Raw genomic sequence first — 115,343 nt, forward strand, 5'->3', positions numbered from 1 at the left:
GCACGACGCCTGCAGTGTGGCCGATGCCCGACGTCCACACTCCCGCGCTGCACTGGTAAGGCGTCAGGCGACAACCTTCGAGGTCGGCAATCAGCGCCAGCCCCTCAGGCGAGGTGTTAAGCAGACGAAAGTCAGGCATCAGCGCTGCCAGCGCCAGCACGGCGGCCACACTGCAACGTTTAACGATTGATTTCACGAATAGCCCCTTTGTCGAGTCCGAGCGATGTCAGATAGAGGTACGTCTTGCGCTTAAACCAGTAATTGGTCAGCGCGGTAAAAATGGCGCATCCGCCGCCCACGTAAAGCGCCATCTTTTCGGGGGACATTGCCCCGAGATACGCCAGCGCAACCGCCAGCCAGTACGCGATAAACGTGGTGATTTTTTCCATACTCAGTCCCATAGATTCACCGTTTCGGTTCTGGCCGCGCTGTCAGTCTCGGGCAGCTCAACTGCCGTGCCATGTGGCAGGATGACACCGAGCTCGGACAGGCCGGGATTAGCCTCTAAGACGGCTTCGACCACGCCCTCGGTGCGCCCGTAATACCGGGCGCAAATCGCGTCGAGGGTGTCGCCCTGCAGCGCATACGCTTTCATCAGATTTGCCCCACGATGCAGCGCGCTTTGTCCTGAATACGCGCCACAGACCAGCGCATATCCCGCCACATTTCATCGATTGTGCTGTCGATGCTGTCGGCCTTTTTGTCGCCTTTAGCAGTCGCATCCACGCCGCGAAAACGCTCATAAAGCGTGGCCGTCGTCATCGAGCACACGGCGTTGAAATAGAGGAAAACGCGCACACTCTCGCCGTCGAGCTTGTCGGTCGGGACATCCGCCAGCGTGGCGTAACCGGCATCGAGCTGAATTTCGCGCCAGTCGCTCAGCTCCGCGTTAGTCTCCGCAATGGCGGTCTTAATCGCCCGGCGCAGGCGCACGGGGGAAACGGTCTGCTCCAGCCGCATTTCTTCCCGCACGCGCTTCGGATCAACATCAGGAAAAAACGGGGTGTTTTTGATTACCGGCTCGCTCACGCCCGGTGGCGGTATTACCACGCCCGGCACATCCTGCGGCTCTTTGTTTTGCTCAATAATCAGCGTCGTCATGACAACCTCGGGTAATGGGTGGGCGGTGGACGCCGGTCGAAGTCAGGGCAATTGATACCCGCATTGACCGGCGTGCCGCCCGGCTCGGGGAGCGCTCGGTTAACCTGCGGTTTTTACCGCCTTTGGTGGACGCCCGCGCCGTGCCGCTGGTTTGGCGGCAGGTTTGCGCGTGCGCGGTTTAGTCGTTTTGGTTTTCGGTGTCGGTTCGGGTTTTGGCCTGAGCTGACGCTCTAACTGCTCGATGTCTTTTCGAACGCCGATGGCGCTCTCTAACTGGATCGCACGCTGCAGGTGCGCCAGTGCCTCGGGCAGTTGCTCTGCGTCACGCAGCACGTAGCCGGTGATTTTGTGCAGCTTCGCGCGCACGATGTCGGGCATATCCGCACGCTCGGTCAGCGCGAGGGTGTCGAGCAGGTTCGCCAGTTCGACAGGCTTTTTCGCACCGCGCAGGCGTTGCGCGGCCAGTGCCACCTCTTCGGCCAGAAGGTAAGGCGTCGGACGTCGACCGGTCGGCATGGTCAGGCCGTAGGTCATGGCATAACGGGCAATTTCCAGCGCCCCGGCGATATCGTCAGCATCGAGACGCCAGAGCATGACCGTCATGACGATGTCATCCTGTGCGCCCTTGCCGTTTGCGAGGACGCCCGCGACCCACGGCAGGTAAAACGGCAGCAGCTCGCGCTTTTTGTCTGCCTTGCGCTCATTGGAGCGGATTTGTTTCAGCGTGCGGTTGTCTGCGGCCAGCTTAACGAGCATCTGCTCATAGGCAGTTGCATTGCGCAGCGGGACAGCAGCCCGCTGCGCAGTTTCAGAGGCCGAGACCCGCATCATGTGACGCGCTGCGGGACTCGTCATGGCTTACTCTCCGCTTTCCGGTGCTGCAGGTGCGGTGAAGTCACCGAGCTTGATGTTTTCAATCAGGCAACCGGCGGCGTAAGCCTCGACCACGTAGTCAACATTCATCGACTCGTAGTTTTCGATGCGGTCTTTTTTCGGGTTTTCGATGATGCTGCGACGGTGCGCGTCATCCATGAAGTAGACAGACAGGTTGTCGAGACGCGTCACCATCAGCGCATCTGCCGGGAAGTAAGGCACGCGCACGGCTGGCAGGTTGCCGATTCGCTTCTGGCTGATGATGATGTCAGCGGCCAGCGACTCGGTGTTTGCCTGCTCTTTGTTGACGATCGGGAAATATTTATCCGCCATCAGCTTGCGCCCGGTGATGACGACGAGCTCCGGGTCATCCTGATAAATCTCGTCAATCAGGTTGCCGGTGGCATCCATGACCAGCGCGTCGAGGTTCGCATAGTCGCCGTTTTTACCCACGCGGATCACGTCAGAAATGACCGCTCCGTCCTCGTCGGTGATTTTGGACATCACACGCGCTGGCGCTTCATTGCGGTACTTCTGCAGCCAGCCGGTCGCCACATCCTGCAGCATCGGGTTTTTTACACGGTCTGACGTGTCGGCGCGCTTTATACCGTTGAAACCGGCCATGATGAAATCCAGCGACTGACGCTTGATAATGGCGTCACGGATACGGGTCTGGAAGTCCTGGAATCGCGCCCACAGGTCGAGCTGTTTGTAGCGGATATGGAAGTCAAAGTTAATCTGCGCGCACTCGTATTTGTTGGACTCCAGCGCGGTAAAGTCAGCGGTCTTACGCTCATCATCACCGGCGGTGTCGGCAGTGCTCGCAATTGTGCCGTTAACACCACCCCGACCTTTTCGCCTTTCAGCTCGTCGACCGGCACGATGTTGATTTTGGTCAGAAACGCAGATGACATCTGCAGGGTGGTCATAAGGGTTTGCGTGACCGACGGCTCGACGGTGAATTTCTTCGCCACGTCATCGGTGGAAACGCCGTTCAGCTCCGCGACGCGGGACAGGTAGGCATTAAATTTGAAGCGGGTATCTTTACGCATGGTTTTTCCTGTTCGGGTAAAAGGGTTCAGGCCGGGCAGCACGCCCGGCGTGTTATCAGCAGTTGGTCAGCAGCTCGCCGCCCGTACCGCCTTTTGAAAGCTCGCGGCGCGGCTGGCGCTGGCTTTCGGTGTTATCGAGGGAGCTTTTGAGGGCGTTAAACGCCTGCGAGCTTTCTTTGGCCTTGCTGGTCACGTCCTGCTTAAGCTGCGCAAAAGCGGTCTCCAGCTCGGTGACGCGCTGGTCGGTGGCGTTGAGATTGGTTTGTACCTGCTCGGTAACGGTGGTCACCGCCTCATGCACATCGGCGAAACGGGCGTCATCGCTGGCCTGCTTACGGCCAAAAATGGCCTTAACCATATCGGTCAGGTTGTTGAACATGGTGTCGGGAACGTCCTCAAACTCCAGCTCAGCCAGTGAGGCCACAGAAAAAACGTCGTCCGGCTGGTCTTTTTTACCGGCGAGCGGGTTCTGCGCGGCGCGGCTGCAGAATTCAAGATATTCGGTGCCGAGACTTGCCGGGTCATCGGTGACGGCAAGGCCAACGAGGTAACATTTGCCGCTGTTGGCAAAGTTCGGGCGGATCTCCATGGAGGTGTAAACCTTCTGTCCGGCCTTAACCATGCTGACCAGCTCGTCGAGCGGGGCGATTTTGCCAAACAGCGCTTTTTTGCCATCGAGCGCAGAGCCATCGCTGATAATCTCCGCTTTAAGCGCGGTCACATCGCCGTAGCGTTTAAACAGGCTGTCAGGCAACAACCCCCGGATATGTTCGAGGTTAATGCGGCAGCCGTAGACGCGAGGGTCGAACGTGTCGGCCATATCCTGAAGATCGTCGCCACTGAGGACGCGACCGTCGCAGGTGTCACCCTCGACGCCGATACGAAACCATTTAGAAACTTTCTTTGCCATTGTTCAGGTGTCCTGATGTTGGGTTTTCGGGTCGGGTTTAGTTTCCCGACTCTGACCCGTATCAGCCACCGCTTGCGCTCCTGTTAGATCTGATACAACAGGCACTTAGCGCGAATAACCCCCTATTTCCTTAGCCTTGCCTCGTCACACCAAAAACGAGGCAAGCATGACCATTTCAACTGACCTTTCTCTGTTAAATGACCCGAGACGACAGGCGCGGCTGCTGTACTGGCAGGGGTTCGCCGTGCCGCAAATCTGCGACATGCTGCAGCTCAAGCGCCCTACCGTGCAGAGCTGGAAACAGCGGGATGGATGGGAAGAAATCGCGCCGATTAACCGCGTGGAATCGACATTAGAGGCGCGGCTTATCCAGCTCTACGCTAAGCCAGACCTGACCGCGCATGACTTCAAAGTCGCGGATTTTTTGTCGCGCCAGATGGAGCGGCTCGCGCGCATTAACCGCTACGGCCAGACCGGAAACGAGGTGGATTTAAACCCCAATATCGCCAGCCGTAACAAGGGGGATCGCAAAAAGCCGAAACGAAACTATTTCAGCGAGGAGGCCATAGAGAAACTGGAAGAAATTTTCTTCGACCAGTCGTTTGATTATCAGCTCCGCTGGCATAAAGCGGGGTTAGAGCACCGCATCCGCCACATCCTAAAATCGCGACAGATTGGCGCGACGTTCTACTTTGCGCGCGAGTCACTCCTGCGCGCGCTTAAGACCGGGCAAAATCAGATATTTTTATCGGCGAGTAAAACGCAGGCGTATGTGTTCCGAAAGTACATCATCGCCTTTGCCCGTCTGGTTGACGTCGACCTGTCAGGCGACCCGATCGTCATCGGCAACAATGGCGCTGAGCTGATATTTCTCGGTACCAATTCCAACACCGCGCAGAGCCATAACGGCGACCTGTATGTCGATGAAATTTTCTGGATCCCCAATTTCCAGAGGCTGCGCAAAGTCGCCTCCGGCATGGCGTCACAATCACACCTGCGCACAACCTATTTTTCGACCCCGTCGACGCTGGCGCATGGCGCTTACCCGTTCTGGTCAGGCGAGCTGTTTAACCGTGGCCGCAGCAACCGCGACGAACGTGTCGACATCGATATCAGTCATCAGGCGCTCGCCGGTGGCGTGCTGTGCGGAGACGGCCAGTGGCGGCAGATTGTCACCATTGAGGACGCGCTGGCCGGTGGCTGCACCCTGTTTAACCTCGACCAGCTTAAGCAGGAAAACAGCGCGGATGACTTCCGTAACCTGTTTATGTGCGAGTTCGTCGACGATAAGGCGTCGGTATTCCCGTTCGAGGAGCTGCAGCGCTGCATGGTCGATGCGATGGAGGAATGGGAGGACTTCGAGCCGTTCGCCGACCGTCCGTTTAACTGGCGTCCTGTCTGGATTGGCTATGACCCGTCACACACCGGCGACAGCGCAGGCTGTGCGGTACTGGCTCCGCCGCTGGTTGCCGGTGGCAAGTTCCGCATCCTTGAGCGTCACCAGTGGAAAGGTATGGACTTTGCCGCACAGGCCGAGGCCATCCGGGCGCTGACCGAGAAATACACCGTTGACTATATCGGCATCGATGCGACCGGCATCGGCCAGGGTGTTTACCAGCTCGTGCGCTCATTCTTCCCGGCGGCGCGCGCCATCCGCTACACGCCGGAAATGAAAACCGCAATGGTGCTGAAAGCAAAAGACACCATTCGCCGCGGGTGTCTCGAATACGACGCCGGTGCGACCGACATCACTCAGTCATTTATGGCTATCCGCAAAACCATGACCAGCAGCGGCCGCAGCGCGACCTATGAAGCCAGCCGCAGCGAGGAAGCCAGCCACGCGGATATCGCGTGGGCGACCATGCACGCACTGTTAAACGAGCCGCTTTCCGCCGGAAGCGGTATGCAATCAAGTTCAATTCTGGATATTAACTAAGATGAAAAAACGCCAAAACAAACAGCCAAAACAGACCAGCATGACCGCCAGCACGCCGCAGAAAATGGAGGCGTTCACCTTTGGCGAGCCGTCACCCGTTCTGGATCGCCGCGACATCCTCGACTATGTCGAATGCATCAATAACGGCAAATGGTACGAGCCGCCGGTCAACTTCTCGGGACTGGCAAAAAGCCTGCGCGCAGCCGTACACCACAGCTCCCCGATTTACGTCAAGCGCAACATTCTGACCAGCACCTTTATCCCGCACCCGTTGCTGTCCCGTCAGGACTTCAGCCGCCTTGTGCTTGATTATCTGGTGTTTGCCAACGGCTATCTCGAAAAGCGCATGAGCGTGACCGGCCAGCTCTTTAAACTGGAAACCTCCCCGGCCAAATACACCCGTCGTGGTGTCGAGGATGGCGTTTACTGGTACGTGTCGAGCTTTACCCACCCGCACCAGTTTGCCCCCGGTTCGGTGTTTCATCTGCTTGAGCCCGATATCAATCAGGAACTCTACGGGATGCCGGAATACCTGAGCGCGCTCAATTCCGCCTGGCTGAATGAGTCCGCCACGCTGTTTCGTCGCAAGTATTACCAGAACGGCGCGCACGCGGGCTACATCATGTACGTGACCGACGCGGCGCAAAGCAGCACCGACGTTGAGGCGCTGCGCTCCGCGATGCGCGACTCGAAAGGGCTCGGTAATTTCAAAAACCTGTTTTTCTACGCCCCGAACGGGAAACCGGATGGCATTAAGATCGTGCCGTTGAGTGAAGTCGCCACGAAGGATGATTTTTTTAACATCAAGAAGGTGAGCGCTGCTGACCTGCTCGATGCGCACCGCGTGCCGTTCCAGCTCATGGGCGGCAAGCCTGAAAATATCGGCTCGATGGGAGATATCGAGAAAGTGGCGCGGGTATTTGTGCGTAACGAGCTGACGCCGCTGCAGGAGCGGTTTAAAGAGATTAACGATTGGTTAGGGATGGAGGTGATCCGCTTTAAGGATTACAGCATCGAGACCGACTAAACCCGCCCAAAATGCCGCCTCCGGGCGGCACATCCTCAGAGCAAGCCAGACGCCGCACACGCGACGCAACCCCGCCACCGCCTGACAATTCAACCTCACCGCTCAGCACGCCACCACGACGCGCACAGACGCGCAAAATAAATCCTGTCACCACGTCTGGCGCGCAGTGCTATCCCCGCCTCGCCTGCCCGCTTAACGGGTCGCTTTTAATGCAGGTGCATCAGGAGTTCCGAGCCGCGCCAGCTCTGGCGCTGGCTGGCAAACGCTGGAATAAAAAAAGAATGCAAACTCATGCACCTGATTCATGCGCCGCTGAAAAGGAACAATAACCGGGAAAATGACATTAAAAAACCGGCATTCACGGTGCCGGTTTGAGGAAGATTTTGATCGTACATTCTGCCTGTGCGATTGCTGATGCATACATTTGCAACAATCAACAGAATCAATGACATCTATCAAATTTTTAAAACAAGGGTTAACGTATTGATATAGATCCTTTTATTTGTGCATTCTAATGTGATTTAACAGATGTTTAATAACGTTCATGAGCTCATCTTTACTGGCTTTTTCGACCATTTTCGCGGTGTAGCTTTCGATCTCACGAGAGCTCAGATCGTTGTTTAGGGCCATTACAGTCAGAGTCTTTGCCCAATAGACAAACGAATCTTTACTAGATGATAGGGAATTATGCATGCCCAAGAACCTCGAATTGTTTAACCAACAGACTGCAGAAATCTTTGCATTGTTATGGGAGAACTTTCCTGTAGCGCAGGTTATAACCTACGAAAAGTTCAACGCCTCGCTACCTGATGACTACTTTGACCAGCTTAACTCACCGGAAATGAAAGCATTGAACCAATTGCGTTGTGTGGTTGAGGGAACATTCACCTTTCTTCAAGAAAACGGCTATATCCAGTATGAAACAGATCATCAATCTTATTTTCGAGATGTACGTCTTACCGAAAAAGCACTCTCCGTGCTAAACAAAAAACCTGATGCTCTGAGTGGAAATGAAAAAATGGGAGATAAAATTATTAATGCGGTAAAAGATGGCACACCTGGAGTTATAGCAGGTGCGGTGACAAATTTGCTAACACTCGGTGTGAATTTGATAACAAGCTGACGAACTAGATTTATTGCTACCCATCCTCATCAGCATTTAAATCTATTTAAATGCTGATGAGGTTGTTATAAGGTTTTTCAACAAAGCTAGAAAAGCAATTGATATAATGTAAATTTTAATTTGCAGTATTACTCTTTAAAGTAAGCACTTTCGATTTGTAACGCTGCTCAATAACTCCCATTGAATGTAAACGCCCAAAAAGCGTTTTTGCAATTGAGGTTTCCTTTGCATTTTCTGCATCTTTAATTATTTTCCAGTACTCAATATCCCTAGCCATCAATCGATGTTGTTCATTCCTAACTTTCAAGTGATTGCCTAAAACAATCACTCCGGTTACTAACTTAGGTTTATCTTTGGAATACAATTTTGTCTTTGTTGGATGCATAACGTGACCATGCTTACTAATAATTTTGCGCGTTACAGCACAGAATAATCTATTAACGTTAGCGCCAGAGAATGTAAGGTCGTCAACATACACAGTCATTTCAATCTTCAATTTTTGGCACAACTCGTGTATTTCATCAAACATTCTTGAATTTGCAAAAAAAGCCAAAGGCATACTAATTCTACTGCCTGTTGGTAAACGGTCATGACAAGTGCATATGTGAGATAAAATATCCGCAACATCACAAGACATTTTCATCACTGAATAGAAAAAAGAAAAAATCATCAACCTTGTTGTTGATGGAAAAAAGGCTTTGATGTCAGTAGTCATCATTTTTTCATTGTTAAGATGCGCTCGGGCATTGGTCACGTTAGAACATGCTTTCTTACCTGAGTGAAGATATAGCGGCAAACTAATGCGTGATAATAAACTAGCAATGCGAGTATGAACAACATCTAATTCTTCTAGAGGTTTTTGTATTTTTCGAGACTTACCTTTTTTAGATAATTGTTCAAAAATAGAATAATTACCTTCATCTTTCTTCAGGATTGAAAAATCACTAATATTAACACAAAGAAGTGCTGCAAGTTTTTTTTTGCTTTTAAGTTTATAAAATGGTGAATCCATCACACCATAAGATTTGTTTTTAGTGGAAATTTTAAGCTTTTTCCGTTTTTTCATTTCTTTTATTCACCCACTCCAGGATATCCAGAATTTTATCAGCCAGATTTAGACGTAACCGCTTAGACAAACGACCTTGTGTACCTAATGATTCTGAAAAAAAGACTAAAGATGTTACAGGTATGTCGAAATGAATAGCATAGCGCTGTAAAATTTCTACTGAAGGTGATGTGATGCCGCTTTCAAACTCTACTATTTTTTCTTTAGGAATACCCAAAGATGCTGATAACTCAACTAATGACTCTTTATGGTATTGCCTTATCAAACGAAGGGCTTTATGTAACATTAGGCAACTCCACGAAATTGAAACTAGGGAGGACGCATCACATATCTCCCCCTTCCAAATAGTCCACTAAACGTGTGATTAAATCAAACAGTCGAATACCCCATTTAACCGCTTCCCACGCATACGCAGCCCACTTTTTCCGGTTTGACTTGCTCTGCGCCTGCTGTTCGTTGGTTAATTTATCATTTTTCATGATTTTCTCCTTATGCCCACGGTGTGCAAACGTATGTTCGCTCAAGCACCGTGGTTCGCCCTCATAAGGATGAGATTGAACAGCACTAGCCCCCTGCTCCACGAACCCTTGGTCGCCCAAAGGGTTCGTATACCCATACGCCATACCATCTGGAGCAGCGATAACTCTGACGAGCGACGTCGCTTAGGTGCTCTGAGGCGTTGCGCGGGGTAAAAGTTAGAAAGCATCAGCTTTCCACGGGTAATAAATACCCAATTGGTGGCGATTTATCTCACTAACTAACCAATGCATGCATCATAGCAAGAAATTTTCTTCGCTTAATATACAACACTATAACTTATAGAAGTTACAACCTATAAATTAATAACAAAAGAGTATAAACCTCATTTCTTTCGAAGATAGAAGTTAAAAATACGAACCTATCCAATCATCCGCCACCGCGTAATTAAATATTTTATCGCCATAAATCACCGTTGCCCCACGCGCCAGCGCATCGAGCTCCCACCGTTCCGGGGTAATGCCCTCCTGCGCCAAATCGAAACGAATTTTTGCGACGCGATCCCTTTCGGGCTTTGTCATCCTGGCTGATGGCGCTTGCTCGCTGGCTTTGAGAGGCGCATTGCTTCTTTGCTGTCGATTTTTGCGCGGTGCGCCAGCTTTTAACGCCCCGTTAAGTACCTTCACGACGTCCGGCTCATTCCAGCCAATAACCCCGCGCTCAATCAGATTTAACACCGCTGCGGCTTGCTCAGACGGTGTAGGGATCATAACTGGATCGCCACCGCCGGTGAGCTTTCCACAGTTATTGACAGGACTCCGAGGCGCGGCAGAGCCGCTTTTTAAGGTCAAAGGCTCAACGACCAAAACCTTTGGAACAATGCGCCATTCGGCTGTACGGGTTACATGGACACGGTGAGCCCCGAGGTGAGGGGCATAAATCCCGATAACTCTCTCGATATCTTCCTCATATTCGTTGACCTCATCCGTCAGCTTTCGGGCGACCCTGACGGCCTGAGCATCACGCGGCATATTTGCCCCGCCCTGCGCGATGATATACAGGTCAAAATCGCCCTTATCTGCAGCCGCTCGCGCAGCCTCGACACGGTCGTCAAACTCGCTGGCGATACTCACGCCGCGCGGCAGCTTGCGCAGTTCGCGGTAAGCGCCCATTGTCGGGAGGCCAATCGGTTTAAACTGAGGGATGCGCCATGTAGACGCCCATGCGGTGACGGCTGCGGCCGTGTCTTTCAGGGGCTTGCCGGTGTCGTGGTCGAGCTGGCCGTCGAGCGCGTAGCCGTCGATATTTTTGGCAATGTATTTAGCGATGTAACCCGCCGCACCGCCCTGATTAAGATGACGGGACTCAAAGCGCTGTTTTGCCGCGCCCTTTTCGTGCCCGTCCTCTTTAAGGGCATAACGACGCATAATTTCGTTAATGGCTTTACGTTGACCGGGTTTGCAAAAAAGCATCATGTGCCAGTGTGGCGTGCCGTCGTGGTGCGGCTCGACAACACGCATCCCGTAAACTTCTAAATCGTTATCTTTGAACGCAGTGCGCATGAGGCTCCAGATTCGGCAAAGATAGCGCTGGCCGTCTTTGGGCGTGAATGCGGTTTCGTTCCAGCTGTGATTGAGCTGTACCGTTTTGCTTTCACCTTTGCCGACCTGACGAGTCGGGTGATACTTCGACGGCGTGGTCAGCGTGATAAACATTCCCACATCACCAACGCTGGCCGCGTAACGTTCAATCCCGGCGATGGTATTCATCAGCTCCATACGACGTATTTCAGGGTTTGAGATACTCCCCATGACCTTACTGATGAGGTCGATACGTTCGCCGGTGACTTTGTTTTCCAGCTCGCATGATTTGAGGTATTCAAGATTAGCCAGGCGGCGCGCGTGAACATCGCGGATCGCCCTTTTGCTGGCGTAAGGTGAGCGGTCTTTATTGACCTCACCGGCAGCGATGAGCAGCGCCTCGCACCAGCGCATACGCTGCGCCTTGAGCTGGTTAACCCACCACTCATCCTTAATCAGTCGGGAAATAGCGGAAAATGCCATGCGGATCGTCATCTGACCCTTACGGTATTTTTTCCAGTACATCGGGGTGATGTTAAATGCGCGAGCAATACCGGCCACTTGCCCGTATAGGTGCGACTGAGCTTCATCGGTGAAAAGTGTCTCTTTCCCGCCGTGAGCCTCCGCCCATGCGTCGCTTAACTCCTCGTATTTGCTCCAGAGCTGAGAGGCAATCCTGGCCGCAAATTTCCTGAGCTCTTTGTCATTCATATCTGGTAAGCGCGCATACTGGTCGCGCTCGGACAGAAACCCAATCGAGGCGGTTTCATTCATCCCGCACAACTCATTAACACGCTCAAGACGCGGCAGCAGCTTGCGCTCAAATGTGTTTTTAAGGAAATACAGCCCACCTAAAGGGCTCTTTTTACGGCGGATGAAGTTATAACGCGATGTAAACAGCGTTTGCAGGAAAAACGGCAGACGGTCAATCCGGTTTAAAACACCTTGCACCTGACGGAGTTCGGCACGTGTAAGGGGTCTGTCGCGGCCAATGGCTTCTTTGGTGACGTTATTCCAAGGATAAGCACCAACGAATGAATCACTGGCGCCCTTCAAAAAAGGTGGTGGTGGCGAGGGGGCAACACGCCCCCGAGGTTCGTTGGACATACTATTTAAAGGCGTCCAGACATTGCTTCCCCATGCGTTCAATCCGAGCTTCCAAAGCTGAGAAGCCGGTAAGATCGCTTGTCAAAAGATCATGCAAAACCAAGCCTGAGATAAGCTTAGGGATAGTTGGGTAGTAACCCACAACGTCCAACCATTCCTTACCTTCATTCTTCCCGGAAGTAGCGGTCTTTTTTTCCTGCAATATGAATTGATAGCGGTCACTGGTGATGACGTACTGGTTATTAATCTCGATGTGTATGCTCATTTTTGCTTCCTGTTAAAAGTGGTTAGCCAGCTCTACCGAAAATTGCGTTGTGTAACTTTTCCGACTCCTGACCTAATAACTCGATAATCTCGGTGCGATTAAGTTCTGACTTACTGATGTGCGCGATAAGCCCGTCAAACTGAGAAGATAAACGGGTCGCCGTGTCGCGCTGTGCCTCGCTTGCTGCCTGCGCCAGATGTGCCGAGGACATCCCCCGCTGCGCTGTATTTTGTTTTTGCATTTGCCTATCTCCGGACAAAAGGAGTCCCCACGCTGTAAGGCGCGTAATTAGTCGAATCCAGATTAATTAATGTAAATACTGCTCAGGTTTTACCGAGGTTAAAATGGTTGGTGCGTACTCAAAAAGGCTGAACAGCTCTCGCAGAGCGCGGAAAAGTTTGTCGCGCCAATAACAGCCCTCTTCATTCAAACGCCAGTGCGGCATCATAAATTCCTGCTCTGTCAGTCCCGCATGAAGAAACAGTGATCGCCTTTGGCTAACGGTCAGGCGGCTGATGAAAGTTGCTTTTGACACGCCAAGTTGGCGGTGCCGGGCGAATGCATTTCTCAATTCATCAAGCGCGCAAACAAGACGCTCACGATCGGCTTCGGTCATTTCCTCTAAGCGCATGACAGAGTGACGCTGTTTTAATTGAGCGTGGAAACAAACCGTAAGACGCTCCCGCTCCATCATCTGATTGTAAAAATCGCAAGTGTCCTGCCAGCGAGGCTGAGCCAGATACTTGCAGACCAGACCGCGAAGTGCTGTTGGTTGTTTCTGGATCACATCAAGTGTCATTACCGTCATAACCACAGTCCTCTCTTTTTGACCAAACGACGAAGCTTCTCGATAACACCCGTCTTACGGGTTCGGATGATGATGCCCTTACGTCCACGACCGTGAGTGATAGTGAAGTTGGTAGGTTTAGGACTTTCTCTTCGAAGCAACTGTGCAATACAGCGAGGTTCACTATTCATACTGGCTCCCCTAATCCGAGCCACATCAGCCAACCATCACGAATTTCCTTCGGACGGCTGTCATATGCCATCTTCATCCCCTTGTTCCAGGCAGGCAGATAAACCCAATATTCCCCTGCGCGCCCACTCGTTGACTGCGGATCAGTCATCTCGACTACAGGAAGCTTCCCCTTTTCAATCATGCCTTTAACGGCTGCAGGTGTTTTACCAATAAGGCGCGCGAATTCCTGGTATGGAACGGCGTCGCTCACACTATCAATGACCCTATTCATTTGTGAGTATTCCTCGTTAGTGTTTTAATTGCTCCTAATGGCTATTAATTGCCATATTGGAGCCATTAGTTTGCGATAACGAATTGAAGATTACTCCGTTATCGTTTTTCTATCAATAGTGGAGTGTTAATTACGATGATACCCGTAAATGAAAAGCTAGCGATCATGCGTGAGTCAGAACGTATGAATAGGAAAGAATTCAGTGACTTAACAGGCGTTCCATACAGCTCTCTTTCGAGTTACGAGAAGGGTGTAAAAGATATGGGCATACAGGCAGTGATGAAGATTTTGAATCATCCTCAGTTCAAAAAATACACTATGTGGTTCATGACAGAGACGATATCACCTGAAGCTGGGCAGATTGCACCGGCTCTCGCGCACTTTGGGCAGCAGACAACAACGTCATCCCACTCAGACCAGAAAACTGGCTAACTATTTATGGCGCTTATTTGTGCAGTAAATGCACAGTGAGTTTTTGCTATTTAAATCAGGACATTGAAGTACGCAGTAACATCATCGGGAGGCTTTATGTCTGTTAAAAAGCTCGATGATGGTCGATATGAAGTGGACATTAGACCGACCGGGCGTAACGGAAAACGCATCCGTCGGAAGTTCGACAAGAAAAGCGAGGCGATGGCTTTTGAAAAGCATACTCAATATAACCATCACTCAAAGGAATGGCTTTCAAAACCAACGGACAAACGCCAATTGTCGGAACTGAAAGAGTTATGGTGGAAGCTGAAAGGTAAACATGAGGAGCACGGTCAATCGTATCTCAGGAAAATTGAGCGTTTCGAAACGATGACCGGAAACCCGTGCGCTTTCCAGATCACCAAGAGCCTGATAACGCAATATTGTGCTCAACGTCGGGGTGAAGGTATTAAGCCAACTACCATCAACCGCGATCTGATCACGCTAGGTGGGATGTTCACAACCCTGATTGAGTCAGAACTGTATAACGGTGAGCATCCATTCAGGGGATTCAAAAAACTGAAAGAGCAGACAGCCGAAACGGGCTATCTCACTCTTGAGGAAATTGACGCCTTACTTGCTGCGCTCTCAGGTGATAATCGTAAAATTGCGGTTTTGTGTTTGAGTACCGGAGCAAGATGGGGAGAAGCTGCGCGATTGAAGGCGGAGAATGTGATTCATAACCGGGTGTCTTTCGTTAAGACGAAAACCAACACACCGCGCACGGTCCCGATCTCTGATGACGTTGCGGCTTACGTAGTCGGCAAAACACGAGGTTTTCTGTTTCCTGAGGCCAGTTATGCTGACTTCAGGCGAACCCTCAAAGAAGTTAAGCCCGATTTACCGGCCGGACAAGCAACACATGCGCTACGACACTCTTTCGCGACGCACTTTATGATTAACGGGGGCAACATCATCACACTGCAGAGGATCTTAGGTCATACGAAAATTGCGCAGACAATGGTCTATGCGCACTTCGCTCCTCAGTACCTGCAGGACGCGATTTCGCTTAACCCTTTGAAGGGTGCTAATGGTGGTCAGAGTGTCCACAATGTGTCCACACCCTAGCCGCTTTTTATGGCTTTTGACTGCTAGTAGTAAAACGTGAAGCCTTGTCTGGCGCGGTTTTCCAGTTACGCCAGACATTAAAAAGGCTCCCGCAGGAGCCTTTCATCAATCAGTGCAGCGACGCTAACCTCGCCGCAAACCCGACAAACAGCAGCCCTATCAGCCCGTTCCCCAGCTTTGCAAGTTTCTTTTTCGTTTTGAGATAGCGCGTGACAAATGCACCGGAGAAGATCAGGAAGCTCATGTACATGAAGCTTATCAACTCAAGCGTCGTCGCGAGGATAAGGAAAGAGGTACCGGTGTTCTGCGCATTCACGTCAATGAACTGAACAAAGAACGAGACGTAGAACAGAATCGCTTTTGGATTCGTCAGGCTCAGCACCAGCGAACGTTTCATGATCGTGCTGGCAGGCTCGGTGCCGCTTTCCTGAGCGTGATTCTGGCGGGTAATGACCGACCAGAGCATTTTGCCGCCCAGCCACAGCAGGTAGAAGGCGCCGAGATAACGCACGATATTAAACAGTACCGGTGTGGTCTGGATTAATGCCGCGACGCCCGCCCAAGCAAGAAACATCAGCACCGCATCGCCGATAAATACACCCGTGGCGGCCAGGTACCCTTTTTTAACGCCGTGTCCAATTCCAGTTTTAAGCACAAACAGGGTATTTGGCCCCGGTACCAGCACGATAAAAAACGCGCCAACAACATACGTCCAGAAATTCAGTACGCCAAACTCCGCAAACACTTCTTCTCCCTCCTTTTGCTCAACACAACAGGAATAGCGCTGCAACCACGCTACTCCCAAAAATCAGACCTTATAAAATCAGCGGGCACCATTACGGTGCCCTCATGGTACTCAGATATCTTGGACGGCGAACAGCAACGCGTTGCGGTGCCGGGTCATTCCACATTTTCTGATGGCGTGAATACGCATATTGCGGCGGGATTGTGCTTCCAGCCAACGAGCCTTGCGACGACTCACCTGTCGCAACATGCGCCAGCGCCCTACTTCTGTTCTACTGCGCTTCATGTCTACAACTCTTTCTCAAACAGAGACGCCATTATAAACCCAACCCGGCTGCAAACCAGCGCTTTTACCTGGCGTTTTTATTTGCCAGATGAATCCTGATGCGTACACTCATAACAATACGCTTTCAAAAGGATTTTTTTAACTATGACAACCTTCTACACCGTGGTGAGTTGGCTGGTCATTTTGGGATACTGGCTGTTAATCGCGGGTGTGACGTTACGCATCCTGATGAAGCGCAGAGCCGTACCCTCTGCCATGGCCTGGCTTCTGATCATCTACATCCTGCCGCTGGTGGGAATTATCGCCTATCTCTCTTTCGGTGAGCTTCATCTCGGTAAACGCCGCGCCGAGCGGGCCCGCGCCATGTGGCCCTCCACCGCGAAGTGGCTGAACGACCTTAAAGCCTGCAAGCATATCTTTGCCGAGGAGAACAGCAGCGTCGCCTCGTCACTGTTTAAGCTGTGCGAGCGCCGTCAGGGGATTGGCGGCGTTAAGGGTAATCAGCTCCAGCTGCTGACCTCGTCCGACGACGTTATGCAGGCGTTAATCCGCGATATCCAGCTGGCGCGTCATAATATCGAGATGGTTTTCTATATCTGGCAGCCCGGCGGGATGGCTGACCAGGTCGCGGAATCCCTGATGGCCGCGGCGCGACGCGGCATTCACTGCCGTCTGATGCTTGACTCTGCGGGCAGCGTGGCATTTTTCCGCAGTCCCTGGGCAGGGATGATGCGCAATGCCGGTATCGAAGTGGTCGAGGCGCTGAAGGTTAACCTCCTGCGCGTGTTTCTGCGCCGGATGGACCTTCGTCAGCACCGTAAAATGATCATGATCGATAACTATATTGCCTACACCGGCAGCATGAACATGGTTGACCCGCGCTTCTTTAAACAGGACTCGGGCGTGGGCCAGTGGGTGGATTTGATGGCGCGCATGGAGGGGCCGATTGCCACCTCGATGGGCATCGTCTACTCCTGCGACTGGGAGATAGAGACCGGCAAACGCATCCTCCCGCCACCACCGGACGGCAATATTATGCCGTTTGAAGAGGCCAGCGGTCACACTATTCATACCATTGCTTCCGGGCCGGGCTTCCCGGAGGATTTGATTCATCAGGCGCTGCTGACGGCGACCTACTCGGCGCGTGAATATCTGATCATGACGACGCCCTACTTTGTTCCCAGCGATGACCTCCTGCACGCGATCTGTACCGCGGCGCAGCGCGGCGTCGATGTGAGCATTATTTTGCCGCGCAAAAATGACTCCCTTCTGGTGGGCTGGGCCAGCCGGGCATTCTTTAGCGAACTGCTGGCTGCAGGGGTGAAGATCTACCAGTTCGAAGGTGGATTGCTCCACACCAAAAGCGTGCTTGTCGACGGCGAGTTAAGCCTGGTGGGAACGGTGAACCTGGATATGCGCAGCCTGTGGCTCAACTTTGAAATCACGCTGGTTATTGATGATGCCGGCTTTGGCGGCGATCTCGCGGCGGTGCAGGATGATTATATCTCCCGCTCGCGGCTGCTGGATGCCAGACTGTGGGTAAAACGTCCGCTGTGGCAGAGAATTGCCGAACGACTGTTTTACTTCTTTAGTCCGTTGCTGTAAAACGTGCCCAACGATGTTAAACAGGTAGTCATCATGGAAATGGATCTGAACAATCGCCTGACCGAAGACGAAACGCTCGAGCAGGCCTATGACATTTTTCTCGAACTGGCGGTTGATAACCTCGATCCCGCAGACGTGATCCTCTTTAATCTGCAGTTCGAAGAGCGCGGCGGTGCCGAACTGTTCGACCCTTCAGAAGACTGGGCTGAGCATGTGGATTTCGACCTGAACCCTGACTTCTTCGCCGAAGTGGTGATCGGGCTGGCCGATGAAGACGGTGGCGAAATTAATGATATCTTCGCTCGCGTCCTGCTCTGCCGTGAGAAAGACCACAAGCTGTGCCATATTCTCTGGCGCGAATAATAAAAAAGGCTGCGATTGCAGCCTTTTTTATTTACTCCGGCAACGGATTTCCGCAGCGGTGACAAAAACGCGCGTTGAGTTCATGTTCCCCCTGATGACATCGCGGACATTTGCGCTGCTGCTTGCGGCTCTGAAATGCGCTGCTCATGTGCGTGGTAATCAGCCCGGTCGGAATGGCAATGACCGAATAGCCAATCAAAATCAGCACTGAGGCCACAATTCGCCCCAGCGGCGTATGGGGCGTGATATCCCCGTACCCCACGGTCGTTACGGTCACGATCGCCCAGTAGACGGACGCATTGAGCGTCGTAAAGCCATATTTCGGCCCCTCAATCAGATACATCAGTGCGCCAAAAACAATCATGACAATGGCAATAAACGAATAGAACAGAATAAGCTGATGACGGGCGCTGACGATTGCGCTCCAGAATATGCGCAGTGAGGGCATAAAGCGCAGTAATTTCAGAATACGTAATACGCGAATAACGCGCATCGCTCGCCAGGCAAAGACATAGCTCAGGCTGATTTCCGGCCACAGCCACATGACGTAGAGCGGCAGAATGGTGGCTAAATCGATAAATCCCCAGAAGCTGAAAACATATCGGGCCGGGTTAGGCCAGGCAATCACTCGGAGGAGATATTCAGCGGTAAACACCAGGGTAATCGCCAGCTCAAGCCAGACAAAGACATGCCATTCGTCAAACGTCAGGTGGTATTGCGTCCCGGCACCCGATTCAATAAAGATGATAACCACGCTGAGGAGCGCAAATAAACCACAAAGACCCTCGAAGCGCCGTCCGGATACCGTTTCGGGATCGAATAAAACATGATAAAGCCGCCGACGGGCTGACGTGAATAAACGCGACACAGTGACCTCGCAAAAAATAAGGGCTGACATCATGTCAGCCCTTGCGATTATAACGGGTCTACTTTCAGGCAGGAAACCGCATGTCGGAAACTGCCTTCCAGAACCGGCCGCGTTTTCGCACATTCCGGCCCGGCCATTGGGCAGCGCGTGCGGAAGACGCAGCCCGACGGCGGGTTAATCGGTGAAGGCAATTCCCCTTCCAGAAGCTGGATGGTCTTATTCTTTTCCAGATCGGGATCGGGGATCGGCACCGCCGACATCAGCGCTTTGGTGTAAGGGTGCAGCGGATTGTGGTACACCTCGTCATAGGTGCCCAGCTCCACGGCGTGCCCCAGATACATCACCAGCACGCGGTCAGAGATGTGTTTCACCACGGCCAGGTCATGCGCGATGAAGATCAGCGACAGCCCCATTTCGCGCTGCAGCTTCTGCAGCAGGTTAACCACCTGCGCCTGAATGGAGACGTCGAGCGCGGAAACCGGCTCATCACAGATAATCAGCTTCGGTTCGAGGATCAGGGCGCGCGCAATACCAATACGCTGACACTGACCGCCAGAGAACTCGTGAGGATAGCGGTTGATGAGGTTAGGCAACAGCCCGACTTTCAGCATCATCGCCTTAACGCGATCGCGCACTTCCTGGCGGGACATCTTCGGATGATAGGTCCGCAGCGGCTCGGCAATAATCTCACCGATGGTCATACGCGGGTTTAATGACGCCAGCGGATCCTGGAAAATCATCTGGATATCGCTGCGCACGTCGCGCCACTCGTCGGGCTTCATGCCCAGCAGATCTTTACCCAGCCAGGCCACTTTGCCGTCGGTGGCTTTTACCAGACCGATAATGGCGCGCGCAAAGGTCGATTTACCGCAGCCGGACTCGCCCACCACGCCCAGGGTTTCCCCTTCGTACAGACGCAGCGTGACGCCGTCCACCGCTTTCAGGGTCTTCGACGGCTGCCAGAACCACTGTTTGCCGTCCTTGATGTCGAAATGCACTTTAAGGTCAGCAATTTCGAGCAGGACATTGCGTTTTTCATCTAATGCGTTCATACCAGCTCCTCCTGCGGCTTAAAGCAGGCGCGCAGACGGCCTGGTGCAAACTCTTCCAGCGGCGGTGCGCTGTTGCAGATTTCCATCGCGTGCGGACAGCGCGGCTGGAACGGACAGCCTTTCGGCAGGCGCAGCAGGTTTGGCGGGTTGCCCGGAATAGTAAGCAGAGATTCTCCTTCCGCATCGAGACGCGGCACCGCGTTCAGCAGACCAATCGAGTAAGGATGGGCTGGCTGATAGAACACCTCACGCGCTTTGCCGTATTCCATGGTACGACCGGCATACATCACCAGCACTTTGTCACAGATGCCCGCCACCACGCCCAGGTCGTGGGTGATCATGATAATCGCCGTGTTGAACTCACGCTTCAGCTCGTTCAGCAGGGTCATGATTTGCGCCTGAACGGTAACGTCCAGCGCGGTGGTCGGTTCGTCGGCAATCAGCAGTTTTGGCCGACACAGCAGCGCCATCGCAATCATCACGCGCTGACGCATACCGCCGGAGAACTCGTGCGGGAACATACGCATGCGCTTGCGCGCTTCCGGCATTTTCACCGCATCGAGCATTTTGACCGACTCTTCAAAGGCTTCGGCTTTGCCCAGACCTTTGTGCAGCATCAGGACTTCCATCAGCTGCTCACCGACGCGCATGTACGGGTTCAGCGAGGTCATCGGATCCTGGAAAATCATCGAGATCTGCTCGGCGCGCAGCTTGTTCAGCTCTTGCTCCGGCAGGTTGAGGATTTCACGACCGTTGAATTTCGCGGAACCGCCAATCACACCGTTAGCGGCCAGCAGGCCCATTAACGCAAAGGCGGTCTGGGATTTACCGGAACCAGATTCCCCCACGATACCGAGCGTTTCACCCGCGCGCAGGTTGAAGTTGAGATCGTTCACGGCGGTCACATCCCCGTCCGGGGTCTTAAAGGTGACGCGAAGATCTTTGACGTCCAGCAGAAGGTCGCTCCGCTGCTGCGCCTGTGGCGCGGTTGCCGTTTCAATCATTGTCATGACGGCGCTCCTTAACGGTCTTTCGGGTCGAGGGCATCACGCAGGCCATCGCCGATAAAGTTAAAACAAAACAGGGTAACGACCAGGAAACCCGCCGGGTATAACAGCAGCCACGGTGATACTTCCATTGAGTTTGCACCGTCACTCAGCAGCGCGCCCCAACTGCTCAGCGGCTCCTGCGTACCCAGACCGAGGAAGCTCAGGAAGGATTCAAACAGGATCATGCTTGGTACCAGCAGTGAGGCATAGACCACCACCACGCCAAGCACGTTAGGAACGATATGGCGAACCACGATATTCCCGGTAGAGACACCGCCGACCTGCGCGGCTTCGATAAACTCTTTGCGTTTGAGGCTCAGCGTCTGGCCGCGAACAATACGCGCCATATCCAGCCATGACACCATCCCGATGGCCACGAAGATCAACAGGATATTCTGACCAAAGAAGGTCACCAGCAGGATGACGAAGAACATAAACGGGAAGGAGTTCAGGATTTCCAGCAGACGCATCATCACCGAGTCCACTTTGCCGCCAAGGTAGCCGGACAGTGAGCCATAGAGCGTCCCGACGATCACCGCCACCAGCGCGGCAGCAATCCCGACCATCAGCGAGATACGCCCACCGATAGCGACACGCACCAGCAGGTCACGTCCGGATGAGTCCGTGCCAAAATAGTGGCCAGACTCCATATCCGGCGCGCTGGACATCATGCCCCAGTCGGTGTCGAAATAGGTAAATTGCGACAGCATCGGGGCAAGGGTCACAAACAGCGCGATGATCACCAGAACCACCAGACTCGCCACCGCCGCACGGTTGTGCATAAAGCGACGACGCGCGTCCTGCCAGAGGCTACGACCTTCCACTTCCAGTTTTTCACTGAAGTTTTCCAGCGCCTCGCTGTTTTTCTTACTCAACATCATGGCGTGCTCCAGTTAGTAACGGATTTTCGGGTCGATGACGGCATACAGCACATCGACGATAGCGTTAAAGAGAATGGTCAGCGCACCGACGAGAATGGTCAGGCTCAGTACCAGCGAATAGTCGCGGTTAAGCGCGCCGTTCACAAACAGCTGGCCAATGCCCGGCAGGCCGTAAATGGTTTCGATAACCATCGAGCCGGTGATGATCCCGACGAATGCTGGTCCCATGTAGGAGAGCACGGGCAACAGCGCCGGTTTGAGCGCGTGGCGGAAGATAATCCGACGCATCGGCAGCCCTTTCGCGCGCGCGGTACGAATGAAGTTCGAGTGCAGCACTTCGATCATTGAACCACGGGTGATACGCGCGATACTGGCGATGTACGCCAGGGATAATGCCACCATTGGCAAAATCATGAACTTTAATGCCCCGCCGTTCCAGCCGCCGCCAGGCAGCCACTTCAGCGTAATGGCAAATATCATCACCAGTAATGGCGCGACAACGAAGCTGGGTATGACTACCCCGGTCATTGCCACCCCCATTACGGCATAATCCCATTTGGTATTTTGTCTGAGCGCGGCGATGACGCCTGCGGTGACCCCGAAAACGATCGCCAGAATGAATGCCGCAGCACCCAATTTCGCCGAAACCGGGAAGCTGGACGCCACCAGGTCGTTAACGGAATAGTCTTTATATTTAAATGACGGTCCAAAATCACCGTGGGCCAGCTGCTTCAGGTAATTGAAGTACTGGGTAGAGATAGGATCGTTTAAGTGGTATTTCGCTTCGATATTCGCCATCACTTCTGGCGGCAGCGTACGCTCACCGGTAAATGGACTTCCCGGCGCAAGGCGCATCATGAAGAAGGAAATCGTGATGAGAATAAATAGCGTTGGAATCGCTTCAAGACAGCGACGTAGGATAAATTTCAACATTGCCCGTACCTTCTGGCGTGTGCCTATATAATGTGACGTTGGTTAGACACCGTGGGGCGAGCACGCCCGCCCCACTCATTGCCATTAATGCTTGATAATATACAAGTTTTTAACGTAGATATTATCCATCGGGTCTTTACCGGTGTACCCACCTACCCACGGTTTCACCAGACGGGCGTTAACGTAGTAGTAAACCGGAACGATCGCGGAATCTTTATCCAGCTGCTGCTCAGCTTTCGAGTACAGTTCAGTACGCTGTGCTTCGTCAGTGGTTTTCAGCGTGTCAGCAATCAGCTTGTCAAACGCCGGGCTCTTATAGTGCGCGGTGTTGTTTGAGCTGTCGCTCAGCATGGTGTTCAGGAAGGAGGTCGGTTCGTTATAGTCCGCACACCAGCCGGCACGCGCCACGTCAAAGGTGCCCTGATGACGGCTGTCGAGGAAGGTCTTCCACTCTTGGTTCTCCAGCTTCACGTTCGCGCCCAGGTTCTTTTTCCAGATCGAGGCGACGGCGATAGCCAGTTTTTTGTGCAGATCCGACGTGTTGTACAACAGGCTGAAGGTCAGCGGCTTATCGGCGGTATAGCCCGCTTCGGCCAGCAGTTTCTTCGCTTCTGCGTTACGCTGTTCCTGCGTCTGTTTGAACCAGTCTGGCTCGGTCAGTTTTGCGCCATCGGTGTAAGGAGGGGTATAGCTGTATGCCGGCAGATCGCCCTGGTTTTTCACTTTGTTCACGATGATATCGCGATCCAGTGCCAGCTTCAGCGCAGTACGAACACGTACGTCGGTGAACGGTGCTTTCTGGTTGTTGATTTCATAGTAGTAGGTGCACAGGTACGGGTCGACGTGAACTTCTTTCGGGATCTCTTTCTTCAGCTTCTGGAACAGTTCAATCGGCATGTTGTTATAGGTCATGTCGATTTCGCCGCTGCGGTAGCGGTTGACGTCAGTCACTTCGGAAGAAATTGGCAGGTAGGTCACCTGATTAATCACGGTTTTAGCGTTGTCCCAGTATTGCGGGTTACGCTCAAGCACCATACGCTCGTTGACCACCCAGTCTTTCAGCTTATAGGCGCCGTTGGTCACGATATTGGCAGGCTGGGTCCATTTTTCACCAAATTTTTCCACCGCGGATTTTGGTACCGGGGAGACGGACGGGTGCACCAGCAGCTTATAGAAGTACGGAACAGGTTCGCTCAACGTGACTTCGAAGGTATTGGCATCGATCGCTTTAACGCCCAGATCGGTGATCGGTTTTTTGCCCGCGATGATGTCATCAATATTGGCAATATGGCCATATTGCAGGTAGCTCGCATACGGAGAGGCGGTCGTTGGATTCGCCAGACGCTGCCAGCTATAAACGAAATCTTCAGCCGTGACCGGCGTACCGTCGGACCATTTCGCATCTTTACGCAGATGGAAGGTCCAGACTTTGAAATCTTTGTTTTCCCATTTTTCTGCCACGCCCGGTGCCGGGTGGCCGTCTACGTCAGTGACCAGCAGGCCTTCGAACAGGTCGCGGTTAACGTTAGACTCAGGAACACCTTCAATTTTGTGCGGGTCAAGAGACTGAACTTCCGCACCGTTGTTACGCACCAGCGTCTGCTTCTCCGCCAGCTGAACACCTGCAGGAACGTCCGCAGCCATTGCAGCGTTTCCCGCGATTAGCGCAGTTAAAATCCCCGCCGCTACCAGATTTTTTTTTGTGATGATGGACATTGTGTTGATACTCCACTCATTATAATGACTGGCCTTCGCCAGCTGTGTAATCCCCTGTTGGGGCCTGTACAGCGCAGGAGTTTTTTTTGCTGCTGTCAGGTTCTTCTTTTACTGCTTGCTATCACCGACTTTTTTATTACTGACCGCTCGTATGGCAGTCTTGCGTCGATTCTTTACAGGCCTCCCCTGTTTGAGACCTGTTCTGGATATCCGAGATGAGAACTATATGAAAATAATTCTCATCTGATTGTTTTATGCTGCAAAATATTAGGCCGGAAAGTATCAAATGGCGTAATCGTGCGCCAATACATTTTGCAAATTTGTTAAGCAATTCTCTTTTACGGTGAGTACCGTATCGTTGAGGGCAGCCCTGCCGGACATCGAACATCACTATAAAGACATGATATTCAATAGGATAGAGAAAATTTTCTCTACAAGCGCGTCGCTGCGCTATCATCGTGTGATTTTGTACAAAAATTTAACAACTGGTTATTATTTAGCACATTCATCTAGGGGAATGTTGAAATTACTAATATCATTTCGGTTATCTCTCAGCAAGCCCCAGAGTATCATGTGAGTAAAATAACAGAGCGATCGAAGATTTTCTGCGCAGGCGGGGTAAGGCGGAATTAATAACCTATTGAAATACAAGAAATGAACATTATTAGTAGAATTTATTATGATATGTGAGCATTTCAACTTTAGTTATATGATTTGCTGATAATCACGTATAAAAAACGGAGCCGTCGCTCCGTTCTTTCATATGAAGGATTAATGCAATAATCCGGGGAAAATGCTTTTAATACCCGTGACGATGAATTCGATCCCTAACGCCATCAGCAACAGGCCCATGATACGCGTAATGACGTTGATGCCCGTTTGACCCAGCAAGCGCACCAGCCAGGGTGCCATGCGGAACACCCCCCAACAGCAGAGCGCAAAAATGGCAATAGCCACTGAAAAGCCAATCAGGTGCATCAGGCTATGATAACGCGTGCCCCAGACGATGGTTGAACTGATGGCACCCGGACCGGCCATGAGCGGTAAGGCCAGCGGCACCACGCCAATGCTTTCACGGATGGCGGTTTCTGACTTCTCTTGTTTATTCTGCTTATCCTCGCCAAGCTTACCGCTGATCATGGACATGGCGATGGTCACGACCAGGATCCCACCTGCAATGCGGAAAGAATCTATCGAAATCCCGAAAAGCTGGAGAATCGTGTCACCCAGAAAAAGAGAGGTGAGCAATATGATCGCCACCGACAGGTTAGCGGTGAGGTTGGTCTTATTCCTGGCCGCCGCTGTCTGGTAACTCGTCATACTAATGAAGACAGGAATGATCCCCACCGGGTTGACCAGGGCAAACAAACCAATAAAAAATTTAAAATACGTTGGAAAATCAAAGAGCGTTTGGATCACGTTTTGCTCCGCTTATACATATGCCCTGGACTGACAATTTGTCATGAGAAATCGCGCTGAAGATACCCTTTTTATCAGCATACTTCACTTGAAATCTGTACCAAAACGTTATCATTTCAGGATGTTAAACATTTGTATAATCAATGATAGTGCCGCTTCCAATACTTACGTAATTATTTAACATTGGAAAAATCAGCACGAAATAACCCTGCTGAAAGGTATCAGCTTAGGGGAAAATTGATGCAGATCATGATTTCCGTACTCAGAAGTGAGTAATCTTGGTTACACCCCCAGGGAGGCCACCTGCCAAAAAGGGATGATGCTAAGGTAAGGCTCTTTTAGTAAATTAGTGTGCTGGTGTAGAAAGTAACTCTTTGTTTTATTTTGTGTTACGCAAGTGCTATCGGCTCTGTCTATACTGTGTGACGTATCGAGCGCTGGTTTACTAAAAGAGTTTAAACATTATCAGGAGAGCATTATGGCTGTTACTAATATCGCTGAACTGAACGCCCTCGTCGAGCGCGTGAAAAAAGCCCAGCGTGAATATGCCAATTTCACCCAAGAACAGGTTGATAAAATCTTCCGCGCGGCCGCACTGGCTGCTGCAGATGCTCGAATCCCTCTCGCTAAAATGGCCGTTGCCGAATCCGGCATGGGTATCGTTGAAGATAAAGTGATCAAAAACCACTTTGCTTCAGAGTATATCTACAACGCCTATAAAGATGAGAAAACCTGTGGCGTGCTGTCTGAAGACGACACCTTCGGTACTATCACCATCGCTGAACCTATCGGCATTATCTGCGGTATCGTTCCGACCACTAACCCAACGTCTACCGCTATCTTCAAATCACTGATTAGCCTGAAGACCCGTAACGCAATCATCTTCTCTCCACACCCACGTGCGAAAGACGCGACCAACAAAGCTGCAGATATCGTCCTGCAGGCTGCTATCGCTGCGGGTGCACCAAAAGACCTGATTGGCTGGATCGACCAACCTTCTGTTGAGCTGTCCAACGCGCTGATGCATCACCCGGACATTAACCTGATTCTGGCGACCGGTGGTCCTGGCATGGTTAAAGCTGCATACAGCTCCGGTAAACCGGCTATCGGTGTGGGCGCGGGTAACACCCCTGTTGTTATCGACGAAACTGCTGACATCAAACGTGCTGTCGCGTCTGTACTGATGTCTAAAACCTTCGATAACGGTGTAATCTGTGCATCTGAACAGTCTGTTGTGGTTGTGGATTCCGTATATGACGCGGTTCGCGAACGTTTCGCCAGCCACGGCGGCTACCTGCTGCAGGGCAAAGAGCTGAAAGCGGTTCAGGACATTATCCTGAAAAATGGCGCGCTGAACGCCGCTATCGTGGGTCAGCCAGCCTACAAAATTGCTGAACTCGCAGGCTTTACCGTTCCGGCAACCACCAAAATCCTGATCGGTGAAGTGAAAGTTGTTGACGAAAGCGAGCCGTTCGCACACGAAAAACTGTCTCCTACGCTTGCCATGTACCGTGCGAAAGATTTCGAAGAGGCGGTAGAGAAAGCGGAGAAGCTGGTTGCCATGGGCGGTATCGGTCACACCTCTTGTCTGTACACTGACCAGGATAACCAGCCAGAGCGTGTTGCTCACTTCGGTCAGATGATGAAAACCGCACGTATCCTGATCAACACCCCTGCTTCTCAGGGTGGTATCGGTGACCTGTACAACTTTAAACTCGCACCTTCCCTGACTCTGGGTTGTGGTTCCTGGGGTGGTAACTCCATCTCTGAAAACGTTGGTCCAAAACACCTGATCAACAAGAAAACCGTTGCTAAGCGAGCTGAAAACATGTTGTGGCACAAACTTCCGAAATCTATCTACTTCCGCCGTGGCTCTCTGCCAATCGCGCTGGATGAAGTGATTACTGATGGCCACAAACGTGCGCTCATCGTGACTGACCGTTTCCTGTTCAACAACGGCTACGCTGACCAGATCACCTCTGTGCTGAAAGCGGCTGGCGTCGAAACTGAAGTGTTCTTCGAAGTTGAAGCTGACCCAACCCTGAGCGTGGTACGTAAAGGTGCTGAACTGGCTAACTCCTTCAAACCTGATGTGATTATCGCACTGGGTGGTGGTTCCCCAATGGACGCCGCGAAAATCATGTGGGTGATGTACGAGCATCCAGAAACTCACTTCGAAGAACTGGCGCTGCGCTTTATGGATATCCGTAAACGTATCTACAAGTTCCCGAAAATGGGCGTAAAAGCGAAAATGATCGCGGTCACCACCACTTCCGGTACCGGTTCAGAAGTCACGCCATTCGCGGTAGTAACAGACGATGCAACCGGCCAGAAATACCCACTGGCTGACTACGCACTGACGCCAGACATGGCTATCGTTGATGCGAACCTGGTTATGGAGATGCCGAAGTCACTGTGTGCATTCGGTGGTCTGGATGCGGTAACTCACGCCCTGGAAGCTTACGTTTCTGTACTGGCATCTGAGTTCTCTGACGGTCAGGCTCTGCAGGCTCTGAAACTGCTGAAAGAAAACCTGCCAGCGTCCTACAACGAAGGGTCTAAAAACCCTGTAGCACGTGAACGTGTCCACAGTGCCGCAACCATCGCCGGTATCGCGTTTGCCAACGCCTTCCTGGGTGTTTGCCACTCAATGGCGCACAAACTGGGCTCACAGTTCCACATTCCTCACGGTCTGGCGAACGCCCTGTTGATCAGCAACGTTATCCGTTATAACGCTAACGACAACCCAACCAAGCAGACTGCTTTCAGCCAGTACGACCGCCCACAAGCACGTCGTCGCTATGCTGAAATCGCTGACCACCTTGGTCTGAGCGCACCGGGCGACCGTACTGCTGCCAAGATTGAGAAACTGCTGGCATGGCTGGAAAGCCTGAAAGCTGAACTGGGTATTCCTAAGTCAATCCGTGAAGCGGGCGTACAGGAAGCTGACTTCCTTGCTCACGTAGATAAGCTGTCTGAAGATGCATTCGATGACCAGTGTACTGGTGCTAACCCGCGCTACCCACTGATCTCCGAGCTGAAACAGATTCTGCTGGATACCTACTACGGTCGTGAGTTCAAAGAAGGTGACGTTGCCGCTGTGAAAACAGAAGCACCTGTCATTAAAGCTGACAAGAAAGCGAAGAAAAGCGCTTAATTGACATCAGCAGATGAAAAACCCGCCTTTATGGCGGGTTTTTTTATGTGTGAATAATAAGCCAGACGTTATTTTCTGTTGTCGTGCTGAATCGCCGTCAGCGAGCCTACAGATAGCGCTTCTTTATAATGCTTACGGCAGACCGAAACATAGCGTTCATTGCCGCCTATCACCACCTGCTCACCATCTGCATAAGGTTTTCCGGCCTGGTCAAGACGAAGTACCATACTGGCTTTACGACCGCAGAAGCAGATCGTTTTCAGTTCGACAAGTTTATCCGACCAGGCGAGCAAATACTGGCTCCCTTCAAAAAGCTCGCCGCGGAAATCCGTGCGCAGGCCATAACACAGCACGGGGATATCAAGCTCATCGACTACCTCTGACAGGGCATGGACCTGTTCACGCGTCAGAAACTGGCTCTCATCGACCAGGACACAATGAATGGGCTGCGCAGCATGTTCTGTACGAATGTCTTCAAACAGATCGGTTTTCGGGTTAAACAGCCTTGCAGGCGACGAGAGCCCTATTCTGGAGCTCACCTTCCCCGCGCCAAAGCGATCGTCAATTTCCGCCGTATAAACAACGGTACGCATCCCTCGCTCCTGATAATTGTACGAGGATTGCAGCAGCGCGGTGGATTTCCCGGCATTCATTGCCGAATAGTAGAAATAAAGTTGTGCCATTGGCCGTAAAACCCTAATCAATGTGTAATATTCCCGATGAGTCATTGTACCATATTTTGTCTGGTCATCAGCGATGCAGCGCACAGAGGATGCAGTTCAGTACGGCGTTCAGTACCTTCTGTTTAACAAAATAACCCGTTAAAACATGAAGTAAACGCATTCAGCCAGGCAATGAGGTTATAGGTTCAACCAAACATAACACTTCTTTTTATAGTGGAATCCGTGTTCTTTAAGATTCACTATTTATTAACTATTTCAGGCTTAACACCAGGGGTGAGAACTAATACAAAAGGCTGATATTTCTCCGCCGCAACTATAATTCCTGCGGGAAATGTCACAAAAAAAGATGCAGGCGGCCTGTTTTAGCATGCTCAGATGATAACAACCGAGACTGCTGGGTGGCGGAATTTAAGTTAGCGTAATTAATAATAGCGGCAATATTTAGTATTTTTTGAATTCCTTACATTCCTGGCTATTGCACAACTGAATTTATGGCTCTATTATTAGCTCAACAAACCACCCCCCATTATAAGTTTGAGATTACTACAATGAGCGAAGCACTTAAAATTCTGAACAACATCCGTACTCTTCGTGCGCAGGCAAGAGAATGCACCCTCGAAACGCTTGAAGAAATGCTGGAAAAATTAGAAGTTGTAGTTAATGAACGTCGCGAAGAAGAAAGCGCTGCTGCGGCTGAAATCGAAGAACGTACTCGTAAACTGCAGCAATATCGTGAAATGCTGATTGCTGATGGTATCGATCCAAATGAATTGCTGAACAGCATGGCTGCCGCTAAAACCGGTACTAAAGCAAAGCGTGCTGCCCGTCCTGCTAAATATAGCTACGTTGATGAGAACGGCGAAACTAAAACCTGGACTGGCCAGGGTCGTACTCCTGCTGTTATCAAGAAAGCGATGGATGAGCAAGGTAAACAGCTGGACGACTTCCTGATCAAGGATTAATCGAGCCTTATTCAGAAAAATCCCGCTTATTGCGGGATTTTTTTTAACCTAAATTTGCCGCAAACATCCTCTTACACTCTGTCATAAAGCATTATTTAGCAATTTCATCGACTGTACTTTAAGACAGGTTTTCGGGAGTGTTAGGGGCATAAAAAAACCGGTGGGCAACGCCTCACCGGTTTGAACATTTGCAGCGGTGGCTTATTTCTTAATACCTACGCTCTCTTTGAGCCAGGTCTTAAATTCTTCGCCGAGGGTATTGTGGCGGATACCATATTCAACAAACGCCTGCATATAACCGAGCTTATTACCGCAGTCATGGCTCTTACCTTTCATATGGTAGGCCTCAACGGTCTCTTTCTCGATCAGCATATCGATGGCATCCGTCAGCTGGATCTCATCACCCGCTCCTGGAGGCGTTTTAGCCAGCAGAGGCCAGATTTCAGCACTCAGCACATAGCGACCTACAACGGCAAGGTTTGAAGGCGCTACGTCGGCTTTAGGCTTCTCTACGACGCCAACCATTGGCACACTCTCACCCGGCTCAAGGTTAACGCCTTTGCAGTCAACCACACCGTATGCCGTTACGTCTTCAACAGGCTCAACCATAATCTGGCTGCTGCCGGTTTCGTCGAAACGCTTGATCATTTCAGCCAGGTTATCCTGAGAAAGATCGGATTCGTATTCGTCCAGAATAACGTCAGGCAGAATTACCGCTACAGGCTCATCACCTACGACAGGGTGCGCGCACATAACAGCGTGGCCCAGACCTTTCGCCAGCCCCTGACGAACCTGCATAATGGTGACGTGTGGAGGGCAAATAGACTGAACTTCTTCTAACAGCTGACGCTTAACACGCTTTTCCAGCATGGCTTCAAGTTCAAAGCTTGTATCGAAATGGTTTTCGATAGAGTTTTTAGATGAATGCGTAACCAGCACAATTTCAGTGATGCCGGCTGCGATACATTCATTAACGACATACTGGATTAATGGCTTATCAACCAGAGGCAGCATCTCTTTAGGAATCGCCTTGGTTGCTGGTAACATCCTGGTCCCCAATCCCGCTACCGGGATAACGGCCTTTCTGACTTTCGAATTTAGGGCAGCCATTCAAATTCTCCTGAGCTGTTCAAGTTTTGAACTTTTATGCAATAAATAACGCGTTGAGTATATCAGCCTCGCCCCGCAGTCCGGGTCTGAAAAGAACGCGTTGCCGATCAATTAGGATAAATACGCATGAAACCGGGCAGCGATAGTAGCACTCCCCGCAAAACACAGGTAAAGCAATCTTAAAATGACGATCCAATTGCTTATTCCGTGGACAACATTAAGCGTAGCCGCCCCCCGGCGCCCCAAATTTGGCACTGCCAGGAGGAACAGCGGTGGCTAATTTGATTAAGATACGCCGTTCCCAACGTCCCAAGCGGTACACCGTTACTCACCTGAATATGGTGTTCACCGGTATTCAGTGATGCATTGAGACCGGCTGAAACAAGGATCAGATTTTTTAAACCGCTGTGGTAATAGCCGACCAATAGCGGAAACTGTCCAGGCAAATTGGCCTGACGAAAAAGCTGGTTTACCTGTTTGAGTAAACTGCCTAACTCCGGCAACCGTTGTCCCTGATGGGATAACTGTTCCTGCAACAAACCATTAAATAGCGCACGAAGAAGCAACGCCGCTAATACACCGTTATCCCCCGCCCGGGTGACATCCAGGGAATAAAACGCAAGGTCAGAATCTGACAGTGGCGCAATATCCAGCACCAGCCCAGGCTGGTCAGCGGCCACCAGCTGCCGATAATTTACGCGACAGTGGGAAATAGTTTGCTGGACGGGCGGCTGGAGTTCTTGCAACAGTTTCGCCGCAGCAGGCGGATTACTCACCAGAGCGTCCCAGTCCTGGAAAAGACGTTCCTCTTCCTCTACCCGGGAATTAAACATATTCGGATAAAGGCACGCTAAGACCGTTTCTCGCAGCCGGTTCAAATCTTTAACCGGCTTAAGCAGAATATCCTGTACCCCAAGACGTAATGCTTTTGCGATATCCGCCATGTTCTCGGTGGCAGAGATCACCAGAATCGGCGTCTGATTGCCTTCGTTACGCAGATGCTCAACCAGCTTCAGTCCATTCATGCGCGGCATCGCAATGTCGCAAATCATCAAATCGGGCGTAATGCTGATCATTTTTTCCAGGGCGTCGATGCCATCTTCAGCCAGTGACGTCATTGCGCCCAGCGAGGATAACCACGAATCCAGTAGCGATCGGAAAACGGGCTCGTCTTCAACAATCAAAATGTGTTTTCCGGCCAATGGCTGCGTCATGGTTCCTCCCCTGGCTGACAGTAACTAAATAGTGGCATGCGATCGGCACTATCGCCTGTCAGATTTTGCTGAAGTAGTCAAAAAAAGGTGCTTAACGTGCGGTTTGCACAAAAGGCAACAATTCGTCCATTTTCTTTTCGACGGCTAACGAGCCCGCTGCGATGGCGGCCTCAGCCCGATGGAAATCAAGAGTAGAGATTTGCGGACAGTACGGCTGAATAAGAATATCCGGAGGATCGCCTGCCATACGGTTACGTTTAAGGCGATTCTCGAGTACCTGAATTGACGTGGTCATGATTTCTATCGCCGTCGGCGCAGCAACCGAACGACGTGCGGTCATACGCCCGATTCTTCCGCGCAGGCGCGCGTGCCAGGCCAGTTTCTCGCCCTCAGCATCTTCGCTCTGGAGATTGACCGGCATGAGATCCTGTTGCATCAGGTGGGCGTCGTGCTGCAGGTCGACGGCAATCACGATGTCAGCACCCATTGCACGCGTCAGAGAGATGGGAACCGGGTTAACGACGCCACCATCGACAAGCCAGTAACCGTTGTGTGGGACAGGCGCCATGAGTCCCGGCATACTGCAGGAGGCACGCACGGCAAGATGGATATCCCCTTCGGTTAGCCAGAGTTCGCGACCTGTACTGAGGTTCGTCGCGACGGCGCCGAAAGGCATCTGACAATCAGTGAAGTCTTCGAGGGGCATAACCTGGCGGAACTGGTTAAAGACGCGTTCGCCGCGCAGCAGTCCACCACGCTGCCAGGAGAGGTCCATCAGACGCAGCACGTCCCAGTAGCTGAAGGAGCGCACCCACGTCTCGAGCTCCGGAAGCTTCCCGCACGCGTAAGCGGAGCCGACAAGCGATCCGATTGAGCACCCTGCAACAATATCGACGGTAATGCCCATCTGATTTAAGGCATTAATCACGCCGATGTGTGACCATCCCCGGGCGGCACCTGAACCCAGCGCCAGCCCAATTTTAACCTTTCTCATTAGTCCTGTTTTACGTCCCCTGGATTCCTGACATGGCATCAACGCGACGCCTCAGTTAACATAGTGCTACCCGAAGCGTTTTACGCCTTTATTTTTTGTTCCAGGAAGAGAATCGTGTCTCAACTCTGCCCTTGTGGTAGCGCTCTGGAGTATAGCCTATGTTGCCAGCGATATCTTTCTGGCGATCAGGTTGCACCAGACCCGTCACACCTTATGCGTTCACGGTACACTGCTTTTGTGATCAAAGACGCAGACTACCTGATTAAAACCTGGCATCCATCCTGCCACGCAGCCGATTTCAAACAGGACATCGAAGCCGGGTTTGCGAACACGCAGTGGCTCGGCCTCACCGTCTATGAATCCTCTCCAGGCAGTCATGAAGATGAAGGTTACGTCAGCTTTGTTGCCCGTTTTACCGAGAACGCTAAGCCTGGCGCCATTATCGAGCGTTCCCGGTTCTTAAAGGAACGCGGGCAATGGTATTATATTGACGGAACGCGTCCACAGTTTGGTCGTAACGATCCCTGCCCGTGTGGTTCAGGTAAAAAATTTAAAAAGTGTTGCGAGCAGTAATGCCTGACAACCCAGACTTCGCAAATACAAACAGGATTTCCCGGCGATGCAATCATTACAACGTAAAGTTCTGCGCACCATCTGTCCCGATCAAAAAGGGCTGATCGCACGAATTACCAACATTTGCTACAAGCATGAACTGAATATCGTGCAGAACAACGAGTTCGTTGACCACCGTACCGGCCGCTTCTTCATGCGTACCGAACTGGAAGGTATTTTCAACGACACCACGCTGCTGGCCGATCTGGACAGCGCGCTTCCGGAAGGCTCCGTGCGCGAGCTGACCCCTGCGGGCCGACGCCGCATCGTGATCCTGGTGACCAAAGAAGCACATTGTCTGGGCGACCTGCTGATGAAAGCCAACTACGGCGGTCTGGATGTCGAAATTGCGGCTGTTATTGGCAATCACGAGACGTTGCGCTCGCTGGTCGAGCGCTTTGATATTCCGTTCGAGCTGGTCAGCCATGAAGGCCATACGCGTGAAGAGCACGACGATCTGATGGCGCAGGCCATTGAAGCGCATAACCCGGACTACGTGGTGCTGGCGAAATACATGCGCGTGTTAACGCCGTCTTTCGTGGCGCGTTTCCCGAACAAGATCATCAACATCCACCACTCGTTCCTGCCGGCCTTTATTGGTGCGCGTCCATACCACCAGGCGTACGAGCGCGGCGTGAAGATCATCGGCGCGACAGCCCACTACGTGAATGACAATCTGGACGAAGGTCCCATCATCATGCAGGACGTGATTCATGTGGATCACACTTACACCGCTGAGGACATGATGCGTGCAGGGCGTGACGTTGAGAAGAATGTGTTAAGCCGCGCGCTGTATCAGGTACTGGCCCAGCGTGTCTTCGTTTACGGCAACAGAACTATCATTCTTTAATCTTTCGGAAAATGAATTGATTAGCTTTGCGCCTTTACGGATAAAAAGCAGGCAAACAACTTCATTTCCCTAAAGGAAATCTTTACAGGGGCGTCTCATTTGATATGATGCGCCCCGCTTCCAGCAGGAAGCAGGCCAGTAAAAAAGCATTACCCCGTGGTGGGGTTCCCGAGCGGCCAAAGGGAGCAGACTGTAAATCTGCCGTCATCGACTTCGAAGGTTCGAATCCTTCCCCCACCACCATCTCTCAGCACGACCTCAAAATTTGAATTACCCCTGGTGGGGTTCCCGAGCGGCCAAAGGGAGCAGACTGTAAATCTGCCGTCATCGACTTCGAAGGTTCGAATCCTTCCCCCACCACCATCACTTTCAAATAACGCCAAATCTTCTGTTCGCACCGGGCATCATGCATTTCGGTAACGGGGAAGGAAGAGAAGCTTCGACTAAGGTTCGATTCGAGCGCAGCGAGAAAGCGTTGCCGAAGGCAACGACCCGAAGGGCGAGGCGCAACGCGCCGGGTCATCCTTCCCCCACCACCATCACTTCCCCAACATAAAAAAACCGAGTCCGCCCTTGTAGGCCGGGTAAGGCGCAGCCGCCACCCGGCGACAGAAACCTACATCGGAGGCAAGCGACGCCTGACCGGCGAACTCTTCACAATCGACGTATTACACTGGGCATGTTCCGCCAGGCCGTCCAGCAGCGCATCAAGCTGTTCGATTGACCGCACCACCAGCCTGATGACGAAGCAGTCCTCCCCGGTGACTTTGTCGCTCTCAATACACTCCGGCATCGCCTGAATATACTTATCCACCTTATGCAACAGCCCTGGCAACGGCCGTACGCGTACCAGTGCCTGCAGCGTATACCCCAGCGCCGCCAGATTCACCCTTGCACCATAACCCTGAATCACACCGCGCTCTTCCAGCCGCTTCAGGCGCTCTGCCGTACTGGGGGACGTCAGACCGATGCGGCCGCTGAGCACCTTCAACGACATGCGCGCATCCTCAACCAGGCAGGCTAAAATTTGTCGGTCGATATCATCGATAAGGCATTCCATTCTTTTCACCTAATTTTAAAAAGTCATTTACCTTTTCAACCTTATCTCACCCCTGTAAAACCCGACAGCGATTTTCGACAATAGCGTCATTAATCAGGAGGTGGATGATGCGTGATTTCCATAAAGGCGTCTGGCAGATGAGTCTGGCGATGTTAATTTCCGGCTCTATCGGCGCGTTTGTTTTGCTCTCCGGTCTGCCGGTGACGGAAGTGGTGTTCTGGCGCTGTCTTATCGGGGCTATGGCGCTTTTTATTTTTATCCGGGTCAGTCAAAAGCCCTTCAGCCCCCTCACCCGCACCACGCTGCTGCTGGCTATTCTTGGCGGCGTGGCGCTCGTGGTGAACTGGCTGCTGCTCTTCGCGGCCTATGAGCGCATCTCAATTGGTCTTTCAACCGTGGTCTATAACACCCAGCCTTTTATGCTGGTCTTGATGGGGATGTTTTTAGGGGAACGCGTCAGCCTGGTGAAATGGGGGTGGCTATTCCTCGCCTTTGGCGGCGTGGTGATCCTGCTCTCCAGCGAGCTGACCGGCGCGCATGGCAGCGAATGGCTCACCGGAATAGGTTTGGCCATGGCCGCGGCCTTCTTCTACGCGCTGACGGCAATCATTGCGCGCAAACTGAAAACAATCGCACCGCAGCATATTGCCTTTATCCAGGTGCTGACCGGCGTCGTGATGCTTTTGCCGTTTGCCAGCCTGCCGTCATTTTCCGGTGATTTCCCCTGGCCGATGCTGCTGACGCTCGGCATTGTCCATACCGGCATTATGTACCAGCTGCTCTACAGCGCAATTCAGAAGCTGCCTACGCCCATCACCGGCTCCCTGTCGTTTATCTATCCGGTGGTAGCAATTGTTGTCGATAATCTGGTGTTCGGACACGCGCTTAACCTGACGCAGCTGGCGGGCGGCGCGCTGATCCTGTTTGCTGCCGCGGGCAACAACCTGGGCTGGGGCGAAAAAAAACCCCGCGAGTGCGGGGTTAGTATCAAAACGGCGAATTAGCGACGGGCGCGTACAATCTGGTATTTGCGCGTCAGGTACTCCACCGGCGCGCTCCAGATGTGGACCAGGCGGGAGAACGGGAACAGCACAAACAGCGTCATCCCCAGCACCAGGTGAACGCGGAAGATAAACGCCACGCCGTCCAGGTGCTCAGATGCTCCGCCGTGGAAGGTCACCACGGACTGCGCCCAGCCGACCAGCTTCATCATTTCGCTTCCGTCCATATGCTGCGCCGAGAACGGAATGGTCAGCAGACCCAGCGCGCACTGTACCATCAGCAGGGAGAGGATCAGGATATCCGCTGCGGTTGTGGTCGCACGCACGCGCGGGCTGAACAGACGACGCTTGAGCAGCAGCAGGCCGCCAACAAGGGTCATCACGCCGCAGGCACCGCCCGCGATCATCGCCATCTTCTGCTTCACCTCAATCGGCAGCCACGCTTCATACATCCAGTGCGGCGTCAGCATCCCGAGGAAGTGACCGGCAAAAATGCCCAGAATCCCGATGTGGAACAGGTTAGACGCGACGTGCATCCCCTTGCGGTCCAGCATCTGGCTGGAGGCGGCACGCCAGGTGTACTGGCCATAATCGTAACGCAGCCAGCTTCCCACCAGGAACACGGTGCCCGCGATATACGGGTAAATGTCAAAGAAGAACATATTCAGGAAGTGCATTAGTGCCGTCCTCCGTTAGAGATATTCAAATATTGCGGGGCAACCGCGCCGGCAAAACGGCGCTGGTGAGCAGCGATTTCAGACTCGCCGCAGTTCTGGTCAGCAAAGAATTTGACCTGCTCTTCTTCCCAGACCGCATCCAGCGCCTGTGGCGTATCGTCACGGGCCTCATCGGCGATTTTCTCCGCCACTTTTTCACTGTCGACAGAGGCGTTGGCGAGCTTCACCAGCAGTTCGAACAGCACCGCGTAGCGGCTCTCACGCTGCTGAAGACGCGCGCCGAGCAGCGCCAGGATCGGCGCGATGTCCTGCAGACCGCCCAGCGCCTCTTCTTTTGGCAGCTGCGCCAGATATTCCAGATAGAGCGGCAGGTGATCCGGCAGCTCGCGGCTGTCGAGCTGCAGGCCGTGCTGCTCGTACTGTGCCATCAGGTCAACCATCGCCTGACCGCGGTCGCGGGATTCACCGTGAACGTGTTCGAACAGCAGCAGCGAGGTCGCACGCCCCCGATCAAACAGCTGACTGTAGTCCGCCTGCGCATCAAGAAGATCGCGCGCCAGCAGGTCACGGAGGAAAACGCCCAGCTTCTGGGCATCTTCTTTATCCAGGTTTTCAGATGCCGCAAGCGCATCAAAAAGTTCCTGCTGGTGCTGCGCCAGCGCAGCATCCGGGTACTCGAGCAGACGCGAAACAATGACGAGTTCAATCATGAGTGCGGCTCCGTTTTACTGGTCACATCCATGGCGTCGATGCGGCGGCTGTTGAACAGGTTGAATTTGCTGTCTGACCCGTGGCAGCCGTCGCCAAAGGTAAAGCCACAGCCGTTTTTCTCCGGGAAGGCCTCGCGGGCCAGCTCACGGTGGCTGCTCGGCACCACGAAACGGTCTTCGTAGTTGGCAATCGCCAGATAGCGGTACATTTCCTGCGCCTGCGCTTCGGTCAGACCGACCTCTTCCAGCGCGCGGGTGTCGGTTACGCCGTCCACGGTTTCGGCACGCTTGAAGTGGCGCATCGCCAACATACGCTTCAGCGCCAGCAGTACGGGCTGGGTATCCCCTGCGGTCAGCAGGTTGGCCAGATACTGAACCGGAATACGCAGGCTCTCCACGTCCGGCAGAATGCCGTTGCTGCCCAGCTCACCCGCGTCAGCGGCAGACTGAATCGGCGACAGCGGCGGCACGTACCAGACCATCGGCAGCGTGCGGTATTCCGGATGCAGCGGCAGGGCCAGCTTCCAGTCCATCGCCATTTTGTACACCGGAGACTGCTGCGCGGCGTCGATTACGCTCTGCGGAATGCCGTCCTTCAGCGCCTGCTCAATCACTTTCGGATCGTTCGGGTCGAGGAAGACATCCAGCTGACGCTGATACAGATCCTTCTCGTTCTCGGTGCTCGCGGCGTTTTCAATCGCGTCCGCGTCGTACAGCAGCACGCCGAGGTAGCGAATACGGCCTACGCAGCTTTCGGAACAGACGGTCGGCATACCGGCTTCGATACGCGGGTAGCAGAAGATGCACTTCTCGGACTTGCCGCTCTTCCAGTTGAAGTAGATCTTTTTGTACGGGCAGCCGGTGATGCACATGCGCCAGCCGCGGCACTTGTCCTGGTCGATCAGCACGATGCCGTCTTCTTCACGCTTGTAGATGGCGCCGCTCGGGCAGGTCGCCACGCACGCCGGGTTAAGGCAGTGCTCGCACAGGCGCGGCAGATACATCATGAAGGTATTTTCGAACTGGCCGTACATCGCCTTCTGCATGTTCTCGAAGTTCTGGTCTTTGGCGCGTTTTTCGAACTCGCCGCCCAGAATCTCCTCCCAGTTTGGACCGCTGGTAATTTTGTCCATGCGCTGACCGGTGATCAGCGAGCGGGGACGGGCGATCGGCTGGTGTTTACCTTCCGGCGCGTTGTGCAGATTCTGGTAGTCGTAGTCAAACGGCTCGTAGTAATCCTCGATGCCCGGCAGGTGCGGGTTAGCAAAGATTTTTCCCAGAAGCCAAGCGCGGTTACCCATGCGCGGCTGCAGCTTGCCGTTGATTTTGCGGATCCAGCCGCCCTTCCACTTCTCCTGATTTTCCCAGTCGGTCGGGAAGCCGGTGCCCGGCTTGCTTTCCACGTTGTTGAACCAGGCGTATTCCATACCTTCGCGGCTGGTCCAGACGTTTTTACAGGTGACCGAGCAGGTATGGCAGCCGATGCATTTATCCAGATTCAGCACCATGCCGACTTGTGAACGAATTTTCATTTTACGCTCTCCTGTACCTGGTCATTACCTTCGCCGTCTAACCAGTTAATATTCTTCATCTTACGTACCACCACGAACTCATCGCGGTTCGATCCTACGGTGCCGTAGTAGTTAAAGCCGTAGGCCAGTTGGGCATAGCCACCAATCATGTGGGTCGGCTTCGGCGTAATGCGGGTCACGGAGTTGTGGATCCCGCCGCGCTGCTCGGTGATCTCTGACCCCGGCAGGTTCACGATACGTTCCTGCGCGTGGTACATCATGGTCATCCCGGCCGGTACGCGCTGGCTCACCACCGCACGCGCCGTCAGGGCACCGTTGCTGTTGAACACTTCGATCCAGTCGTTATCTTCAATACCCAGATCTTTGGCATCCGTTTCGCTCATCCAGACAATCGGACCGCCGCGCGACAGGGTCAGCATCAGCAGGTTGTCGCTGTAGGTGGAGTGGATCCCCCACTTCTGGTGCGGCGTCAGGAAGTTCAGCGCCTTCTCCGGGTTACCGTTGGATTTTGCGCCCATTACCGCTTTCACGGAGCGGGTGTCGATAGGCGGACGGTACACCAGCAGGCTTTCACCGAAGTCGCGCATCCACTGGTGGTCCTGATACAGCGACTGGCGGCCTGACAGGGTGCGCCATGGGATCAGCTCGTGAACGTTGGTGTAGCCGGCGTTATAGGACACATGCTCGTCTTCCAGGCCAGACCAGGTCGGGCTGGAGATAATCTTGCGCGGCTGGGCCTGAATATCGCGGAAGCGGATTTTCTCTTCCTCTTTATTCGTCGCCAGATGCGTATGGTCGCGACCGGTGAACGCGCTCAGCGCCGCCCAGGCCTTCACCGCGACGTGGCCGTTGGTTTCCGGGGCCAGGGTCAGGATCATCTCTGCCGCATCAATCGCCGTGTTCAGCATGGGCTGGCCTTTCGCCGGGCCGTCCGCTTTGGTGTAGTTGAGCTTGCGCAGCAGGTCCATTTCGCTCTGGGTGTTCCAGGCGATCCCTTTCCCGCCGTTACCGATTTTCTCCATCAGCGGGCCGATAGAGGTAAAGCGCTCGTACGTTGCCGGGTAGTCACGCTCAACCGGAATGATGTGCGGTGCGGTCACGCCCGGGATCAGATCGCATTCGCCTTTTTTCCAGTCCTTCACGTCCAGCGGCTGCGCCAGTTCGGCGGCAGAGTCGTGCTGGATAGGCAGCGTTACCACGTCAGTCTCTTTGCCGAGGTGCCCCACGCAGACTTCGGAGAATGTCTTCGCGATGTCTTTGTAGATTTCCCAGTCGCTTTTTGATTCCCACGCCGGGTCAACGGCCGCAGACAGCGGATGAATAAACGGATGCATATCCGAGGTATTCATGTCGTCTTTTTCGTACCAGGTGGCGGTAGGCAGCACGATGTCGGAGTACAGGCAGGTGCTGGACAGACGGAAGTCGAGGGTCACCACCAGATCCAGCTTGCCGTCGAGACCGTTGTCTTTCCACTCCACCTCTTCCGGCTTCACGCCGCCCTGCTTGCCGAGATCTTTCCCCTGGATACCGTTTTCGGTACCGAGCAGGTATTTCAGCATGTACTCGTGGCCTTTACCGGACGAGCCCAGCAGATTGGAGCGCCAGATGAACAGGTTGCGCGGGTGGTTTTTACCGTTTTCCGGCTGTTCTGCCGCGAAGCGGATTGAGCCATCCTTCAGGGATTGCACGGTGTAATCCACCGGTGACATGCCCGCTTTCTTCGCCTCTTGTGCAATGCGCAGCGGGTTAGTGCCCAGCTGCGGCGCAGACGGCAGCCAGCCCATACGCTCGGCGCGCACGTTGAAGTCAATCAGATGGCCGCTGTAGCGGGATTTATCCGCCATCGGCGACAGCAGCTCCTGTGCGGTGACCGTCTCGTAACGCCACTGGCTGGAGTGGTTATAGAAGTAGGAGGTGCTGTTCATGTGGCGTGCCGGACGCTGCCAGTCAAGGGCAAACGCCAGCGGCTGCCAGCCGGTCTGCGGACGCAGTTTTTCCTGACCCACGTAGTGCGCCCAGCCGCCGCCGCTCTGGCCGACGCAGCCGCAGAAGATCAGCATGTTGATCAGACCACGGTAGTTCATATCGAGGTGATACCAGTGGTTAAGACCCGCACCGACGATGATCATGGAACGACCGTGAGTCTTGTCGGCGTTTTCCGCAAACTCGCGGGCGATACGCACGATCTGCGCGCGTGGAACGCCGGTGATCTGCTCCGCCCATGCCGGGGTATAAGCCTTCACGTCGTCATAGCCGGTTGCGCAGTTTTCATCACCCAGACCGCGTTCCAGGCCGTAGTTCGCCATGGTCAGGTCATAGACGGTGGTGACCAGCGCGGTAGTCCCGTCGGCCAGCTGCAGGCGTTTCACCGGCAGCTTGTGCATCAGCACGTTTTTCAGCTCAACCTTGTTGAAGTGCTCGGAACCTTCGCCGCCAAAGTACGGGAAGCCCACCTCAGCAATCTCGTCCTGGCTACCCAGCATGCTCAGACGCAGTTCCGTCTCTTCGCCGGTCGTGCCGTTACGCTGCTCAAGGTTCCACTTGCCCTTCTCGCCCCAGCGGAAGCCGATAGAGCCGTTTGGCGCCACCAGCTCACCGTTGTTGTTATAGGCAACGGTTTTCCACTCTGGGTTATTTTCCTGGCCCAGCGCGTCCACCAGATCGGCGGCGCGCAGCGTACGGCCTGCGGCGTAGTAGCCGTCACGCTCTTCGAGCATCACCAGCATCGGCATATCGGTGTAGCGACGGACGTAGTCGGTGAAGTACTGGCTTGGTTTATCCAGGTGGAACTCGCGCAGCATGACGTGGCCCATCGCCATCGCCATCGCGGCATCGGTCCCCTGTTTCGGTGCCAGCCACAGATCGCACAGCTTGGCGATTTCGGCGTAGTCCGGGGTGACCGCCACGGTTTTGGTGCCTTTGTAACGGACTTCGGTAAAGAAGTGCGCGTCCGGCGTACGGGTCTGCGGCACGTTTGAGCCCCAGGCGATGATGTAGCTGGAGTTGTACCAGTCGGCGGACTCCGGTACGTCGGTCTGTTCGCCCCAGGTCTGTGGAGACGCTGGCGGCAGGTCGCAGTACCAGTCGTAGAAGCTCAGGCAGGTACCGCCGATTAAGGAGAGATAGCGCGCGCCGGAAGCGTAAGAGACCATCGACATCGCCGGGATTGGCGAGAAGCCTGCCACGCGGTCAGGACCGTAGGTTTTCACGGTGTAGACGTTGGAGGCGGCAATCAGCTCGTTCACCTCTTTCCAGGAAGAGCGAACGAAACCACCGCGACCGCGCGCCTGCTTGAAGCTTTTCGCTTTGTCGGCGTCCTCGATGATGGATGCCCACGCATCAACCGGATCGCTGTGCTGCACTTTCGCTTCACGCCACATTTTCATCAGGCGTTTACGCATCAGCGGGTATTTGAGACGGTTGGCGCTGTAGAGATACCAGGAGTAGCTGGCGCCACGCGGGCAGCCGCGCGGTTCATGGTTCGGCATATCCGGACGGGTACGCGGGTAGTCGGTCTGCTGCATTTCCCAGGTCACCAGACCGTTTTTAACGAAAATCTTCCAGCTACATGAGCCAGTGCAGTTTACGCCGTGGGTAGAACGGACGACTTTATCATGCTGCCAGCGCTGGCGGTAACCGTCTTCCCAGTCCCGGTTGGTATCCAGAACCTGGCCGTGCCCATCGGCAAACGTTTCGCCCTTCTGCTTGAAGTAGCGAAACCGGTCCAAAAACTTGCTCATCGGGTATCTCCTGTATGGAGCCTGTGGCTCTCTAAATCGACATTGCTGATTTGCAGCGAAGGTAACGCCCTGAAAGAGAGGGAGAATTGATAACGATCAAGACGACGAGGGACTTTCAGGCGAGGGATTACACCGAATACCACCAAAGCGGTATCTTTATAAATTTCATATCTATATGAAATATAAAGTCATTTCAATTTCATCCTACAAAAGACCAGGCAAAATTTAACATCTCAGGTATTAAGGGGTAGAGCGCCCTGGAAAGCGATGGCGATCACAGTGTTGCCTGCGGAGTTCCTCAGCTGGGCTTTCAGTATGTTGTAACTATTTTGGCCCCAAAAAAAACGCGGCCCGAAGGCCGCGTTAACGGATAATCACACTTACTTATTTTTTTTGGTATTACGGCCATATACCAGCCACGTAATCACAACGCAGGCGATATAGAAGATGAGGAAGACCTTCATTGCACCCGCCGGAGAGCCGGTCAGATCCAGCGAGATGCCGAACGCTTTCGGAATAAAGAAGCCGCCAATTGCGCCAATCGCAGAGATAAAGCCCAGTGCTGCAGCCGTATCCGTTGCCGCTTCACGCATCGCCTGCTCTTCGCTTCCGCCCTGCGCCTTCACGCGGTCCATCGTCAGCTTACGGAAGATCACGGAGATCATCTGGAAGGTAGACGCACTCCCCAGCCCGGCCGTCAGGAACAGCACCATAAATACGCCGAAGAAGGCGATGAAGCTCCCGCCCTGTCCGTCAGCAGGCAGCGTCAGGAACAGCAGCGCACAGAAGACTGCCATCACGACGAAGTTAACCAGCGTCACGCGGGTCCCGCCCAGACGGTCGGATACCATGCCGCCCAGCGAACGCGCCAGGGCGCCAATAAACGGACCGAAGAAGGCGAATTGCAGGATCTGCACGTCCGGGAACTGCGTTTTCGACAGCATCGCGAAGCCCGCCGAGAAGCCGATAAACGAACCGAAGGTCGCCAGATACAGCAGCGCCATCACCCAGAGGTGTCCACGCTTCAGCACCGGCAGCTGTTCGCTCAGCGACGCCTTCGACGCGGACAGGTCATTCATAAAGAACCAGGCTGCAAGGGTGAAGACCACGAGGAACGGCACCCAGATCCAGGCTGCGTTTTGCAGATAGAGGGAAGAACCATCCGCCTGCTCAACGCCACCGCCGCCAAAGGCTGCAAAAATGGAGACCGAGATCGCCAGGGGAGCGATCAGCTGCATCACGCTCACGCCCATATTGCCCAGACCGCCGTTAATCCCCAGCGCGCCGCCCTGCTTCGCTTTCGGGAAGAAGAAGCTGATGTTCGCCATGCTGGAGGCGAAGTTCGCCCCGGCAAAGCCGCACAGCAGGGAGATAATCACGAACACGCTGAACGGCGTTGAGGTATCCTGCACCGCGAAGCCGAGCCACACGCAAGGGACGATCATGATGCCCGTACTGAACGCCGTCCAGCGACGGCCGCCGAAGACCGGCACCATAAACGCGTAAGGGACGCGCAGCAGAGCGCCTGACAGCGACGGCAGCGCGGTCAGCATAAACAGCTGATCGGTTGTGAACGTAAACCCGACTTTGGGCAGGTTTACCGCCACCGCGCTAAACAACATCCAGACGCAAAACGCTAACAACAAGCACGGCACGGAAATCCACAGATTCCGGCTTGCTACACGATGGCCGCGCTGTTGCCAGAACGCCGGATCCTCTGGACGCCAGTCAGTAATAACGGCACCATTTTCCCTTTCGGGAGCGGATGAGTGACTCATAGACACCTCTGATTCTCGAATGATGCTGCAAACATTAGGGTTTTAGGGCGGCGGTAAGTTGATATAAATCAAAGGAAAAGTGGGAGGATTTGCGGCGTAAAATAAGGCCTCACCCTTAGTGAGTAGGCTAATTCGGTAAAAAAGACGTGGTTTTTCACGGCACTGACGGTTCCCTGCAGCGCCCACCTCTTCCCCCCTACTCCGTTGGCAATTTAGGGGTAATCCTTTATTGGTATGGGTATACTCCAGGGTATGCACCAGAATAGCGCCATTCCTGCAAGCAGGCCACGTCAGGAGCACGCCCACTCTATGTTAAAAAGATGCTTATCTCCGCTAACGCTCGTGAATCAGCTCGCCCTGATTGTTTTGCTGTCCACCGCCATCGGCGTGACCGGCATGGCGATCTCCGGCTGGCTGGTACAAGGGGTACAGGGTAATGCGCATGCCATCAACGAGGCAGGCTCGCTACGCATGCAGAGTTACCGTCTGCTGGCGGCGGTTCCGCTGACGCAGGACGATCGGCCTTTAATCGATGAAATGGAGCGCACGGCGTTCAGCCCCGAGCTGGAAAATGCCGCCATCCGTGCCGGTCAGCAATCCCAGTTGAACGCCCTTCAGGGGTACTGGCACACCCAGCTGCAGCCGGGCCTGAAACAGGCGCGCAGTACAGAAGCCGTTGCCCAGGACGTGGCGGGGTTTGTCTCCCGCATTGACGCGCTGGTCTCCGCGTTCGACCAGACGACCGAATTACGCATCGACCGGGTGGTGATGGTGCACCGGGCCATGGCGCTGTTTATGGGGCTGCTGCTGATCTTCACCATCGTCTGGCTCCGCGCGCGTCTGCTGAATCCCTGGAAACAGCTGCTGGCGATGGCCCGCGCGGTCACCGCACGCGATTTTACCCAGCGCACGCACATTAGCGGGCGCAATGAGATGGCCATGCTCGGCCAGGCACTCAATACCATGTCGGCCGAGCTCTCCGAGAGCTACGCGGTGCTGGAGCAGCGCGTACAGGAAAAAACGGCCGGGCTGGAGCAGAAAAACGAGATCCTCTCTTTCCTCTGGCAGGCCAACCGTCGCTTGCACATGCAGGTGCCGCTATGTGAACGTCTCTCACCGGTGCTGAATGGCCTGCAAAAGCTGACCCTGCTGCGCGATCTGGAGCTGCGGGTCTACGATGTGGAAGACGAAGAGAACCACCAGGAATTTACCTGTCAGTCCGATATGTCCTGCGATGACAAAGGCTGTCATCTTTGCCCTCGCGGCCTGCCGCCGCTGACCTCCGGCGGCACGACCCTGAAGTGGCGCCTGACGGACAGCCACACTCAGTACGGCATTCTGCTGGCCACCCTGCCAACCGGACGCCACCTGAGCCACGACCAGCAGCAGCTGGTGGATACGCTGGTTGAACAGCTGACGGCCACGCTGGCGCTCGACAGGCATCAGGAAAAACAGCAGCAGCTGATCGTCATGGAAGAGCGCGCGACCATCGCCCGCGAGCTGCACGACTCCATCGCCCAGTCGCTTTCCTGTATGAAAATGCAGGTGAGCTGCCTGCAGATGCAGGATGCGGAGATGCCCGACAGCAACAAGCAGCTGCTCAGCCAGATCCGCAACGAGCTGAACACCTCCTGGGTGCAGCTGCGCGAGCTGCTGACCACCTTCCGTCTGCAGCTGACCGAGCCGGGCCTGCGCCCGGCGCTGGAATCCAGCTGTCACGAATTTAGCGCCCGGCTGGGGTTCCCGGTGAAGCTGGATTACCAGCTGCCGCCGCGCTTTGTCCCTTCCCATCAGGCCATACATTTACTGCAGATCGCCCGCGAAGCGCTGAGCAACGTGCTTAAACACGCTGAAGCAACGGCGGTCAAGGTCACCGTCAGCCAGCACGACAATCAGGTGAAACTGACGGTTCACGATAACGGCCGCGGCGTGCCGGAAAATGCCGAACGCACTAACCACTATGGTTTAATCATTATGCGAGACCGCGCCCAAAGCCTGCGCGGTGACTGCCAGGTTCGCCGGAGAGAGACGGGCGGCACGGAAGTTGTCGTCACCTTTATTCCCGAGAAACCGCTTACAACTGCTCAAGGAGATACCCATGACTAATCAGGAACCGGCATCCATCCTGTTGATCGACGACCATCCGATGCTGCGTACTGGCGTGAAACAGCTGGTCAGCATGGCGCCCGATATCACCGTGGTGGGCGAAGCCAGCAACGGCGAACAGGGCATTGAGCTTGCCGAATCCCTCGATCCCGATCTGATCCTGCTCGATCTGAATATGCCGGGCATGAACGGACTGGAGACCCTCGACAAGCTGCGGGAAAAATCGCTTTCCGGACGCATCGTCGTCTTTAGCGTGTCGAACCATGAAGAGGATGTGGTCACGGCGCTGAAGCGCGGGGCGGATGGCTATCTGCTGAAAGACATGGAGCCGGAAGATCTGCTTAAGGCGCTACAGCAGGCAGCGGCGGGCGAGATGGTATTGAGCGAAGCCTTAACGCCGGTGCTGGCCGCCAGCCTGCGGGCTAACCGCGCCACCTCTGACCGCGACGTCAGCCAGCTCACGCCGCGCGAGCGCGATATTCTCAAGCTCATTGCCCAGGGCCTGCCGAACAAAATGATCGCTCGCCGCCTGGACATCACCGAAAGCACGGTCAAAGTGCACGTGAAGCATATGCTGAAGAAAATGAAGTTAAAATCTCGCGTTGAAGCCGCCGTGTGGGTGCATCAGGAACGCATTTTCTAAGGATTACTCCTCCGGCAGCAGCTTCCAGCGCGGGTCGTCATCAGGCAATGCGACCAGCGGCTGCACCACAGCAAGCGTGATCTCATTGGACGAGACGCGCTGGCCTTTCTCATCTTCTACCACTGCCGAGAGGTGCCAGCGGTTTGTCGCACCTTCCTCTTCATTCCAGGCAGGTATAATCACGCTCCAGCCGTCTGCGCTGTTACTTTTGGCCGGCGACGTCAGGCTCAATGCCTGCGTATCCCCCAGCCAGTGGATCTGACGGATGCCGTGCGTGCTGCGAACCTGCAGCTTCAGCATAACGGTCTCGCCCCCTTTCAGATCCCACGGCGGCGTGGCCAGCCAGACGGACAGCGTTTTACGCTGGCGGAACTCCATCACCGGCAGGCTAGTGCGTTCCGGTGAATCGTAGCGGCTGCCGCGCAGGGATCGCGTCGCGGCGACCTCATCGGCGGAAAGCTGCTTAGCCAGCGGCACGCCAAAGCGGTAGTTGAGCTTCAGCCCAAGGTTATTCTGGCTCTCGCCGCTTTCGCCCTGCTTGTGCCCGGCGGTCAACGTGACCAGCGGAACGGGGGTATAGTTAAGCCCCAGATTGACCGCAACCGGGTTGTGGTACCCGGTTCCACTGTTGAACAGGTCAACGTTATCGCCAAAGTACTGCTCAACGCTAACGCTGGTGTTCAGGTGATGAAACCACGGCAGCCAGGCTTTAGCGGTCACGTCATATCCGCGCGCCATGCGCTGCTCCTGAACGTCAGATCGCGCGCGCCATCCGGCAAAGGGCTGATAGTAGTTCGCTGAGAGGCGCAGATTTTCCCCCCACGCTTCCGCGCCCAGCCCGGCACGCTGCAGGTTTTCATCGAGAAGATTATCGTAAAAGGTGTTGTAGCCCAGCAGCCATTTCCCGGCGACCCAACGCTGACCGATTCCGGCGTTACTGACCAGGCCATCCGTCTGCTGCGTCAGGCCAAGCTGGCTCCAGCTGAGGTAACGGTTAGTATCATTCCACGGGATAAACCAGCTCCCGCTGCTGCCGTTAAATTTGCCGTCATTATCCACCAGCACGTTCACGCTGGCGTTTCCCCAGGGCGACAGCCAGGACTCAATCTGCTGGTTCACTTCCCCGCTTACCGCGTCGCGCACCTGGCCAAAGGCAAACTGACGCGCCTGCTCGCCGGTCGTCATCCCGTAGTCGGTCATGCTGGCTTCACCGAAGGCTTTCGCCATTTCGGCGAGGTGTTTCTCCCCTTCGCCCGTTGGCGCCGCCAGGCCGAGATCGGGCAGACTATCCCCGTTATTATCAAAGGGGTGCTGCGCCTGATGCATAAAGGAATTCGGCGCACCGTGAACGGCTCCGGCCGTAAGAAGGGGGAGTAAAAACAGCAAACGAATGCGGGACGATACAGCCATCAACGTCGTCAATAAGAACCTGTGTTTATGAATAAACTCTTATTATGTTAACGCGATAAGCCCTGAAATGCAGTCCTGGCGGACATTTCAGGATTATCCTGAAACAGCCCTTTCAGCTCCGGCACGCAGGAACCACAGTTCGTACCACAGCGCAGCTTCGCCCCCAGCGCGGTGACGGAATCACACCCTCCGGCAATCGCCTCCCGTATCGCCTCTTCCCCGACGCTGAAACAGCTGCAGATAATGCGTCCCGGATCCATCGCCTTCCCGACGCTCTGCCCGTTCAACAGGGCGTGGCGTTCTGCGGGCAGCACGGGGGGGGAATGAAAAGCAGCTTCAATCACCGTATGCGCCAGCGCCGGTAACGCGGTACCTTCCCAGAAACCCAGCATAAGCTGGCCTTCATGCCAGGCCAGCACGCTGCTGCGTTCACCGGTCTGCGCAACCTGCAGCTGCCAGCCCCGGCCGCTGGCGTATTCCATTACCCATGACAGCAGCGGTTTATCGCACGCCACCGTCAGGCGTGAAGCTTTACGCCACCAGTAAACCGAAGAGGGCATTTCCAGCCCTTCGCGGGCATAGAGTTCTCCCTGCCAGGCGGGCTGCCAGGGCTGGATTCTGACGGCGGTTTGTTTACTCTCCGGCTGGCCCGAAACCGGATCGCAGCGCCCTTCCACCAGCGCATTCACCTTTCCCTGGCGGGCAAACGCAGCGTTCCAGTGCATCGGGGCAAAAGCGTTCCCTTCGCGCTGGGCGTCGCTGATGCGCACTCTTGCTACCATGACGCCGCGCGGCGAACTGATGCGCGCCAGCTGGCCGTCGCACAGGGAAAACCGAACGGCGTCTGCGGGGCAAACCTCAACAAAGGGTTCGGCGATATGCTGCATCAGTCTGGCCACATATCCTGTTCGCGTCATGGTATGCCACTGATCGCGAATGCGCCCCGAGTTGAGAATCAGCGGGTACAACGCGCTGACCGTTGCACCGTGCGACTGTGGGTCAACGGGAACACTGTTTCGGCACGGAAAATCTCCCCCAGGCCACTGCCAGGGCTCAAGCCGCTCCCACTCCTCACGGGTTAACGAAGCCAGGTCGTGAAGGTTTAAGGCCCGCGCGCCGTCATTTTCAAAGGCCGTCAGCGCCGCATGCTCGCAAAAAATCTGGTGGGGATGCAGCCAGGCAAAGGCGTCGCCGTGCCCCAGCCGTTTCGCCACCTGTGCGACGATCCACCAGTCCGGCTTTGCCTCACCGGGCGCGGGCAGAAACGCGCGCTGGCGCGAAATGCGTCGCTCGGAATTGGTTACCGTGCCGTCCTTCTCTCCCCAGGCCAGCGCCGGAAAGCGAATATGGGCAAACCGGCTGGTGTCGGTATCATTCATCACCTCAGAGACAATCACCAACGGGCAGCGCCCCAGCGCCTGACACACCGCGTGGCTGTCCGGCAGCGAGACGGCAGGATTGGTGCCCATGATCCACACTGCCTTCACCTCGCCGCGGGCAATGGCGTCAAACAGCTCCACCGCCATCAAGCCCGGCGTCTGCGCAAGCCGTTCCGTTCCCCAGAAACGCGCCACCCGCGAGAGATCGTCCGGCTCAAAGTTCATGTGCGCCGCCAGCTGATTTGCCAGCCCGCCCACCTCTCTTCCGCCCATCGCGTTTGGCTGTCCGGTCAGCGAAAACGGGCCGCAGCCCGGACGGTTAAATTTCCCGCTGGCAAGGTGCACGTTAATGATGGCGCTGCATTTGTCGCTGCCGCTGGAGGACTGGTTGATTCCCATGGTGTAGAGGGTGATGGCCCGGGGGGCCGTCATAAACCAGTCGTAAAACGTACCAATATCCTGCGGCGAGAGGCTGCAAAACGCCGCCACGCGGGATATCGGCCACGCGTCCGTTCCCTGAATGACATTAAGCAGACCGACGAACAGCCCGGCGTCGCTGCCGGGAGTGAGCGCCAGATGCAGGTCAGCAATATCACAGGAGGCGGTTCTGCGCGGGTCGATGACCACCACTTTCATCTCCGGATTGTTGTGCTTTGCCTGTACCAGGCGCTGATAGAGCACCGGATGCGTCCAGGCCGCGTTTGAGCCCACCAGCACCACCAGATCGCTGTTTTCCACATCCTCGTAGCTGCACGGCACGACGTCTTCACCAAAGGCGCGCTTGTAGCCAACGACTGCCGATGACATGCAGAGCCGGGAGTTGGTATCAATGTTCGCCGCGCCGATAAACCCTTTCATCAGCTTATTGGCGGCGTAATAATCCTCGGTAAGCAATTGCCCGGACGCGTAAAACGCCACCGCCTGCGGCCCCCATTTGTCGATAATGTCCTGGAGGCGCTCGCCTGCCGCTCCCAGCGCCTGCGCCCAGGCCACCTCAGCACCGTCAACAACGGGGCGCAGCAATCGCCCCTGTAACCCCATTGTTTCCCCCAGGGCCGATCCTTTCACGCACAAGCGGCCAAAGTTCGCAGGATGGGTTTCATCCCCCCGAACGCTGACCGTTTCACCGTCCACGCGGGCGACCACGCCGCAGCCGACCCCGCAGTAGGGACACGTTGTCCGGATTTCTGTCATGAGGCCTCCGCACGCATTACCAGGGCATCATTACCGACCCACACCTTGCCGTTCTCAATTTTGACCGGCCAGGCGCGCACCGCGGGTTCGCCGTTCTCCACCTGACAGCCGTCGCGCAGGCGGATACGCTGCTTGTAGAGCGGGGAAATCACCACCGGCTCCCCCGCCGCATCGCCAAGAATGCCGCGGGAAAGCACGTTCGCGCTGCTGCCAGGCTCCCGATCGTCGAGGGCGTAAACGGTTTTGCCAAAGCGGAACAGCGCGATCGGCTTACGCCCAAGACGCGCGCCAATGCCCGCCTGCTCGGGGATATCGTCGATGCCACAGATTTCCTGCCAGCGTTTACCTTGATCCGCTGCGGTGTCGTTCACCGCCGTGCGGAACAGCGCCAGACGGTTCGGATCGTTAAGCGTGGTTTGCCATTCGCACTGGTAGGTTTCCACCACCCGGGCCATCTCCTGCTCCAGCTCGTGGGCGATGCCCAGGCTGTCGTTGAGGATCACCTCACGCAGGTAGTCGAGGCCGCCTTCCAGGTTGTCCATCCAGGTGCTGGTGCGCTGCAGGCGATCCGCCGTGCGGATGTAGAACATCAGGAAACGGTCTACGGTGCGGATCAGCGTGTCATCATCAAGATCGCTGGCGAAGAGATCCGCATGGCGCGGCTTCATGCCGCCGTTGCCGCACAGGTAGAGGTTCCACCCCTTATCGGTGGCAATCACCCCCACGTCTTTACTCTGCGCCTCGGCGCATTCGCGGGTACACCCTGAGACCGCCATTTTGATTTTGTGCGGGGCGCGCAGGCCTTTGTAACGGTGCTCGAGCCTGACCGCGAGGCCGGTGGAGTCCTGCACGCCGTAGCGACACCAGGTCGACCCGACGCAGGATTTCACCGTGCGGAGGGATTTGCCGTAGGCGTGCCCGGTTTCAAATCCGGCTTCCACCAGCGCCTGCCAGATCTCCGGCAGCTGTTCCAGCGTGGCGCCAAACAGGTCGATACGCTGGCCGCCGGTGATTTTGCTGTACAGGCTGTAGCGTTTTGCAATCTGGCCGATGGCGATCAGCCCGTCGGCGGTCACTTCCCCCGCAGGCATGCGCGGCACGATGGAGTAAGTACCGTCCTTCTGGATATTGGCGAAGTAGCGGTCGTTGGTGTCCTGCAGCGGCAGGTGTGCCGGTTTCAGCAGATACTCGTTCCAGCAGGAGGCGAGCACTGACCCCACCAGTGGCTTACAAATTTCGCACCCGTGTCCCTGACCGTAGCGGCTAATGAGCTGGTCAAAGGTGCGGATATGGTTGACGCGCACGAGGTGGTAAATCTCCTGACGCGAGTACGGGAAGTGTTCGCAGATGTCCTTTTTCACCTCCACACCCTGCGCCGCCAGCTGGAACTCCATCACCTGCTTCACCAGTGCGCTACATCCTCCGCAGCCGGTCGCCGCTTTGGTGCACTGCTTAATCGCGCCGATATCCGTTGCGCCCGCACTTACCGCCTGACAGATATCGCCTCTGCTGACGTTATGACACGAACAGATTTGTGCGCTTTCCGGCAGCGCTGCCACGCCGAGCGCTTTTGGCGCACTGCCTGACGACGCGGGTAATATCAGCGTTTCCGGCTCTTTTGGCAGGGCTATCCCGTTGAGCATCATCTGTACCAGCGTGGCGTATTCGCTGGCATCACCCACCAGCACGCCGCCGAGCAGCGTTTTGCCGTCGTGGCTGACCACGATTTTCTTGTAGATTTGCTGCGGGCCGTGCGTCCACTGGTAGCTCAGCGCCCCCGGCGTGCGGCCGTGAGCATCGCCGAACGAGGCCACGTCCACGCCCAGCAGCTTGAGTTTGGTGCTCATATCCGCGCCGGCGAAGGTTTTCTCCTCTCCCGCCAGCGCGGCGGCGGCCACCCTCGCCATCTGGTAGCCGGGCGCAACCAGCCCGAAGATTTTCCCTTCCCACAGGGCGCATTCACCAATGGCCAGCACGTCCGGATCGGAGGTCTGACAGCGGTCGTCAATGCCGATCCCGCCGCGTTCGCCGATAGCCAGCCCGCTGCTGCGCGCCAGCGCGTCCTGCGGACGAATGCCGGCAGAAAAGACCACCATGTCTGTTTCAAGCTGTTCGCCATCGGCAAAGCGCAGCACCAGCCCGCCGTCCGCGGCGGCGATCTCCGTCGTTGATTTACTGGTATGCACACCGACGCCAAGCGCCTCGATTTTCTTGCGCAGCATCGCCGCACCGTCGTTGTCGAGCTGGACCGCCATCAGATTGGGCGCAAACTCCACCACGTGAGTTTCCAGCCCGAGCTGCTTCAGGGCATTCGCCGCCTCCAGCCCCAGCAGGCCGCCGCCAATCACGACACCGCGGCGTGAGCCCGCCGCATGCGCCGCAATCTTGTCCAGATCGTCAAGCGTGCGATAAACAAAACAGCCCGGCAGATCGTTTCCCGGCACGGGCGGCACGAACGGGTATGAGCCGGTCGCCAGCACCAGCTTGTCCCAGTGGGTTTCGTGCCCGCTGGCGCTACGCACCACGCGCGCGTCGCGATCGATAGCGACAATCTGCTGCGACAGGCGCAGCTCGATGCCGTTGTCGGCAAAGAAATCCCCCTCCACCAGCGAAAGCGACGCCGCGCTGCGGCCGCCAAAATATTCCGACAGATGCACGCGGTCATAGGCGGCATAGCGCTCCTCGCCAAAGACAACGATCTGATACTGCTGATGCAAATTGCGGTTAACGCAGTCTTCGAGAAAATGATGGCCGACCATACCGTGCCCAACCACCACCAGAGTAGGTTTTGTCATAGCGTTCTGTCCTGCAACCTGCGGTTGCGTAGTGAAACGATCGAACAGCCAGTCCGCGTGCGCGGGCGCAGCCGTTGCCAGTAAATCGGTAAATGTTGCCGCGCTGCGGCAGTCCCCCATCAGCAGCACGCCAGCCAGCGCCCCCTGATGGATCAGTAAGCGACGATAGTGACGGGTCAGCGGATCCCATGCGCTCCAGACCACATCGCCCTCCTGCTCTGCCGCGCGACCGAGGCTGAACAGCTCCACGCCGGTCACCTTGAGGCGCACGCCGTTGTCGGTCAGGGCAAACGGCGCGGTGACGTCTCCGGCCAGCCGTGTGGCGAGGATATCCGCCTGCGCCAGACAGGGGGCGACCAGGCCAAACGTCTGGCCGTCAATTTCACAGCATTCACCAATGGCGTAGACGTCCGGCACGGAGGTTTGCATCTGGTGATCCACCACGATGCCGCGCGCGCAGCGAATGCCGCTGGCCTGCGCCAGCACGACGTTGGGCTGCACGCCCGTCGCCAGCACCACGCGCGCGGCGGTGACGCTGCGTCCGTTCAGCAGCGTCACGCTATTCCCGTCAATCGCCGCGATGCCTGAGGCGAGCTCACAGCGCACGCCCCGCGCCGCCAGCGCCTCTTCCAGCAGCACGCCCGCCTTCTCATCCAGCTGCTGCTCCATCAGCCACGGACCGCGATGAACAAGGGTGACGTTGTCCCCTGAGCGCGCCAGCGCTGCCGCCGTCTCAACCCCGAGCACGCCGCCGCCCAGCACTACCGCCGGACCGGCGATCGCCCGAATGGCCCGGATATCCTCCAGGGTACGGAATGTGAAGACATGCGGCGCATCGCAGCCGGGAATTGGCGGAACAAAGGGCGTTGATCCGGTGGCAAACACCAGCGCATCCCAGCCCAGCGTGCGGGCGGTGGTTTGCACTTCCCGCGTGTCCACATTCACGGCGAGCGCCTTTTCCCCCCGCAGCACCGTCACGCCCCGTTCCTGGTACCAGTCGTCATTCTGAAGACAGATCCCCGCCGCCGTTTTTTCACCGCCCAGCACCGGCGAAAGCTGGATGCGGTTATAGGCATGCTCCGGCTCGTCACCGATGACGGTAATGGCGAAACGATCGGCAGCACGCCCGGTGAGCGAGGCAATCAGCCGCGTGGCCGCCATGCCATTTCCGATAATGACCAGTCGCATCAAAGCCCCCTCGCTACGCCGCTTTCGGCTGCTTTTCGTAGAGGAAATGCAGGATCTGCTGGCGCATGTGGTGATAGCGGCTGTCGTCGGCCAGCTGCACCCGGTTACGCGGGCGCGGCAGGTCAACGTGCAGGATCTCCCCGACGGTCGCCGCCGGGCCGTTGGTCATCATCAGTACGCGATCGGAGAGCAGCACCGCTTCGTCCACGTCGTGGGTAATCAGCACGATGGTGGTGTTCAGCGCCTGCTGGATCTGCATCACCGAGTCCTGCAGATGGGCGCGCGTCAGCGCATCCAGCGCGCCGAAGGGTTCATCCATCAGCAGGACTTTCGGCTTCATCGCCAGCGCGCGGGCAATCCCGACGCGCTGCTTCATGCCGCCGGAGATCTCCCCCGGGCGCTTGTGCAGGGCGTGCCCCATCTGCACGCGGTCGAGGTTGTGCTCAATCCACTCCCGGCGCTCCGCCTTGCTCATGCTGTGTCGAAACACGTGATCTACCGCCAGGGCCACGTTGTCGAAGCAGGTGAGCCACGGCAGCAGCGAATGGTTCTGGAATACCACCGCGCGCTCCGGACCCGGCCCGGCAATTTCGCGGTTGTCGCAAATCAGCCCGCCTTCCGTCGGCAGCGTGATCCCAGCGATAAGGTTAAGCAGCGTCGATTTACCGCAGCCGGAGTGCCCAATCAGGCTGACGGTTTCGCCCTCATGGATATCAAAGGAGACGTTCTGCAGCGCCAGAAATTCGCCGCTGGCGGTGGAAAAACGCTGGCTCACGGCCTGGACCTGGATTAATGGTTTCATGTTCGCTCCTTATTTTTCCTGCCAGCTAAAGCGACGGGCGATCAGCATCAGCCCCTGCTCCAGCAGCAGCCCGACCACGCCAATGATGACGATGGCGATGAGAATGTTTTCGACGTTGAGGTTGTTCCACTCGTTCCAGATCCAGAAACCGATCCCTAAACCGCCGGTCAGCATCTCGGCGGCGACAATCACCAGCCAGGCGATGCCGATGGAGAGGCGCACCCCGGTCAGCACTGCGGGCAGCACCGCCGGGAAGAGAATGCGGCGCATGATGGTCCACTCGGAAAGCTGCAGCACCCGGGCCACGTTGAGGTAGTCCTGCGGAATGCGGCGCACGCCTTCGGCGGTGTTGATCACCATCGGCCAGATGGAGCAGATAAAAATGGTCCAGCTCGACGCGGGCTCCGCTTTCTGGAACAGCAGCAGGCCGATGGGCAGCCAGGCCAGCGGGCTAACCGGGCGTAACAGCGCGATCAGCGGGCCGAACATGCGCGAAAAAAAGGTGAAGCGACCAATCAGAAAGCCGAGCGGGATCCCGGCGAACGCGGCCAGGCCAAAGCCCACCGCCACGCGCTGTAATGAGGCGAGCACGTTCCAGCCGATGCCCATGTCGTTTGGCCCGTCGCGATAAAACGGATCGGCAAACAGGGTAATAGCGGAATCGAGCGTGCTGAGCGGCGTCGGGAAACCTTTGCTGTTAATCGCCGCCAGCTGCCAGAGCACCACCAGCAGTCCCAGCCCCAGAAAAGCCGGAATGATGCGCTGAAGGATCGCGTTAATCCGACGCGCAAACGTCGGCGTGCGGCGGCGAACCTGCACCGGAGGCAGGACAATCACCTCTCCACTCTCCGGCGTCTCGTGTGATTTTGTCTTTTGCAGATGCTGCATAATCAGGCCCCTTTACGGTGAATGGCGAAACGGCTGGCGTATCCTTCCGGGTCGGTACCGTTCCAGACGGTGCCGTCCATCAATGTGCTGCTGCGTAGTGGTGAAGTCGGTGTGGTAATGCCCCCCACCGCCGTGGCGGCATCCTGCCAGACCGCCGTCTGGTTAATGCGTTGTGCGATGCCCGCGTAGTCCGGGGCGGCTTTGAGCAAGCCCCAGCGGCGGAACTGGGTTAAGAACCACATGCCGTCGGAGAGATACGGGTAGCTGACGGCCCCCTCGTTGAAGAAGCGGATCGGGTGCGCGTCCTGCCAGCGCTGGCCCAGGCCGTTGTCGTACTCACCGAGCATGCGTCCGGTGAGATACTGCTCTTTGCAGTTGAGCCACGCCCGGCGGGAGAGGATCTGCGCGGTTTCGCGTTTGTTTTCCGGGGAGGCCTCAATCCAGCGCGCCGCCTCCAGCACTGCGCTCACCAGCGCCCGGGCGGTGTGCGGGTTTTTCTCCACCCAGTCGCGACGCGTCCCGAGGATTTTTTCCGGATGGTCGGCCCAGACAGACTGCGACGTGGCGGCGGTAAAACCGATGCGGTCGTTGATGGCACGCGCGTTCCACGGCTCGCCGACGCAAAAGCCGACCATGTTGCCAATGCGCATGTTCATCACCATCTGCGGCGGCGGCACCACCACCGTGCGCACGTCGTCAAAGGGGTGAATGCCCGCGCTGGCCAGCCAGTAGTAGAGCCACATGGCGTGCGTCCCGGTCGGGAAGGTGTGCGCGAAGGTATAGGTGCCAGGCGCCTGCTGCCCAATCCGCTTTTTCAGCCCGTCAAGGTCATGAACGCCCTTCTCTGCCAGATCGCTGGAGAGCGTAATCGCCTGGCCGTTCTGGTTGAGGGTCATCAGGTTAGCCATCTGCTGTGGCTTGCCGGCGATGCCCAGCTCCAGTCCGTACAGCAGGCCGTAGAGAATGTGCGCGGCATCGAGTTCGCCCGCCACCAGCTTGTCGCGCACCGCCGCCCAGCTCGCCTCTTTGGTGGGCACGATGGTAATACCGTATTTTTTATCAAACCCTTTCAGCGCAGCGATAACCACCGGGGCACAGTCTGTCAGCGGGATAAACCCGATGCGTACTGTTTCCTGCTCCGGTTTATCCGAGCCTGCCGCCCATGCGGCCTGCATGACACCCGGCAACAGCATTGCACCACTCGCCAGCATGCTGGCCTGCAAAAAACGCCGTCTCGACAAATCCGCCATGACCACTCCTGAAAAAAAACCAAAAAAAAGCGCCCACGGTGCCGAAGCACCAGTGGACGCCTTTATCCCGAAGACGGATGCACCGCCGTTGGCGCATCGTCAAAAATGGTTAATCTGATAATGCAAAGTGAATGCCAGGTTTTAACACACCGTTTCTTGCGGCGCTTACCGTTATTCCCTCGCCTTTACGCACCGCAAACAGGCATAAAATGCCCACTGACCGTGCAGCTACTCCTTTGGTGTTACCTGCCATACATTCTTCACCATGAGCAGCGCGCGGGCGATATCCACCATCCTTTGGTTTTTGTCCATCGCCATTTTGCGCAGCGCCGTCCAGGCCTGTTCCTCACTCATATTCTGGTGATTCATCAGCACGCTCTTCGCTTTATCAATGATTTTGCGCTCTTCAAGCGTATCGCGCAGCGACGCAAGCTGACGTGAGAGCTGCTCTATCTCGCGCGCCTGCTGGCGAACCAGGGTAAGCAACGGTTTTTCCGGATAGCGGATCGGCGGGTCATCCTGTTCATCGCCGGGGGGCGCGTACTCATCGTCACGGTGAATGCATTCGTCCACCGCGACCATCAGATCGGCGATGATCGTCTCCTCCAGCGTGCGCAGATGCTCAAGGCGCGCGGTTTGCAGAGCAAACCAGGCCAGCGCGGTAAGGCCGTTATCGGCGGCGGGCTGGCGGGTACAGGCCACGCGCCGGAGCTGCTCCGTTTCACGATCGGGCTGACAGTGCATTGAAAAGGTGGTCTGAACGTCAGCGGAGCTGTGTGAGAGAAAGATCTCAAAGCAGGCCTGCTGCCCGTCAATGCGGTCAACCAGCCTCTGACGAGTCACATCATCGAAAAAACCCTGCGTGAAGCCAATCGCCCCCAGCGCCCGCTCCTGTCCCGCCAGCTCCTTGCCCTGCATCAGGCTATAAAGCGCGACAAAACGTCCTGCGATTTGCGGATCGTCAATGCTGTCATTAAGCTGCGGCACGATACTGAGCAGATGGCGAAGCATGCGGGAGTAGTGTTCCATCGCCTGGGGTGCCGTTACCGTCTGCTGAATCACACCGTCACGCAGCGCGGGAAGCGTATCCAGGCTCAGGAGCGCGCCGCCGATGCGTTCACAGACGGCACTTCCCGGGATCGGCGACTGTGTTTCAAGAATGCCGTAAAGGGCAGCGAGGTTCTCATCCACCAGCGCCCGGCTGGCTTTGCATTCGGGGGCGTACAGCTTGCCCTGTGAGCAGAGCCAGACATTGGACGCCCCGCGCTCGCACTGTAACATGTGCACCAGTTGGCTAATGCCGTGCACAAGCACGCCCAGCTGTGCCAGCTTGCTGAACTGCTCCTGGCGCATCATCTTTGCGCGCGTGAGCCATTCGGCAGCGCCTGGCGAAATGCCTGCCATTAATGTCATGCTTACTCTCCCGGACAGCGAAACTCCGGGGAATTAAGCAATATTCGTGCCTTTATAAGAACAGGAGTCAACATGCAGAAGATTGTGATCGTCGCCAACGGTGCGGCCTACGGCAGCGAATCCCTTTTCAACAGCCTGCGCCTGGCGATCGCGCTACATGAAAAAGAGAGCGACCTGGCGTTACGCCTTTTTTTAATGTCGGACGCCGTCACCGCCGGGCTGAAGGGACAAAAGCCGGCCGAGGGCTATAACATTCAGCAGATGCTAGAGATCCTGACCGCACAAAACGTGCCGGTGAAGCTGTGCAAAACCTGCACCGACGGGCGCGGTATCACCGGGCTGCCGCTGATTGATGGCGTAGAAATTGGTACGCTGGTTGAACTGGCCGAGTGGACGCTGTCCGCTGATAAAGTATTAACTTTTTAATAATAAACCCATAAAAATATTATTTTCTTATGGACGCGGTTTCAGCATCAAGTTTACCTGCGGGGTTGCCGATAGGCATGGAAACAACACAGCAGGTATTTCACTTATGTTCAGATCGATTCGTGCACGCATCATCGCGGCGACGGTAGGCTGTCTGGTCGTCGCCCTTCTCCTCAATACCGTTATTAACTTCCAGGTCACACGCCAGGATAACCAGCAGTCACAGCGCGATATCCTGACCAGCACCAGCGCCAGCCATAACATGGCGATTGCCGACTGGGTAAAAAGCAAGATGACGGTTATCGCCGCTGCCCAGACCGTTGCGCTGAGTGACGACCCGGTTCCGGTGTTTAAACAGCTTGCGCAGGCGGGTGGATTCACCAACGTTTATGTCGGCTACGCCAGCAAAACGGCGAAATTCTCTGAGCCCGCGGGCGTACCTGCGGATTATGACCCGACCATTCGCCCGTGGTATCAGCAGGTGGTCAGCGCGGACGGCCCGGTCGTCACCGCGCCTTACGTTGATGCCGGTACCGGTAAACTGGTGGTGACCTTCGCCGTGCCGGTGAAAGAGAATGGCGCCCTGAAAGCGGTGGTGGCGGGCGATGTGGCCATGGACAGCGTGGTGGCGAACGTGCGCGGGATCCATCCAACTCCGTCCAGCATCGGCTTGCTTCTGAACAGTGACGGCAGCGTGATTGCGGCTAACGATCCGGCTCTGACGCTTAAACCGTTTGCTGAGACCATCAAAGGCATCGATTTTGCTGCGCTGAAAAGCGGTAACCTTGTCGACGGTACGCTGAACGACGTCGAAAAAACCTTCGTGGCAACCGCCGTGCCGGGCACAAACTGGCTGCTGGTCGTCGCCCTCGACAGCGGTGATGCCACTTCCGGCATGCGTTCCCTGCTTAAAGCCTCGGCGATTTCGCTGGTGATCCTGGCGCTGCTGAGCGCGGCCATTGTTCACCTCCTGATTGCCCGTCTGCTGAAGCGCCTGTCGGACATTCGCGACGCGATGCACAACATTGCCAACGGGACTAACGACCTGTCGCAGCGTCTGCCTGACAGCGGTGAGGACGAGGTGGCGCAGATTGCCCAGGCCTTTAACGCCTTCAGCGATAAGCTGTCGGTGGTGATGGTGCAGCTCCGTGATGCCAGCGAGTCGGTGAAAAACGCCGCTCAGGAGATTGCGGCGGGTAACCAGGATCTCTCCGGACGTACCGAGCAGGCGGCGTCCAGCCTGCGCGAGACGGCCAGCGCCGTAGAGCAGATCACCGCCTCCGTGACCCAGTCGAACGAATCGGCGGCGGAAGCAAATGACCAGGCGAGCAAAGCCTCCGCGGCCGCGGCGCGCGGCGGCGAGGTGGTATCCCAGGCGATCAGCACCATGCAGTCCATCGAAGTCGCGTCGGCTAAAATTGGCGACATCACCAGCGTGATTGACGGTATCGCGTTCCAGACCAACATTCTGGCGCTGAATGCCTCCGTCGAGGCGGCCCGTGCCGGCGAGCAGGGGCGCGGGTTTGCCGTGGTGGCGGGCGAAGTGCGTAACCTGGCGAGCCGTAGCGCCCAGGCGGCGAAAGAGATCAAATCGCTGATTGATTCCACCACCGACAGCGTGGCCACCGGCTCCCGCTACGTGCATCTGGCCGGGGAAAGCATGGACGAGATCCGCTCGAGCATTGGCAGCGTCTCCGGCATCATGCGCGAAATCTCCATCGCCACCAGCGAGCAGATGAAAGGCATTCACGAAATTAACCACGCGGTGACCCACCTCGACCGCATGGTCCAGCAGAACGCCGAGCTGGTCGTGCAATCCGCCGCTGCCGCGGGCGCCCTGCAGAGCCAGGCGGGCGACCTTGCTGAAACCGCCGGCCATTTCCGCATTTAATTTTATACTGGCGCGCGTTTAGCGGGTAAAACGCGCGTCAGCTGAAATTTTGAGGAATTTTGTCATTTTTGTTTAATCGTTATGCCATTTTTTGATCAAAATCAGCATCCCTCCCCCTCCCCTTTGGTGTTATGCCATGAGTGAATTGTGAACAATATCACGCTCGGATATGGCTGCAGGGAGAGCGTTGTTTAAGACTACGGGGTAAAAAATGGCACTGGTAAAAACAAGTTTGAAACTGTTTGGCGGGGATACGGTAGTGGTGCGTTGCTCAGAGCGCTGCCGTATTCATCTGATGAGTGCGAAAGCACAAAAACAATCCCAGGCGGATATTCTCACCGTGCAGGATGATAACGCCTGGCTTACCGTGCCGTATACCGGCACCTGGGATGTGCTGATCGACAGCCACAGCCAGTCTCTGGAGCATTCTGTCAGTTACGTAGCAGCTTAAATTACGCGCCCGGCCAGCCGGGCGTATTATCAGGCAAAACCCGGTCGCAGCGTGCCGTTGAGCGGGTTTCCTTCCAGCAGCGCCTTCACCTTCACCACCAGCTCATTCAGACAATCGTCCTTCATGCCGAGGCGGGTCAGCTCCTGATCGAGAGAGAAGAGATACTGCGCGTTGGTACCCAGCGGCCCGCTGGCGGCGGCAATTAACGGGGCAATCACCTGCGTGCGGGTGTCCGCTTCATACAGCGGATGGCGCGGGTCCATAATAAACACCAGCGCATTGACGGTGCGTCCGTCGTCAAGATCCAGCTTGCACCAGCTCGGCATGTAGCAGCCGGTGATCATCTCACGCTTCCAGAGCAGCGTAAGCTCCTCTTCCAGGGTGGCATCCGGGAGGCGATACGCCACGCCCGTGGTGCGTCCGCCCTCTTTCAGTGCAAGCATACGCCCGGGCTGGCACGCGCTGCCGCGTCCGGCCGTCAGGCGCAGGCAAAATGCGCGATGCCAGCCAGGCAGCGTGCCCGTTGCCGATTCGACAAATTCGAGCGCCGGGTTCCACATCAGGGAGCCGTAGCCAAAAATCCATACCGGGCCATCATCCGGGCGGCAGGCAAGCGTGGCAGCGAGCGACGCCGCACGTTGTTCAGCTGACCAGAGAAGCGATTCCTCAATAGCACCAAATGCCGTCTTACAATCTGCCTTCATTAAGAAATCACGCGTTAACACTTTCCACCTCCGCCACTGCATGCTTCCTTGCGACATCTGTAATTCGCCTTCCCGGCCTTAGGTGCTGGTCATTTTGCCAGCAGTTGAATAACGATAAGCAATTAGCGGACCAGTTGCAATACAACGGCAGTTCAACCGCCTGAAAAGTCAAAATGAAGGCAGCGAATTATTTCAGGGCTATTTCTTTTTATGCCATTTATCGTCGTCTCCTTTTTCATATTCATGTTTTACAGCGGCCCAGGCGACTTTGTGTGCCGTCTCTTCACGGCTGGCATCATCCCGGCGATCGTCCTTATCTTTGTACTGATCCCAGGCACTGTTAAACGCCTCTTTGTAGATATCCTGCGCGTGAGCGGGCAGCACGTTTTGCACATTATCGGGTAATTCGCGTTTCGTTTTATAAGGCATCACTCACCTCTCTTTTGGTTAAAGAGATAAGTGTGGACGACGATATGGCAGCGTGCCACCCACACTTCATTTATGAATAATCGAAAACATTAACTTATTGTTATTAAACAAATATTAGGATAATGTGGTGAATTACAGGAATCAGGCGTGATAATTATTAAAAAAGGTAAAATTAAGTAAAAAATAAAGGGCATTTAACAGAGATCTGTTAATTTAATGACCTCAAAAATCTATCTATAATTACAAGCACCTGCATTGATGGAGAAGCACATGACAGCAACACACGAGGCGGTAAAGACCCGCCACAAGGAGACGTCTCTCATTTTCCCGGTTCTGGCACTGGCTGTGCTGCTCTTCTGGGGAAGCAGTCAGTCACTGCCAGTGGTGGTTGGTATCAATATTCTTGCCCTGGTCGGTATCTTAACCAGCGCATTTAGCGTCGTTCGCCATGCGGACGTATTGGCCCACCGTCTGGGCGAACCCTACGGATCGTTAATTCTCAGCCTTTCCGTTGTTATTCTCGAAGTCAGCCTGATTTCCGCGCTCATGGCCACCGGCGATGCCGCGCCGACGCTGATGCGCGACACGCTCTACTCGATCATTATGATTGTGACGGGTGGCCTGGTGGGCTTCTCTCTGCTGCTGGGCGGGCGTAAATTCGCGACCCAGTATATGAACCTGTTCGGCATAAAACAGTATCTGATTGCCCTCTTCCCGCTGGCGATTATCGTGCTGGTCTTCCCGATGGCGCTGCCGGGTGCCAACTTCTCCACCGGTCAGGCGCTGCTGGTTGCGCTGATTTCCGCAGCCATGTACGGCGTGTTCCTGTTGATTCAGACCAAAACGCACCAGAGCCTGTTTGTGTATGAGCATGAAGACGACAGCGACGACGATGACCCGCACCACGGTAAGCCGTCGGCCCAGAGCAGCGCGTGGCATACGGTTTGGCTGATCGTGCATCTGATTGCGGTGATTGCCGTCACCAAGATGAACGCCAATCCGCTGGAAACGCTGTTAACCGAACTGAACGCGCCGGTCGCGTTTACCGGTTTCCTGGTGGCGCTGCTGATCCTGTCCCCGGAAGGGCTGGGGGCGCTGAAAGCCGTCTTAAACAATCAGGTGCAGCGCGCCATGAACCTGTTCTTCGGCTCCGTGCTGGCGACCATTTCACTCACCGTGCCGGTGGTGACCCTGATTGCCTTTATGACCGGTAACGAACTGCAGTTCGCGCTGGGCGCGCCAGAGATGATTGTGATGGTGGCCTCGTTGCTGCTGTGCCAGATTTCATTCTCAACCGGACGCACCAACGTGCTGAACGGCGCGGCGCATATGGCGCTGTTTGTGGCTTACTTGATGACAATTTTTGCGTAGTCTTTTTGCCCAGCGGCGCTGCGCTTACCCGGCAATATGTCCCATAAAAAAACCCGCCGAAGCGGGTTTTTTTATTATTTGCTGGTATCCAGCTCATCGAAGCTCTTGACCAGATCGTCAATCGCTTTGATCTGTTTCAGGAACGGCTCCAGCTTATCCAGCGGCAGCGCAGATGGGCCGTCGCATTTTGCGTTATCCGGATCCGGGTGCGCTTCAATGAACAGGCCAGCCAGGCCGGTTGCCATACCGGCGCGCGCCAGTTCGGTCACCTGAGCACGACGGCCACCGGACGCAGCGCCAAACGGGTCGCGGCACTGCAGCGCGTGGGTCACGTCGAAAATCACCGGAGACTGATTAGAGACGTTTTTCATCACGCTGAAGCCCAGCATATCCACAACCAGATTGTCATAACCGAAGTTGGAACCACGGTCGCACAGGATGACTTTGTCGTTGCCACCTTCGATAAATTTATCGACGATGTTGCCCATCTGACCCGGGCTCACGAACTGTGGTTTTTTTACGTTGATCACGGCACCGGTTTTCGCCATCGCGGCAACCAGGTCGGTCTGGCGAGCCAGGAACGCCGGGAGCTGAATCACATCAACCACGTCTGCCACCGGCTGCGCCTGAGTGGCTTCATGCACGTCGGTGATCACTTTCACGCCAAAGGTCTGCTTCAGCTCCTGGAAAATCTTCATCCCTTCTTCCAGGCCCGGGCCACGGTAAGAGTTGATGGAGGAGCGGTTGGCTTTGTCAAAAGAGGCTTTAAACACGTACGGGATGCCCAGCTTCTGGGTCACGGTCACGTAGTGCTCGCAGATACGCATGGCGAGGTCGCGGGATTCCAGCACGTTCATGCCGCCAAACAGCACGAACGGCAGGTCGTTTGCTACCTTGATATCACCAATGCTAACCACTTTTTGTTTCATAGGATCGCCTTATTCAGGTGTGAATCGGAATTAAGATTAATGCAGTGTAATTTGCTTGTGCGAGATCGCGTTGATCTGCGCACGAATCATTTCGCTAATAGGATCTTCCGGACACTGCTCGACGAAATAGCTCAGATCGTTCAGCGCCACGTGCTCACAATCGAGCTGGGCATAGATCAACCCACGGTCGCGAATTTCGTACGGGTCTTCCGGATTAAACTGCAGCAGCACTTCGCTGGCGCGCAGGGCCAGCTCCATCTGACGCTCTTCCATTAACGCAGACTTCAGCGTATCCAGCAGCTTGCGGATCACTTCTGCGTTATCCGCCTCGTCGAGATCTTCGTTGAAGAGCTCAGCCACCGGGCTGATATTGCCTTTCAGCCACACGTCCAGCGTATGTTCATCCAGCGTATCGCCGTTGAAGGGATTAATGAGCCACATCTCACCGTCCAGCCACTCCGCACGCAGGATCATCTGCGTCGGAAAAATGACCGGCACCAGTGGAATATCCAGGCGATGCGCAACCCAAAGCAAAATAGAACCCAGCGCAACGGCGCTCCCCTGACGATTTTTTAAGACCTGGTCCAGCCATAATGCGTCAGACAGGCGATACACGCCCCGCGTGTCGCAGAAACCCCATTCGCCGTAGAAAAGCTCAAGCAGCTTCTCTAATTGCCAGTCCTGCGGGCGCGCCTGATTGATCTCTTCACGCGCCAGGCAGACCAGATTCTCCAGCTCATCGTAGACGTACTGCGACGTAAAATCGTCGCGGATCATCTCAGAAATCAGGATCATGCCATCGCAAAGCGGCACTTTATTAAATTCGAAATCGGCTAAGGACTTCATGACTTACCCCAGTAACGACCGAGCGTACAGCGACGCCCGGGCGAGATAAAACTCAAAACGATGTAGATGATAACGCCAAACCGCCTTTCAGTCAGCCTTACGCCTTTATCAGTACCTGCGCTCATAACCACTGCCCCAGCGTCAGGCGTTCGTTGCCGCCGTAGTCGCGGCAGGTTTTGACATCGGCGTAGCCCGCCTGGGTAAAGAGCGCCCGCACGGCTTCCCCCTGCGTCCAGCCATGCTCCACCAGCAGCCAGCCGCCGGAAAGCAAATGTTGTCGTGACGTTGTCACAATGTGATCAAGGTCGGCTAAACCCTCCCTGGCGGCGACCAGCGCCGTCAGCGGTTCGAAGCGCACATCCCCCTGCGCAAGGTGCGGGTCACGCTCGTCAATATAGGGCGGGTTACTGACAATCACTCCGAACGTCTGCTTCTCCAGCGCGCTGAACCAGCTGCTTTGCAGCACCGTCACGTTGGTCAGGCCAAGACGTTCCACGTTACGCTGCGCCAGCGCCACCGCGTCGGGCATCACATCCACCGCCGTGATCGCGCAGTCGGGCCGTTCGGTAGCGAGCGCCAGGGCGATGGCCCCGGTCCCCGTTCCGAGATCGAGAATGCAGCAGGACGATGCGGGTAAGCGCGCCAGCGCCTGTTCAACAAGACACTCGGTGTCGGGGCGCGGGATCAGCGTTGCCGCCGAGACGTAAAGCGGTAACGACCAGAACTCGCGCTCGCCGACCAGGTGCGCCACCGGCTCGCCGGTTTTACGGCGGGCAAGCAGCGCGGCGAGCCGGGCTTCCTGTTCAGCAGTCAGTTCGGTTTCGCCGAAGGCCAGCAGGTACGTGCGGGCTTTACCCGTCACATGCTCAAGCAAAATTTCGGCATCGCGTTTCGGGCTTTCGCTTTCGGAAAGCTCACCGGCAGCCTCACGTAACCAGCGCTGAAAATCCATTATTCCTGCTCGGACAGTGCCGCCAGCTGGTCGGCCTGGTATTCCTGCACGATAGGCTCAATCAGCATATCCAGCTTGCCTTCCATTACTTCGTCCAGACGGTACAGCGTCAGGTTGATGCGGTGGTCAGTCACGCGCCCCTGCGGGAAGTTGTAGGTGCGGTTACGGTCGCTGCGATCGCCGCTGCCCAGCAGATTACGACGCGTAGACGCTTCCGCCTGCTGGCGTTTCGCCATTTCGGCCGCGTGGATACGTGCGCCCAGCACGGAGAGCGCTTTGGCTTTGTTTTTGTGCTGGGAACGCTCGTCCTGACACTCCACCACGATGCCGGTCGGCAGGTGGGTAATACGGATGGCGGAGTCGGTGGTGTTAACGTGCTGACCACCCGCCCCGGAGGAGCGGAAGGTATCAATACGCAGGTCCGCCGGGTTGATGTCCGGCAGTTCAGCTTCCGGCAGCTCCGGCATCACCGCCACCGTACAGGCGGAGGTGTGGATTCGGCCCTGAGATTCGGTGGCCGGTACGCGCTGCACGCGATGACCGCCGGATTCAAACTTAAGACGGCCGTACACGCCGTCGCCGCTGATCTTGGCGATAACCTCTTTGTAGCCACCGTGTTCGCCTTCGTTGGCGCTCATGATCTCCACGCGCCAGCGACGCGATTCGGCGTAGCGGCTGTACATGCGGAACAGATCCCCGGCAAACAGCGCCGCTTCGTCCCCGCCGGTCCCGGCGCGGACTTCCACGAACGCGTTGCGCTCGTCGTCCGGATCTTTTGGCAGCAACAGCACCTGAAGCTGCTGCTCCATCTCCTCAGAACGCGCTTTCGCATCCTGCAACTCTTCCTGCGCCATCTCGCGCATTTCAGGATCGTCGAGCATCATCTGCGCGGTTTCGATATCGTCCTGAACCTGTCGCCAGTCGGTAAAGCATTTAGAAACATCACTTAACTGCGCGTATTCACGTGAAAGTGCGCGAAAACGTTCCTGGTCCGCAATGGTCCCGGCATCGCCGAGCAGCGCCTGGACTTCTTCATGGCGCTCGTGCAGAGCTTCCAGTTTAGCGACGATAGAAGGCTTCATAGGCGTAAGTGCACCTTGTCTTAGAAAATGGGTATAGGGCGCTATTCCAGCCCGAGGCTGTTGCGCAGAATAGTCAGGCGTTCATCATCCCCGTCACGGGCAGCCTGCTGAAGAGATTTGGTTGGGGCATGAATCAGGCGGTTAGTCAGTTTCCACGCCAGATCCTGCATAATCGCCTGCGCGTCGCCGCCCTGCTCCAGGGCCGCTAACGCTTTGGCAGTCAGGTCATCACGCACCTGCTCCGCCTGCCCGCGGTACTCGCGGATGGTCTCGCTGACGCTTTGCGCGCGCAGCCAGGCCATAAACTCACTGGTTTCCTGCTCGACAATGGTTTCCGCCTGCACCGCCGCCGCTTTACGCTGCGCGAGGTTGTGCGAAATGATGCTTTGCAGGTCATCTACGCTGTAAAGATAGGCGTTAGCCAGCTTGCCGACTTCTGGCTCAACGTCGCGCGGGACGGCGATATCCACCAGCAGCATCGGCTGATTACGGCGGGACTTCAGCGCACGCTCCACCATCCCTTTGCCGATAATCGGCAGCGGGCTGGCGGTCGAACTGATAATAATGTCCGCCTCCTTCAGGCGTTCATCGATGTCGCTCAGGGCAACCACCTCTGCCCCCACTTCATCCGCCAGCACCTGCGCACGTTCGCGGGTGCGGTTCGCGATAATCATCTTTTTCACTTTATGCTCGCGCAGATGGCGCGCCACAAGTTCGATGGTTTCGCCCGCGCCCACCAGCATCACGGTGACGGTGGAGAGGGATTCAAAGATTTGGCGTGCAAGGGTGCAGGCCGCGAAAGCAACAGAAACCGCACTGGCACCAATGTCGGTTTCGGTTCGCACACGCTTCGCCACGGAGAATGACTTCTGGAACATGCGCTCCAGCTCACTGGCCTTCAGATGCCCTTTTTGCGAATCCGCAAAGGCTTTTTTCACCTGACCCAGAATTTGCGGCTCGCCCAGAACCAGCGAATCCAGCCCGCTGGCCACGCGCATCAGATGGCTGACGGCATCGTTGTCCTGATGCCAGTACAGGCTGTTGCGCAGCTCGTCTTCATTGAGATTGTGGTAGTCGCATAGCCAGCGGATCAGCGCTTCGTGCAGGTTGTCCTGCTCTTCCACGCTTAAATAGAGCTCGGTACGGTTGCACGTCGAGAGCACCACGCCACCCTGCACCATCGGCTGTGCAAGCAGGCTATCCAGCGCCAGGTCGAGCGTATCTGGCGAAAACGTTACGCGTTCTCGCAGCGAAACCGGGGCCGTTTTGTGGTTGATACCGAGTGCTAATAGGGTCATGTTGAGCGGGAGTAGTACCAGCGTTAATAAGGTTAGCAGAACGCATCATACAGGATGCGCGAGATCAATAAAAGAGACAGCCCCCTTTCGGAGTAATAGGTTACACAACGCTTTGAGATAATTTGAACGTAGACGGTAGCCCCCTTCGACGCTAGCATTAACAGTTATAACTGCAACGTATCTCAAGGATTTGTCCTCATTATGACCCGACTGATTCGCCTGCTGCCCCTGGCGGCACTGGTTCTGACCGCGTGTACCGTCACCCAACCAAAAGGCCCGGGCAAAAGCCCTGATTCACCCCAGTGGCGTCAGCACCAGCAGGACGTCCGTAATTTGAGCCAGTACCAGACCCGCGGCGCCTTCGCCTACCTCTCTGATGAGCAAAAAGTGTACGCCCGTTTCTTCTGGCAGCAGACGGGGCAGGACAACTATCGCCTGCTGCTGCTGAACCCGCTGGGCAGCACCGAGCTGGAGCTTATCGCGAAACCGGGCGAAGCGCAGATCACCGATAACAAAGGCCAGCACTACACCGCAACCGATGCCGAAGAGATGATTGGCAAGCTGACCGGAATGCCTATCCCGCTCAACAGCCTGCGCCAGTGGATCCTTGGCCTGCCGGGTGACGCCACCGACTACACGCTTGACGATCAGTATCGTCTGAGCCAGGTGAACTACACCCAGAACGGCAAGACCTGGAAAGTGGTGTACAGCGACTATGACAGCAAGAGTAAACCGTCGCTGCCATCCAACATGGAACTGACCCAGGGCAGCCAGCGCATCAAGCTGAAAATGGACAACTGGATCGTTAAATGATGACCCACTGGCCCTCTCCGGCAAAACTGAATCTGTTTTTATACATTACCGGCCAGCGCGCTGACGGCTATCACACCCTGCAGACGCTGTTTCAGTTTATTGACTATGGCGACACAATTTCTATCGAACTGCGCCAGGACGGGCAGATTTGCCTCCTGACGCCGGTCGACGGCGTGGCGCATGAGGACAACCTGATTGTGCGCGCTGCGCGTCTGCTGATGAACGCCGCCGCGGAATCGGGGCGTCTGCCGGCGGGAAGCGGTGCGGACATCCGTATCGAGAAACGTCTGCCGATGGGCGGCGGCCTGGGCGGAGGCTCATCAAACGCCGCTACCGTGCTGGTTGCACTGAACCACCTTTGGGGCTGTGGGCTGTCGCAGGACGAACTGGCCGCCTTAGGCTTGAGGCTGGGTGCGGATGTCCCGGTGTTTGTGCGCGGTCATGCGGCCTTTGCTGAGGGCGTGGGCGAAATCCTCTCCCCGGTCAACCCGCCGGAAAAATGGTATCTGGTTGCTCACCCCGGCGTGAGCATTCCGACCCCGGTTATCTTTAAAGATCCTGACCTGAAAAGAAATACCCCGATTCGGTCAATAGAAACGTTATTAAATTGTGAATTCAGCAACGATTGCGAGGATATCGCAAGAAAACGTTTTCGCGAGGTTGATGCGGTGCTTTCCTGGCTGTTAGAATACGCGCCGTCGCGCCTGACTGGTACAGGGGCCTGTGTCTTTGCTGAATTTGACACCGAATCCGCCGCTCGTCAGGTGCTTGAGCAAGCGCCGGTTTGGCTGCATGGTTTTGTAGCGCGTGGGATGAACATTTCCCCCCTACAGCAGGCCATTCTGGCGCAGACTGAGTTTCGGTGACAACGTCACCCTGTTCCAGACGTTGCATCGCGCTCTTTAATACACCGCCTGGATAGCCTTTGCCTGGCCCGCACAGTTTACGGCGAACGCTATCCACCACTGGACGCATGCCTGAGGTTCTTCTCGTGCCTGATATGAAGCTTTTTGCTGGTAACGCCACCCCGGAACTAGCACAACGTATTGCCAACCGCCTGTACACTTCCCTCGGCGACGCCGCTGTAGGTCGCTTTAGCGACGGCGAAGTCAGCGTACAAATTAACGAAAATGTACGCGGTGGTGATATTTTCATCATCCAGTCCACCTGTGCTCCAACGAACGACAACCTGATGGAACTGGTTGTTATGGTCGACGCCCTGCGTCGCGCTTCCGCAGGCCGTATCACTGCTGTTATTCCTTACTTCGGCTATGCCCGCCAGGACCGTCGCGTCCGTTCCGCGCGTGTGCCAATTACCGCGAAAGTTGTCGCTGACTTCCTGTCCAGCGTTGGCGTTGACCGCGTACTGACCGTTGACCTGCACGCAGAGCAGATCCAGGGCTTCTTCGACGTCCCGGTTGATAACGTATTCGGCAGCCCAATCCTGCTGGAAGACATGCTGCAGCTGAACCTGGATAACCCCATCGTGGTTTCTCCGGACATCGGCGGCGTGGTACGTGCCCGTGCTATCGCTAAGCTGCTGAACGACACCGACATGGCGATCATCGACAAACGTCGTCCGCGCGCTAACGTTTCTCAGGTGATGCACATCATCGGTGACGTGGCTGGCCGCGACTGCGTGCTGGTTGACGACATGATCGATACCGGCGGTACGCTGTGTAAAGCGGCTGAAGCGCTGAAAGAGCGTGGTGCCAAGCGCGTATTCGCTTACGCGACCCACCCGATCTTCTCCGGCAATGCCGTAAACAACCTGCGCAACTCCGTCATTGACGAAGTTGTAGTATGCGATACCATCCCACTGAGCGACGAGATCAAGGCACTGCCAAACGTGCGTACCCTGACCCTGTCCGGGATGCTGGCCGAAGCGATTCGTCGTATCAGCAACGAAGAATCCATCTCTGCAATGTTCGAACACTAATCGAACACGGCCGAAAAACCCGCTGCGGCGGGTTTTTTTGTCTCTGGGTTTTATTTGTATGATTAATGCCTCCTTCACCTGCCATTCACATGACAGATGATGCGCATACGGATGATAGATAATTGTGAAAAACGTAACCTCCTCACATGTTCTGCCCTTTCGCGCCCTCATCGACGCCTGCTGGAAAGAGAAGTACACCTCCTCACGCTTTGTTCGTGACCTGATTGCCGGGATCACCGTCGGCATTATTGCCATCCCGCTGGCGATGGCGCTGGCGATTGGCAGCGGCGTTGCGCCGCAGTACGGCCTGTACACCTCGGCCGTGGCCGGGATCGTCATCGCTCTGACCGGCGGCTCACGCTTCAGCGTCTCCGGCCCGACCGCCGCCTTTGTGGTGATCCTCTACCCCGTTTCGCAGCAGTTTGGTCTGGCTGGCCTGCTGGTCGCCACCCTGATGTCCGGCGTCTTTTTGATTCTGTTTGGTCTGGCCCGCTTTGGGCGGCTGATTGAGTACATCCCCCTTTCCGTCACGCTGGGGTTCACCTCGGGGATTGGGATCACCATCGGAACCATGCAGATCAAGGATTTCCTCGGCCTGCAAATTCCCCATGTTCCGGAGCACTATTTACAGAAAGTGGGTGCGCTGTTTATGGCGCTTCCGACGGCCAACCTGGGCGACGCCGCCATCGGGATTGTGACGCTGGGCACGCTGATCGTCTGGCCTCGCCTGGGCATTCGACTGCCGGGCCATCTGCCCGCGCTGCTGTTGGGCTGCGCGGTGATGGCTGTCGTCAATATGTTCGGCGGCCATGTCGCCACTATCGGCTCGCAGTTCCACTATGTTCTGGCGGACGGTTCGCAGGGGAGCGGCATTCCGCAGCTGCTGCCGCAGCTGGTGCTGCCGTGGGATATGCCCGGATCCAGCTTTACCTTAAGCTGGGATTCCCTGCGCGCCCTGCTTCCCGCCGCGTTCTCGATGGCGATGCTGGGGGCGATTGAATCCCTGCTCTGCGCCGTCGTTCTGGACGGGATGACCGGCACCAAGCACAAAGCCAACAGCGAGCTGGTTGGTCAGGGGTTAGGGAACCTCATCGCACCGTTCTTTGGCGGTATTACCGCCACGGCAGCCATCGCCCGTTCTGCGGCAAACGTGCGCGCGGGGGCAACGTCACCCGTTTCGGCAGTTATCCACTCCCTGCTGGTGATCCTCGCCCTGCTGATCCTCGCCCCGCTGCTCTCCTGGCTACCGCTTTCCGCCATGGCCGCCCTGCTGCTGATGGTGGCCTGGAACATGAGTGAGGCGCACAAGGTGGTAAACCTGCTGCGTCGGGCACCGAAAGACGACATCATCGTGATGCTGATCTGCATGTCGCTGACCGTGCTGTTCGATATGGTTATCGCCATCAGCGTCGGGATCGTGCTGGCTTCCCTGCTGTTTATGCGCCGTATTGCGCAAATGACGCGCCTCTCCCCGGTTAACGTGGAGGTGCCTGACGATGTGCTGGTTCTGCGCGTGATTGGCCCGCTGTTCTTCGCCGCGGCGGAAGGTCTGTTCAGCGATCTGGAGTCTCGCATCGCGGGCAAACGGGTTGTGGTGCTAAAATGGGATGCCGTACCGGTGCTGGATGCGGGCGGCCTGGACGCCTTCCAGCGCTTTGTGAAACGTCTGCCTGAAGGCTGTGAGCTGCGGGTGAGTAACCTCGAATTCCAGCCCCTGCGCACCATGGCGCGTGCAGGCGTGCAGCCGATCCCTGGCCGCCTTGCTTTTTATCCTAACCGTGAAGCCGCGTTAGCGGATCTGTGAGCCGCCTGATGCAGAGAAACGTCTCTGCATCATCACCCCGATCGCCTGCTGGAGCCACCCAAGCACGGCAGGCGTCATCCAGGTTCCCTTCATCAGATGCGGCTCCTGCTGCATGGCCGTACGAAACTTTTGCTGGGTCTCCGGGTTGGTGCCCGCGTACGACTGGAACAGCGCCAGCCAGTTTTCGGCAAGCTTTTGGGCATCGTCAGAGGCGGGGTCGAGATTTTCCCGCTGCGCCTGATGCAGCTTCGCCACCAGCGGCGGCCACTCCATCATGCGATCAAAGTAGTGCTTCCGCGTAAAGGCCATCTCTTCGGGAGTAAGGTACTTCTCCCATATGCTGAGCTTGGATTCCGCAAACGCGCGCGTAATGTAATCCGTCATCTCCGGCGTGATGCCGGTTTGCGCCTGCATCTGTGGCTCTACGCTGTGCATCTCGTTCAGCCGGGTAAGAAACTCCGGTTTGCCCGCCGTGTCCTGCTCCAGGCGCTCCATCCAGCGCGTCGCCAGGTCCTTCGCCCTCTCGTCCGTAACGGGTATATGGTGCTCCAGCAGCGCGTTGGCCTCTGCCACCAGCCCTGACCAGATAGCCGACAGCGCGTCCTTCTGCACCGCAAACGGCAGCTGCTGTAACTCTTCTTTGCTAAACCAGCGATCGTACATATTCATTAACTCCAGAGTCTGTAGCCAGGATTCCAGGTCCGGCGTCGCATCGTCGAGAAGCCCGGTACGCAGTTCGACCAGCCGGTCGCGCAGCGTATGTATGCTGCGCAGCTGTTTATCCAGCAACGTGATTTGCGCATCGAGTAACTCGGTTAACGACAGCGACTCCTGTTCCAGGAAATCCCTGATTTCAGCAAGTTCCAGCCCCGCTTTTGCCAGCGCCTGGATCATGTGCAGACGCTGGACATCCGCCAGGTTGTAAAGCCGGTAACCTGCCGCGCTTCTGGCAGAAGGCAGCAACACTCCTGTTTGCTCATAGTGATGCAATGTGCGTACGGTGATACCGGCCCGTTTCGCCAGTTCACCCACCTGAATCAACATAACTGCTCCTTTTCTTTGCCAGTGCCGCCACTCTGGCGCCTTACGTTACGTGAGGGTCAACCCTCGATGCAAAAAAAAAACGACTCCCAGGGAGTCGTTTCGGTATTCTTTCGTCATGGCACTAGCTGTGCTTATGCTGATCTCGACGGCAGCGTTTATCGTAGTGGCGCACCCACCAGTATTTATCGCAGACTTCCTCATGTCCGCTCACGCGCGCCCCGGCGAGCCACAATACCGCACCGAGGAAGATGCTCAGTACCGCGCCATGCGCGAAGTATTGCGGAAGATCAAGCTGTGGCAGCTGGTTTAATATGGAATAACCTACGCCGACGACCATCACAAACAGCCCCAAACCCATCAGCACGTTACCGAGTAGCGAAGCGTTTTTGCGTTTCATGTGTCACCTCCGGAACTTTGGGTTGTCAGGGGAAAAGCCCCTAATCCTTGTGTGTAAAGTATAGACAACGCTCCTTTTATGAGTTGCGTGAATGATCACAATTACAGATAACGCCCAGACAAAAGTTTACAAATAACACGTTGAACAGCTTGAAATTCTAATTGTTCAGGTAAGTAATTATTCGTATTTCGCTGCGACGATCGCAGAATTTTGTCAAGCGGCGCGCCAGACAGTAAACTACGCGCCAGATCTGGAACCCATTAGGAATTGAATCGTGACGATTAAACTAATTGTCGGCCTCGCCAACCCGGGCGCAGAATATGCGGCTACCCGCCACAATGCCGGGGCATGGTACGTCGATCTGCTGGCCGAGCGGTTACGTGCTCCCCTGCGTGAAGAACCTAAATTCTTCGGGTATACCTCACGTATCAACCTTGCTGGCGCGGATGTTCGCCTGCTGGTCCCCACCACGTTTATGAATCTGAGTGGTAAAGCCGTGGCGGCGATGGCAACGTTTTATCGCATCAATCCGGATGAAATTCTGGTCGCCCACGATGAGCTGGATCTTCCCCCTGGCGTGGCAAAATTCAAGCTGGGCGGCGGGCACGGCGGCCACAACGGTCTTAAAGACATCATCAGCAAGCTGGGCAATAACCCGAATTTCCACCGTTTGCGCGTGGGAATCGGCCATCCGGGCGATAAAAACAAAGTTGTCGGTTTCGTGCTCGGTAAGCCACCGGTTTCTGAGCAGAAACTGATTGACGAGGCGGTAGACGAAGCGGCGCGCTGCACGGAAATCTGGCTGCAAGACGGCTTAACCAAAGCGACAAACCGCTTACACGCTTTCAAAGCGCAATAATCCGCCCGATACGGCTTTTTTACCGCGCGTCATGCGGGTTACGTGTATAATAGGCGTAGTTATTTACTTTTCATCAATCGGTTATCGTTAACGGATTGATTATCAAGATATTAAGGTGATTTAGAAATGGGATTCAAATGCGGTATCGTCGGTCTGCCAAACGTGGGCAAATCCACCCTGTTTAACGCGCTTACCAAAGCGGGTATCGAAGCGGCGAACTTCCCGTTCTGTACCATCGAACCGAACACCGGCGTGGTGCCAATGCCTGATCCGCGTCTGGACCAGCTCGCGGAAATCGTGAAGCCGCAGCGCATTCTGCCAACCACCATGGAATTCGTGGACATCGCGGGCCTGGTGAAAGGCGCATCCAAAGGCGAAGGTCTGGGTAACCAGTTCCTGACCAACATTCGTGAAACCGAAGCGATCGGCCACGTAGTGCGCTGCTTCGAGAACGACAACATCATCCACGTTAACAACAAAGTGGATCCGGCTGACGACATCGACGTCATCAACACCGAGCTGGCGCTCTCTGACCTCGACACCTGCGAACGTGCAATTCACCGCGTGCAGAAGAAAGCAAAAGGCGGCGACAAGGACGCGAAAGCGGAACTGGCTGCGCTGGAAAAATGTCTGCCACAGCTGGAAAACGCCGGCATGCTGCGCGCGCTGAAAAACCTGACTGACGAAGACAAAGCGGCGATCAAATACCTGAGCTTCCTGACCCTGAAGCCAACCATGTACATCGCCAACGTTAACGAAGACGGTTTCGAGAACAACCCGTACCTCGACAAAGTGCGTGAAATCGCTGCGGCGGAAGGTTCTGTGGTTGTTGCCGTGTGCGCGGCCGTTGAATCTGATATCGCCGAGCTGGACGATGCCGACCGTGAAGAGTTCATGGCCGAGCTGGGTCTGGAAGAGCCGGGCCTGAACCGCGTAATTCGTGCAGGTTATGAGCTGCTGAACCTGCAGACCTACTTCACCGCTGGCGTGAAAGAAGTGCGTGCATGGACCATCCCTGTAGGTGCAACTGCGCCTCAGGCGGCCGGTAAAATCCACACCGACTTCGAGAAAGGCTTTATTCGTGCGCAGACTATCGCGTTTGAAGACTTCATCACCTACAAGGGTGAGCAAGGCGCGAAAGAAGCAGGCAAGATGCGTGCGGAAGGGAAAGATTACATCGTTAAAGATGGCGATGTGATGAACTTCCTGTTTAACGTCTGATTTGTTTTGAATGAAAAAAATCCACGCCTTGGCGTGGATTTTCATTCAGAGATAAACTCCCTCTTCTAATGAATTTTCAGTAAACACTGCTTTTGTAAAGGAAATTAGAACATCTGAACCTTGTTTTTTATATTTAACCTCGTAACTACCAGGTTCTAAAGTAATAAACTCGCCTGAAATAGCATCTGAATCATCTGGTTCCAGATCTCCGCCAGTGACATCCTCTCCCGCCCCTATGAAAACCTTTCCAGTAGGTACGTTTAAAAATAAAGAACCGGTATATTCACCAATGTCATTTTTAATATCAATTTTATAAGTACCATCATCACCAAGATTGAGAAATAATACATTCCCTTTATTTATTTCTTCAATTTCATCTTCTGGAAGACTCCACCAATCTGCATCATCATTAATCCTATGCTTTAATGACATCAAATCATAAATTACTAATGTTGCAGTATCCGTCTGTATATTAATGGATTTATTCATTTTACCCTCTACTGAAATATTATTTCACTGATGGCATCTCCGGGCTGAAGCCCCGCCTTTCTGCCTGCATTTTTCAAAGAACTACCGACACTTTTATTAATGGTTTCATTCAGCATTTGTAATCTTTGTGTAGGCGAACCTCCAACAATTAAATCAACAGGATGATCAGCGTTTAACTTACTTAGATCAGGTGCTGAGCCAAACATTTTTTCAAAGCGCGCAGAAACAGCCTGCCTGTAAGAACTTTGCAAAGATGAAATCCTAACCTCATGGGTGCCCGGAGACCAAACTAACTCTCCTCGTTGAGCCGCTCGGTTTAAGGCATTCATTTTTTTCATAAACTGTCTTTCAAGGAATTTTCTCTCAGTTGAAGACAGCTTTGTGCTGCTTAAAATCTTCGGTTTATTGACAGTTAAGCGGGTACCTCCAGAACACCTACTCAACCCCCACGGATCGATCCACCCCAGCGCATTCGGCGCATACTGGTAAAGATTTATCCCCCCCGCCAGCCCTATCGGATCCTGCTGCGTAAACCTTCCGCAGTCCGGGTCATAATAACGGAACAGATTGTAGTGCAGCCCTGTCTCACGGTCCAGGTATTGCCCCTGCATGCGCAGGTTCTGAGAATATCCTGATACCTGCGTCTCGCTTTCCCGCAGCAGCTTGCCCCAGGCGCTGTTGACCCCTTCCCAGCGCACCTGCCCTTCGATATCCGTCATCCGCTCCGGCGTGCCGTTCGGCTGGCAGTGGAACCAGAAGATCTCCGGGGCATCAACACCGTCAATACGCGCCAGCGGATCGTAGCTGTCCTGATCGCTGTAGACGTAGGTGAGCGGCACATCCCCGTGCACCTCCTGCAGCAGGCGGAACCCTTCCCAGACAAACCGGGTGGTGACCGGCTTGCCGGTTGGCTGTCCGCCCAGCATCTGGCGTCGCGTTTTGCTGATGCGGCGACCGAGCGGATCGTAGCGGAAGCTGACCTGCGTCTGCGGCCTGTTGCGGTCCCTTGGCTGGCTGATGACCTCTGTCAGGCGATGCTCGCCGTCATAGCGGTAGTGCCAGCGGGTCTGGCCGTTATCCTTCTCCACGGTACGGCCGTGGATGTCATAGCGCCAGCGAATGCCGTTCAGCTGCGTCAGGCGGTTGTGCGTGACCTTCTCAGCAGAGCCTTCAAGCGGGTTACCGGCAGCATCCCAGCGCCACTGCTCCTGGCCAGGCAGCGTGCCGTCCTGAACGAGCAGGCGCCCGGCGCTGTCGTACTGCCAGCGGTACCAGCTGAACGGGTTATCGTCCCGCTCTTCGCGCACCAGGTTATTGAGGTAGTCGTAATCCCAGCGGCGGGACCAGCGGCGCGGCGACGGGCGCTGCGCATTGCCGGTAAAGACGTCCCGGCGATGCAGGCGCCCAAGACGATCGTACTCGCTGCGGGTGGTCAGCAGCCCCTGGGTGCGGCTGGTCTCCCGGTGGAGTTCGTCGCGGGTAAAGTCGGAGACCGACAGCTTATCGAGCGCAATGCTGAGCAGATGCCCGCTGCCGTAGTAGAACTGCTTAAGCTCGCGGCCATCGGGCAGCGTGACGGAGGTGCGGTTGCCCAGCGGGTCATACTCCCACGCCAGCTCACCGTGCTCGCCAGCTTCGCGCGTCACGCGACCAAGCGCGTCATACTCAAAGGCAAGTTCCTGCTCTGCCTCGGTGGTCCACGCGTCGGCTGAAAGCGCAGGATGCAGACCAATCCGGCTTAATAGCCCGGACGGCGTGTAATGGTAGCGGGTCTGCCCTTCCGGCGTGGTGCGGGCGATCAGCTGGCCGCTCGCGCTCCAGGCGAAGGCGTGGGTGATAGCCTCCGGATGACCGGCGGCAAAGGTGCGCGCAATCGTGCGCCCGCAGGCATCATAGCGATACTGCGAGGCCACGCCATCAAGCCCCACCTCTTCCAGCAGCAGCGAGTCTGGCCCCCAGCGGAACTGATACGCTTCGCCGTTCTCGTTTTCCAGGGCAATCAGACGCCCGCGGCTGTCCCAGCTGCGGCGCACCTCTTCACCCTGCGTATTTCGGGTGGCGGTTAAGCGCCCCGCCTCGTCGTATCTGAACTCGCTCTCTTTCCCGTCGGCGCCCGCATGCTTCACCGGCAGGCCACGTTCGTTCCATTTGAGCGACTCCGTCCAGCCTTCCGGGCGGTCGAGCTGCACCGGACGCCCTGCGGCGTCGTAGCGGTAGCGCGTCTCTTCACCGTCGGCGCCAGTCTCAACCACCAGCCAGCCCAGCGGGTGATAGCGATAGCGGGTAATACGCCCGGAACAGTCCGTCGAACGGACAATCTGCCCGGCCTCGTTGTACTCCTGGTAGCGGCTGTTGCCAGCGGCATCGACCTCTTCCACGACCTGGCCGAACGCGTCCCGGCGCAGCTGCGTCGTCTGCCCCATCGGGTTCACCACGCGCTTGAGCCCGTGATGTTCGTCGTACCAGAACCGGGTGGCGCTGCCGTCGGCTTCGATAATGGCCGCGGGAAGCGCGCGGTGCTCCAGCCAGGTGGTGGTGCGGGTATTGCCGTCGGCATCGGTCTCCTGCACCCGGTTGCCCATCTCGTCGTAGACGAAGGTGACGGCGTTGCCGAGCGGATCGATGCGACGCGTGAGAAGCTCGTTATCATCCCACTCGTAGCGCCAGTTTTCACCGCGCTCGTCTACGTAGCGGACAATCAGATTCTGCGCGTTCCAGTAGTGGCGGCGCGTCTGACCGTCGTAGTGTTCGACGGTCGTCAGCCCGGCGGCTAAATCATAGCTAAAGCGGCAGCCGTCGCCGGTGCTGGTGCGGTTTTCCACCACGCGCCAGTGGTCGAATTTTTGCCAGCGGTATTCGCTCTCCAGCCCGCCCGGCATCCGGTGCCAGACCATCAGGCCGTGGTCGTTGTAACGGTATTCACGCGTCACCACGCCGGAGGCATCCGTCGCGCTCGCCAGCTGGCCGCGCGCGTCGTAGCCCCACTGCATCAGCGGCCAGGTCTGGTTGCCGTCGAAATGGCTGGCTGCGGTAACGCGCAGCGGGAAGCGCTCATCTTCATAGCGCAGGGTGACGTCGATGGCCCGCGGCTCATCATGGATACCAATCAGCCTGCCGTGCTCGTCCCACGCCGTCAGCAGCGCGTTGCCGTATTCATCGCTAAGGGAGGCCAGACGCAGGATAGAAGGATTCATGCGGGTCGGTTTGTACAGACGCCACACCGCGCCGTCATCGTCGGCAATCGCCACGTCGCCGCTCTCATTGCGGCGGATAATGATGCCTTCGCTGATGCTGTAAAACGCGCGGTCGACAGGCGGCAGTTCAAAGCTCAGCTCGCGCCCGGTTTCATCGAACCAGGTCGCATTGTTATCTTCCAGCGAGAGATAGCTGTCAAAGGTCGTTGCCCAGCCCAGACCAAACAGCCCTTCGCGGGTGGTCAGGCTGTTGTAGCTGCGCTGCCAGCGAAGCGGGAAGCGCCCCGGCAGCGAGAAGTCGAGCTCATCGTCGTCGTTCAGCACCTTCACGCCAGTGGCGGCGTGGACCGGATGCGAGGAGCCAAACACGGCGTTGACCGCCATATCCGCCAGCATCCCGCCGCCGGCCGAGGCCAGCGCGCAGGGCATGTTTTTCAGGATCTTGCCCGGACGCCCGCGCAGCAGGGAGAGCGCAATCATCCCCAGCGCCAGACCCGGCGTTTTACCGCTTTTGATATCGCGGACCGTAAGCGTGTCCCCGCCGATGATCACGTTCGGGGAGACGTCGTCGGAAACGGTGCCTTCGCAGGTGGTGCGATCTTTCGCACGCACCGCGGGCTGCCCGTTGATAAAGACGCTTTTGGAGCCTTCCGCCAGATACTGCGGCCCGGAGTGTTTTTCACACGCCACCTTATCTTCTTCCAGCGGCGAGGTTCCCGCGGCGGCTGAGGCCACGCTCGGCTGCCACATTTCGCTGCCAAACTGTCCGGCGGCGGAAAGCAGCATGCCCGCGTAATCGGCAAAGCTGCCCGGCGACTGCGGCTCAGGGGACGGGGTATCGGCGGGCGTGAGCGTGCCTGCCGCGCGTGCGGCGGGGATTGCGTTGGTCAGAACGTTATTTGAACCGGTGGTGATTTTACCCGCAGGTGACGGCGGGAAAAGCGCATTGCCTAATCCTTCCGCGGCGTTGCTGATATCGTCGGTAATACCCGCCACGTTCGCCAACACGCCACCGATAATCCCGCTTAACAAACAGCTGGATCCAATTGCCGCCACGCCTGCGGCGGCAGCACCCGCACCGAGTAGAGGCGCGGCAGCCGTTGCCGCCAGCCCCACTGCCGCACCGATCACCGCATAGGCGGCACCTTCCGCCACAATGCTGGTGATATCAGCAAAAATGCTGGAGTGAATAATCTCGTCGCCCTTACGGGCCGCGTTGTTATCGCTCATGCCTTACACATTCCGGTTGTCGTTTAGCGTCAGACTCTGCTTAAGCGCGCTCCAGCACACCTCGTCCTCTTCGGTAAAGGCTCTTAATGCCGAGAGGGTAAAAATCATCAATACCGGTTTGCCCGGCGTCTGCACGGCCAGCTGTTTTTGCCACAGGCGCTGTCCGTTACGGTCAAACGTGGTCTCAACTTCCAGCCCGTTAATTTTTCCGTCAGGCCCGGCGTTTACGTTCCGGAATTCGCTCTGGGCGATCTCACCCATCTGAGGACGCAACACATCCCACTGGCGGTGAAACTCTTGTTCGTAGTCGCTGCCATCGAGAATCACGCCGCGGCTGACCACCACGGACAGCCCGCTTTCGTCATCGCGAATAATGTTCATGCTGTTATCCTGCCAGGCAGCAGGAAAAAGGGAAAATGAACCTTCCTGGAGGGTGTATTTCATAAGTTAACTCGGGATGATTAATATTGAGAGAAACAAAAAGGCCAATCCATGTTGGCCCTTTGGCTGGCTGTTTTATTATTTACGCCATTGACCTGATTGTTCGACTAAAACATGGCTGCCTTTGCTGACAACCAATTTCACGGGTGCATAAGTCACGGTATAAGCGATCTCGCCATTCTTGTAGGTTGAGCCGATTATTTTACCTGCGGAGTCGTGCAACGTTTTTCCCCTTAAGGAGATCGTACTGTTATCGCTTTTGCGCACGCCGAGATAGACCATCTGATCACATTCGCTATCAAAATGACCGCACTTATTTATAAGAGAAATAGCGAACCTTTCGGTGTCCAGTTTTCTGGTTTCAGCGTTTTGAACCGAAGCGGCTTTTCGTAACGTATAACGCTGCGGAGCATAATCATTTCCTTTTTGCGGAGGCGTTACCAGACGCCATTCCATTTCACTCCCCTTTATTTCCAGAACAGCCCGTCCGCCTGCGCCGCCAAACGATGAGTCGAACTCTACGTTCGCACGGTTTCCCGCGATCGTACCGCTAAGATTATGCTCATCATCTTCCGGGCAGTCGATGCGGTTTCCTCTCTGGGAGATATAGCAATAAGACCCGGTGATACGGTTGCCTGATTCAGCTAACTGCAGGGTTAACGTCGAGTCGTTGCCAACCCCGCCTGCCCAAACCCCGTCAAACGCAGGTCTCGATTGGCTGTTCGCTGCAAACTGCATCGTATTGAACCTGGCGGCCCATTGCTGAATATCGGCATTAATCGGCTGACTATTATCAGATGACTGGTAATGGATAACGTTTGATTCTGGAACCACCCAGGCCGCGAAGATTTTGCCGTCAGGATTGATAACCAGCGCTGAGGCATTTTCCTGGTAGAGATCCTTTAGCCAGCCCTCAACAAACAATCCTCCACCTAAAGTGGTATGCGGTTCACCGAAGACATCAAAGTTATCAATAAAGTCCTGGTAATGATTTCCCAGCGTTTTCCTGAGAATGCCTGTCACTTCGCTATCATTAACGATGCGACTTACCGTATTGAGCTTATTGTATTGCGATAATTCAAGCGCGGTTGACGTTTCAACGACGCCAGCCAATAAAGCCGCGCACAATGCGGATGCTAAAAGTTTATTGGACATAATTTACTCTGAAGAACCATTATCGTAATTCATTGTTATTTTCACAACGTTGCCGCCCTTCATCTCAAAAGAGAGTACTTTTTTACCCAACGCATAGGAAACCCACTGGGTCCCTGAATCATTTTCAACAAGGCCATTGCCGTATGCGTTGTTCAGCTCTCTGGTTGTTGAACCCACATGGACACCCCGCGGCGTTGCGAAGTCTTCGGCAGTCAGCGTAATCTGCGACACGATATAATCATCAACGCTTCGTTCAGCTTTATCCCACCAGAGATTGGAACTGAATATTTCTAACCCAGCCCTTTGATGCTGGTAGAATTTATAGTTCGTTCCGTCAAAAGGAACCTCACCGACAAAGTTGCCTTCCCACGGCACATCAATTTTACCGGCACTATCAGGAGACCATCGGTCGCCCAATGCGACAGGCTGGTCTTTGATCTGCACAGAAAAATCCCGTTTTGTCAGAACGGGAGGCATCACCTGAGCCAAAACCACATTGCTGCCGAGACAGGTAAGCATCAGGGCAGAAAAAAGAAATGTCGGCGTGTGTTTTTTCACGTTAATCGTCATTTATTGAATGTGTATTGCTATTATCATCCAGAAGAAACCGCCAGGACATGAGTGCAGTATTTCTTAGTCTGCGCTAATGACGACTGAACCCAGACAGTGAGGATTTTTCACGGTGAAACTGAAGCTCACCTTTTGTCCATTCATATCTTTTCGGGCTATATAGCTGGTCACTTCGTTCTCCGAACGGCCGCGCGGATAATCAGTTAACCTCAACTGCGGATAGCGCTTTTTAACGGTATCAAGCGTTATGCATTGACCTGAGGAGGGTGAAAAATTCAGTAAAGGCGCCATGCCGTCGTTATCTTTGCTTAAACGTAACTCAATTGCGGTTATGTTCGTCCCATCAGCGAGTTTGATATCGTCGGCATTGTAGAAATTGATATATTCATTTTGCCTGGTCATCTTAAACGATAACGGCGCATTACTAAGGGTTGTAACGGATAACGTCTTAAGCGATGCACTCATCCCGGAAATGAACATCCAAAGATCCTTTTTCTGAGCGTCTCCTTCAGCCATTCCCGTCGTTAATAATGCGATAAGTACCGCACCGGCCTTACTCATCTTTTGGCGTAAATTTCGCCTGCACCGCCGCATCAATATCCCCTTTATGCCCCGATCCCGGCGCCGTCGTGCCCGGCTTGGTTCCCGACGTGTTCAGATGCAGCTTACCGCCCGTAGTGATATACCCATCCCCCTCGACAAAGAAGTTAAACTCTTTGCCGATCAGGTTAATCTTGCCGTTCGCGTTGAGTTCAATGGCGCTCTCACCAGAGACCAACCGCAGCTTCGTCCCGGAAGCGATAACATACTGCTCCACCGCCGCATCCAGCTTACCTTTCCCCGTCAGGATCTCGGTGCCACCTTTCACGGCCTGGGTCTGATTCGCTTCCACGCGATGCAGTTCGTTTTTCTTCACGTAATGGCTGCGCGCTCCGCCGACGCTGTGCGTTTCATCATTTTTAACGCTGGTGTCCATGTTACGCTCGGCCTGGATCCACACCTGCTCTGCACCCGCTTTATCCTCAAACCGCAGGGCGTTGGCATTGTCCACGGAACCGTCTTTTGTGCGGCTCATAAAGCCCATCTGCGTCGCCGCAGCCGGCAGCGCCCACGGCGGCATGCTCGCGTCGTTGTACACGCGACCGGTAATGATCGGACGGTCCGGGTCGCCGTTGATAAAGTCCACCACCACCTCATCGCCCACGCGCGGGATCTGCACCCCGCCGTAGCCCTGGCCCGCCCACGCGCTCGACACGCGCACCCAGCAGGAGCTGGTGTCATCGCCCTTCGCCAGACGGTCCCAGTGGAACTTCACCTTCACCCGGCCGTATTTGTCCGTCCAGATACTCTCGCCCTTCGGCCCCACCACTTTCGCCGTCTGCGGGCCGTAGGTGCGCGGCCACGCCGTGCTCTGCGCCGGACGGTAGGCCACCGACGCAGGAATGACCGTGAAATCGGTCCGGTGAATGGTCTCCCCCTCGCCGCTGGCATAGCGGTTCTCTTCGAGGTGGTAACCCGCGGCAGTGACCAGATACTCTCCGTTGTCGCTGAAGAACGGCGCGTTGGTTAAGGTGAAGGTGTGCCCGGGCGCAATCCCCGCCGCCGTGGCGGTGGCCTGAATCTGCTGATGCTCAACCTGCCAGCGCTCCTGACGAATGCGGGCATAGAACTCCCCGTGCCCCTTGTCCACAAAGCGACCCGGCCAGTCGTACACGTCGATGCTGCCTGGCTTCGGCGACGCCGGGTTCTGCTGGGCCTGGAACAGCCACGCGTTCGGCTTGCGGAAGTCATAGTCGTCGAGGCTGTAAATCCCCGGCGTCACGCTGTCCTCCAGCGCCCACTGGCTGATGCCCTCTTCATCCGTACTGCCGCCGGACGGCGTCTGATGGTAAGGAATGACCTCATAGCCGCTGAACGGCTGGTACTGCGTGGCGGCGTCGGTGAGCACCAGGGTGTGCTTGTCCGCCTCATGGCGGAAGTGATAGGCAATCCCCTCCAGCTCCATCAGGCGGCTGACGAAGTCCAGGCTCGACTCCTGATACTGCACGCAGTAGTCCCACACCCGGTAGCTGCCGGTGAGTTTGTCCTCAACGTTGACCTGATGCTCGCCCAGCAGGGTTTTCACAATCTGCGGCACCGTCTGCCCCTGGAAGATACGCAGGTTACGGTCGCGCTTCATCGGCCACAGGTCCGGCCCACCGTCAGCTGGTACACCGCATAGCGGGTGCCCGTCAGCTCAACGGCGCTGACCGCCACGCGGGTAATCTTGCCGTTAATATAGCGGGGCGTCAGCAGGCTCTGCGTCGGGATGGTCACCGTGACCGGCTGGCCCAGCAGCTTACTGCGGTCAATGCGCGCGTCCGTGCCGAGCACGGTCAGCGTCAGCGCGAACGACTCGGACATCGCCTCGCGGCCCGTCAGTTTCCAGAACAGAAGCCCCTCCACCGGGAGCTGAACGGTAATTCGGTTGAGCATAATCTTTATTCCACTATGGACTAATCTCGGTGTTCATTGAGATATTTTTTAAATCGTGCTTATTTAAGCCATAAACCTGAAAACATAAGGACGCTCCCCAGGGAAAGTACGCTTTTAGCAACGATAAGTAAGCAAGGCGCAACGACGCGTGTTATAGACGATATTGCTTCATAATTTTCAGCATTGTATTTTTTGTGCCCTCCTGTAATCCCGGAAAATATCGTGCAGAGCAGCACAACGGTAACTTTTAGTCCCCATACGCACAGGAAAGACATGGAAAAGATAATCGAATAGTGTTTCGCCGTTGCGACGGAGAATAATGACATTGACTGAGCGAGCCATTTCAACGTAAAGCCAATAACAACCGTAGCCACTAGCACCAGAATGAACATCAACCCAGCAAGGAACCATTGTTTTTTACTGAATAAGTCTTTTCCATTCCAGATAAGCGCTAGTGTCCAAATCATAAAGAGAATAAAGAAAAGCCATTGAATCATAACGTGCCACATTTATACATGTTGTTCTCCAGGCATTGTCGTGTCGTCATCTCACTTCGCACCACACTCCTTTTCCAAACCAAATACCATAAAACAACAAGATACAGCTTAACGCGGCGAGAGATTTTGGTATCAGGCGTAATATTGGCCCAAACCGCTGATTGACTATATCAGTGATGCCATTAATTCAACCCAACTCAATATAATTTTATTTATCCACAAACCATGGTCACCACATGTTCTCTTCTCGAAGAATCTGTATTGTCCAATTTTTGACACGCCGGGACGCTTTTAACTAACAAACCATTAGGGACAGACAAAGAAAGAGGCACGGTACAATACCCGTGCCATATGACTAATATAATAATAAGAAATTATCCTCTGGAGCTCTATCGAACAGTTCACCTGCCATTTTGGCGATACGTTCGTGCTGCACGAGTTTGTTTTTCCACTCCTGCGGAATACCGGAATAACCATATAATGCTCCAGCTATTTGTCCCGCCGTCGCCGCAACGCTGTCAGCGTCATCGGCAAGATTGGCGGCCAGTAGAATTGCATCGCGGAAATTATCCGTATTCCATACCGACCACATCGCGGCCTCAAGCGTATCTATAACATAACCACTTGAACGAATCTGATTGCGAGTTTTTTGCTTATATTCACCCGCGTTGATAATCATTACGCGTGGCTGAAGCGGCATAACGTGCGGAGAAAAAACAAAATCTTTATTGCTACCGTTAATCATATGCACAAGCAAATAACTTAAATACTGTGTGCTATTTATTGCTTCCGCGGCACCGTGTGTTGCGATACTCTGTTTTTTAGCTTCATAAAACGCTTTGCTTAATGACTTTCTAAAAAAATAGAGACAGGGGCTTGTCTGATAATGGAAGCATTACCTGCAGTTTCTGCCGCAGTATTGCCGCTCCATCCTGGGCCAATTGTTAAATATTGCTCTAAAGCAAATCGCGTTGTATTACCTATATCAAAACAGACGCCATTAGAACTGTTATAACCATGCTGATACCATGCCAGAAGCTTATTCCTGAAGCATATAGTATCAGCATCACCTTTCTCAAGAAGCGTTTCCGCAAGACATAATGCCATGGATGTATCATCCGTCCATTCACCTGCGCGGAGTCGAAATGGCCCACCACCTATCATATCTTTGACATGTGCTTTGTCACGAGGTAAAAATTCGAGCGTCGTACCTACAGCATCTCCAACAGCAAGACCTATAAGCGCACCGACAGCACGATCCCGTGATTCCGCGAGTGAGATGTTACATTATGGTGTTAAGTCCCATTGTTTTTGTGCATCGCAATCAAAAGATGATTCTAATAGTTTATCATTATATTTATACTGCATCTTCTGCTGGACTGAAAGACTGCTAACAGGTAAGTACTTACTATATATATCTACATATTTTAACAATACATTCAAATTAGCATGTAAGTCTATCACCATTCACCCATAATAAAATATTTTTAATATCAAACCCTAAAATTCACCAGGATATTTCATTTTAAGATTATGTTGTTTCATTTTGTAATTGGCATCAACCTCATGCGGCAGTCTAACCTTTAACCCTCGGCGGATTTGATCCACAATAAACCAGGCATCCGACAACCTTTCAAAAAACAACTCATCAGAATTATCAAACTCCTTTGCTGCATACATACCGAAAGTCATTTTCCATAATTTTGCTTTATCCTTTTCCTTGCCTTCGATTAAATCCCGTAGAAATATTAATTGTTGTACAATAGAATCGTACATTTGTAAAAGTGGGGAGTGGGGGTTGAGATGTTTTACCTCAGCATATCTCTTTTCTGCTAAAGTTAATGCTTTTTCAACATAATTTAGAGCTGTCATGTTATTCATTATATGGAGTCCAAATATCACGCTTAGTGGTAAACCATTGTATCCCACCGCCTTCTGTCTGGAAAGGTTTGTCTGGTACAGACCAGGTGTCCAAGGCTGGTGTGGCACTACTTCGAAGCATCTCAACTTTTTGTTGCGCTTGATAAGCTTTTACTTCTTTAGGAACAATTAACCCCGTATCCCTGACCTGTCCCTCTGGGTTAATGCCTAGTTTTGTGGCAGGGGTCGATTCGTCAAGAGAATACCAGTTTCCTTGCCAATTCCCTGGGGATTGATTCTGATAAGCTATTTTGCCTTTATTGATTGTTTCAATTGTCACTCTCTGTTCAAGATCTATACCGCTGCGATAAGCTGGTATTTTACTTTCTTCAACACCCTGAGAACGCATAAAATCATCAACAATTTTTTGATTTGCACGGATATTAATATCTCTATTAAGATCGCCCGTGCGTCCAAATTTTTCATTAAGTTCAGCTCTTCGGGCCGAAATATTTGGCTTAACCGGTTCGAGAACAGGCTTACCAGCCCGCCACGCATCAAACCTTGCCCCGCCTTTCATGCCAGCCCCGCCGCCAATAACCGAGCCGATCAGCATCCCCCATTTCTGACCGTCACTACCTTCGCCAAACAGCATTCCCCCCGCATAACTACCGACTGTCCCACCGCCCATCGCACCGAGGGTACTCAGAAGTGCGATTGCCGGACTGGCCAGCACCGCCATGGCTCCGGCACCAACGGCGAGCATCGTCCAGTTCACCCATTCCGGGATTTCAGGACTTATTTCATCGGTCTGAACTTTGCTTCCACCGATAATAACATTACGCGATCCCTGACTAATCTCAGCGCTGCATGTCAATTTATCGCCTGTGCGAGAGGCGGGAAAGTTGTTGATGTAAACTTTTATCGAACCTTCCGCAACCCGTTGCAGGCTACCGCTGTGCTCATCACACTCTCCGGCTGACAGGTGAGCGCGGATCGCCTTTCGGCTGTTGATAAAAACATTGGGTGAACCTTCTTTTAGCGTACCGGCAGTATGGCGTGGAGCCCATGACATACTGCCGAGGAGCTCACCCAACCCACCCGCAGCGCATGCCCCAGCCGCAACGGCAGAAACAGCAACCAGCGCGGTCCCTCCGGTGACGACAACGGCAGCTGCGCCCAGAATGGCCCCGCCCACCAATCCTGCAATCATCCAGCCTTTTGAGGCTGTATGTGCAATCTCATCATCTACGCGAGCAGCCTGACATTCGGACATGGCTATTCGGCTCGCTGTGCCATCAGATACTTACGGATCCGGTCGGCTGTATCAAGCGGGTCAGAACCAGACACCTGGCGGCATACGGAAAGCTGTGAAAGTAGGTGATGTGATTTGTCTGCGAAAGTCGTCCACAGCGCGTAACGAAGGGGTTGGCTCCCCGGAACGGGTGCAATACTGAGTGGTTTACCCTGTTTTTCAAAAAGCAAATATTGCCCCTCTTTCGCCCGCTGAAGCGAAAGATGTCCATACAGTTCCTGAATGTTTTCAAAGACACTCAATTCCTTACTCTCACTATCAAGCGCAAAAAATGGCCCCTGGCTGTCGGCAGCGAGCATTTCTCTAGTTTCAGTCTGAGCCGGTTTGTGGAACTTAATACTGCGGATAATTTCCTGATATTGATTATGATAATAATCGCTAAACTCGCCCGGGCAAGTACCGATATAACACACCATCTTTTGGCCGCCAGGATGGTCACCGAGCAAAATAACGGTCTGCCTCTGGAAAATGATCGCATTATCATTTTTGAATTGATAAAAAAGCTCAACCGCCGGGAGACCATCAACAGAGGTCATCTGCGAGGATTCGAGACGAAAGTCGGGCACCGTAATTTCCAGTTCACGTACCAAACGAGTTGCCGCATCATGGACTTTATCTTCGTTTTTAGCACTCGCACGAGAAACAACAAAAGTAAACTCGCTGGCTCCGTTATCACTCAGGGTAAATAAATTCATGGTTCTGTCTTTAAATACATCGGGTAAGGCAAGGGATGCTTCCTGAAGAATATATTCAGCCATTCGGGTTACTCTTACTTATTGCCATTAATAACAAAAAAACTATCCACTTCCTGCTGGATTTCACCCTGAAGGGATGCGCCAGGCGGATCGATGACATTTTGTCCATCATCAGGGTTCAAATGTAATTCGCCAGAAAGCGTATTAATTTGCGCATTCTGTTTCGCAGTAAAGTTAAAGTTATTACCAATGATATGGACGCTGCCGTCTTTTGATAGCTCGATGGCGCTTTCACCACATTCCAGTCTCAGCGTATTTCCTGCGGAAAGTATAAAATTATTAACGACTTTATCGTTTCGACTGTTCCCCGTCAGGCATACCACATCGCCTTTAATCCCTGATTTCTGATTTTTCGCTACCCGTAAGGTTTCATCTTCGCCAACAAACTGGGTTCGATTTTTTTCAGTAGAATGTGTTTCGTCGTTTTTGACGTTAATATCCAGATTGCGCTCGGCCTGGATCCATACCTGTTCTGCGCCCGCTTTATCCTCAAACCGCAGGGCATTGGCATTGTCCACGGAACCGTCTTTCGTGCGGCTCATAAAGCCCATCTGCGTCGCCGCAGCCGGCAGCGCCCACGGCGGCATGCTCGCGTCGTTGTACACCCGACCGGTAATGATCGGACGGTCCGGGTCGCCGTTGATAAAGTCCACCACCACCTCATCGCCCACGCGCGGGATCTGCACCCCGCCGTAGCCCTGGCCCGCCCACGCGCTCGACACGCGCACCCAGCAGGAGCTGGTGTCATCGCCCTTCGCCAGGCGGTCCCAGTGGAACTTCACCTTCACGCGGCCGTATTTGTCCGTCCAGATACTCTCGCCGTTCGGGCCCACCACCTTCGCGGTCTGCGGGCCGTAGGTGCGCGGCCACGCCGTGGTCTGCGCCGGACGGTAGACCACCGCCGACGGAATGACCGTGAAATCGGTCCGGTGAATAGTTTCACCCTCGCCGCTGGCGTAGCGGTTCTCTTCGAGGTGGTAACCCGCCGCCGTGACCAGATACTCACCGTTGTCGCTGAAGAACGGCGCGTTGGTTAACGTGAAGGTGTGCCCCGGCGCAATCCCCGCCGCCGTGGCGGTGGCCTGAATCTGCTGATGCTCAACCTGCCAGCGCTCCTGACGAATGCGGGCATAGAACTCCCCGTGCCCTTTGTCGACAAAGCGACCCGGCCAGTCGTACACGTCAATGCTGCCCGGCGTCGGCGACGCCGGGTTCTGCTGGGCCTGGAACAGCCACGCGTTCGGCTTGCGGAAGTCATAGTCGTCGAGGCTGTAAATCCCCGGCGTCACGCTGTCCTCCAGCGCCCACTGGCTGATGCCCTCTTCGTCCGTACTGCCGCCTGACGGCGTCTGGTGGTAAGGAATGACCTCATAGCCGCTGAACGGCTGGTACTGCGTGGCGGCGTCGGTGAGCACCAGAGTGTGCTTGTCCGCCTCATGGCGGAAGTGATACGCAATCCCCTCCAGCTCCATCAGACGGCTGATGAAGTCCAGGCTCGACTCCTGATACTGCACGCAGTAGTCCCACACCCGGTAGCTGCCGGTGAGTTTGTCCTCAACGTTGACCTGATGCTCACCCAGCAGGGTTTTCACAATCTGCGGCACCGTCTGGCCCTGGAAGATACGCAGGTTACGGTCGCGCTTCATTGGCCACAGGTCCGGCTCCACCGTCAGCTGGTACACCGCATAGCGGGTGCCCGTCAGCTCAACGGCGCTGACCGCCACGCGGGTAATCTTGCCGTTAATATAGCGGGACGTCAGCAGATTCTGCGTCGGGATGGTCACCGTGACCGGCTGGCCCAGCAGCTTACTGCGGTCAATGCGTGCGTCCGTGCCGAGCACGGTCAGCGTCAGCGCGAACGACTCGGACATCGCCTCTCGGCCCGTCAGTTTCCAGAACAGAAGCCCCTCCACCGGGAGCTGAACGGTAATTCGGTTGAGCATAATCTTTATTCCATCTAGCTTATGCGATGCAGATAAGAGGTTCTGCATCTGTGATAAAGCGTCATTCAAGAAAGGGGCTTTTCCCTCTTGATCATCCAAAAAACAAGAGAGTAGATTTTCAGTGACTCTGATGTGACAAATAAACCTACATTCAACCAGATGTTTGAAAAATCAAACATACTTACTAAAAGAGGGAACAATGAGACCGAACATCTGAATGAAATCAAGCGAAATAATTCCTGAGCGAGTGCAAGTTTAACCGCTCCGATCTTTCGCTTGAAGAATAAACAGGCCGAAGTACACAAAGAGAGTAATAAAAGTAAGTCAAGCACAAAAAAAAGCATGACCAAAATGCTGAAACCATCACCTGCATAATAATGCAACGAATCACTAAACGCTTTTGCGTCAGAAATGAATGGAATTCTGTGCTGGCGAACTGAATTCACGCAATAAAGCAATATTGCGAGAAGATCCATACTTCCCCAGAAATACCATAGATGGCTATTTAAATGAGCGAGCTTGTTTTGTGTACGCCCGTTATTGTTATTTAAAAAAATGGGGGAGCACATATTGGCTTCAACTCAACCCTCCGGGTTAGGAATAAATTCAAAACGCACAAACAGGAGAGACAATCTTCTCGTACTCCTTTGAATGAAGCCTAAGACTTCAAAGATCGTACACTTCCATAGTCTCCCCTGTTTATATTCCTACGGATTCACCAGCCAGGTGCCCGGCTTGGTAATATCCAGCGTCTGGCCACGCGTTCTTCCGTTGCCCTGCAGTTCAATCTTCGCCTCACCAGCCGGCAGCTTGAGCGATGCATAGCCGTTGGTTCCCGGGCGCAGCGCTTTTGGCTCGCCGTTCACTTTCAGCGTTTCGCCGTCGAGGATGCGGATATAGACCAACGCAACAGGACTCGCGGCAGGCGGTGGCGTCTGCTGTGCCGTCGCCGGTTCGCTCACCTTCACCGTTTCTGGCTTCACGTCTGGGGCGTTCGCGGCGGTTTCGGTTGGACGCGTCTCTGCCGGTGCCTGCGCAGCCTGCTCTGGCGCATCTTTGCCGCCGCTAAACAGCATCGCGCCAGCGACAACGCCGACCAGCACGCCTGCGGCAACCATGCCTGGGATCCTGTAGCGACGCCAGTCGAGCAGCGACGCCGGCTGTTCTTCCTCCACCGGTACCAGCATGGTGCCGGGCTTTTTCGCCGTCAGCACGTCGTTAATCCCGGCGACCGGCATCTCTATCAGCGCGGCGAACTCATCGATGGACTGTGGACGGTCCTCCATGTGCAGCGCCAGCGCGCGGTCAATGGCCTGCAGCAGCGGAATGGAATAGCCCTGCGGCATGATTTCCACCAGCGGTTTGCAGGTATCCTGAATCGAGCGCACCACGCTGACCGGGGGCGGAGAACCCACAATTAGGGTACGCAGCACGGCGCCGAGGGCGTAAATGTCCGTCCACGGGCCCTGCTCGCTTTCGTTGTCGTCGGTGTACTGCTCAATCGGCGCAAAGCCCGGGCGCAGCATGGTTTCCGTTTCGTCGGAAAGGTTACCGATGGTGCGGCGCGCGGAGCCGAAATCGAGCAGCACCGGCAGGCCGTTATCCTGGATCTGGATGTTATCCAGAGAGATGTCGCGGTGCAGGTAGCCTTCGTCGTGGATGGTCTTGATCGCACCGAACAGCATCGGCAGCGTGCGGCGGATCCAGGCTTCGTTGATCAGCTCCGGCTTTTCCTCGCGCAGGCGCGAAAGCGTGGTGCCGCTGTAAAACAGCGTCCCCATGTAGGCCGTGTCGTTTTGCACCCAGAAACGCAGGACGTGCAGCAGGTTCGGGTGGTTAAAGCGCGCCAGCAGACGGGCTTCCTGGATAAAGCTGTTCAGGCCCGCGGAGAACGCTTTGCCAAAGCGCTCGCTGCGCAGCACCAGGGTCATGTCGTCGCCGCGTACGGCGAGCGAGGAAGGCATAAATTCTTTGATAGCGATAGTGCGTTCGAGCTGGTGATCCCACGCGCGATAGACAATGCCAAAACCGCCGCCGCCGATCACCTCTTTGATTTCAAACTCGTTGAAGCGGTACCCGACCGGGAGCGCGTTTGGGACAGTCCGATTGTTATCATTATCCGTCATCTTTTACAGTTCTCTTGATGATTATTACGCGGCAAACTGACAGTGAAACTCGCCCTGCTCGCAGGTGACGTGCAGACGTCGGTACTGTTCGTCGCTGCGGCTGGCGGTAAGTAAGATCTGGCTCATCTGAGGCAGCAGGGTGTTGGTCAGAATAGCATCCACCATGCGGCCGCCGGACTCCACCTCGGTGCAGCGCTGAACAATCTGTTCCACCACGCTGTCGTCAAACTCAGAAATAATGCTGTGATTCTCCTCCAGACGACGCTGAATGCGCTTGAGCTGCAGGCGAACAATCTGCCCCAGCATCTCGTCGCTGAGCGGGTAGTAAGGCACCACCAGCAGGCGACCCAGCAGCGCCGGTGGGAACACCTCCAGCAGCGGCTGGCGCAGCGCGCCGCTTAAGGCCTCAGGCTCCGGCATGAGGTCCGGATCGGCGCACATGGCGCTAATCAGCTCGGTGCCGACGTTGGAGGTCAGAATAATAATGGTGTTGCGGAAATCAATGTGGCGCCCCTCGCCGTCTTCCATCCAGCCTTTGTCGAAGACCTGGAAGAAGATCTCGTGGACGTCCGGGTGCGCTTTCTCAATTTCGTCCAGCAGCACGACGCTGTATGGACGGCGGCGGACGGCCTCGGTTAATACCCCGCCTTCACCATACCCTACGTACCCCGGAGGCGCACCTTTTAAGGTGGAGACGGTGTGCGCTTCCTGGAACTCGCTCATGTTGATGGTGATGACGTTCTGCTCGCCGCCGTACAGAGATTCGGCGAGCGCCAGCGCGGTTTCGGTTTTACCGACGCCGGACGGACCGCACAGCATAAAGACGCCCACCGGCTTGTTCGGGTCGTCCAGCTTCGCCCGGGAGGTTTTCACGCGGCGGGCAATCAGGTCCAGACCGTGACGCTGGCCGATAACGCGCTGGTTCAGCGTGTCGGCAAGGTTGAGTACCGCGTCGATCTCGTTTTTCACCATCCGGCCCAGCGGGATCCCGGTCCAGTCAGAGACGACCGCGGCGACCACGTTTTCATCCACCGCGGCAAACAGCAGCGGCTCGTCTCCCTGTAAGGCGTTCAGCGCCTGCTGCTGCTCCGCCAGCTGGCCGCGCAGCTCGGCGGTATCTTCTTCGCCCGCCGCGAACAGCGCGGCGCGCAGGCGGATAATCTCCTGCACCAGGCTGCGCTCTTCTTCCCAGCGCCGGGCCAGGGCTTCGCGTTTTGTCTCATACGCGTCGCGTTCTGCGCGTAATGCCGTGACGCGCTCGGCGTCACCCGCCCCCACGCGCGCTTCGCGTTCTGCGATCTCAATTTCCACGTCAAGCGCAGCAAGGTGGCGCAGGCAGTCTTCCAGCTGCGCAGGCGGCGCGCTCTGGCTCACCGCGACGCGGGCGCAGGCGGTGTCGAGCAGCGCAACGGCTTTGTCCGGCAGCTGACGCGCCGGGATGTAGCGGTGGGACAGCTTCACCGCCGCGCTGACCGCTTCGTCGAGCAGCAACACCTGGTGGTGCGTCTCCAGCGGCGACACGGTGCTGCGCAGCATCAGAATGGCTTTCGCTTCGTCCGGCTCGTGAACCTGCACCGTCTGGAAACGACGGGTCAGCGCCGGGTCTTTCTCAATGTACTTTTTGTATTCTGCCCAGGTGGTGGCGCCGATGGTGCGCAGCTGGCCGCGCGCCAGGGCTGGCTTCAGCAGGTTCGCCGCATCGCCGGTCCCCTGCTGGCCGCCTGCGCCAATCAGGGTGTGGATCTCATCGATAAACAAAATGATCGGCGTGGGGCTGGACTGGACTTCGTTAATGAGCGCCTGCAGACGGGCTTCAAACTCGCCTTTCATGCCTGCACCGGCCTGCAGCATACCGATATCCAGCAGCCACAGCTGAATGTTCTGCAGCGGCTCCGGCACGTCGCCGTCGGCGATACGCAGCGCCAGCCCTTCCACCACCGCCGTTTTCCCGACTCCGGCTTCCCCGGTCAGCAGCGGGTTGTTCTGACGACGGCGCATCAGGATATCGACCATCTGGCGGATCTCCTCGTCGCGCCCGACGACCGGGTCAATCTTCCCTTCCCGGGCGCGGGCGGTCAGGTCCTGACCGTACTGGGCCAGCGTCCCCTGAGCAGCCGGTCCTGCACCCGCCGGTGCGTCGACAGCGGCAGCGGCCTGCTGCGTCTCTTTGCTGTTGGCGCAGATGGTATCGAACTGCTCAATCAATACCTCGACGTTAAGGCGGGTGAACTGCGCCGAAATGCTTTTCAGCACGTTGGCCAGGTTCCAGGTTTTGAGTATGCCGATCAGCAAATGGCCGCCGCGAATGCGGCTGACGCCAAACTTCAGCGAGCCGAAGACCCAGGCGCGCTCCACGGCGCTGTCGATATGCTCGGAGAGATCGGAAACGGAACTCGCCCCGCGCGGAAGCACATCCAGCGCGGCAACGATATCGCGCGTCAGCTGCTGCTCGTCGAGGGCAAAGTGGCGGATGACCTGCTGCAGATCGCCATCCTGCTGCTGCATCAGCTGATGCAGCCAGTGCACCAGCTCAACATAGGGGTTGCCGCGCAGCTTGCAGAACGCAGTGGCGCTTTCCAGAGAGGTAAATAACAGCGTATCCAGTTTGCCGAAAAGCACGGCACGGCTAATTTCTGACATGTTAGTTTCCATTAACAATGATTCGGTATACGGAAGGATTACCGCTCTGCGCGATACACCAGATCGCCGCGCGGGACAGGCTGCGGCTGAAGGCCCAGCCAGGTGTTATAGCCTAATCGCCCATTGCTGCCGAGCGTGGCGCCCTGCACCGCGTCTGCGCGCAGGATCACCCGCGTTTCCCATTCAAACTCCACGCCGGCGTACTGACGCACCCAGTCGCGCAGCTCGGTGACCCACGCTTCACCCGGCAGAAAGCGGTTGTACTCCTCCGCGCTCAGCGGGCCAATCTCGATGCGAAACTTATGCTGCACGTCGCGGACGGCGACGCCGAGAAAGGCGGATTCACCCATGCGCGGCATGCGGCGTCCTGCTCCCAGCTGCGCTTGCTCGCGCGTGGAGAGCGGCATCCACTGCGGCACGTTGCTGACCAGTTTGACCGGCGCCTTAAAATAGCTGCGCAGGATCTTCTCCAGCCCCTCCGGATCCCGCCCATGACGGGTCAGGTGCCCGGCGTGGGTAAAGCGCGCGTGCGCGCTCAGGCTGCCGTTGTCCATCTGACCCGGCTGGCCCATCCCAATCAGCGACGCCAGATAGCCCTCAAAGCGCTTGTTATCGGCGCGGTCCAGCGAGACGGTGGGCTGCGCATCCGCCCAGGCGCGGTAAAACAGCAGCGCCAGACGATGGTGGAACAGATCGGCAAACGCGCTCAGGCTGGTGTCCTGATGATGATAAATACGCTCGCGGGCGTACTCGGTCATGTGGACAGGCAGCGGGCCGTTCGGGCCAAACAGGCCGAAGCTGAGGATAGACACCTCATGCAGCCCGCTCTCTTCCCGCTGACGCACCCTGGCCAGCGTCGACGGAGCAAAACTCATCGACGGCTGCTGGCCGATGCGCAGCGGTTCAAATTTTGGCAGCGGCGCGCGGCCCAGCGGGTAGCGCTCGCCGCCCTGGGCATCAATGCGCCTTAACAACTGAAACAGATCGTAGCGCCAGGGCGTCTCGCGGACGCCGTGCCAGAACGCGTCCGGCAGCTTCGTCAGGCGATGCACGCGCAGCGGTGCAGTGGCGGCGTCACTCATATCAGCGCCCTTTTACCCATGCGCGGCGCCCAGTAGCCAATCTCGCCGCGCTGCTGACTCTTCAGGGTGAACTCGGTAAAGCTGTTGATGGAGACCAGGCGGGCAAAGAGGCGCTCCATCACGCTGCCAAAGAGCCACGGACTGGCCCCCGAAAAGGCTCGCTCATCCACCGTCAGGGTAATGCCGATCCCGCGGGCGAACACCACCGGGCCGGGTTCAGGCACGCGGCGGTGAACCGGCTCCAGCACGCAGTGGCGAACGCCCTCCACCTGACGCGCCACAGGCGTTTCGGCCAGGTTGGCGTACAGTCCTAACAGCTGACGCAGCGCGGCCGCCCCCTCCTCATTGTCACTGTCCATCAGGCTGAGGTAGTTCATCTGCAGCTGGCTGATAAGCCGCCAGGTGCTGAACCCTTCTGCCAGCGCCGGACGCGGCGGCGTCGGCCCTTTACGCAGGGTGAGGGATTTCACCGGCATGGAGTCAGCCATAATGAACTCCCCGAGCTCCTGCTGCAGCATCAGCGGCAGGTCACGGCTGGTGCAGAGCACCTCCGCAGAGATATAGCGCAGATTTTCCTGCCACGGCGCGTGCTGTTCATCCACCAGCGAGACGAAGACCTCCGAGCCGATATAGCCGGTACGGGTGCCGTAGCGCAGCGCGTGCTCGGACAGCACGCGCTGCTCGCGTCGCAGGGAAAAATAGGCCCCGTAGTTGCCCGCATCGCCGCTCCAGGTGCTCCAGAACGGACGAAACGTCTGGTCATCACGCTGGCCGTCCGCGCTGCCATAGATTTTTTTTACCGCGTAGATTTCATAATCCAGCGGACGGATGTTATCGACCACCAGATGGTATTCATGCTGACCGTCATTTAGCTTCTGCCGCGCCGCAACTTTCGGGAAAAGGTTGATGACCGGGGTGCAGTGCAGCGCCAGATGGCTGGCATCGACCACGCGCTCCAGCTGTTCATCCGACTTATCCAGCAGGATGAAGATGTCGAAGGCTTTTTCTTCTTCACAGCGCTGGATCAGCGTGCTCAGGCCGCTGAGGCTAATGAAGCGGAAACGGGCCGGAAACGCGAAATACTCCTGCAGCAGGCGATAGCCGTCAAAGTTGCGCAGATCGTCCGGCAGCAGCGCCTGGTCAGGCTCAAATCCCTCCTGGCGCAGCGCGTCCGTCGCCAGCAGCTGTCGCTGCGGCTGCGGGCTGACCGTCTGACAGACGATCCCGGCGTGGTGCTCCATCACCAGCTCCAGCAGCTTCAGCGCCTCGATATCCGGACCGGCGAGGAAAAACTCAAGACGGTCGAAATCCAGGTGCCCGAGATGTTGCGGGCCGTCGCAGGCGATGCGGATCCGCAGGGCGCTGCCGATCCCCCGCTGGCTCAGACCCAGCTGTGCGAGCGGCAAATCGGCAGGGACTCCGCCCAGCTCAACCTTGTCGATTTTCAGCGGCAGCAGGTTGACCTCGTGCGCCGTGGTATAGCTGCAGGTCACGCCGGTTTTTTTCAGCGCCAGGCTGTCCATCATGGTACCGCGCGGCACGATGAAGCCCTTGCTCAGGTCGCCCCGGCTGCTGTCGGGCAGAATCTCCGCAATCGCCATCGACGGCGTGGGCGCAAGATAGTTCGGCGCAATCATCTCCAGCAGACGCTGGGAGAAGCGCGGAAACTCCGCGTCCATTTTCATCTGCACGCGGGAGGTCAGGAAGGCGAACCCTTCCATCAGACGTTCGGTATACGGGTCCGCCACGTCGATGCCGCGCATGCCCAGCCGTCCGGCGACTTTCGGGTAGCGTTCGGCAAACTCGGCCCCCATTTCGCGCAGGTAGGCCAGCTCACGGTTGTAGTATTCGAGCAGTTTACTTTCCATGATTACCCCGCATCTTTCAGTTCAAAATGGCCGTTTTCCAGATCGACATCGGTGCGAAACAGAAACTCCAGCGGGTACGGCACGCACCATAAACGCCCTTTGATCTCGATGGAGAGCACGTTGTGCAGATCCAGCGAGGAGGTATCCGACACGCAGCGGACCTGCAGCCCCTGCGGCAAAATGCGTGGTTCAAAATTGATGATGGCCTCGGTGAGCTTGCGCTGAATGTCGTGCCATTCGATGTCCGACATTCTTTTCCCGGCCAGGGGCGCGACGCCGAAGTTAACCACCGAGCGGCTCACGTGCGGTAGCGCGCTTAAATCGCCGGAGGCATCGTGGTTGATGGTATTAAACAGCCACTGCAAATCGCGCAGCACATTGCGGCGCAGGGCGGCGTGGGTGATCAGATTGCTGTTGGCCGACTCACGCTTTTTTTCCGGGTCGTTATCAGTGAGGCGATCGAGCAGCGAGGGCTGCATTTTGTCGCGCGCCCCCACCTTCTCCTGCCTGCTGCGGGCTTGCCAGCCGCTGCGCAGCAGATCGCCTTCGCCAGCGGGATTACTCATCGGCTCCATCCGTCGCAAACGTCACGAGGCTTAACGACAGCAGCGGGCTTTCGCTTTGCTCGCTCAGCCAGGCCTTCTGGCCCTGGCCTTCATACAGCGTGCCGTCAGTATCGAGCGGGTGCCAGTCGGTGGTGCGCCCCAGTTTAACCGCGTCAGAGGCATCGGCCGCAAACGGGTAACGCGCCGGGATCTGGCACACCTGCTCCGTCCCGTCCGTCAGGCGCACCAGCGCGTGACGCCAGACCAGGTCGGTCACGCTGGCAGGCGCCTGGAAACGGATCTCCGCGATAGCGTTAAACGGCAGCCAGAAATAGCGCCCGTTGACGATGGTTTCGCACACCGGGCCGAGACGGGCATCGCCGTCCATCAGCCAGTCAAAGACCTGCGTCTCCTCGTTTTCGAGGGTAATCTGGCCGGGGGTGGCCTGCGCCTGCTCAAGGGCTTCCAGACGCAGCGCCTGCGCGCGCTCGCCCTCCTCGCTCAGCGCCGCCGCAAGGGTGGTTAGCCACGGCCACTGGGTTTCAGGCATCGCCGGACGCGCCTGTCCCGCCATCACCTGCGCGCGCTGCAGCTCGCCCTGAATGGACTGCTCCAGCAGCGTGACGGTGGGTTTCGCCTGCGGCTTCAGCGCCAGCCAGCTTTTCAGCTGGGTCAGGGCACGCGTCCAGTTGCCGCTAAGGGTTAAGAACTGCACGAACGCGGCGCGGAGGTCGGCATCCGCCGGACGAGCTTTGATTTCTGCTTCCAGACGCGCGAGCGCGTCGTTGAGCGACTCACCCGCCAGGTGTTGATAGAGCGTATTCATCGCCATTCCTTAATTTGCCGCGCGCCATGCGCCAACGGCCGGATCGCGCAGCTGAGGACGCAGGGTGTCAATCAGCACGATATTCAGCGGGGTGCCGGGTGCCACCCAGGCGCTCCAGGTTTTTTTCACCGCGGCGATACGCGCCTGCAGCTTTGCATCGTCGCTGGCGGTTTCACGGGAGATCTCCACCGCGACGGTGCCGTTGCTCTTCCAGCTGTTCAGGGTGCTGTCGTAAGGCAGGATCATCCAGCTCTGGTCGCTGTTTGGGGTGCTGAATACCATGCGCTCTTTGTTGACGGAGGTGATCAGCGCGTTTTCCGGGTCGGCGCTCTGATTCAGCCCGGTGACCGGGAAGCCATGAATGTACGTTACCGCCATCTCTTTCTGCCCGCCGTTGCGGGACTGCGACACAACGGTGTGTCCGCTCAGCCAGCTGCCATTCCCGCAGCGGGTGGTGTCAGAATCCGGAATGAAGAGCGCCGGTGCAGAGGCGCCCCCTTCCCAGAAGGTGCGCAGGTGGCAGCCGTCCTGCAGGGTAAACTCCTGCCACGGCGTACGGTCGGCGGCAACGGTACGGGAAGCCACGTTCTGATCGGGCGGCAGTAACGCGCCGCTGGCTGGGGTGGCGGTGACGGTCGCAGCAGGCGCGGCCTGCTCCTGTTTCACCACCAGCGCCCAGTCCTGCGCTTTGCCTGCCGTGCCCTGCGCCAGCGTGGTACCCGCCGGATCGTTGAGCGTCCAGCTGAGTTTATTGACTTTACTGCACTGGTGTTCCAGCAGCGCGCCAAGACGCGGCACAAAGTTCTCCAACACGGAGACGTCTTTCTTGCCGTTCGCCACAATGCGCAGCGCCACCTCAGGCTTACACCAGCTCTGCGGCGTGTTGTCTTTGATGTTGTCGATCCAGATATCCAGCTTCTGCGCAGGAGACTGCACGATGCGGAAATTTTCAGCCTGCGCGGTAGAGGTCGCCGCCAGAAGTGCCAAACCCGATAGCCAAAGTTTCATATCGTTCCTTGTGTGTCTAATCAGTTCCGCAGGGAAGAAATTGTGCTGCGTCAGAGAGGGTGTGCAGCAAAGTGGTGTCCTGAGGGTTGCCCATCCATACCGCCAGGGCAGTATAGTTATCCTGGGCATTCCCCTCCTGCTCGCCATTCTTTTGAATGATTTGGTTCATTAAGGTCAGCCACTCCTGCGGCGTATTCACCATATGCAGCGACTGCTTCATTTGCTCTTCGCTGACGCCGTGCCAGAACCCGTCGGTGCAGAGTAAAAAGGCATCACCGTCTTCAACCTGCACCACGTCGCTGTAGCTCGCTTCCGGCCCGCCGTTTTCAATTCCCAGCGCCAGATAGAGCAAATTGCTGTTCAGGTTGTCGGTCTGGTGCCCGGCATCTTTCATCTGCTGCACCAGGCTGTGGTCGGTGGTCACATGCCACAGCCATCCCCGGCGGAACAGGTACAGGCGGCTGTCTCCGGCATGGGCCCAGTAGGCCAGCCCGTAATCACGGTCAATGAACAGGCTAACCAGCGTCGTGCCCATCCGGCGATAGTCCTGAACGGCCTGCTGTTCGCTGAGAATAGTGCGATTCGCCGTCTGCACGTAGTCGCGAATATGCTGCGCATTAAGATGTTTGTCGCCATCAAAGCGGGAGATAATGCTGTTGCGGGCCAGCGCGGCGGCCACTTCGCCGCCCGGCAGCCCCGCGATGCCGTCGCAGACGACAAAGCAGGCTGAACGTTCCCCAATGGTTTCTCCCGTCTGATCCTGGTTGCTGGCGCGCGTCCCCTGGCGGGAGAGAGAAGCCGTTGCGATATTCATTTGTCTTCCGATCCGCTCTGTGAGTCTTTGTACTGATTGACCTCCATGTCATACGCATGAAGGAAGGCCTCGCCGAACAGGGTGTGGAAGTCGTCCTCAATCTCGCCCGCCGTCTCGCCATAGCTGCGAACAAAGTAGTCCCACAGGGCGGCTTTGCGGCTGCCCGGCAGCGCCAGACGCGAGGTCATGCCGTTCTGCTTCGCCTGCTCTTCCAGCTGTTCCGGGTTAAAGGACTGCAGCATCGCGGCAATAATGGCGCGGATGCCGGAGATCATGCCCAGCTGGTGCGCCTGCAGGTCGATCAGCGCGTCGCGCACGGATTTGGTTGGCGGCATAAAGCCCGGCATCGGTGTGCCGAACATCTGGATTAACACGGTTTTGCCGGTCGGCAACAGCTTGAACGGGTTGTTGGCATCGTCCAGCACCATGGTCATGTCGGCTTTTACGCCGCGCTTGAGAATGGAGCGCGAGGAGAGCAGCGCCACGGTCCCCTGGGAGAACATGCCGAGGATCTGCCCCAGTTGACGCATATTTTCACGGTCAAACTGCGGAACGGGCTGCATTTCGCTGAGCCCCATCCCCTCCAGCAGCGCCTCCAGCAGCTCGCCCTGCAGCACTTCGCCCTTCTCACCGCTGTTTGCCGTGGCGGTTGGGGCGGCGGCGTTATTGACCGGATCGATGCGCAGGCGGCCCTTCGGTGCCTGAGCGCTGCTGCGCGCAACGGCCTGTGGCGTCGGCATGGTGAAGCCAGCGTAATCCGGTCGCGCGGGTTCCTCTTCAGCACGCGGTTCTTCCTGCGGCTCAGGGGCGAACAGCGGAGAATCGGCCAGCGCGTCCTCTTCCTGCTCAGGTTCCGGCACGGGGGCTGGCTTCTCGTTAATCACGTCATCCGGATGGGTTAACGGCGCGCCGCCCATCAGCCCGAGCGGGTCGTCATTACGCGCGGCTGGCGCGCTGGACTTACCGCCAAACAGGGCCAGCGGATCGAGCTCATCCGTCCCCTCTTCGTTCGGAGCTGGCTGGGTCTCAACCGGTGGCACCAGCGTGGAAGGCGTAACGTCGTCAAAAATGCTCTCTTTTTTAAACAGCGCTTCGTCGCTGAACAGCGAGTCCGGATCGACATGCTTACGTTCGAGCGTGGGATCGCTGTCGTTGAACATCGCCAGCGGATCTTCGGCGTTACGCTCCGGGGCTGCAGGCTGGGAGAACGGATCGTGCGATGCCGCAGGCTGCGGTTTTGTACGGTTGCTGGAGATGCTGTCGGAGATGGAAAACTCCTGCATCAGGCTATCCCAGATCTCCGTTGGCACGGCGGTCGGCTCGGCTTTTCCACGGGGTGCGGCACTCGCCGGTTTCGGCTGCTGCGCAGGCGCAGGAGCCACGGCCGGACGCGCCTGCTGGTGCAGGCTGGCCGCCATGCGGCTCACGGGCTGCGTATCGTGGATCAGCTCGGTCACTTCGATACGGTAGTCATCAATACCGAGAATGTCGCCATCCTGCAGCTCAACCTGACGTCCCCGCTCCAGCGGAATGTCATTTAAAACCACGCGGGTGACGCTGCCGCGGTTGGTGACGCGGCATTCGCCCTGAGCGTCAACGTGAACAATGGCCTGCAGACGAGAGATGGTGCGGTCATTGTCCGGCAATACCAGATTGTTATCCGTACCGCGCCCAATGGTGCCGCCCGGGGCGTAAAAATCACAGCTGCTTTGCGGCGGCTGATGACCGGGTTTCGTAGAAATAATCGTGAATCGCATGGCGTATTCCTGCTGGTATGATTAGCGCTCAAACGCTGCCGCTCTCGGGGCGAGAACGGCGGCGTTTGGGGGCGATTCCATTGGTTCTATTTTGCGGTTTTGAGCGGACGAATCGCGTCGCTGTTGGCGATTAAGCTGCACTTTAAAACCTGATATTGACCCGGTTCGGTACCACCTACTTTCTCTTTCAGTAAAGAAACAATCACCTTGTCAGCTTTTTCAAAATTCTCAGCAGGGAGATTGCTTGCTTCCAGCCATGCGGCCGCACTGGCCTCTGCATCATCTTTGAGACTTTTACTGTCCGCAATCTTACTGATGCATCGATTTTGCACCCAGTTTTCAAAGATTTGTTGCTGAGAAAAAGCACTCACATCAGGAAGTGTTTGGGAACAAGCAACGGAGGCATTTAAAACCAATACAAGCAGCAATAAACGTTTCATTTCAGGCTCCAGAAAGTTGCGTTGGTAGGAATAACTTAAACTGGCCTGAGGGACCTTCTTCTAAAATGAAACGAGCCGCATAACGAATAGAACCGTTTTTCCCTGACACTTTCAGAGCAATATCATATTCTCCCGCTTGCCACGTAATCCCCGTCCACTGATGACATTGTTGGGTCGTTAACGTCACCTCAGGGCTAAACGTTGACGGCGGCGATATCGCCTTCCATTCATTTCCCGCGCGTTTCATTATGGTGGGTGAATGACTGGTGACAGGCGCGTCTACCCCAGAGTTAGCAGGTATAGCAAAGCAGGGCTCGTTGTTCTTTAGCGTAACCGAAAGTGGCTGATATTGTGCAGGATGAGACACACAGGCGTTCGCCATTAACGTGACTGCAAACACACCGAATAACTTTTTTATAACCATGCCCGCCGATACCAAGGGTTCTTGACGCTGATAAAGACCGGGGAAAATTCCCCGGCCACATGCGCAATTACGCTTCTTTGTTCTCTTTGATGTTCCAGCCAGCGCTACTTTCAGCACCTTTACCACCAGAAGTGGTCTGCTCCCAGTACTGCTGTTTCACTTTCGCAGCCTGGAATGCGTAGGTCACACCCACGGTGTCGCCGTTGTCAGCACCGGTGTACTGAACAGAGGTCACCAGCACATCTTCCAGCGTAATGCGGGAATATTCCACCTGCTGGCCGCCCGCTTTACACACGGACAGCTCAACCTTAGTCAGGTGTTTACCGCTGGCGCAGTGTTTCAGGATTGCTGTAGTGGATTTGTCGATCAAGGCATTAACGTGCAGATCGTTAAAGTTAACTTTACCGGCACCGCCGCCACCGCCAACGCTCATATTACCAGGCTGGGAAGCGCCCCAGGAGAAGGAGGTAATATCAGTCCAGCCGGTGTGGTTAGAATCTTTAGATTCGCCCGTAACACCCTCGACCTTCAGAAACATATCAATAGCCATAATATCTACTCTTCGTGGATGAAAATTATTGCTTTCGAAAAAGCACTTATATGGCAAACAGGAAAGCATGGGGCTGAATAAAACCGTCCATATTTTACCTCTGCCTCTAGCCTGACGAATTCGTACTTCGTACAGACTCTTCAGAGTGCCTGCAATTGCAACCACCCTAAATTTTGTTAGTTACACTTCATGGTAACTAAGCGCTAGACAATCATTCACTGTATCATCTAGAATATTTTCAATCGTCTATCATTCATCAAAGGCAACATAACATGAAGAAAATATTGTTATTAATACTTACCATTGTATTTTTAATTATCGCAATTTTCACAACTGTAGATCTTTTTCAGTCCGCCTGGTATGTATTTTCATTAGAAAAAGTCACTACAACTTCTGCAGGTTTACTTTTTGGAAAATTACTTTTCCTGCTGGTCATACTTTTAGCATTTCACTTCTCGCTAAGATTTTTGCGCAAATCAAAGCCTTGATTTTAATTTTTCCGCAAAATAGTAAATAGCGATAGATGCAACTAAGAGAATGATTAATAGAGCGGCATTTATCGTTATTTCCAAGATGGTTACCGACCAATCAAAAACAAAAATATAATAGCCAAGAGTTGAGAAAAAAAGCATAAATGAAACAATAAGCATGAGATAGACTATAACGTACTTTGATGCTCTTTCAAACACGAGTAGCTCCTGCTAAAAACTGACTAAAAATCTCTTTATCTATGGCACCATGACTCTGTTGGAAATTTATAGCTTCAATAAATGGCTTAACATTATCTTCAACGAGAAAATATAACAAATCTAAATCGCCCGCACCACGCAACTCATAGTAAACATTTTTGTTTAATTTTAATAGATCGTATGAGGCATAAACTGAGCGAGAAATTGAAGCCCCCACACTTAATACACCAGTAAGCCCTGCAGAAACAAGAAATCGCGGCACAATTTTTGAAACGAATAGCGTAATTAATTCATTTACGAAAACCATTTTAAAGGCTATACCACCTACTTGCGACCCACCGACTTTTAGGAGGAGTGCCTTAGATTGTTCTTCAGATAAACCAGACAGATATCGTTTGACCACTGTATTGATTAACCGACGCACATCTTCTGATGTAAGCCCTTTTTTTATTAAAGTTAACAATCTAATTTTATCTGTTTCATTTCGCCACCGATGGTCTGTATCCAGAAAATCTTTTGTTAACATCCATAAGTCTTCTGGAATTGACATAAAACCATCGACCGCGCTGCGAGCGAAAATTTCTGGGCCACTTTGTTTACGCGTATCAAAAATTTTCAGCATGCCATCTGCAATTTCTTTTGGTGAACTCGTTCCCAAAGTTGATTCCTCCTGAGGTTCATGAATGTCGGTGGCTTTCTAGATGAATTTTGCCAATGTAGTTTACTTTGCCGGCCCTCCAGGGCCGGCACTCATCATCACGCGTCTTTCGTCTTCAGCGACGGCAGTTTAGATACCAGACGCAGAGAAACGGTCAGACCTTCCAGCTGGTAGTGAGGACGCAGGAAGAACTTCGCGGCGTAGTAGCCAGGGTTGTCCTCAATCTCCTGCACCTGCACTTCCGCAGCCGCCAGCGGTTTGCGGGACTTGGTCTCCTGGGAGGAGTTCGCCGGGTCACCGTCGACGTAGTTCATGACCCAGTCGTTCAGCCAGCGCTCCATCTCTTCGCGCTCGCGGAAGGAGCCGATTTTGTCGCGCACGATGCACTTCAGGTAGTGGGCAAAGCGGCAGCAGGCGAACAGGTACGGCAGACGAGACGCAAGGCGCGCGTTGGCGGTGGCATCCGGGTCGTGGTACTCGGCCGGTTTCTGCAGAGACTGCGCGCCGATGAAGGCAGCAAAGTCGGAGTTTTTACGGTGAACCAGCGGCATAAAGCCGTTTTTCGCCAGCTCGGCTTCACGACGATCGCTGATGGCGATCTCGGTTGGGCACTTCATGTCCACGCCGCCGTCATCGCTCGGGAAGGTGTGGCACGGCAGGTTTTCCACCGCCCCGCCGGACTCCACGCCGCGAATCGAGGTGCACCAGCCGTACTCTTTGAAGGAGCGGTTGATGTTGGCGGCCATCGCGTACGCGGCGTTCGCCCAGGAATAGCTGTTGTGGTTCGCGCCGTCGGTCTGCTCTTCAAAGTCAAAGCTGTCGACCGGGTTGGTGCGAATGCCGTACGGCAGGCGCGACAGGAAGCGCGGCATCACCAGGCCCAGATAGCGGGCATCTTCGGATTCACGCAGTGAACGCCAGGCGGCGTATTCGGTGTTCTGGAAGATCTTGGTCAGGTCGCGCGGGTTGGCCAGCTCCTGCCAGGACTCCATCTGCATCACGCCCGGTGCGGTACCGGTAATGAACGGACAGTGCGCCGCAGACCCGATGCGCGCCATTTCGCCCAGCAGCTCAACGTCCTGCGGGCTGTGGTCGAAGTAGTAGTCGCCGACGATGCAGCCAAACGGCTCGCCGCCGAACTGACCGTACTCCTGCTCGTAAATTTTCTTGAAGATCGGGCTCTGGTCCCAGCCCACGCCCTTGTAGCGCTTCAGGGTGCGGCCCAGCTCCTGCTTGGAGATGCTCATAAAGCGGATCTTCAGCATCTCGTCCGTTTCAGTGTTGTTCACCAGGTAGCTCAGACCGCGCCAGGCGCTCTCCAGCTTCTGAAACTCTTCGTGATGAATGATCTGGTTCACCTGCTGTGACAGCTGTTCGTCGATACCGGCAATCAGGTTCTGAATGGTGCGGTAGGTATCGTTCGAGAAGGTGACGGTATTTTCCAGCGCCTGCTGCGCCAGGGTTTTGACCGCGCTTTCGACGGCGGAACGCGCCTGGTCGGTTTTCGGGCGGAACTCTTTGTTCAGCAGCGCGCTGAATTCATCCTGGCTGAACGCCTGACCCGCCTGCTGCTCGTGTTGTTGAGTCTGGTTGCTCATCGATTATTCCTCGCTACCTTTCGCGCTTTCGTCATTTTTCGGCAACTGGCTCAGGGATTTGAGCAGCGTCGGATCCTGCAGAATTTTTGCGATCAGCTCTTCCGCACCGTTTTTACCGTCCATATAGGTCAGCAGGTTGGAGAGCTGGGTACGCGCTTCCAGCAGCTTGTTCAGCGGCTCAACCTTGCGGGCCACCGCGTCCGGCAGGAAGTCATCCATGCTGTCGAAGGTCAGATCGACGTTGAGCTTACCTTCGCCGGTCAGGGTGTTGTCCACCTGGAACGCCACGCGCGGCTTCAGCGCCTTCATGCGTTCGTCAAAGTTGTCGATGTCGATTTCGAGGAATTTACGCTCGTCGACGGCCGGCAGGTTTTCCACCGGTTTGCCGACCAGATCGGCCATAACGCCCATCACAAACGGCAGCTGAATTTTACGTTCTGCACCGTAGATCTCTACGTCATACTCGATCTGCACGCGGGGGGCACGGTTACGTGCGATGAATTTCTGCCCACTGTTACTCATTGCCATGATGTTCTCCATCAAAGATGCGCGGTGAAGGTGAAACGCCAGGCTCCATGCCTGACGTCATAATGCCTGGACGCGCTATTCGCGGCGCCCAAAGATGTTTTCCAGTTGGTTAACGCCGTCTGGCGCCAGGTCGCGAATAATGTCCATAAAGTTAAGTTCTGACAGCCGCTGCACCCGTTCAATCATCAGCGGTGCGGGGTGGCTTGGTTCGTACTGCGCAAAATACTGCTTCGCTTTTTCCAGCATCAACTGGGCGTCGGCGCGGCTGGTGACCTGCACGCTGCGCCAGTCGGTCACCGGCTGAACGGGCTGCGTTGCCGTCGGCTGCTGTTCAGCCAGTGTCTCTGCCTGCGCTTCACGGTTCGGCAGCAGCTTGCTGATGTCGGTCACCTGACAGGCGCTGGCGACCAGCCCCACGGTTTTCAGCAGCTGCTCCATCTCAGGTACGCCGCTTTCACCGAGATGCCCGATGAGCAGCTCGCGGATGGCCAGCAGACGTTCGTTAATGACGATGACCGCGGCGGTCCCCGGCTGGTCGCCGCGAGCCAGCTCGTCAATCAGCCGCGGGCGCCCGCCGGGATAGTCCGGGCATTCGGTTTTACTGCCGTCCAGCAGCGCCTGGGCATCCCGCAGCGAAATTTCATCGCCGTTAGAACGCAGCAGCGAGGCGTTGCGTACCGCGACCGTCAGGTCGGATTTATCACTCAGCCCGGCGAGAGCGTTGATGCGGTAGAACGGGTCGGTTTCGCCATACTCTTCCAGCAGCGGATAGAGCGGCTCCCAGTAGCGGGCGATCGCCTCCTGCACCAGCAGTAATCCGTCCGCGTAGCCCGCCAGCCCGCGACGGCGGGTCCAGGCATGGGTTAACGCCAGCAGGACGCGAAGATCTTTGGTGCGGGTCAGCAGGCTGGTGGCGTATTTTTCGACCGTGTTCCAGTCAGCAGGCTCCGCCGGGATGATGGTGTCGCCAAACTGCTGTTCCGCTTTCCCAAGGCTTGCCTGGTTCATCGCCTGGAAGTCAGCGTCGTACTCCAGGTTTTCGCCGCAGGGGTTGTCAGGGCTTATGGGCGCGAGAAATTCTTCGATATTCATGAGATCCCTGCTTATTCAAACATAGGCGGATAGAGACCGTGACGGCCCGGACGGGCGCCCCCTGCCGGATCGAACAGCAGGGTGAAAAGCTGCCCGGTAAAGTTACCGCTGTGCACGTGGGTGTAGAGCGGGTATCCGTCGCAGCGGTTGGTCCACCAGTAGCTGGTCTGACGCAGCGGGTCAAAGCACTCTGCCGCCTGAGGCCAGCCCAGCGTGCTCTGGCCGTCCTCGTCGTAGCCAATCACATCCAGGATGTCGGAGCGCTTTTGCGGCTCGACCGGCTGCGGCGCCGGAATGGACATCAGCATCTCGTCGAGCTGCGAGGCGGAAAAACTGTTGCGCACCGCGTGCAGCCCCAGGCGTCCAATCTGCTGATACCAGCTTTCGGCCTGGCTGAGCAGGCTGGTCGACCACTCTGACGGGGCGAAGCTCAGCTGAATGCAAACCGGGTATTGTCGGCCGACGCTGTCGCGCCCGGGCAGCAGACAGCCCATCTGGATCATCTGGCTGCCCAGCATGGGCGGTACCACAAAATTCCAGACGGGCGCTTTCTGAAACGGGCGCTCGCCGCTGCGCTGCTCTTCCTGCTGCCAGGCCAGCAGACCGACCTGGAACCAGTGCGACCACTGGCGCTGTAAGGTGTCAGGAAAGCGGCGCTGCAAAAAATCTCCGGCGCTGGGTAACTTGCCATACCAGCTGTAGCGGTTCATCGCAGGGGTATTCGTCATACGGCTGTCCTTGCGGTTATGGGCATGAGAAACGGGGAAGCTGGAACGGGTTGCGAATGCTGTTTGGCGCAAACTCCAGCGTGACCTGATGTCCGTCGACGTTGAAGGTGGCCTGACGGCTGAGGCTACCCGCCCCCGGGCTGGTGCTCGCTTTATCAAAGAAGCGGTTCAGCGCCCAGGAACCGTTGGTCACCAGCGTCGCCGTGCTGCCGTTCGCCAG

General features: G+C 55.7%; 104 protein-coding genes, 2 tRNA genes, 1 other RNA gene and 3 pseudogenes (1 of these 110 running past the window's edge). 27 read left to right on the forward strand and 83 right to left on the reverse strand.

The genetic code is table 11. From position 1 onward, the window contains the following. The 7 genes and pseudogenes from ACVCAM_RS08115 to ACVCAM_RS08145 all read right to left on the reverse strand — a co-directional run. Positions 1-196 (reverse strand): glycoside hydrolase family protein (locus tag ACVCAM_RS08115; protein ID WP_447093565.1); only part of this gene is annotated, 196 nt, incomplete at its 3' end. Continuing rightward, positions 180-401 carry a hypothetical protein gene (locus ACVCAM_RS08120; RefSeq protein ID WP_017382980.1) on the reverse strand — a complete coding sequence of 74 codons (222 nt, stop codon included), beginning with the start codon at positions 399-401 and terminating at the stop codon, positions 180-182. The genes ACVCAM_RS08120 and ACVCAM_RS08115, both read right to left, overlap by 17 nt. Next, positions 392-595, reverse strand: coding sequence for a tail protein X (locus ACVCAM_RS08125; RefSeq protein WP_248260813.1), 204 nt, complete (start codon positions 593-595; stop codon positions 392-394). Before ACVCAM_RS08125 ends, ACVCAM_RS08120 begins: the two co-directional genes overlap by 10 nt. Continuing rightward, positions 595-1,101 (reverse strand): head completion/stabilization protein, encoded by a 507-nt coding sequence (locus tag ACVCAM_RS08130; RefSeq protein ID WP_447093566.1) that lies wholly within the window; start codon positions 1,099-1,101, stop codon positions 595-597. The genes ACVCAM_RS08125 and ACVCAM_RS08130 overlap by 1 nt, the downstream gene beginning before the upstream one ends. 99 nt (positions 1,102-1,200) lie before the next feature. After that, on the reverse strand, positions 1,201-1,956 hold the full coding sequence (locus ACVCAM_RS08135) for a phage terminase small subunit (RefSeq protein ID WP_447093567.1): 756 nt from the start codon (positions 1,954-1,956) through the stop codon (positions 1,201-1,203). Between the two features lie 3 nt (positions 1,957-1,959). Continuing rightward, a pseudogene (locus tag ACVCAM_RS08140) lies at positions 1,960-3,026 on the reverse strand (phage major capsid protein, P2 family). 55 nt (positions 3,027-3,081) lie between these two features. Continuing rightward, complete coding sequence (locus tag ACVCAM_RS08145; protein WP_248260817.1) at positions 3,082-3,936, reverse strand: GPO family capsid scaffolding protein; 855 nt, start codon at positions 3,934-3,936, stop codon at positions 3,082-3,084. A gap of 166 nt (positions 3,937-4,102) precedes the next feature. Between ACVCAM_RS08145 and ACVCAM_RS08150 the strand changes: the two genes are divergently transcribed. Both ACVCAM_RS08150 and ACVCAM_RS08155 read left to right on the forward strand, forming a co-directional pair. Continuing rightward, positions 4,103-5,872: a terminase ATPase subunit family protein gene (locus ACVCAM_RS08150; protein WP_248260818.1), complete on the forward strand. Its 1,770-nt coding sequence runs from the start codon at positions 4,103-4,105 to the stop codon at positions 5,870-5,872. 1 nt (position 5,873) lies between these two features. Further along, entirely contained in the window at positions 5,874-6,899 is a 1,026-nt protein-coding gene (locus ACVCAM_RS08155; RefSeq protein ID WP_248260819.1) for a phage portal protein, read from the forward strand. Positions 6,900-7,397: 498 nt separating this feature from the next. Here ACVCAM_RS08155 and ACVCAM_RS08160 read toward each other — a convergent pair whose 3' ends face one another. Then, on the reverse strand, positions 7,398-7,592 hold the full coding sequence (locus ACVCAM_RS08160; protein ID WP_047352903.1) for a hypothetical protein: 195 nt from the start codon (positions 7,590-7,592) through the stop codon (positions 7,398-7,400). Here ACVCAM_RS08160 and ACVCAM_RS08165 point away from each other — a divergent pair. Beyond that, complete coding sequence (locus ACVCAM_RS08165) at positions 7,591-8,022, forward strand: hypothetical protein (RefSeq protein ID WP_248260820.1); 432 nt, start codon at positions 7,591-7,593, stop codon at positions 8,020-8,022. The two genes, ACVCAM_RS08160 and ACVCAM_RS08165, sit on opposite strands and share 2 nt — an antisense overlap. A gap of 115 nt (positions 8,023-8,137) precedes the next feature. On the opposite strand, the gene ACVCAM_RS08170 is transcribed toward ACVCAM_RS08165, so the two are convergent. The 8 genes from ACVCAM_RS08170 to ACVCAM_RS08205 all read right to left on the reverse strand — a co-directional run bounded on the left by ACVCAM_RS08170 (position 8,138) and on the right by ACVCAM_RS08205 (position 13,767). Next, on the reverse strand, positions 8,138-9,088 hold the full coding sequence (locus ACVCAM_RS08170) for a reverse transcriptase family protein (RefSeq protein WP_248260821.1): 951 nt from the start codon (positions 9,086-9,088) through the stop codon (positions 8,138-8,140). Next, positions 9,066-9,374 carry a helix-turn-helix domain-containing protein gene (locus ACVCAM_RS08175; protein WP_072059096.1) on the reverse strand — a complete coding sequence of 103 codons (309 nt, stop codon included), beginning with the start codon at positions 9,372-9,374 and terminating at the stop codon, positions 9,066-9,068. The genes ACVCAM_RS08170 and ACVCAM_RS08175 overlap by 23 nt, the downstream gene beginning before the upstream one ends. Positions 9,375-9,411: 37 nt before the next feature. After that, positions 9,412-9,567, reverse strand: coding sequence for a hypothetical protein (locus ACVCAM_RS08180; protein WP_165586792.1), 156 nt, complete (start codon positions 9,565-9,567; stop codon positions 9,412-9,414). Between the two features lie 405 nt (positions 9,568-9,972). After that, positions 9,973-12,252 carry a replication endonuclease gene (locus ACVCAM_RS08185; protein WP_248260822.1) on the reverse strand — a complete coding sequence of 760 codons (2,280 nt, stop codon included), beginning with the start codon at positions 12,250-12,252 and terminating at the stop codon, positions 9,973-9,975. Between the two features lies 1 nt (position 12,253). Then, complete coding sequence (locus ACVCAM_RS08190) at positions 12,254-12,517, reverse strand: DUF5405 family protein (protein ID WP_014884151.1); 264 nt, start codon at positions 12,515-12,517, stop codon at positions 12,254-12,256. Between the two features lie 22 nt (positions 12,518-12,539). After that, the gene (locus ACVCAM_RS08195; RefSeq protein WP_062935720.1) at positions 12,540-12,758 is read right to left on the reverse strand and encodes a DUF2732 family protein; all 219 of its coding nucleotides are present in this window, start codon (positions 12,756-12,758) and stop codon (positions 12,540-12,542) included. Between the two features lie 66 nt (positions 12,759-12,824). Continuing rightward, positions 12,825-13,325 (reverse strand): hypothetical protein, encoded by a 501-nt coding sequence (locus ACVCAM_RS08200; RefSeq protein ID WP_029883441.1) that lies wholly within the window; start codon positions 13,323-13,325, stop codon positions 12,825-12,827. Positions 13,326-13,491: 166 nt separating this feature from the next. After that, the gene (locus ACVCAM_RS08205) at positions 13,492-13,767 is read right to left on the reverse strand and encodes a regulatory phage cox family protein (protein WP_032658818.1); all 276 of its coding nucleotides are present in this window, start codon (positions 13,765-13,767) and stop codon (positions 13,492-13,494) included. Positions 13,768-13,902: 135 nt separating this feature from the next. Here ACVCAM_RS08205 and ACVCAM_RS08210 point away from each other — a divergent pair, with 135 nt between their 5' ends. Then, positions 13,903-14,199, forward strand: a complete 297-nt coding sequence (locus ACVCAM_RS08210; RefSeq protein ID WP_032658822.1) for a helix-turn-helix domain-containing protein — start codon at positions 13,903-13,905, stop codon at positions 14,197-14,199. Positions 14,200-14,295: 96 nt separating this feature from the next. Next, complete coding sequence (locus tag ACVCAM_RS08215) at positions 14,296-15,306, forward strand: phage integrase (protein WP_032666330.1); 1,011 nt, start codon at positions 14,296-14,298, stop codon at positions 15,304-15,306. A 109-nt stretch (positions 15,307-15,415) separates the two neighbouring features. Here ACVCAM_RS08215 and leuE read toward each other — a convergent pair whose 3' ends face one another. Next, complete coding sequence (leuE, locus tag ACVCAM_RS08220; protein WP_008502792.1) at positions 15,416-16,051, reverse strand: leucine efflux protein LeuE; 636 nt, start codon at positions 16,049-16,051, stop codon at positions 15,416-15,418. Positions 16,052-16,162: 111 nt separating this feature from the next. After that, entirely contained in the window at positions 16,163-16,336 is a 174-nt protein-coding gene (locus ACVCAM_RS08225; RefSeq protein ID WP_021240326.1) for a YciY family protein, read from the reverse strand. A gap of 144 nt (positions 16,337-16,480) precedes the next feature. Between ACVCAM_RS08225 and cls the strand changes: the two genes are divergently transcribed. Beyond that, entirely contained in the window at positions 16,481-17,941 is a 1,461-nt protein-coding gene (cls, locus tag ACVCAM_RS08230) for a cardiolipin synthase (RefSeq protein ID WP_008502791.1), read from the forward strand. 33 nt (positions 17,942-17,974) lie between these two features. Continuing rightward, entirely contained in the window at positions 17,975-18,304 is a 330-nt protein-coding gene (locus ACVCAM_RS08235) for an HI1450 family dsDNA-mimic protein (protein ID WP_006810881.1), read from the forward strand. Between the two features lie 31 nt (positions 18,305-18,335). Here ACVCAM_RS08235 and ACVCAM_RS08240 read toward each other — a convergent pair whose 3' ends face one another. From ACVCAM_RS08240 to ACVCAM_RS08270, 7 genes are all read right to left on the reverse strand, one after another. Then, a complete protein-coding gene (locus tag ACVCAM_RS08240) occupies positions 18,336-19,205 on the reverse strand; it encodes an ion transporter (RefSeq protein ID WP_031274926.1) in 870 nt (289 codons plus the stop codon). 14 nt (positions 19,206-19,219) lie between these two features. Beyond that, positions 19,220-20,224, reverse strand: a complete 1,005-nt coding sequence (gene oppF, locus ACVCAM_RS08245; RefSeq protein WP_008502789.1) for a murein tripeptide/oligopeptide ABC transporter ATP-binding protein OppF — start codon at positions 20,222-20,224, stop codon at positions 19,220-19,222. After that, on the reverse strand, positions 20,221-21,234 hold the full coding sequence (gene oppD, locus ACVCAM_RS08250) for an ABC transporter ATP-binding protein (protein WP_023344346.1): 1,014 nt from the start codon (positions 21,232-21,234) through the stop codon (positions 20,221-20,223). The genes oppF and oppD overlap by 4 nt, the downstream gene beginning before the upstream one ends. Positions 21,235-21,245: 11 nt before the next feature. Next, positions 21,246-22,154, reverse strand: coding sequence for an oligopeptide ABC transporter permease OppC (oppC, locus tag ACVCAM_RS08255; protein WP_008502787.1), 909 nt, complete (start codon positions 22,152-22,154; stop codon positions 21,246-21,248). A 12-nt stretch (positions 22,155-22,166) separates the two neighbouring features. Further along, complete coding sequence (oppB, locus tag ACVCAM_RS08260; RefSeq protein ID WP_008502786.1) at positions 22,167-23,087, reverse strand: oligopeptide ABC transporter permease OppB; 921 nt, start codon at positions 23,085-23,087, stop codon at positions 22,167-22,169. Positions 23,088-23,171: 84 nt separating this feature from the next. Next, complete coding sequence (gene oppA / locus ACVCAM_RS08265) at positions 23,172-24,803, reverse strand: oligopeptide ABC transporter substrate-binding protein OppA (RefSeq protein WP_008502785.1); 1,632 nt, start codon at positions 24,801-24,803, stop codon at positions 23,172-23,174. Between the two features lie 771 nt (positions 24,804-25,574). Continuing rightward, positions 25,575-26,222: a YchE family NAAT transporter gene (locus ACVCAM_RS08270; RefSeq protein WP_008502784.1), complete on the reverse strand. Its 648-nt coding sequence runs from the start codon at positions 26,220-26,222 to the stop codon at positions 25,575-25,577. A gap of 478 nt (positions 26,223-26,700) precedes the next feature. Between ACVCAM_RS08270 and adhE the strand changes: the two genes are divergently transcribed. Continuing rightward, a complete protein-coding gene (gene adhE, locus ACVCAM_RS08275; protein WP_021240331.1) occupies positions 26,701-29,379 on the forward strand; it encodes a bifunctional acetaldehyde-CoA/alcohol dehydrogenase in 2,679 nt (892 codons plus the stop codon). 68 nt (positions 29,380-29,447) lie between these two features. Here adhE and tdk read toward each other — a convergent pair whose 3' ends face one another. Then, entirely contained in the window at positions 29,448-30,062 is a 615-nt protein-coding gene (gene tdk / locus ACVCAM_RS08280) for a thymidine kinase (RefSeq protein WP_025913087.1), read from the reverse strand. Between the two features lie 548 nt (positions 30,063-30,610). Here tdk and hns point away from each other — a divergent pair. After that, positions 30,611-31,024 (forward strand): histone-like nucleoid-structuring protein H-NS, encoded by a 414-nt coding sequence (hns, locus tag ACVCAM_RS08285; protein ID WP_008502781.1) that lies wholly within the window; start codon positions 30,611-30,613, stop codon positions 31,022-31,024. 201 nt (positions 31,025-31,225) lie between these two features. On the opposite strand, the gene galU is transcribed toward hns, so the two are convergent. The 3 genes from galU to rssA form a co-directional block, all read right to left on the reverse strand. Next, positions 31,226-32,134 (reverse strand): UTP--glucose-1-phosphate uridylyltransferase GalU, encoded by a 909-nt coding sequence (gene galU / locus ACVCAM_RS08290; protein WP_008502780.1) that lies wholly within the window; start codon positions 32,132-32,134, stop codon positions 31,226-31,228. 200 nt (positions 32,135-32,334) lie between these two features. Then, a complete protein-coding gene (rssB, locus tag ACVCAM_RS08295) occupies positions 32,335-33,348 on the reverse strand; it encodes a two-component system response regulator RssB (RefSeq protein WP_021240333.1) in 1,014 nt (337 codons plus the stop codon). A 91-nt stretch (positions 33,349-33,439) separates the two neighbouring features. Next, a complete protein-coding gene (gene rssA, locus ACVCAM_RS08300) occupies positions 33,440-34,342 on the reverse strand; it encodes a patatin-like phospholipase RssA (RefSeq protein ID WP_032674974.1) in 903 nt (300 codons plus the stop codon). 114 nt (positions 34,343-34,456) lie between these two features. Here rssA and ACVCAM_RS08305 point away from each other — a divergent pair, with 114 nt between their 5' ends. The 5 genes from ACVCAM_RS08305 (at position 34,457) to ACVCAM_RS08325 (ending at position 36,343) form a co-directional block, all read left to right on the forward strand. Continuing rightward, positions 34,457-34,915 carry a YchJ family protein gene (locus ACVCAM_RS08305; RefSeq protein WP_343437104.1) on the forward strand — a complete coding sequence of 153 codons (459 nt, stop codon included), beginning with the start codon at positions 34,457-34,459 and terminating at the stop codon, positions 34,913-34,915. A gap of 46 nt (positions 34,916-34,961) precedes the next feature. Next, complete coding sequence (gene purU, locus ACVCAM_RS08310) at positions 34,962-35,804, forward strand: formyltetrahydrofolate deformylase (RefSeq protein ID WP_021240336.1); 843 nt, start codon at positions 34,962-34,964, stop codon at positions 35,802-35,804. 158 nt (positions 35,805-35,962) lie between these two features. Next, positions 35,963-36,047: transfer RNA gene (locus ACVCAM_RS08315), tRNA-Tyr, on the forward strand. A 35-nt stretch (positions 36,048-36,082) separates the two neighbouring features. Next, a tRNA-Tyr gene (locus ACVCAM_RS08320) sits at positions 36,083-36,167 on the forward strand. Positions 36,168-36,212: 45 nt separating this feature from the next. After that, positions 36,213-36,343: non-coding RNA, RtT sRNA (locus ACVCAM_RS08325), on the forward strand. Between the two features lie 77 nt (positions 36,344-36,420). On the opposite strand, the gene ACVCAM_RS08330 is transcribed toward ACVCAM_RS08325, so the two are convergent. Next, on the reverse strand, positions 36,421-36,864 hold the full coding sequence (locus tag ACVCAM_RS08330; RefSeq protein WP_021240337.1) for an Lrp/AsnC family transcriptional regulator: 444 nt from the start codon (positions 36,862-36,864) through the stop codon (positions 36,421-36,423). A gap of 107 nt (positions 36,865-36,971) precedes the next feature. Between ACVCAM_RS08330 and ACVCAM_RS08335 the strand changes: the two genes are divergently transcribed. Then, positions 36,972-37,868 carry a DMT family transporter gene (locus ACVCAM_RS08335; protein ID WP_335248415.1) on the forward strand — a complete coding sequence of 299 codons (897 nt, stop codon included), beginning with the start codon at positions 36,972-36,974 and terminating at the stop codon, positions 37,866-37,868. Here the strand turns inward: ACVCAM_RS08335 and narI are convergent. From narI to ACVCAM_RS08360, 5 genes are all read right to left on the reverse strand, one after another. Next, positions 37,865-38,542 (reverse strand): respiratory nitrate reductase subunit gamma, encoded by a 678-nt coding sequence (narI, locus tag ACVCAM_RS08340; protein WP_021240339.1) that lies wholly within the window; start codon positions 38,540-38,542, stop codon positions 37,865-37,867. The two genes, ACVCAM_RS08335 and narI, sit on opposite strands and share 4 nt — an antisense overlap. Further along, positions 38,542-39,252 carry a nitrate reductase molybdenum cofactor assembly chaperone gene (narJ, locus tag ACVCAM_RS08345; RefSeq protein ID WP_021240340.1) on the reverse strand — a complete coding sequence of 237 codons (711 nt, stop codon included), beginning with the start codon at positions 39,250-39,252 and terminating at the stop codon, positions 38,542-38,544. The genes narI and narJ overlap by 1 nt, the downstream gene beginning before the upstream one ends. Next, complete coding sequence (narH, locus tag ACVCAM_RS08350) at positions 39,249-40,784, reverse strand: nitrate reductase subunit beta (RefSeq protein WP_021240341.1); 1,536 nt, start codon at positions 40,782-40,784, stop codon at positions 39,249-39,251. Before narH ends, narJ begins: the two co-directional genes overlap by 4 nt. Further along, positions 40,781-44,524: a nitrate reductase subunit alpha gene (locus ACVCAM_RS08355; RefSeq protein WP_025913092.1), complete on the reverse strand. Its 3,744-nt coding sequence runs from the start codon at positions 44,522-44,524 to the stop codon at positions 40,781-40,783. The genes narH and ACVCAM_RS08355 overlap by 4 nt, the downstream gene beginning before the upstream one ends. A gap of 380 nt (positions 44,525-44,904) precedes the next feature. Next, positions 44,905-46,302: a NarK family nitrate/nitrite MFS transporter gene (locus tag ACVCAM_RS08360; protein WP_021240343.1), complete on the reverse strand. Its 1,398-nt coding sequence runs from the start codon at positions 46,300-46,302 to the stop codon at positions 44,905-44,907. Positions 46,303-46,611: 309 nt separating this feature from the next. On the opposite strand from ACVCAM_RS08360, the gene narX reads away from it, so the two are divergent. Both narX and narL read left to right on the forward strand, forming a co-directional pair. Further along, positions 46,612-48,408 (forward strand): nitrate/nitrite two-component system sensor histidine kinase NarX, encoded by a 1,797-nt coding sequence (narX, locus tag ACVCAM_RS08365; protein WP_407223436.1) that lies wholly within the window; start codon positions 46,612-46,614, stop codon positions 48,406-48,408. Next, entirely contained in the window at positions 48,401-49,051 is a 651-nt protein-coding gene (gene narL / locus ACVCAM_RS08370; RefSeq protein WP_008499531.1) for a two-component system response regulator NarL, read from the forward strand. Before narX ends, narL begins: the two co-directional genes overlap by 8 nt. Before the next feature lie 3 nt (positions 49,052-49,054). Here the strand turns inward: narL and ACVCAM_RS08375 are convergent, their stop codons facing one another. The 7 genes from ACVCAM_RS08375 to nasR all read right to left on the reverse strand — a co-directional run bounded on the left by ACVCAM_RS08375 (position 49,055) and on the right by nasR (position 61,370). After that, positions 49,055-50,461 carry a YchO/YchP family invasin gene (locus ACVCAM_RS08375; RefSeq protein WP_407223438.1) on the reverse strand — a complete coding sequence of 469 codons (1,407 nt, stop codon included), beginning with the start codon at positions 50,459-50,461 and terminating at the stop codon, positions 49,055-49,057. A 47-nt stretch (positions 50,462-50,508) separates the two neighbouring features. Beyond that, a complete protein-coding gene (locus ACVCAM_RS08380; protein WP_407223440.1) occupies positions 50,509-53,034 on the reverse strand; it encodes a nitrate reductase in 2,526 nt (841 codons plus the stop codon). Continuing rightward, positions 53,031-57,017, reverse strand: a complete 3,987-nt coding sequence (nirB, locus tag ACVCAM_RS08385; protein WP_407223441.1) for a nitrite reductase large subunit NirB — start codon at positions 57,015-57,017, stop codon at positions 53,031-53,033. The genes ACVCAM_RS08380 and nirB overlap by 4 nt, the downstream gene beginning before the upstream one ends. Positions 57,018-57,030: 13 nt before the next feature. Beyond that, complete coding sequence (locus tag ACVCAM_RS08390) at positions 57,031-57,819, reverse strand: ABC transporter ATP-binding protein (RefSeq protein ID WP_021240347.1); 789 nt, start codon at positions 57,817-57,819, stop codon at positions 57,031-57,033. Between the two features lie 9 nt (positions 57,820-57,828). Further along, a complete protein-coding gene (gene ntrB, locus ACVCAM_RS08395) occupies positions 57,829-58,707 on the reverse strand; it encodes a nitrate ABC transporter permease (RefSeq protein ID WP_008499525.1) in 879 nt (292 codons plus the stop codon). A 2-nt stretch (positions 58,708-58,709) separates the two neighbouring features. After that, positions 58,710-59,957, reverse strand: coding sequence for a CmpA/NrtA family ABC transporter substrate-binding protein (locus tag ACVCAM_RS08400; protein WP_023344359.1), 1,248 nt, complete (start codon positions 59,955-59,957; stop codon positions 58,710-58,712). A 228-nt stretch (positions 59,958-60,185) separates the two neighbouring features. Further along, the gene (nasR, locus tag ACVCAM_RS08405; RefSeq protein WP_025913095.1) at positions 60,186-61,370 is read right to left on the reverse strand and encodes a nitrate regulatory protein NasR; all 1,185 of its coding nucleotides are present in this window, start codon (positions 61,368-61,370) and stop codon (positions 60,186-60,188) included. A 72-nt stretch (positions 61,371-61,442) separates the two neighbouring features. Between nasR and ACVCAM_RS08410 the strand changes: the two genes are divergently transcribed. The 3 genes from ACVCAM_RS08410 (at position 61,443) to ACVCAM_RS08420 (ending at position 64,138) form a co-directional block, all read left to right on the forward strand. Beyond that, positions 61,443-61,796 (forward strand): DsrE/DsrF/TusD sulfur relay family protein, encoded by a 354-nt coding sequence (locus ACVCAM_RS08410; RefSeq protein ID WP_025913096.1) that lies wholly within the window; start codon positions 61,443-61,445, stop codon positions 61,794-61,796. A gap of 106 nt (positions 61,797-61,902) precedes the next feature. Continuing rightward, positions 61,903-63,687, forward strand: coding sequence for a methyl-accepting chemotaxis protein (locus ACVCAM_RS08415; protein ID WP_407223443.1), 1,785 nt, complete (start codon positions 61,903-61,905; stop codon positions 63,685-63,687). 211 nt (positions 63,688-63,898) lie between these two features. Beyond that, positions 63,899-64,138 carry a DUF1883 domain-containing protein gene (locus tag ACVCAM_RS08420; RefSeq protein ID WP_008499520.1) on the forward strand — a complete coding sequence of 80 codons (240 nt, stop codon included), beginning with the start codon at positions 63,899-63,901 and terminating at the stop codon, positions 64,136-64,138. Positions 64,139-64,167: 29 nt separating this feature from the next. Here ACVCAM_RS08420 and ACVCAM_RS08425 read toward each other — a convergent pair whose 3' ends face one another. After that, positions 64,168-64,863 carry a gamma-glutamylcyclotransferase gene (locus ACVCAM_RS08425; protein WP_023292215.1) on the reverse strand — a complete coding sequence of 232 codons (696 nt, stop codon included), beginning with the start codon at positions 64,861-64,863 and terminating at the stop codon, positions 64,168-64,170. Positions 64,864-65,040: 177 nt separating this feature from the next. Then, the gene (gene chaB / locus ACVCAM_RS08430; RefSeq protein ID WP_008499518.1) at positions 65,041-65,271 is read right to left on the reverse strand and encodes a putative cation transport regulator ChaB; all 231 of its coding nucleotides are present in this window, start codon (positions 65,269-65,271) and stop codon (positions 65,041-65,043) included. Positions 65,272-65,541: 270 nt separating this feature from the next. Between chaB and chaA the strand changes: the two genes are divergently transcribed. Next, positions 65,542-66,642, forward strand: a complete 1,101-nt coding sequence (gene chaA / locus ACVCAM_RS08435) for a sodium-potassium/proton antiporter ChaA (RefSeq protein WP_407223444.1) — start codon at positions 65,542-65,544, stop codon at positions 66,640-66,642. A 74-nt stretch (positions 66,643-66,716) separates the two neighbouring features. Here chaA and kdsA read toward each other — a convergent pair whose 3' ends face one another. The 5 genes from kdsA to hemA all read right to left on the reverse strand — a co-directional run bounded on the left by kdsA (position 66,717) and on the right by hemA (position 71,749). Continuing rightward, complete coding sequence (gene kdsA, locus ACVCAM_RS08440) at positions 66,717-67,571, reverse strand: 3-deoxy-8-phosphooctulonate synthase (protein WP_025913098.1); 855 nt, start codon at positions 67,569-67,571, stop codon at positions 66,717-66,719. Between the two features lie 36 nt (positions 67,572-67,607). Then, a complete protein-coding gene (gene sirB1, locus ACVCAM_RS08445) occupies positions 67,608-68,417 on the reverse strand; it encodes an invasion regulator SirB1 (protein ID WP_023292212.1) in 810 nt (269 codons plus the stop codon). 121 nt (positions 68,418-68,538) lie between these two features. Further along, positions 68,539-69,369, reverse strand: a complete 831-nt coding sequence (prmC, locus tag ACVCAM_RS08450; protein WP_025913099.1) for a peptide chain release factor N(5)-glutamine methyltransferase — start codon at positions 69,367-69,369, stop codon at positions 68,539-68,541. Then, positions 69,369-70,451 carry a peptide chain release factor 1 gene (gene prfA, locus ACVCAM_RS08455; RefSeq protein WP_008499513.1) on the reverse strand — a complete coding sequence of 361 codons (1,083 nt, stop codon included), beginning with the start codon at positions 70,449-70,451 and terminating at the stop codon, positions 69,369-69,371. The genes prmC and prfA overlap by 1 nt, the downstream gene beginning before the upstream one ends. 41 nt (positions 70,452-70,492) lie before the next feature. Continuing rightward, positions 70,493-71,749, reverse strand: a complete 1,257-nt coding sequence (gene hemA, locus ACVCAM_RS08460) for a glutamyl-tRNA reductase (protein ID WP_008499512.1) — start codon at positions 71,747-71,749, stop codon at positions 70,493-70,495. 201 nt (positions 71,750-71,950) lie between these two features. On the opposite strand from hemA, the gene lolB reads away from it, so the two are divergent. From lolB to dauA, 4 genes are all read left to right on the forward strand, one after another. Next, positions 71,951-72,562 carry a lipoprotein insertase outer membrane protein LolB gene (lolB, locus tag ACVCAM_RS08465; RefSeq protein ID WP_008499511.1) on the forward strand — a complete coding sequence of 204 codons (612 nt, stop codon included), beginning with the start codon at positions 71,951-71,953 and terminating at the stop codon, positions 72,560-72,562. After that, complete coding sequence (gene ispE / locus ACVCAM_RS08470; protein WP_008499510.1) at positions 72,559-73,428, forward strand: 4-(cytidine 5'-diphospho)-2-C-methyl-D-erythritol kinase; 870 nt, start codon at positions 72,559-72,561, stop codon at positions 73,426-73,428. The genes lolB and ispE overlap by 4 nt, the downstream gene beginning before the upstream one ends. A gap of 125 nt (positions 73,429-73,553) precedes the next feature. Beyond that, on the forward strand, positions 73,554-74,501 hold the full coding sequence (prs, locus tag ACVCAM_RS08475) for a ribose-phosphate diphosphokinase (protein ID WP_003856663.1): 948 nt from the start codon (positions 73,554-73,556) through the stop codon (positions 74,499-74,501). Positions 74,502-74,625: 124 nt separating this feature from the next. Further along, the gene (gene dauA, locus ACVCAM_RS08480) at positions 74,626-76,305 is read left to right on the forward strand and encodes a C4-dicarboxylic acid transporter DauA (RefSeq protein ID WP_447093568.1); all 1,680 of its coding nucleotides are present in this window, start codon (positions 74,626-74,628) and stop codon (positions 76,303-76,305) included. Here the strand turns inward: dauA and ACVCAM_RS08485 are convergent. Both ACVCAM_RS08485 and ychH read right to left on the reverse strand, forming a co-directional pair. Beyond that, positions 76,291-77,349 (reverse strand): MerR family transcriptional regulator, encoded by a 1,059-nt coding sequence (locus tag ACVCAM_RS08485; protein WP_025913104.1) that lies wholly within the window; start codon positions 77,347-77,349, stop codon positions 76,291-76,293. The genes dauA and ACVCAM_RS08485 overlap by 15 nt on opposite strands. A gap of 121 nt (positions 77,350-77,470) precedes the next feature. Then, on the reverse strand, positions 77,471-77,746 hold the full coding sequence (gene ychH, locus ACVCAM_RS08490; protein WP_008499505.1) for a stress-induced protein YchH: 276 nt from the start codon (positions 77,744-77,746) through the stop codon (positions 77,471-77,473). Positions 77,747-78,020: 274 nt separating this feature from the next. Between ychH and pth the strand changes: the two genes are divergently transcribed. Beyond that, positions 78,021-78,605, forward strand: coding sequence for an aminoacyl-tRNA hydrolase (gene pth, locus ACVCAM_RS08495; RefSeq protein ID WP_008499504.1), 585 nt, complete (start codon positions 78,021-78,023; stop codon positions 78,603-78,605). 126 nt (positions 78,606-78,731) lie between these two features. Continuing rightward, positions 78,732-79,826, forward strand: coding sequence for a redox-regulated ATPase YchF (gene ychF / locus ACVCAM_RS08500; protein ID WP_003856650.1), 1,095 nt, complete (start codon positions 78,732-78,734; stop codon positions 79,824-79,826). A gap of 45 nt (positions 79,827-79,871) precedes the next feature. Here ychF and ACVCAM_RS08505 read toward each other — a convergent pair whose 3' ends face one another. From ACVCAM_RS08505 to tssM, 32 genes and pseudogenes are all read right to left on the reverse strand, one after another. Beyond that, on the reverse strand, positions 79,872-80,315 hold the full coding sequence (locus ACVCAM_RS08505; RefSeq protein ID WP_025913106.1) for a DUF6386 family protein: 444 nt from the start codon (positions 80,313-80,315) through the stop codon (positions 79,872-79,874). An 8-nt stretch (positions 80,316-80,323) separates the two neighbouring features. Further along, positions 80,324-84,739, reverse strand: a complete 4,416-nt coding sequence (locus ACVCAM_RS08510; RefSeq protein WP_407223446.1) for an RHS repeat-associated core domain-containing protein — start codon at positions 84,737-84,739, stop codon at positions 80,324-80,326. A 3-nt stretch (positions 84,740-84,742) separates the two neighbouring features. Then, positions 84,743-85,183, reverse strand: coding sequence for a DcrB-related protein (locus tag ACVCAM_RS08515; protein WP_025913108.1), 441 nt, complete (start codon positions 85,181-85,183; stop codon positions 84,743-84,745). Between the two features lie 75 nt (positions 85,184-85,258). After that, positions 85,259-86,335 (reverse strand): hypothetical protein, encoded by a 1,077-nt coding sequence (locus tag ACVCAM_RS08520; RefSeq protein ID WP_025913109.1) that lies wholly within the window; start codon positions 86,333-86,335, stop codon positions 85,259-85,261. A gap of 3 nt (positions 86,336-86,338) precedes the next feature. Continuing rightward, positions 86,339-86,893, reverse strand: coding sequence for a hypothetical protein (locus ACVCAM_RS08525; RefSeq protein ID WP_320750934.1), 555 nt, complete (start codon positions 86,891-86,893; stop codon positions 86,339-86,341). Positions 86,894-86,968: 75 nt separating this feature from the next. Beyond that, a complete protein-coding gene (locus tag ACVCAM_RS08530; RefSeq protein WP_253270965.1) occupies positions 86,969-87,466 on the reverse strand; it encodes a hypothetical protein in 498 nt (165 codons plus the stop codon). Further along, positions 87,459-89,380 (reverse strand): annotated as a pseudogene (locus ACVCAM_RS08535) (type VI secretion system Vgr family protein). Before ACVCAM_RS08535 ends, ACVCAM_RS08530 begins: the two are co-directional and overlap by 8 nt. Before the next feature lie 59 nt (positions 89,381-89,439). Further along, positions 89,440-89,877: a hypothetical protein gene (locus tag ACVCAM_RS08540; RefSeq protein ID WP_447093569.1), complete on the reverse strand. Its 438-nt coding sequence runs from the start codon at positions 89,875-89,877 to the stop codon at positions 89,440-89,442. Positions 89,878-90,232: 355 nt separating this feature from the next. Beyond that, positions 90,233-91,341, reverse strand: a pseudogene (tri1, locus tag ACVCAM_RS08545) (ADP-ribosylarginine hydrolase Tri1). 36 nt (positions 91,342-91,377) lie between these two features. Beyond that, on the reverse strand, positions 91,378-91,758 hold the full coding sequence (locus ACVCAM_RS08550) for an immunity protein Tsi6 family protein (RefSeq protein ID WP_008503524.1): 381 nt from the start codon (positions 91,756-91,758) through the stop codon (positions 91,378-91,380). Continuing rightward, complete coding sequence (locus tag ACVCAM_RS08555) at positions 91,751-93,013, reverse strand: polymorphic toxin type 46 domain-containing protein (RefSeq protein WP_025913143.1); 1,263 nt, start codon at positions 93,011-93,013, stop codon at positions 91,751-91,753. Before ACVCAM_RS08555 ends, ACVCAM_RS08550 begins: the two co-directional genes overlap by 8 nt. 2 nt (positions 93,014-93,015) lie before the next feature. Continuing rightward, the gene (locus ACVCAM_RS08560; RefSeq protein ID WP_008503526.1) at positions 93,016-93,810 is read right to left on the reverse strand and encodes a DcrB-related protein; all 795 of its coding nucleotides are present in this window, start codon (positions 93,808-93,810) and stop codon (positions 93,016-93,018) included. Positions 93,811-93,821: 11 nt separating this feature from the next. Then, the gene (locus ACVCAM_RS08565; RefSeq protein WP_348581201.1) at positions 93,822-95,750 is read right to left on the reverse strand and encodes a type VI secretion system Vgr family protein; all 1,929 of its coding nucleotides are present in this window, start codon (positions 95,748-95,750) and stop codon (positions 93,822-93,824) included. A gap of 65 nt (positions 95,751-95,815) precedes the next feature. Continuing rightward, entirely contained in the window at positions 95,816-96,226 is a 411-nt protein-coding gene (locus ACVCAM_RS08570; RefSeq protein WP_223825724.1) for a hypothetical protein, read from the reverse strand. A 231-nt stretch (positions 96,227-96,457) separates the two neighbouring features. Further along, on the reverse strand, positions 96,458-97,876 hold the full coding sequence (locus ACVCAM_RS08575; RefSeq protein ID WP_025913114.1) for a serine/threonine protein kinase: 1,419 nt from the start codon (positions 97,874-97,876) through the stop codon (positions 96,458-96,460). Positions 97,877-97,900: 24 nt separating this feature from the next. After that, positions 97,901-100,516 carry a type VI secretion system ATPase TssH gene (tssH, locus tag ACVCAM_RS08580; protein ID WP_447093570.1) on the reverse strand — a complete coding sequence of 872 codons (2,616 nt, stop codon included), beginning with the start codon at positions 100,514-100,516 and terminating at the stop codon, positions 97,901-97,903. A 38-nt stretch (positions 100,517-100,554) separates the two neighbouring features. Next, positions 100,555-101,598, reverse strand: a complete 1,044-nt coding sequence (gene tssG / locus ACVCAM_RS08585; protein ID WP_025913116.1) for a type VI secretion system baseplate subunit TssG — start codon at positions 101,596-101,598, stop codon at positions 100,555-100,557. Further along, entirely contained in the window at positions 101,595-103,466 is a 1,872-nt protein-coding gene (gene tssF / locus ACVCAM_RS08590; RefSeq protein WP_023344384.1) for a type VI secretion system baseplate subunit TssF, read from the reverse strand. The genes tssG and tssF overlap by 4 nt, the downstream gene beginning before the upstream one ends. A gap of 2 nt (positions 103,467-103,468) precedes the next feature. Continuing rightward, positions 103,469-104,032 (reverse strand): type VI secretion system baseplate subunit TssE, encoded by a 564-nt coding sequence (gene tssE / locus ACVCAM_RS08595; protein WP_008502634.1) that lies wholly within the window; start codon positions 104,030-104,032, stop codon positions 103,469-103,471. Further along, positions 104,025-104,837, reverse strand: a complete 813-nt coding sequence (locus ACVCAM_RS08600) for a type VI secretion system accessory protein TagJ (protein WP_025913117.1) — start codon at positions 104,835-104,837, stop codon at positions 104,025-104,027. Before ACVCAM_RS08600 ends, tssE begins: the two co-directional genes overlap by 8 nt. 9 nt (positions 104,838-104,846) lie before the next feature. Continuing rightward, the gene (locus ACVCAM_RS08605) at positions 104,847-105,845 is read right to left on the reverse strand and encodes a hypothetical protein (RefSeq protein ID WP_008502636.1); all 999 of its coding nucleotides are present in this window, start codon (positions 105,843-105,845) and stop codon (positions 104,847-104,849) included. 16 nt (positions 105,846-105,861) lie between these two features. Further along, positions 105,862-106,659, reverse strand: a complete 798-nt coding sequence (locus tag ACVCAM_RS08610; RefSeq protein WP_008502637.1) for a PP2C family protein-serine/threonine phosphatase — start codon at positions 106,657-106,659, stop codon at positions 105,862-105,864. Further along, positions 106,656-108,416 carry a type VI secretion system-associated FHA domain protein TagH gene (gene tagH, locus ACVCAM_RS08615; protein ID WP_025913119.1) on the reverse strand — a complete coding sequence of 587 codons (1,761 nt, stop codon included), beginning with the start codon at positions 108,414-108,416 and terminating at the stop codon, positions 106,656-106,658. The genes ACVCAM_RS08610 and tagH overlap by 4 nt, the downstream gene beginning before the upstream one ends. A gap of 86 nt (positions 108,417-108,502) precedes the next feature. Continuing rightward, positions 108,503-108,856 carry a T6SS amidase immunity protein Tai4 family protein gene (locus ACVCAM_RS08620; protein WP_025913120.1) on the reverse strand — a complete coding sequence of 118 codons (354 nt, stop codon included), beginning with the start codon at positions 108,854-108,856 and terminating at the stop codon, positions 108,503-108,505. Between the two features lies 1 nt (position 108,857). Continuing rightward, positions 108,858-109,280 carry a putative T6SS immunity periplasmic lipoprotein gene (locus tag ACVCAM_RS08625; RefSeq protein WP_071580364.1) on the reverse strand — a complete coding sequence of 141 codons (423 nt, stop codon included), beginning with the start codon at positions 109,278-109,280 and terminating at the stop codon, positions 108,858-108,860. Positions 109,281-109,347: 67 nt separating this feature from the next. Continuing rightward, positions 109,348-109,830 (reverse strand): Hcp family type VI secretion system effector, encoded by a 483-nt coding sequence (locus tag ACVCAM_RS08630; RefSeq protein ID WP_008502640.1) that lies wholly within the window; start codon positions 109,828-109,830, stop codon positions 109,348-109,350. A gap of 681 nt (positions 109,831-110,511) precedes the next feature. Beyond that, positions 110,512-111,177, reverse strand: a complete 666-nt coding sequence (locus tag ACVCAM_RS08635; protein WP_407223454.1) for a hypothetical protein — start codon at positions 111,175-111,177, stop codon at positions 110,512-110,514. A gap of 98 nt (positions 111,178-111,275) precedes the next feature. Next, positions 111,276-112,775, reverse strand: a complete 1,500-nt coding sequence (gene tssC, locus ACVCAM_RS08640; protein WP_021240385.1) for a type VI secretion system contractile sheath large subunit — start codon at positions 112,773-112,775, stop codon at positions 111,276-111,278. Positions 112,776-112,778: 3 nt separating this feature from the next. Then, on the reverse strand, positions 112,779-113,303 hold the full coding sequence (tssB, locus tag ACVCAM_RS08645; protein ID WP_008502644.1) for a type VI secretion system contractile sheath small subunit: 525 nt from the start codon (positions 113,301-113,303) through the stop codon (positions 112,779-112,781). A gap of 75 nt (positions 113,304-113,378) precedes the next feature. Next, positions 113,379-114,395 (reverse strand): type VI secretion system protein TssA, encoded by a 1,017-nt coding sequence (tssA, locus tag ACVCAM_RS08650; protein ID WP_023293800.1) that lies wholly within the window; start codon positions 114,393-114,395, stop codon positions 113,379-113,381. 11 nt (positions 114,396-114,406) lie between these two features. After that, positions 114,407-115,123: a type VI secretion system-associated protein TagF gene (gene tagF / locus ACVCAM_RS08655; protein WP_008502646.1), complete on the reverse strand. Its 717-nt coding sequence runs from the start codon at positions 115,121-115,123 to the stop codon at positions 114,407-114,409. Between the two features lie 16 nt (positions 115,124-115,139). Beyond that, on the reverse strand, positions 115,140-115,343 hold the 3' portion of the coding sequence (tssM, locus tag ACVCAM_RS08660) for a type VI secretion system membrane subunit TssM (protein WP_447093571.1). 3,417 nt of this gene lie beyond the right edge of the window; the window shows 204 of its 3,621 coding nt (coding positions 3,418-3,621); its start codon lies off the right edge, out of view; the stop codon is at positions 115,140-115,142.

This window comes from Enterobacter sp. CFEC122, assembly GCF_052983755.1.

What these genes read in the sequence shown, in the direction of transcription:
- tssA (WP_023293800.1), bottom strand. Translation starts at nt 114,395, where the DNA reads ATGAATATCGAAGAATTTCTCGCGCCCATAAGCCCTGACAACCCCTGC.
- ACVCAM_RS08540 (WP_447093569.1), bottom strand. Translation starts at nt 89,877, where the DNA reads ATGATTCAATGGCTTTTCTTTATTCTCTTTATGATTTGGACACTAGCG.
- purU (WP_021240336.1), top strand. Translation starts at nt 34,962, where the DNA reads ATGCAATCATTACAACGTAAAGTTCTGCGCACCATCTGTCCCGATCAA.
- narI (WP_021240339.1), bottom strand. Translation starts at nt 38,542, where the DNA reads ATGCACTTCCTGAATATGTTCTTCTTTGACATTTACCCGTATATCGCG.
- ACVCAM_RS08235 (WP_006810881.1), top strand. Translation starts at nt 17,975, where the DNA reads ATGGAAATGGATCTGAACAATCGCCTGACCGAAGACGAAACGCTCGAG.
- oppA (WP_008502785.1), bottom strand. Translation starts at nt 24,803, where the DNA reads ATGTCCATCATCACAAAAAAAAATCTGGTAGCGGCGGGGATTTTAACT.
- ACVCAM_RS08130 (WP_447093566.1), bottom strand. Translation starts at nt 1,101, where the DNA reads ATGACGACGCTGATTATTGAGCAAAACAAAGAGCCGCAGGATGTGCCG.
- tssE (WP_008502634.1), bottom strand. Translation starts at nt 104,032, where the DNA reads ATGAGTAATCCCGCTGGCGAAGGCGATCTGCTGCGCAGCGGCTGGCAA.
- ACVCAM_RS08505 (WP_025913106.1), bottom strand. Translation starts at nt 80,315, where the DNA reads ATGAATAAATCCATTAATATACAGACGGATACTGCAACATTAGTAATT.
- ACVCAM_RS08400 (WP_023344359.1), bottom strand. Translation starts at nt 59,957, where the DNA reads ATGGCGGATTTGTCGAGACGGCGTTTTTTGCAGGCCAGCATGCTGGCG.
- ispE (WP_008499510.1), top strand. Translation starts at nt 72,559, where the DNA reads ATGATGACCCACTGGCCCTCTCCGGCAAAACTGAATCTGTTTTTATAC.
- ACVCAM_RS08160 (WP_047352903.1), bottom strand. Translation starts at nt 7,592, where the DNA reads ATGCATAATTCCCTATCATCTAGTAAAGATTCGTTTGTCTATTGGGCA.
- ACVCAM_RS08185 (WP_248260822.1), bottom strand. Translation starts at nt 12,252, where the DNA reads ATGTCCAACGAACCTCGGGGGCGTGTTGCCCCCTCGCCACCACCACCT.
- tssH (WP_447093570.1), bottom strand. Translation starts at nt 100,516, where the DNA reads ATGTCAGAAATTAGCCGTGCCGTGCTTTTCGGCAAACTGGATACGCTG.
- rssB (WP_021240333.1), bottom strand. Translation starts at nt 33,348, where the DNA reads ATGACGCAGCCATTGGCCGGAAAACACATTTTGATTGTTGAAGACGAG.
- tssG (WP_025913116.1), bottom strand. Translation starts at nt 101,598, where the DNA reads ATGAGTGACGCCGCCACTGCACCGCTGCGCGTGCATCGCCTGACGAAG.
- ACVCAM_RS08605 (WP_008502636.1), bottom strand. Translation starts at nt 105,845, where the DNA reads ATGAAACTTTGGCTATCGGGTTTGGCACTTCTGGCGGCGACCTCTACC.
- ACVCAM_RS08420 (WP_008499520.1), top strand. Translation starts at nt 63,899, where the DNA reads ATGGCACTGGTAAAAACAAGTTTGAAACTGTTTGGCGGGGATACGGTA.
- tagH (WP_025913119.1), bottom strand. Translation starts at nt 108,416, where the DNA reads ATGCGATTCACGATTATTTCTACGAAACCCGGTCATCAGCCGCCGCAA.
- ACVCAM_RS08510 (WP_407223446.1), bottom strand. Translation starts at nt 84,739, where the DNA reads ATGAGCGATAACAACGCGGCCCGTAAGGGCGACGAGATTATTCACTCC.
- narH (WP_021240341.1), bottom strand. Translation starts at nt 40,784, where the DNA reads ATGAAAATTCGTTCACAAGTCGGCATGGTGCTGAATCTGGATAAATGC.
- ACVCAM_RS08570 (WP_223825724.1), bottom strand. Translation starts at nt 96,226, where the DNA reads ATGGATCTTCTCGCAATATTGCTTTATTGCGTGAATTCAGTTCGCCAG.
- galU (WP_008502780.1), bottom strand. Translation starts at nt 32,134, where the DNA reads ATGGCTGCCCTAAATTCGAAAGTCAGAAAGGCCGTTATCCCGGTAGCG.
- ACVCAM_RS08200 (WP_029883441.1), bottom strand. Translation starts at nt 13,325, where the DNA reads ATGACGGTAATGACACTTGATGTGATCCAGAAACAACCAACAGCACTT.
- ACVCAM_RS08210 (WP_032658822.1), top strand. Translation starts at nt 13,903, where the DNA reads ATGATACCCGTAAATGAAAAGCTAGCGATCATGCGTGAGTCAGAACGT.
- ACVCAM_RS08620 (WP_025913120.1), bottom strand. Translation starts at nt 108,856, where the DNA reads ATGAAACGTTTATTGCTGCTTGTATTGGTTTTAAATGCCTCCGTTGCT.
- ACVCAM_RS08530 (WP_253270965.1), bottom strand. Translation starts at nt 87,466, where the DNA reads ATGAGTAAGGCCGGTGCGGTACTTATCGCATTATTAACGACGGGAATG.
- ychF (WP_003856650.1), top strand. Translation starts at nt 78,732, where the DNA reads ATGGGATTCAAATGCGGTATCGTCGGTCTGCCAAACGTGGGCAAATCC.
- tssC (WP_021240385.1), bottom strand. Translation starts at nt 112,775, where the DNA reads ATGAGCAACCAGACTCAACAACACGAGCAGCAGGCGGGTCAGGCGTTC.
- ACVCAM_RS08610 (WP_008502637.1), bottom strand. Translation starts at nt 106,659, where the DNA reads ATGAATATCGCAACGGCTTCTCTCTCCCGCCAGGGGACGCGCGCCAGC.
- lolB (WP_008499511.1), top strand. Translation starts at nt 71,951, where the DNA reads ATGACCCGACTGATTCGCCTGCTGCCCCTGGCGGCACTGGTTCTGACC.
- tssB (WP_008502644.1), bottom strand. Translation starts at nt 113,303, where the DNA reads ATGGCAATGAGTAACAGTGGGCAGAAATTCATCGCACGTAACCGTGCC.
- ACVCAM_RS08190 (WP_014884151.1), bottom strand. Translation starts at nt 12,517, where the DNA reads ATGAGCATACACATCGAGATTAATAACCAGTACGTCATCACCAGTGAC.
- ACVCAM_RS08555 (WP_025913143.1), bottom strand. Translation starts at nt 93,013, where the DNA reads ATGTCCGAATGTCAGGCTGCTCGCGTAGATGATGAGATTGCACATACA.
- ACVCAM_RS08575 (WP_025913114.1), bottom strand. Translation starts at nt 97,876, where the DNA reads ATGACGGATAATGATAACAATCGGACTGTCCCAAACGCGCTCCCGGTC.
- ACVCAM_RS08195 (WP_062935720.1), bottom strand. Translation starts at nt 12,758, where the DNA reads ATGCAAAAACAAAATACAGCGCAGCGGGGGATGTCCTCGGCACATCTG.
- kdsA (WP_025913098.1), bottom strand. Translation starts at nt 67,571, where the DNA reads ATGAAACAAAAAGTGGTTAGCATTGGTGATATCAAGGTAGCAAACGAC.
- ACVCAM_RS08410 (WP_025913096.1), top strand. Translation starts at nt 61,443, where the DNA reads ATGCAGAAGATTGTGATCGTCGCCAACGGTGCGGCCTACGGCAGCGAA.
- ACVCAM_RS08380 (WP_407223440.1), bottom strand. Translation starts at nt 53,034, where the DNA reads ATGACAGAAATCCGGACAACGTGTCCCTACTGCGGGGTCGGCTGCGGC.
- prmC (WP_025913099.1), bottom strand. Translation starts at nt 69,369, where the DNA reads ATGGATTTTCAGCGCTGGTTACGTGAGGCTGCCGGTGAGCTTTCCGAA.
- nasR (WP_025913095.1), bottom strand. Translation starts at nt 61,370, where the DNA reads ATGACATTAATGGCAGGCATTTCGCCAGGCGCTGCCGAATGGCTCACG.
- ACVCAM_RS08355 (WP_025913092.1), bottom strand. Translation starts at nt 44,524, where the DNA reads ATGAGCAAGTTTTTGGACCGGTTTCGCTACTTCAAGCAGAAGGGCGAA.
- ACVCAM_RS08175 (WP_072059096.1), bottom strand. Translation starts at nt 9,374, where the DNA reads ATGTTACATAAAGCCCTTCGTTTGATAAGGCAATACCATAAAGAGTCA.
- ACVCAM_RS08515 (WP_025913108.1), bottom strand. Translation starts at nt 85,183, where the DNA reads ATGAAATACACCCTCCAGGAAGGTTCATTTTCCCTTTTTCCTGCTGCC.
- adhE (WP_021240331.1), top strand. Translation starts at nt 26,701, where the DNA reads ATGGCTGTTACTAATATCGCTGAACTGAACGCCCTCGTCGAGCGCGTG.
- chaA (WP_407223444.1), top strand. Translation starts at nt 65,542, where the DNA reads ATGACAGCAACACACGAGGCGGTAAAGACCCGCCACAAGGAGACGTCT.
- oppC (WP_008502787.1), bottom strand. Translation starts at nt 22,154, where the DNA reads ATGATGTTGAGTAAGAAAAACAGCGAGGCGCTGGAAAACTTCAGTGAA.
- chaB (WP_008499518.1), bottom strand. Translation starts at nt 65,271, where the DNA reads ATGCCTTATAAAACGAAACGCGAATTACCCGATAATGTGCAAAACGTG.
- oppF (WP_008502789.1), bottom strand. Translation starts at nt 20,224, where the DNA reads ATGAACGCATTAGATGAAAAACGCAATGTCCTGCTCGAAATTGCTGAC.
- ACVCAM_RS08550 (WP_008503524.1), bottom strand. Translation starts at nt 91,758, where the DNA reads ATGAATAACATGACAGCTCTAAATTATGTTGAAAAAGCATTAACTTTA.
- ACVCAM_RS08180 (WP_165586792.1), bottom strand. Translation starts at nt 9,567, where the DNA reads ATGAAAAATGATAAATTAACCAACGAACAGCAGGCGCAGAGCAAGTCA.
- ACVCAM_RS08215 (WP_032666330.1), top strand. Translation starts at nt 14,296, where the DNA reads ATGTCTGTTAAAAAGCTCGATGATGGTCGATATGAAGTGGACATTAGA.
- hns (WP_008502781.1), top strand. Translation starts at nt 30,611, where the DNA reads ATGAGCGAAGCACTTAAAATTCTGAACAACATCCGTACTCTTCGTGCG.
- tdk (WP_025913087.1), bottom strand. Translation starts at nt 30,062, where the DNA reads ATGGCACAACTTTATTTCTACTATTCGGCAATGAATGCCGGGAAATCC.
- ACVCAM_RS08155 (WP_248260819.1), top strand. Translation starts at nt 5,874, where the DNA reads ATGAAAAAACGCCAAAACAAACAGCCAAAACAGACCAGCATGACCGCC.
- ACVCAM_RS08225 (WP_021240326.1), bottom strand. Translation starts at nt 16,336, where the DNA reads ATGAAGCGCAGTAGAACAGAAGTAGGGCGCTGGCGCATGTTGCGACAG.
- narX (WP_407223436.1), top strand. Translation starts at nt 46,612, where the DNA reads ATGTTAAAAAGATGCTTATCTCCGCTAACGCTCGTGAATCAGCTCGCC.
- ACVCAM_RS08520 (WP_025913109.1), bottom strand. Translation starts at nt 86,335, where the DNA reads ATGTCCAATAAACTTTTAGCATCCGCATTGTGCGCGGCTTTATTGGCT.
- ACVCAM_RS08150 (WP_248260818.1), top strand. Translation starts at nt 4,103, where the DNA reads ATGACCATTTCAACTGACCTTTCTCTGTTAAATGACCCGAGACGACAG.
- ACVCAM_RS08335 (WP_335248415.1), top strand. Translation starts at nt 36,972, where the DNA reads ATGCGTGATTTCCATAAAGGCGTCTGGCAGATGAGTCTGGCGATGTTA.
- oppB (WP_008502786.1), bottom strand. Translation starts at nt 23,087, where the DNA reads ATGTTGAAATTTATCCTACGTCGCTGTCTTGAAGCGATTCCAACGCTA.
- ACVCAM_RS08360 (WP_021240343.1), bottom strand. Translation starts at nt 46,302, where the DNA reads ATGAGTCACTCATCCGCTCCCGAAAGGGAAAATGGTGCCGTTATTACT.
- ACVCAM_RS08165 (WP_248260820.1), top strand. Translation starts at nt 7,591, where the DNA reads ATGCCCAAGAACCTCGAATTGTTTAACCAACAGACTGCAGAAATCTTT.
- ACVCAM_RS08240 (WP_031274926.1), bottom strand. Translation starts at nt 19,205, where the DNA reads ATGATGTCAGCCCTTATTTTTTGCGAGGTCACTGTGTCGCGTTTATTC.
- ACVCAM_RS08145 (WP_248260817.1), bottom strand. Translation starts at nt 3,936, where the DNA reads ATGGCAAAGAAAGTTTCTAAATGGTTTCGTATCGGCGTCGAGGGTGAC.
- sirB1 (WP_023292212.1), bottom strand. Translation starts at nt 68,417, where the DNA reads ATGAAGTCCTTAGCCGATTTCGAATTTAATAAAGTGCCGCTTTGCGAT.
- nirB (WP_407223441.1), bottom strand. Translation starts at nt 57,017, where the DNA reads ATGCGACTGGTCATTATCGGAAATGGCATGGCGGCCACGCGGCTGATT.
- ACVCAM_RS08375 (WP_407223438.1), bottom strand. Translation starts at nt 50,461, where the DNA reads ATGGCTGTATCGTCCCGCATTCGTTTGCTGTTTTTACTCCCCCTTCTT.
- ACVCAM_RS08560 (WP_008503526.1), bottom strand. Translation starts at nt 93,810, where the DNA reads ATGGCTGAATATATTCTTCAGGAAGCATCCCTTGCCTTACCCGATGTA.
- ACVCAM_RS08125 (WP_248260813.1), bottom strand. Translation starts at nt 595, where the DNA reads ATGAAAGCGTATGCGCTGCAGGGCGACACCCTCGACGCGATTTGCGCC.
- cls (WP_008502791.1), top strand. Translation starts at nt 16,481, where the DNA reads ATGACAACCTTCTACACCGTGGTGAGTTGGCTGGTCATTTTGGGATAC.
- ACVCAM_RS08120 (WP_017382980.1), bottom strand. Translation starts at nt 401, where the DNA reads ATGGGACTGAGTATGGAAAAAATCACCACGTTTATCGCGTACTGGCTG.
- hemA (WP_008499512.1), bottom strand. Translation starts at nt 71,749, where the DNA reads ATGACCCTATTAGCACTCGGTATCAACCACAAAACGGCCCCGGTTTCG.
- tssF (WP_023344384.1), bottom strand. Translation starts at nt 103,466, where the DNA reads ATGGAAAGTAAACTGCTCGAATACTACAACCGTGAGCTGGCCTACCTG.
- ACVCAM_RS08390 (WP_021240347.1), bottom strand. Translation starts at nt 57,819, where the DNA reads ATGAAACCATTAATCCAGGTCCAGGCCGTGAGCCAGCGTTTTTCCACC.
- ACVCAM_RS08630 (WP_008502640.1), bottom strand. Translation starts at nt 109,830, where the DNA reads ATGGCTATTGATATGTTTCTGAAGGTCGAGGGTGTTACGGGCGAATCT.
- tagF (WP_008502646.1), bottom strand. Translation starts at nt 115,123, where the DNA reads ATGACGAATACCCCTGCGATGAACCGCTACAGCTGGTATGGCAAGTTA.
- ACVCAM_RS08565 (WP_348581201.1), bottom strand. Translation starts at nt 95,750, where the DNA reads ATGCTCAACCGAATTACCGTTCAGCTCCCGGTGGAGGGGCTTCTGTTC.
- ACVCAM_RS08485 (WP_025913104.1), bottom strand. Translation starts at nt 77,349, where the DNA reads ATGTTGATTCAGGTGGGTGAACTGGCGAAACGGGCCGGTATCACCGTA.
- ACVCAM_RS08330 (WP_021240337.1), bottom strand. Translation starts at nt 36,864, where the DNA reads ATGGAATGCCTTATCGATGATATCGACCGACAAATTTTAGCCTGCCTG.
- ACVCAM_RS08600 (WP_025913117.1), bottom strand. Translation starts at nt 104,837, where the DNA reads ATGAATACGCTCTATCAACACCTGGCGGGTGAGTCGCTCAACGACGCG.
- ACVCAM_RS08135 (WP_447093567.1), bottom strand. Translation starts at nt 1,956, where the DNA reads ATGACGAGTCCCGCAGCGCGTCACATGATGCGGGTCTCGGCCTCTGAA.
- narL (WP_008499531.1), top strand. Translation starts at nt 48,401, where the DNA reads ATGACTAATCAGGAACCGGCATCCATCCTGTTGATCGACGACCATCCG.
- prfA (WP_008499513.1), bottom strand. Translation starts at nt 70,451, where the DNA reads ATGAAGCCTTCTATCGTCGCTAAACTGGAAGCTCTGCACGAGCGCCAT.
- ACVCAM_RS08415 (WP_407223443.1), top strand. Translation starts at nt 61,903, where the DNA reads ATGTTCAGATCGATTCGTGCACGCATCATCGCGGCGACGGTAGGCTGT.
- ACVCAM_RS08205 (WP_032658818.1), bottom strand. Translation starts at nt 13,767, where the DNA reads ATGAATAGGGTCATTGATAGTGTGAGCGACGCCGTTCCATACCAGGAA.
- ychH (WP_008499505.1), bottom strand. Translation starts at nt 77,746, where the DNA reads ATGAAACGCAAAAACGCTTCGCTACTCGGTAACGTGCTGATGGGTTTG.
- ntrB (WP_008499525.1), bottom strand. Translation starts at nt 58,707, where the DNA reads ATGCAGCATCTGCAAAAGACAAAATCACACGAGACGCCGGAGAGTGGA.
- ACVCAM_RS08170 (WP_248260821.1), bottom strand. Translation starts at nt 9,088, where the DNA reads ATGAAAAAACGGAAAAAGCTTAAAATTTCCACTAAAAACAAATCTTAT.
- oppD (WP_023344346.1), bottom strand. Translation starts at nt 21,234, where the DNA reads ATGACAATGATTGAAACGGCAACCGCGCCACAGGCGCAGCAGCGGAGC.
- rssA (WP_032674974.1), bottom strand. Translation starts at nt 34,342, where the DNA reads ATGAGAAAGGTTAAAATTGGGCTGGCGCTGGGTTCAGGTGCCGCCCGG.
- ACVCAM_RS08625 (WP_071580364.1), bottom strand. Translation starts at nt 109,280, where the DNA reads ATGGTTATAAAAAAGTTATTCGGTGTGTTTGCAGTCACGTTAATGGCG.
- narJ (WP_021240340.1), bottom strand. Translation starts at nt 39,252, where the DNA reads ATGATTGAACTCGTCATTGTTTCGCGTCTGCTCGAGTACCCGGATGCT.